This window comes from Thalassotalea crassostreae, assembly GCF_001831495.1.
GTDB lineage: Bacteria > Pseudomonadota > Gammaproteobacteria > Enterobacterales > Alteromonadaceae > Thalassotalea_A > Thalassotalea_A crassostreae.
The window spans coordinates 2,595,217-2,710,559 of record NZ_CP017689.1 but is presented as its reverse complement, the minus strand read 5'-3'; the positions used below and the strand labels follow the sequence as shown (position 1 = coordinate 2,710,559).

Here is a 115,343-nt window from a genome sequence, read left to right as displayed (position 1 = left end):
TACTGGTAGCGACGGAACTGAGTTTTGTATTACGTTACCTTTGTTTGAGAACAAATAGATTACTTCCTATATTTGAGTGATTAGTTTTAAAACAAATACTTATAAACAATTATTTATGTGCGCTAACATATAAACAGTTACTTACTAGCAAAAGATTTCTAACAAAAATTAGAACAAGAAAAATAATAAGAGGCATAAATGACCAGTAAAGTGGTCTTGGTAGTAGAAGACGATCCAGGTTTACGAGAAGCCGTAGTTGATACTTTAGAATTATCCGAATACGAATGTGTTGAAGCTGACTCAGCTGAAGCAGCATTACTGATACTTAAACAGCGCCAGGTTGATATGGTAGTCAGTGATGTTCAAATGGGCCAAATGAATGGCCTTACTCTTCTTAAAAATATCAAAGCTAATTGGCCCAATCTGCCAATGTTAATTATGACCGCATATGCAACTATTGACGATGCCGTGCAGGCTATGAGAGATGGTGCTTGTAATTATATTGCTAAACCATTTGCTCCTGCGGTATTAATTAATATGATCAGCCAATATATGCCCGTTGCCAGTGTTAGCGATGAAAGGCCCATTGCCGTTGATGAACAAAGCAAACAATTACTTTCATTAGCTGAAAAAGTAGCTGCAACAGATGCTTCTGTGATGATCCTTGGACCAAGCGGAAGCGGTAAAGAAGTCCTATCTAAATTTATCCATAACCAATCGCCTCGTGCTAAAGAAAAGTTTGTTGCTATTAATTGTGCTGCTATTCCTGAAAATATGTTGGAAGCCACATTGTTTGGTTATGAAAAAGGCGCTTTTACTGGTGCCGTTAACGCCTGTCCAGGTAAATTTGAACAAGCTCAAGATGGTACGATTTTACTTGATGAAATTACCGAAATGGACATGGGATTACAAGCAAAGATATTGCGAGTAATTCAAGAGCGTGAAGTAGAACGCTTAGGTGGTAGAAAAACCATAAAGTTAAATGTTAGAGTCCTAGCAACAAGTAATCGTGATTTAAAACAGGCGGTTAGTGAAGGTGTTTTTCGTGAAGATTTATTCTATCGACTAAATGTTTTCCCACTGACTTGGTTGCCATTAAATCAGCGACAAGATGACATTATTCCTTTATCTCAATTTATTGTTAATCGGCACAGTAATGAAAATGTTGATTTTTCAGAGAACGCTAAAAGTAAAATGCTAAAGCATGATTGGCAAGGCAATGTTCGTGAACTAGAAAATGTAATTCAGCGAGCATTGATTATGAAGTCCGGTTCCGTGATTGAAGCTAATGATTTATTGATAGAAGGGTTTGTTGAAACAAATAAAACTTTTGTCAAAGAAACTGAAGCGATAGAAAGTTCAGAAGATGACAATTTGGAAAGCGAATTAAAACAGCAAGAGTTTCAAATTATCATCGACGCCTTGCGCACCTGTAATGGCTCGCGCAAAGAAGTGGCAGAGCGCCTAGGTATTAGTGCTCGTACATTACGTTATAAACTCGCAAAGATGCGTGAAAACGGTATTGAACTACCAGTTTAAACTATTTATAGAACTTCTTTACAGACAACAATGAATAGCAATTTCTAGAAAATAGTTTTTTATAATTTGCGTGCGTTACCAAATTAAGTTGTGATATAAATATAAACAAGTCGTTATTTTTCTCTTATGGATTAAAGGTTTATGCAAATAAATTCCTGGTTCGCCAGTTTAATCATTATCGTCACTTTAGCATTTGTTTCAGGGTGTTCTTCAACCAATGATGAAACCGTTGATGGTAGTGAAACTGAACAAACTACTGCTCAAAACTCAGATCCCAAAGATCCATTAGAGTCAATTAACCGTTCAATTTGGACGTTTAATTGGGACTACTTGGACAAATACGTATTTAAACCGGTATCACAAGCATACGTCGGCTACGTTCCATCTCCAATACGCAGTGGTTTATATAATGTTGCTGTAAACATAAATGAGCCGTTCACTGTGGTGAATAATTTATTGCAACTTAAATTTCAAAAAGCAGGTGTTGCCACAGGTCGTTTTGTGTTGAACTCAACCGTAGGCTTATTAGGTTGGTTTGATGTTGCAAAACACGCAGGGTTAATGCGTGAAGAAGAAGAATTTGGTGAAGTTTTAGGTTACTACGGAGTCGGAGATGGGCCGTTTTTGATGCTTCCGGTATTAGGGCCTAGCTCGGTTCGTGATGAGGCTGGTGATTTAGTCGACGGTTATTACTGGCCGCTAGCGATCATTGATTTTTGGCCAAACGTTGCCCGCAAGCTGATTATTGGTCTAGAAACACGTGCTCAACTAGCCGACCAAGAAACCTTATTAAACGAATCATTAGATCCATATGAATTCGTCAAAGGTGCTTATTTTCAAAACATAAACTATAAAGTCCATGACGGTAATCCACCTGTGATAGTAGATGAACAAGAAGAAGAAGAATTGGATGACTTCCTCGAAGAGTTCTAAAAATATTGTTAGCAAATAACTAGGGTCAGATCAGACTTTATTTATCAATTTAGAATTATTTTAGTTTTGGACCGAACCGGATCGGTCCAAGCATATTCAGCTGTAGAATTTTAGAGCAAATAGTAATTCGGGTTAAAGATTAAATGCATAATCACTAACCCTAAAATGCCAGCGATAATATCATCAATCATAATACCAAAACCGCCACTCACTTTTTTGTCGAACCAAGAGATTGGCCAAGGTTTTGCAATATCAAGAATGCGGAAAATAACAAAGCCAAATAACACAGTTTCAACGCTCACTGGAATTGCAATCATGGTGACAAAAAATCCGGCGATTTCATCCCAAACAATGGCGCCATGATCATGTACGCCAGCATCCTTAGATGCTTTGTCACATATCCAAATACCTATTAACGATATAAACACGGTGACAACGATAAACGCGTTGATAGGGAGTAGTGAGCATAATAAAAATAAAGGAATTGCCGCGACAGTACCCGCTGTACCAGGTGCTTTAGGGCTTAAACCACTGCCAAAGCCTAGCGCGAGAAAATGAATTGGATTTTTTATATTGAATAATTCACTGGCGCTGGGTTTGCTCATGATTGACCTTTATTTATTATGTAGACGTCAAATTGTGGCTTTAAAAAGAGCATACTGATTCAGCTTGTAGGCTATTTATATTGTTTAATTACTACTAAAGTGTTCAAAACCACGAGTTGTTACCGTAAATGGTTTCTTCTCATAGAACAAGTTTATTTCTTCACTGGTATTCATTTGACCGATACATGTAAATGGCACATTTGCATGTTGCATCGCCGTTTCTATACCGACCTTGTTCGCAGCATTTACAGTAAAGATTAACTGGTAATCATCACCAGAGGTTAAAGCGAGATTTATGGCATCGGCTGGCTCAAGGTTATCGGTCATCACTTTTGATAAAGGAATGTCTTCAACGTTGATGTTTACACCGAGTGTAGATGCTTTACAGAGATGGTTTAGATCAGCGAGTAAGCCATCAGAAACGTCAATTGCAGATGTTGCATCATCACGGATCATTTGTGCAATTAACACCTGTGGACTTGGATAATCGAGTTTACTTTTTACCGCTTCAAAATCCGCAGTATTCAGTTCGATTTCACCATTGATTGCTTTAAGTGCGAGACCTGCATCACCAAAATCACCAGTAACAAACAGATAGTCTCCATTTTTTGCACCATTTCGGCATAGTGCTTGATTTGCAGGTACGGTGCCTTGGGCGGTTATTGTGATACTTAGTGGACCTTTTGTAGTATCACCGCCAATTAGCTGAACATTATAGTACTCAGTTAATTCAAACATCCCTGCGGTAAATTCTTTTAACCATTGTTCATTTACTTCAGGCAAGGTTATCGCGACTGAAATCCAAGCAGGTTGCGCCCCCATAGCAGCTAAATCGCTAAGATTTACCGCAACGGCTTTGTGGCCGATAGCCCGTGCTGGCGTGTCTTCTGGGAAGTGAACCCCTGAAACTAGGGTATCAGTTGTGATAGCAATGAACATATCATCGCTAGATTTAATTAGGGCACAGTCATCACCGATGCCCATTGCAACGTCTTTACGGCTCACAGGTTGAGCTGTAAAGAATTCCTTTATTAATTCAAATTCTTTCATCTAAAAAAGTCGAACTATTGGTCGTTGCGATAAACTTTAACGACTTTATCAAGTACGCCGTTTACAAATTTATGGCTATCATCTGCAGCGAACGCTTTTGCTAATTCAATTGCTTCGTTAATGACCACTTTGTAAGGCACATCTTGACAGTCTTTAAGCTCGTAAATACCAACACGTAAAATCGCTTTCTCCACATGATCAATCTCTTCAAGAGGACGATCAACAAGTGGACGAATAGTATCGTCTATTTCACCAACATTCTCGGCTACGCCACGTAATATTTGTGAAAAGTATTCAGTATCAAAACGACGTTTGGCGTTGTCAGCTAAAAAATTAGTTTCAACATCGCTAATATCATTTTGGGTAAGTTGCCATGAATAAACAGCTTGCACTGCAATTTCACGTGCCTTTCTTCTAGGTGATGGTTTCACTAAGCATTCCGCCTATAATTGAGCTAAAACATTTACCATTTCAAGAGCACTTAATGCAGCTTCTGCACCTTTGTTACCCGCTTTGGTACCTGAACGTTCGATTGCTTGTTCAATTGAGTCAACAGTAATTACACCAAAGGCAACAGGAATATCATACTCCATTGCAACCTGAGCTAAGCCTTTGTTACATTCGCCAGCAACAAAGTCGAAGTGAGGTGTACCGCCACGGATAACCGCGCCGATTGCAATAACTGCATCATATTCGCCTTTAGCAGCAATACGCTTAGCAGCTACTGGTAATTCATAAGCTCCTGGAACGCGAACAACGGTAATATCGCTGTCACTTACATTGCCGTGACGTTTAAGTGCATCTACCGCACCTTCTAACAAGCTTTCAACAACAAAACTGTTGAAACGTGATACAACAATGGCAAATTTTTTGCCTGAAGCTACGAAAGAGCCTTCAATTACATTCATTATTCTTAACCTGTTTAAAAAAATTGAGCGAATTCTATCAAAATTAACTTTAATAGGGTACTCAAAATTTTGAAAAATAACTCAATTATTGATTTACGACACTAATTTGGCAAAACAGTTCTTGTGAACAAGATATTTAAATATAGCTTAAATTCGCACTTATCAAATCCCGTCTAGCTTTGCTACAATGCCATTTAATTTATAATAAATTAGCGAATATAAAATAATGGCACTATATTTTTCTTCAAATCAATTCGATGAACTCAGTGAATACGACTTTAGAGAACGACAAGAAATCATTGCTATTGCGAGTACTCAATTGACCCCAGTGCAAAAAGTTTCATTGAATATTTGTAAGCTAGCCGTTTTAATCCCACCATTTTTTATGTTGGCGAAAGTCGATTCGTGGATGTTTTTGTTGCCGTTGGTTATTGTATTGGTTGGCTATTTTATTGTGCTAAGGCCTTTGTCTTTACTGTTTATTAAAAAACATTTAGCTAAAGCAATTGAAAAATTTGAGAAGCGAAAAGATAACTCTTAACAAGGTGTTAAATAGTAGCGGTTAGCAATTTATCAGAAGTAAAAAAAACGGAAGCAAGGGCTTCCGTTTTTTTAACTCATTTATTAGAACAAATATATTAATGTTCTTTAATGATACCTTCATGCGAGCTTGTTACTTCAAGTTCGTCATCATGATGTTCTTGTGGGCCTTCAGCACCATGCATCCATTGAACTAATTTGTTCGACATGAAATACAAGATAACACCAGAAATAACTGAAGCAACAGCAATACCACCAAAGATAGACATGGCATTGTTCACCATATCACCTTCATCACCGCTTCCAATTAGAGAACCGATTTGACCACCAACAAAGTTTGCTAATGCAGTGAAACCAAACCATGCACCCATCATTAATGAAGCAAGACGTAGAGGAGCTAACTTAGTAACCATAGATAAACCAATTGGCGATAAACAAAGTTCACCTAATGTGTGGAATAAGTACGCTAATATTAACCAAATCATACTAGCTTTACCTGAAGGATCATTTTGTAATTGGAACGTAGCGCCAATCATGAAAACAAAACCGATAGCAAGTAAAACAAGAGCTAATGCAAATTTCACTGGTGAATTTGGCTCATTGTCTCCCATTTTAATCCAGATACTTGCGATCAATGGAGCAAAAATAACAATAAATAGTGGATTTAAAGATTGGAACCAAGTAGTCGGAACTTCAAAACCACCAATTGAGCGGTCAACAAAGCGGTCAGCATAAATGTTCATTAAGCCACCAGCTTGTTCAAAACCAGCCCAAAAGATAATTGTGAACAATCCTAAAATTAAGATAACTTTTAGGCGGTCAATTTCAACGCTAGTAAGCGGTTGCTTATCTGTATTTGCTTGCGCTTTGGAAACTTTAGCTGCAGCTTCTACGCCAATATTACCAAGATATTTATTTGATAAAGATACCTGCATAATGATTGATAAAAGCATACCAACACCTGCACAGATGAAGCCTACTTGCCAATTTCCAGAATATGCCGCAACAACTGAACCAACAACGATACCCGATAAGAATGCACCTACGTTAATACCCATGTAGAAGATAGTAAATGCACCGTCACGACGATGGTCACCTTCTTCATATAAATCACCTACCATGGTAGAAATGTTTGGCTTAAATAAACCGTTACCAGCAATCAACAATGCTAAACCAATATAGAATACTAGATTTTCATTGCCACTAACCCAGGCATGAGGAGTACCAAGTGCAAATTGGCCTAAGGCCATCAACACACCACCAATGATAATTGCTTTGCGCTGACCAATAAAGTTATCTGCTAACCAACCACCAATCAGAGGAGTGATATATACTAAACCAGTAAAATATGCATACAACTGAATTGCATCACCAGTGGTCCAGCCCAAGCCGTATTCTGTTGTTGCAGACGTTAGATAAAGTACCAAAATGGCACGCATTGCGTAATAACTGAACCTTTCCCATAATTCCGTACCGAAAAGTAAGAAAAGACCTTTAGGGTGGCCAAACATCGTGCCGGCGCTGATCCCCTGATTTGAATTAGACATCAAATAATTCCTATTATTAATTCTTAGAATTTTAAAAACTCAACGTTTATACCTATGGCTAAGCGTAATTGCAAGAGAAGTTAGTTATGTTGTAACAAATTGTATAAACATAGGTTAGTTGTACATTTGTAAACTATTCTTTGCAAAAATAAAGTGGCCATTTTGTCTAATCGTTATAAACCTCGATATTTTGTTATATATGTTTACACTTTATTTACGTAAATTGGTGAGTAAGTAGTTTAAATCACTCAACTATTTCTTTATACTAACGCTATTAGATGGACAGTAACTCTGAATTGGACATTGTTTAACCTTGATGTCAGGTTAATTTTTAATTATCTGCTATTCTTTTACTGTGAAGAGTTACTATTATGAAATTGGAAATGAATTCTGATTCTCATGTTGAGTAAAAATGGATTTTGTAATTGGGGACTTTGTTATTTTATATAGCAACAACAAAATAACTGTTGGTTCGGAGGTATATCGTGCTTGATTATTCAGTGCTTTTTTATCCTGCGATAACAGCATTTTTATTTGCTTTTGTATCAATTAAATTAATTAAGCCAGTTGCCATAGAATATGGTCTGGTCGATTCCCCGTCCGCTCGTAAAAAACACAGCGGTGAAATACCGCTGATCGGTGGTATATCAATTTTCCTAGCAGTACTGGCTGCTACATCTATTTGGATGCCAAATACCCAAGAACTTCGTCTATATCTTATAGCATCGGCAATGATGGTATTTATTGGTGCTGTTGATGATAAGTACGATATTAGTGTTGGTGTTCGTCTTGTTGGTCAGCTAATTGTAGCCAGTTTGATGATCTATGGTGTTGGCGCCTATATACACGATCTTGGACATATATTTGCTTTAGGCAATGTTGATTTAGGCTGGTTTGGTATTCCGTTTACTTATTTTGCCATTATCGTTGCGATTAACGCATTTAACATGGTTGATGGCATTGATGGTTTAGTTGGCTCTTTAAGCATTAATACCTTTGCTGGTATCTCGATATTATTTATCTATCAAGGACACGAAGGTTACATAAGCTATGCGTTAATTTTAGCGACGGCTATCTTTCCTTATTTACTGTTTAACCTTGGTTTGCCAGAAGGGAAAACGAAAAAAATATTTATGGGCGATGCCGGCTCAATGTTTATCGGTTTAAGCGTTGTATGGTTATTGTCGGAAGGCTCTCAAGGTGAGTTGCGTTCATTCAACGCAGTAACGGCGTTGTGGCTAACTGCTATTCCTCTTATGGATATGCTAGCGATTGTCATTAGACGAGTGAAAAGAGGGAACTCACCGTTTAAACCTGATAGAGATCATATCCACCACATCTTGTTAAGACTTGGTTATAACCAACGCCAAACGCTAATTATTCTTACATGTTGCGCAGCTTTAATGTCGGCTATAGGAATCGCCGGTGAAATTTATGAAGTACCTGAAAGCATCATGTTTGCATTGTTTCTTGTTGTGTTTGTTATCTACAACAAAGTCTTGCGCAGCGAAAGTGCGTTGAACACCTTCAAAAAGAAGTCGTAATTTAAAAATAAAAAATATTTAATCAAAACAAATGCTAACATTTAAATATGTTGGTTTGCGTGACTCCCTGTTATACAATATTTTTTTCAATAAAAAACTGTTAACTATTTATTTTTGAACTAAAATATTTCTATAGCATGTTTGCAAAGTATAAGTATAAAAAAATGAAAAAATACTGTTTCCTGTTTTACCTTGCCGGTTTCTCTTTCCTTTCGGCATGTTCTTCACCACCGGATGTTGTGGCTGAAAGACCATTAATTAACCTAAACCTGAAAGGTTTTTCCTCGGCTCAATTATTACCAGAATCACTTTGGGTAAACTTAAATAATGCTTTTAAAGGCGTATCATTTGACAGTGAATACGGTCAGTTTTTGATTGAAAACACTTACATTTCAGCAATGGGGCATTGGTGTGTATCGTTCGAGTTAAGCAATACTAAAAATGATAAGCAAAAACAATTGCAACCAGCAAATCAATATTATGGTCAGGACCGCAGAGCGTGTAAACAAAATGACGCTTGGTTTTTTATCGCACCATTAATGGATAATAGTACGTACTCATCGCGGTTAAATGATTATGTACCAACTCTAAACAACAATGCATTATTAGTCACTCGTAATGAGCCCTCGTCTATCAATAAGCTGTCATTCGCAGACTACAATACTTCGTTCTCACACAGTATAACTTCATTAGCTGGCAGCAATACAGTATCTCATACAATAAAACCTAATCTCGTCGCGACATTACGTCATTCGGAGGGAACCCTTCGTCATTCCGAGGGAACCCTTCGTCATTCCCACTGCACCCTTCGTCATTCCCACTGCACCCTTCGTCATTCCCACGTAGGTGGGAATCTAATAAAAAAATATAATGGAGTAGTGTAATGAATAAATTATCCTCTTCATTTTCTATTGCTACTCGCACTTTCACTGTACTAGCGTTTATTTCAATAGTTACAGTTAATGCAAACGCCGCATTACCTAAATCAGCCAAAATGGATGCTGCAAATCAAGCGTTAGCCGGATCAATGACACCCAATGAAGCAATGATGCAGCTAGAAACCGCAGGTGGTTCAGCTGAGATGGATTCGCTGACTCAAGAGCAATACATGCAGTTGTATCGTCAAGGTCAAATGTTACCGGGTGAATATAATATCGAACAAATCCTTCCTGTTGTTGAAGAGGGAATGCCTGCACCGTATGGGGCAAATTTATTTGCTGGAGGATACGAGAGTGAACGAATCGACGGGCTTAATGATGACTACTTAATAGCTCCAGGCGATAAATTGTCCATTTGGCTTTGGGGCGCGGTTAATTATGCTGATGTATCAACGGTCGATAATCAGGGGAATATCTTTATTCCGGAAGTGGGGCCAATTCAAGTTAAGAATGTGCCTGCTAGTAAAGTGAATCAATTAGTCACTTCGAAATTGCGAACTATATATAAGCAGAATGTGCAAATATATGTAAATTTGCTCACCGCGACTCCTGTAAGCATCTATATTTCGGGCCCAGTAATACGTCCAGGCCAATATGCAGGTATGGCGTCAGACTCAATTTTATATTTTTTAAAGCGTGCTGGTGGTATTGATAGTGAACGTGGAAGTTATCGAAAAATTGATATCTTGCGTAAAGGCAAAGTTATAGAGTCTATAGATCTATACGACTTTATTCGCAATGGTAATATGCCAGTTGTTAACTTTAAAGATAAGGATGTAATTTTGGTGCAACCGCAAGGGGCAACTGTTGTGGTCACTGCTGGCGCTAAAAATCCATTCAGATTTGAATTTGATAAAGCTAAATCAACGGGACAAGAATTAATTAGTTTTGCAAAGCCTTTAAGTAAAATCTCCCATGTTGGTGTTATAGGAAATCGATCATCTGGGCCTTTTTCAACATATTTACCTATTTCAGAGTTTTATAACATCCTTCTAGAAGATGGCGATAAGTTATTTTTTAATGATGACTGGGACGCTCAGGTACTTGATATAAAACTCGAAGGAAGCTTTATCGGGCCGTCTTTTTATACGACCAAAAAGCCAACAAAACTCTACGACATGTTAAACCATATTCAGATTGACCCTGAACAAGCTGATTTTAGTTCGATCTATATTCGCCGAGAATCTGTGGCTGAAAAACAAAAAGAAATGATAACTCAGGCGCTCGACCGACTAGAGCGCAGCGTATATACAACGCCTGCAATTTCGACAGGTGAATCTGCTATTCAGGTACAAGAAGCATCACTTGTTTCGTCATTTGTTATGCGGGCGAAGCAAATAGAACCACTAGGAAAGGTTATTGTTTCTGAAAACGGTAATGTCGCGAACATTAACTTAGAGCAAGGCGATACGATTGTAATCCCTCCTAAAACTGAGCTTATCCATATTGGCGGCGAAGTATTAATGCCACAATCTGTTGTCTACAACCCGCAAGCGTCTGTCACTGATTATATTGCTTGGGCTGGCGGATATACTGAACGAGCGAATTATGAAAGGATCATAATTGTTCATGCAAACGGGATGATCTCATTCTATGACCAAGATTCTGATTCTTGGGTTGCACAAAACTCTACCAACGTCGCTCTTAAACCTGGTGACCAATTATTGGTTCTTCCAAGAGTTGTCGCTAAAACTATGCAAACAGTCAAAGATCTAACACAAATAATTTATCAAATAGCTGTTGCCGCAGATGTTGTTGCGAATTAAAAAATGGCTGGAATAAGAAGTCGTTCTAACATAAAAATTTGGCAAGACGTTATTTTTGCGCTGTTTTTGCGTGAAATTCGAAGTCAATTTAATGATAAATTTGGTATAGGTTGGGCTATATTTAACCCTTTGGTATTTATATTCGTCTTATCATTTGTTCGAAGTTTAATTGGCGGTGATTTTACACATACAATGCCGACTTTTGTTTTTATGATGTATGGCATGCTATTTATACAATTATTTATTTTAACCCTAAATAATTGCACAAAATCTATCAATAAAAACAAAGCGCTTTTTGCTTTTAGACAAGTACACCCCATTAGCGCTTTAATTGCTGCAGCATTGTTTCAATTTATTATTATAGTTATCGTTATATTAGTCTTGTTTAAGATAATTTATTTATTTCAAATGGAAGTGTCTTTATTTGATCCCTTGTCAATTATTTTGTACTTATTTTTAATTTGGTGCTTTGCAATGAGTTTAGGATTACTTTTTGCTATTGGACGAAGTTTTGTTCCAGAAATTGAAAAGGTTAGAGGCCTATTGCAAAGACCTATGTTTTTTATTTCCGGTGTATTCTTTAGCTTAAAAGACATTCCTGAAGAGTATAGAGTTTATTTTAGTTGGAACCCAATACTACACGCTATAGAGTTATCTAGAGATGCAGCTTATCCAAGTTATCAAGCTATTGATGTCAACCTAGGTTTTATTTCAATTGTAACTTTAATGTTTTTATTTTTTTCTTTAGCTTGTTATAAGGTTACATGGAAAAAGGTTTTAAATTAATGATTAAATTGGTTAATTTGACAAAATTTTATCCTTCAAAAATAGGTCGTCAATACGTGTTTAAAGACTTAAATTTTGAAATTCCGGATGGTCACAATATAGCGATCTTAGGAAAAAATGGAGCAGGTAAGTCAACTCTTTTTAGAATCCTTGCGGGCAGTGAGTACCCAAACACAGGCCAAATTAGAACGAAAAAAAAATTTTCCTGGCCGGTTGCTTTGGCGACAGGGATACATCCCAAAATGACAGGTAGAGAGAATACAAGATTTATTGGACGTGTAAATGGTGTATTTGACTTAGACGATTATGAGCAAAAGGTCTTCGAATTTGCTGGATTGAAAAAAAAATTTGATTTACCTGTAAAAAATTATTCTAGCGGAATGAGGAGTCGCTTAGCTTTTGCTTGCTGCATTTCAATTGACTTTGATATTTACCTAATCGATGAAGCCACCTCTGTAGGTGACCCTTCATTCAAACGAAAAGCAAAAGATGCCCTTTTAAGCAAAAGTAGATCAGCTAATGTTATTATGGTTAGTCACGAATTAGATGATATTAGGATGTTTTGTGATAGTGCAATAGTTATAAATGATGGTGAACTAACATTTTATAATAATTTAGAACAAGCAATAGATATATATCAGGCTATATGAATATGAGTCAATTAAAGATCGATAATTTAGAAGAAAAATATTTAAGTTTTAAAAGCATGGTTACTGATGAGCAATGGAATGACCCCATGTTCATAAAAAATCGAGCCATCAAAATCGAAAAGAAAGATTTAGAGTTAGCTTATAGATTGATGCAAAGAGCACATAACTTAAGACCTACAGGTCCGGTAATTAAGCGTAAGTTGAATGAATATAGAGCAGAGTTAGAGGATTTGAAATCTCCTATACTTTCCTCTAAAAGTAAAAGTACTTCAAATAAAGAAATTGATAAAACTATATTAAAGAAAAATATTTTAACGGGAGTATGGTTGAAAAAGGTTCCCCCGGCTTTGCAACATCCTATATATTTGTTTGTGCTGCTTCCTTGGATAATATTTACTTTTCAACAAATCATATTAGCTAGCCCAAGATTTGAAAGTCATTCCCAGGTTATTGTAAGGCAACCCGATGCTCAGGCAACTATGGATGCATCAATGGCGTTGCTTAGTGGTTTAGGTGTTAACACGGGAGATACTGATTCTAAATTGGTCGAAAGCTATGTCCACTCTTCAGATATGCTAGAATATCTTCAACAAAGTATCTCAATTATTGATCATTATAAAACTTCTGACGCTGATATTTTTAGCAGAATTAATGCTTGGGCAACGCAAGAAGACATATTAGCTCACTACCAAGACTTCGTTATAGTGGAGATTGACGAATTATCATCGATTATTAGCATTAAAACCCAAGGTTTTACTCCAGAGGCAGCAAAAGAAATTAATGAGAGTATAATTAAAAGAGCTGAATGGTTTATAAATAACATTGGCCATCAATTAGCATCTGCCCAATTAACCTTTATCGAAGGTGAGCATAAAATAGTAGAAAAGCGCCTAGAAAACTCAAAAAAAGCGCTATTAAACTTTCAGCAAAAATATAACTTGCTTGATCCTGCTGCCGAAGGAGTTGCTTTACAACAAATAGCCTACAATATAGAAGCCACTCTATCAGCCAAAAGAACTGAACTTAATACACTTGAAGCTATAATGAGTCCAGATGCACCTCAGGTATTATCATTAAAGCGCATAATAAATTCGTTGGAGGGGCAACTTCGCGAGGAAAAATCTCGATTGACAGAGCATTCAATTGCAGAGAATTATTCTGTGGGTGAAATTTCTGCTAAGTATTCAGACTACAAAGTTGATGTTGAACTGTCGTTACAGGCATATACTTCTTCGCTGGTGTCACTTGAAAAGTCTAGAATAGAAGCTTATCGCCAACTGCAATACTTGGTTGTTCTTGAATCACCTACACTACCAGACGATAATACATATCCTAAGGTAATCTATAATATATCTTTATTTATAGTAATTTTATTATTGCTGTTTGCAATAGTTCAAATAATTTCTTCTACTATTCGAGAGCTTAGATAGGTACTAATTATGATTAAACAGATAATATTACATATTGGCTACCCTAAAACTGCTACAACAACAATTCAGAAATTTCTTTTTGAACATAAGGAAAAAATTGAAAATTTCGATATTTTTTCTTTTAATCCTGACGGTACAGTTAATAAGTCAGGTAATTGTCAAAAGACCTTACCCTATAAGAAGTCTAAAACGTTTAAACTTAAAGGCTTCAATAGTTGGAAAATAGATGCTCTTAAAAGTTACCTTTTTGAAAAAAAACAGAATAATAACAATGAAAAAATTCTAATTTCAGCTGAACGGTTTATTTTAACGAATAAAAAATCTATCAAAGAGTTTAAAAAGTTTTTATCGACTTTTACAGACAACTTCAAGGTAATAGTTTATTTGAGAAGGCAAGACCAAAGCGCGTGCTCTTTTTTTCAAGAATCTTGTAAACCTAATCGAAAAATGACTTATTTATGGGGAGTAACGGGGGAAATCTTACCCAATAAAAATGATATGGACGCAATGGCCTATTTTAATTATTTCGAAATGTTAAAGGCCTGGGAAGAATCGTTTGGTGTAGAAAATATAATTCCACGAATCTTTGATAAAAGTAGATTCATACGATCTAATATTATTATCGACTTTTTAACAAACTTAGATATTAGCATCAGTTCAGACATCGAAAATAAGGTTAAAGAATTTAAAAATGCAAACATTTCATTATCTCGCATGCAACAGCAAGGGTTAATATATGCATACAAGAATAGACTTACTATTGATGAAAGAAGGTTGGTTTATTCAAAGTTGAAATTTTTAAAATGTAGCGGAAAATTATTACCATCTAAATCACAAGCAATTAAGTTTTACAATTATTTTCATGAAAGCAATGAAAAATTGTTAAAAAAATACAATTTTGGTTCCGATAGCTTATTTGATGATAACTTTGAAAATTATTTAAGTAAAAGTAATTTAAGTTTAAATAGAGAAGAGAAAAAAGAGTTAGAACTATTTTATAAGCAGCATATTGGCAAATATGAAACTCAAAGAAGTATTATTTCAAAAATTTTCAATAAAGTGAGAAAGTAGTATGAACTTAGCACTTGTTAAAAAATTATGTCAACGAATACTGCCAGCGAGGCTTTATACGTTATTGTATAGAGGGTATTTTAAATTTAGATTTAAAAATGCCTCTAGAAATAGAGTGATTGTTAAAAATGTTATTGAAATTCCAAACAATAATACAGATAGTGTTTCTTTTGAATTGACATCTTTTACTTCAAGCAACGATGTAATGAACGATATAAATATTTCTTTTGAAGTACTTTTCGAAGATTTTAAATATTTTGAAGTAAAGAACAATCGAAATTCAGAGCGATCTTATTGTATTTTTATTTCAAAAGCTGACTTCAACAATAGAATAACAACTCTCCTATCTCAAGGCATTAGAGTCTCAATAAAAGGAAAGGATTTAAAAGGCAAAAATCATGATTTTTATAGTCTCAGTATAAACAAAAAATCACCTATATGTTTGTATAAAGAGCTTTTATCATCACAAGGCGCATTAATTTATGGCCTAGACGTTTGTATTAAAATATTTTTATTAGAAATTAATGATAAAAATCATTACGAAAGCCGCATAAATAACTTTTCTTTTAAATCGCTAACATCAGAAGAGTTCAATAACGAACTATTGCTATCTTATTTGAATAAAAATGATGAGTATAATTTTGATGTAGATGTTGTGTTTACATGGGTTGACGGGGATGATCCTGTTTGGGCTGAAAAAAAGGCACATTACGCGAATGTTGCAGATAAAAAGCCTAGAACTGCCGCTTCCAATAGCCGCTTCAAGTCACGAGATGAACTTAAATATGCTCTAAGATCTGTACTGATGTATGCGCCTTGGGTGCGAAAAATTTATATTGTAACTGATAACCAAGTACCTATTTGGTTTAAAGAAAACGAAAAAGTAGAAATTATCTATCATTCTAATATCTTTATGGATAACTCTTACTTACCAGTATTTAATTCTCATGCAATTGAGTCAAATTTGCACAGAATTAAAGGTTTATCAGAAAACTTTCTATACTTTAATGATGATTGCTTATTACGTAGACCTATTTCAAAGTCTGATTTCTTTACACCATTTGGTAGGAGCAGTAAGTTCTTTTATAGCACGGGGGCGTTTATACCTTTACAAAAATCTGAAGAGCTATTGCCTGTAGATATAGCCGCTATCAATAATCAGCAGCTAATTGAAACGCTAACAGGATATCGCCCTCTTAGGAAGTTTCAGCATACACCTATAGCTCTAAAAAAATCTGCAATAGAAAAGCTTGAAAATGAAGTGCCAGAAATTTTTATAAGCAACAGCAAATCTCGTTTTAGAGCATTTGGTGACTATTCTATTTTGTCTGCACTTATACACCATTGGGGATATTCAAAGGGTTTTTCTGAACCAAGCTCTATAAGGTATGGATATATAAATTTAAATGAAGAAACAGCTCATAGGCGTTTAGAAAGATTATTTTTGAACGATCAAAGATTGTCATGTATATGTATTAATGATGTCGACAGCGAAGACGATAATGAATCACAATTTTTTGGCGAAATAATGGATTCCATCTATTGCAAAAAATCATTTTCTGAAAAATAGTATAAATTATTTAGGTGCTAAAAATTGAAATATAACATAATAACCAAAATTTTGAGCTGTACTCATAAGGTCCCTTTTATAAATAGTCTTGTGTTTATCTTTTTGTCATATTTTGAGCCTGAACAATTGTATAAATTGTTTAAATTTTTACATTCAAGAAAACAATTTGAGAGCATAATTTTTCTGTACGAAAAAGGGTTTGATTTATTTTCATATAATAGGTTCATTTTGAACGCTTATTGTAGTTTGGAAATTGAACCTAAAAGTTTCTTAGAAGAACATATTCACATAAAGGCAGAGTCTAAAGCACAATATTACCATATTATTAAAGCACTAAACGTAAATTCAAAAGCCGACTTTTATGATCATGGTTTTGAGTTGTTTTTGCGTAAAAATAATGCAATAAACAAGTCATGGTATACGAAGCGTACGATCATTGAGCTTTCAAAATACGTTTTGAAAAAAGAAAATTACAAACTATTTGGTTACTTAATAGACGATAGGTTGACAGAAGTCAACTCAGATGAGTTACTTGGGATAAAATTAGATTTAATATATCTTAAGAAAGAATATCAAAGGATTGTAGAGTTATATGAACAATATCAATTGCCAGTAGATTATCGTTTATATGCTAGTTTGATTAATTTAAATGATGAAAATTATTTTTATCAAAACGACTTAAATGTTACGTCATTGCAATTGATTAAAAGGCTGGCGAATATAATTAATAGTCGATTGAATTTGAATGTTATTAGCCATGAATTAGCCGTTTATTTATACGAGAAGCTGTACTTTGTAATCCAAAGAGAATTTAATGGGAAATATATTTTTGAATTAGAAAGGTTAAAACTTACTTTATTAATGTTCTCGGGCTCCTATAAGCAAGCCTGCATAGTTGCAGAAGAACTTATTAATATCGAGACATACAATATTGATATCGAGTTTTCATATGCATTAATCCTTAATTATTATACAAAAGTAGAAACACCGTATTCACGAACGAAGCTACTCAATTTTATTTTAAAACGCATACAATTTTATTCGTCAGTAAAAGACGATAGAGCGTTAAGAAGTTATTGGCGCTTCGTGTCAAAGATATCCACGATTGTAAGTCTTAGTGAGTTGCAGGAAGTTTTTAAAGACTTTGAATTAGATTCACTTCGTAATCAAGCTAAACAGGAGCATGGAGAATATGTGTTTAAGCTTTTCTTTGAGTCAGTATATTCATGTATAAATAGCTTAACGGAGCGCGGGGCATTTTCTATAGAAAGGTTTACTAGGTTCTATCAAGGATCAGGTAATAATACTTTGCATCTATTTTCTACTAAGAATATAAACTATCAATACATGTTATCAGCAGCATATGAAGACTATAATGATCAGGATTTTATAAATTGCGATGCTAGATTTTACGAAATTTTTAAACGAAACTTTCCAAACACAAACTTCATACCACTGAGCAGACCCGTAAATCCGCAGCTTGAGGGGGAGTGGTTTATGGATGATAGTTTAATTAAAAATATAGAAAATTATGCGCTAATAAAGCCGATTGACTTGAATTTAGAGCGTATTGATTTTAAAAATAAACGAAAAAATGGTTGGTTAAAAGTTCTTGAATGCAATAATTTTAGTTGTATTGAGGATGGTAAAATTAACGTGGGAATTAGTATTGGTACGGGCTTGGTGAATTTGCATCGAAGAATCTACAATATGGATCATGAAATGGTGAAAGACCTATTTAACTTTGATTTAGATTCAAATATTAACTTAGTTAATTTGGACTATCAATTTGATGATGAATTAATTAAAAGTATTGGTTATTCGCAACCAGAATTCGATTTGAAGAATGATATGGATAGTTTGTTATCTTTGATGAATAAACTAGACTTTCTAGTAATTATACCAAACAGTATGGTAGATGCAGCCTCTTCAGTTGCTAAGACTGCGTTTGTTTATGATCCAATGCATAGGCTGAGCTATTGGTCTTACTCAAACAGTAATGAATTTATAATGTCTGAACATGTAAAATACATTACAGGGCGGACTATAAAAGATACTTTAGAAAACCTAAAGAATAATATTCACAACCAAGTTAAAAAATTAAGTAAAAATTAAAAAGGATTATACCAGAATGTCTATACTATCGTTAATTGGCAGAAATGAGGCCTTATTTACAGCCGATATTAATGCGCATGAAAATGACTTAAAAAAAATAGTTTCTACTTCGAAATTTTTAGTGATTGGTGGTGCAGGTTCCATTGGGCAAGCAGTAACTAAAGAAATCTTTAAACGCGCCCCCGCAAAATTACACGTTGTTGATATAAGTGAAAATAATATGGTAGAACTGGTAAGAGATATCCGCAGCTCTTACGGGTATATTGATGGAGACTTTCAAACATTTGCCTTGGATATAGGCTCAGTTGAATACGATGCGTTTATTGAGGCGGACGGACAATATGATTATGTTTTAAACTTATCTGCACTCAAGCATGTAAGAAGTGAAAAAGATCCTTTTACTTTAATGAGAATGATAAATGTAAATATATTCAATACCGATAAAACTCTACAGCAATCTATTGATAAAGGAATTAAGAAATATTTTTGCGTTTCTACAGATAAAGCGGCAAACCCTGTTAACATGATGGGGGCTTCAAAACGTATTATGGAAATGTTTTTAATGCGTAAAAGCAAAGAAATAAATATATCAACAGCTCGATTTGCTAATGTAGCATTTTCTGATGGGTCTCTTTTACATGGATTCAATCAACGTATTCAAAAAAAGCAGCCAATAGTGGCACCTAATGACATTAAACGGTACTTCGTAACTCCACAGGAATCTGGTGAGTTATGTTTGATGTCCTGTATATTTGGTGAAAACAGGGATATATTTTTTCCTAAATTAAGTGAAGCACTGCATTTGATATCTTTTGCTGATATTGCAGTAAAGTATTTAGAAAATTTAGGGTACGAACCGCACTTATGTTCGTCCGAAGGTGAGGCTAGAGAGCTTGTTAATACTTTACCGCAACAAGGTAAATGGCCATGTTTATTTACGGCTAGCGATACAACTGGAGAAAAAGACTTTGAAGAGTTCTTTACAAACTCTGAAACGTTAGATATGGAACGTTTTGATAATTTAGGGGTGATCAAAAATGAAATTGATTATGAACCTAAGTTGGTTGAACTTTTCGAGCAAGAAATAACAAAAATGAAGATTAATAAACATTGGTCAAAAAGGCAAGTTGTAGATTTGTTTTTTAAGATGCTTCCTGATTTTGGTCATAAGGAAACTGGAAAATACCTTGATGGAAAAATGTAGGAGCTGTAATGCACAACAAGTTAGTCAGTTTTATTAGAGATTTATATCAAACGAATGAGTTTATTCCGCTACATGCGCCTCAGTTTGATGGAAATGAAAAGAAATATGTTAATGAAACCTTAGATAGTACTTTTGTTTCAAGCGTAGGGAAGTTCGTCGATAAATTCGAGCAAGAAATAGAACAATATACAGGCACCTCAAAAGCAATCGCCACTGTAAATGGGACAGCCTCATTACATGTTGCTATGTACATGGCAGGCGTCAAGCATGGTGATTTGGTTATTACGCAAGCCTTGACCTTTGTTGCTACATGTAATGCTATATACCAACTAGGAGCAGAACCAATATTTGTTGATGTTTCTCCTGTAAGCATTGGTTTATGCCCTTCTGCGCTCAGATCCTTTTTAGAATCTAATGCAAAAATTTCTGATTCTGGCAAATGCATTCTTCGCAGCACCAATCAATCTATAAAGGCAGTTATTCCAATGCACACTTTTGGGCACCCAGTTGAAATGGATGAATTGATGGTCGTGTGTAATGAGTGGAACTTAACCTTGATAGAGGATGCCGCTGAAAGCTTGGGCTCATTCTATAAGGGAAAACATACGGGCACAATCGGTGAGTTTGGTGCAATAAGCTTTAATGGTAATAAAGTTATTACAACAGGTGGAGGAGGAATGGTACTTTGTCGTGATATTGATATGGGCAATCAAGTAAAACATATTACTACGACAGCCAAAGTTCCTCATCCTTATGAGTTTTTTCATGATCAACCCGGCTTTAATTATCGATTACCAAATATTAATGCTGCATTAGGTTGTGCTCAGATGGAGTCATTGTCAACATTTTTAAAAGTTAAGAGAGGACTTGCTCAGAAATATAAAGATTTTTTTGCATCGTCAGATTTTCAATTTGTTGTTGAACCTGAATATGCTAAGTCTAATTACTGGCTAAATGCTATTATTTGTCCAGACTTTAAATCTCGTGAAGAATTATTAATAAAAATGAACGAACAAGGTGTTATGGCTAGACCTATTTGGAAACTTATGCATAGACTGCCAATGTTTAAAACAGCTTTGAGAGGAAGTTTAATTGAGTCTGAAATTCTCGAAGAACGCTTAATTAACATCCCAAGCACACCAATTCTTAGGGGAGATAATGAATAAAAGCATATGTGTTTTTACAGGCACTAGAGCAGAGTATGGCTTGTTGTATTGGTTATTAAAAGATATCGAGTCAGATCATGAATTAGATTTACAGTTATTGGTATCAGGAATGCATCTTTCACCAGAGTTTGGTTGTACTTACCAACAGATTGAAAAAGATGGTTTTAAAATTGATGAAAAGATTGAAGTTTTACTTTCTTCGGATACCCCTATCGGCGTATCTAAGAGCATGGGTCTCGCAATATTAGGTTTCGCTGACTCGCTCAATAGATTGGCGCCTGATATTATTGTTATTTTAGGAGATAGGTTTGAAGCTCTAGCGGCAGCACAAACCGCCATGATATTGAGGATCCCAATCGTACATATTCACGGCGGTGAAATAACAGAGGGAGCCTATGATGATGCTATTCGCCATGCGATAACAAAATTAAGTAACCTTCATTGTACTTCGACAGATGAATATAGACGAAGAGTAATACAGCTAGGAGAGTCCCCGTTAAGTGTTAAGAATGTCGGCGCTATCGGCCTAGATCATTTGATAAGAAGTAAATTTATGACTGTTGAGGAATTATCTAGTTCCCTAAGCTTTAAAATTGATAAGCCTTTCTTTCTTGTAACTTATCACCCTGTAACTCTTGCAAATGAGCCAGCAGTAGAATCATTCGAAGCACTTTTAAATAGTCTTGACCATTTTGAAGATTTCCAAGTTATTCTAACTTACCCTAATGCTGACGATGGTGGTCGTAAGATTATCCCTTTATTAGAATCCTATGCTGCAAAATATCCTAAAAGAGTCTTAGCAATTACTTCTTTAGGTCAGCAACGATATCTAAGTGCAGTAAAACATGCCGCAGTAGTTATTGGTAACTCATCAAGTGGTATAATTGAAGTGCCTTCTTTTAATGTTCCTACAGTTAATATAGGTATGCGACAAAAAGGTAGGATTGCAGCCAAAAGTGTATTGCATTGTAAAGCTGATACTCATTCAATTATTTCGAGTATAGAGATTGCTCTTAGTAATCCCTATAAGAAGAAAGGGGAACACGTTGTTAACCCTTATGGCCAAGGAAATGCAAGTAAACAAATTATTGAAATGATAAAAAATTTCTCTAATAACCAATTGAAATCGTTTTTTGATATTAAAGTGAGTAACGAACTATGACTCTAATTATTGCCGAAGCCGGCGTTAACCATAATGGCAAAGAAAAACTAGCATTCGAATTAGTTGATGTTGCCCATAGGGCAGGTGCTAATATTGTAAAGTTTCAAACTTTTAAAGCGAGTAAATTAGTTACAGCTTCAGCTAAACAAGCTGATTATCAAGTCACTAATACTAAAAAAGAAGAATCTCAACTGGCAATGTTAGAAAGACTAGAGCTTAGTTATGATGCACATCATCGGTTGATTGATTACTGTAACAAGTTAGGAATAGAGTTTCTATCTACCGCGTTTGACTCAGATAGTTTGAAATTTTTAGTTGAAGATCTAAAACTCACTAGATTAAAAGTACCATCAGGGGATTTGACTAATGCTCCACTTGTACTAGAACATGCATTAACTGGTTGTGATCTAATAGTTTCATCAGGAATGGCAAATTTAGCTGAATTAGAGTCTGCTCTAGGTGTTATTGCATTTGGATATATTAATGATGCAAACAAACAACCTTCAATAGAAAATTTCCAAGCAGCATACTTTTCAGAGGAAGGAAAAAGGTTACTTAAAGAAAAAGTTACAATTCTACATTGTACAACAGAATATCCTGCTCCTCTTGAAGATATTAATTTAAATGCGATGGATACAATGAGAAACGCATTTCACTTAGATACAGGTTACTCCGATCACAGTGCAGGTATTATTGTGCCAATAGCGGCGGTTGCTAAAGGCGCAACTGTTATTGAGAAACATTTCACACTTGATAAAAACATGGAAGGCCCAGACCATAAAGCATCATTAGATCCTGTTGAATTAAATTCAATGATTAAAGCAATTCGCGATGTGGAAATGGTACTTGGTGATGGAATTAAAGGGCCAAGGCCTTCAGAAATAAAGAATAAAGCGGTTGCTCGCAAGAGTCTAATTGCGGCTAAAGATATCAAGATCGGTGATGTTATCAAACAGGATGATATTGCTATAAAAAGGCCTGGAAATGGTCTAAGTCCTTATCTTTTTTGGGATTTAGTTGATAAAAAGTCAACAAGAAACTATAACGAAGGCGAGACTTTTAAATTTGACTAATTTGATTTATGTATTGGGAAGTGGTGGACATGCAAGCGTAGTGGTTGACATTCTTCTTCAAAACACTCCAGAACCGAACATTACCATTGTCGGCCCTAAAGTCAACGACCTGAGAAAAAACTTAAGTCAACTTCGCTTTATTTCTGATGCTGAGTTACAAAGTTATAATCCAAGTGAAGTGACTCTATATAATGGAGTAGGTTCAATGCCTGGAACAAATTTGAGACAGAAGCTTTATCGGCAATACTCTGATTTAGGGTTTAAGTTTTCTGCTCTGATATCGAAACAAGCTTTTGTATCTCCAAATGTAAATTTGTCGGCAGGTGCACAGGTCCTAACTGGTGCTATTGTTAATGTGGGGGCTGAAATAGGTGAAAATTCAATTATTAATAGCGGTGCTATCATTGAGCACGATACTCAAATAAATAGTCACTCCCATATCGCACCTGGTGCTCTTATATGTGGTGATTCAATCATAGGTAAAAATTGCCATATTGGGGCTGGAGCTAAAATAATTCAAAATATATCCATTGGTAACAACTGTTTAGTTGCCTCCGGTGCTATAGTTACAAAAAATTTAGAAAATAATCAAATTAGTTATGGGTATAGAAGCCAAGTGATTAATAAATAGGTAATTTCAGAATGATTAAAAATTTGCAGGACATACTAATTTCGCCAACATCGTCAATTAGAGAAGCGCTAGAAATAATTAGTATAGGTGCGCATAGATCTGCACTTGTAATTGACGATAAAAACAATTTACTCGGAATCGTTACTGATGGAGATGTTCGTAGAGGGCTTTTAAAAGGTCTAGCCCTCACTAACCCTGTTGAAACGGTAATGAATAAAAAACCCTTAACCTTGCCTTATCCTGCAGATAAAAAGCAAGCACTAGCTCTGATGGAAGCAAAAAGTATTCTTTCAATACCTGTGTTAAAGGGTGAGGAGCTCGTTGGTCTTGAGACAATTCATGATGCTATGTCAGCAACTACGTATGAAAACCCCGTATTTATAATGGCGGGAGGTTTTGGTACTCGTTTAAGACCACTTACTGATAACTGCCCTAAGCCAATGTTAGAGGTAGGGGATAAACCAATTCTTGAAACAGTTATTTTGCAATTTAAGAAAAACGGGTTTAAGAATTTCTATATTTCAACTCATTTTCTACCTGAAGTTATTATGGACCATTTTGGAGACGGAAGTAAGTTCGGTGTAAATGTAACTTATGTTCATGAAGATTCTCCTCTTGGAACCGGTGGCGCGCTTTCATTATTACCTGAGTCTACCCCCAAGCTACCTTTGATTATGATTAATGGAGATGTTTTAACTAAACTGAACTTTAAGCGGCTATTAAAGTTTCATAACCAAAACGATGCTTGTGCCACTATGTGTGTGCGTGAATATGATTATCAAATTCCTTACGGGGTTATTAATAGTGATGGTATAAAAATAACGTCGATGGTTGAGAAACCAACGCATACTTTTTTTGTTAATACCGGAATTTATGTATTGGAGCCTGAAGTCTTTGCTGATTTAGAGCTTAACCAAATCATAGACTTGCCTACTCTACTGGAACAACAGATAGATAATGATAAGAATGTATTTTTATATCCATTACATGAATATTGGCTTGACATAGGAAGAATGGATGATTTCAAAAAAGCCCAAGTTGATATAGAAACTTTAGGATTAATAGATTAATGCATAAAGAGAATAAATGTATTGCTTTAATACCTGCTAGAGGGGGAAGCAAAAGGCTGCCAAATAAGAATGTTTTAGCCCTCAATGGTTCGCCACTTATTGCTTGGACTATTCGTGCAGCGCTTGCATCCCAATACATATCAAAGGTTTATGTAACAACCGATTGTCAAAAAATAGCTGATGTAGCAATAAAATATGGTGCAGAAGTTCCTTTTATTCGACCAGATTATCTATCTTCAGATACGGCTACTTCTAATGATGTATTATTGCATGCTATTGATAAAGTTGGCCTATCAGAAGGAGATTCGATTATGTTGTTACAGCCAACTTCTCCCTTAAGGTCTACTTTACATATTGATGAGAGTATAGAATTATTTCGAAAGCGCAAAGCCGGAGGTGTTGTATCTGTCTGTCAGTGCGAACATTCTCCATTATGGTCTAATACTTTACCGAGTGATAACTCTATGGGGGACTTTTTACCCCCAAATTTAATCTCTAAACGCAGTCAAGACATACCTAAGTACTTCCGTTTAAATGGAGCTATTTATCTATATGGCGTTAAAGGGGTTAAAGAAAACAATGGAATATATTATGACTCTTCGGTATTTGCCTATGAAATGAAAAGTATCGACTCAGTAGATATAGATGAGTCGATAGATTTTAAATTAGCACAAGTATTATTGAATGAAAAAGTTAGTGGTAATTAATTTTAATTATTACGTTAGCTTTTATTAATAAACTCGTTTACTTGTGATTGTAACAGGGTTAATTGTTTTTTCATTTCACGGTTGTTTAAAGCTTGTTTGTTTAGTTCACTTTTAAGTGATTGGATTGTTAAATTTTGGGTATGCTTTTGCTTCCATAAAGTTGAAAAACTATCCTGTAGACGGTCGGTTCTTATGCGTAAAGAATTTAACAACTTGCTAATTCGTTCATTTTCTCGTTGTTCATTTTTTGTCTGAATTAAATAAATTCTGGTGTATTGTCGGATGAACTCTTCAAGCTCATTTTTATATTCGTTGGGGTTCTGATTTGTTGAATAATTGAAGTTAGAGGTAAGAGGGTCCGTTTCTTTATAAAACTGTCTGATTTCTGAAGATTCACTGTCAGAAAAATAGGCCACTTTTGGGCTGTTTAAATGGTTGCCTGTAATTTGTAATATTTTGCTTAATTTATCGCTTTTCCAATGTTTTGAAAAGGTTCTATTCTCTTCGTTCATAATTATAGAAAATTTGCCAAATGATGGGTTTATCTGAGTTTTGGGAGAGCTCAATTTATCCATTGGTATAGAAAGAATATCCGTTATGAGCTTTTTAATGTCCATATTAATTGAATAATAAATTATATGGTACTTGCGGGGGGTAATGATTTGATTGAATGAATCGTAGTAATTTTTCCAATTTAGAGAGTTACTAGGAAGGTTTCTATAGAATTCTGGAAAAGAAATTTTATTATCTTGCTTTAATAGTTGACAATAGCAGGACCGAATAAAGTCAACTTGTTCTCTAAATACTGTGAGAATTTCAACATCTATGGTGAATGTTAAATTATTTATTGCTCTAGCTAACTTTAAAGCATGTGTTTCTGGGGCAGAATATCCATCAACAAAGTGACCACAGAGTCTTTCATTTGATACTATAAGAATTTTTTGATCTTTATTATCATTTATACTTATTTGTAATAAATTAAAAAAATCATCATCTACAACTAATGAAGTTAATTCTGACAAATAGCCTATTGCAAAATTTTCAGCTAATATTGTTTTATTTATATTTAAAAAATTTTGTATTGAACTACTCGCTGTTTTATGAGTCCCTGTATGGATTAATAATTTCATGATACATACTTTGTTTGAATGATTATATTATTTTATATTAGCATGAACTTTTCTTGTTTAAGAGAAATTTTAAGACAGATAAAACATATGAAAATGAAATACATCCTGAAAAATGATGGTTTAAGTCCAAATACTGTTGAAGATAATTATTGGAAGATCTATAAAACTGTGGCCAAAATCTGTTGACCAATACAAAGTTATGAAAGAGATGTAATGTGATAATTGAAAGAATAAAATTAATATGTATCTCCATTTTGTCTATATCAGATAAAATGCTGCCTAAAAAAAATCGCTTTTGCTTTTTCAAAACCCCCCGAACTTTTTGGGATGCCAATCAGCAAGCTCTTTATCAGTATGTTTTAAATAATACAGGTGAAGTAGTCGTTGTTGTTGATGGTAATAAACTTTCTCCTAAAAGGCCTATACAATCCTTAAAGGTTGTATGGGATCTTATGTTGAGTAAAGTAATTATTTTTGATCATTCTTTGTTACCAGGAATATCTTCCAAACGTCATATAAGAGTAAACTTGTGGCACGGAACACCACTAAAAAAAATAAGGTTTCATTTAACTGAACAAAAGTCGAAAATATATTCCCTAAGACAATCTCCTTATACTGATCTATTAACAGCAAATTCAAACTATGATGCATTGTTGATGTCGTCAGCTATGAATATCCCTCGATTCAATGTGTTAGACACTGGCTTGCCAAGAAATGATTTTTTACTTTGTAATGATAGTGAGCTTTCAAAGTTAGATTTATATGGAGATTTAGATAAGTTAAATGAGTTAAAGCATGGCTTTGATAATGTTATTTTATGGGCTCCAACTTTTCGAGGGACTCCTAAAGATTTAATTGATCCTTTAGAGTTAAGTAAAGAAGAACAGATTAAGTTAGGTGCATTACTAGAAAAGAAAAATTCATGTCTTTGGATAAGATCTCATAAATTTTCTAAATTATCAAAGTTAGGCCTTTTACTAGCGCACCCTAATGTTTTTGATGTTTCAAAGGTTACAAATAGCAATATCATACTTCATTTAACAGATTTACTAATCACAGATTTTTCTAGTATTTGGATTGATTTTTTATTACTAGATAGACCTATTATTATTTATGCGAAAGACTATGATGCTTATATAAAACAGCAAGGTTTTATTCTCGACTATAAAGAGCAAATTCCTGTACCGTTGCTCGATAATTTTGATGTATTAACAAATACGATTGACACTGAACTTAAAAATAGACATTTTATAGGTTACGTCGAGACAAAAAATAAATTTCACCATAGTGATACATCAGCAAATAAAAGTGAATTAGTTTACAAGGCTATAAAAAGCTATAAACGTCTTCCTTTGTTTATTAGTAAATAAGTATTAGATGACAAGTATTAATAAACGACAGCATAACAAAACACGTCTTTTAAGAATGGTAAAGGGCTTCATACCTGCTTTATTAATGTTATTTGTTCCTAAAAAGAAAAAACGAATAATTTTTTCTTCAGATCATAACATCGCTTTTAAGCATAGCTCCAAGTATCTATTTGAGTACTTTCTAAAACACCATCAGGATTTTGAAATTAAGTTTGTGATTAACTCTGATGAGTACAGAAAAAAATTAACAATGGAATATGGTGATTACTTTATTCGGTCTAATACGCTTTCTGGTCATTTCTATGTGTTAATGGCAAAGACTTGGGTGGTGTCTTCTTTCGAAACGCCAGTTGGTGGCGTTCTGTTGAATATAGGAAGGAAGGTACACCATTTAAGCCACGGCTCTCCTCTTAAAAATATTGGCTTAATGGAAAATAGCTGTGGCAAACTAAAAAAGACTTATTATTGGTTAATACGCAAAAATTTTTCGTACTTCTATTCTTGCGCGGATATTTTTACCCCAATATGGGTAAAATGCCTGGGAGTAAATGTTGAAGATGTAGTGATACAGCCATTGGCAAGAAACGAGTTAATACTTCAACCCCAAAAAGAGCTTTTTAAAAGTATAACGACTAAAATGCCGCACGGAAGGCACGTCTTATATGCGCCTACATGGCGACCTTTTTCTGACACTAAACTATTTAACTTCGATGATTTTTCTGTTGCTCGGCTAACCGAATGTTTAGAGAATAACCAAATCAATATACATTTAAGATTACACCCTAATTTTTCAGATAAAATCCCCCCAGAGTTGTTAGTGTCACCGAGGATTCGAATACTAGGAAATAATGACGTTCATGATATAAATTCTATTCTAGGCGAGTTTGATGCTGTAATCACAGATTATTCAAGTATTTATATTGATTTTATTCTGACTTTAAAACCTGTAATGTTTCTTCCTTATGACTATTCGGCCTATAATGAAAATGTAGGTTTTGCTATTGATTTTCAAAAGTATACTCCAGGGCCAAAACCTGCATCATATGATAAATTTGAAAATGAACTGACAGCATTGCTAGAAGATAGGGGATACTACTTATCTGAAAGAAAAAGAGTCAATGATGAGTTAAATACGATAAAGCTAGAGCCCTCTAAATCAAATGCTGATTTTATTATAAGTAAAATAATATAAAGATTAATTAGACTATGACAAAAAAAATAATTACTTACGGAACATTTGATATGTTTCATATTGGTCATTTAAATTTATTAAAGCGGATATACGAATTTGGCGATGAATTAATTGTTGGTGTATCAACTGATGAATTTAACGCGACTAAAGGGAAGAAGTCATTGATACCTTTTGAGCAGAGAGCGCAAATAGTTGAAGCGATTCAGTATGTGAGTAAAGTCATACCTGAACAGTCTTGGGAGCAAAAAAAGCACGATATAATTGATTTAAATATAGATATATTTGTAATCGGTGATGACTGGAAGGGTAAATTTGATCATTTAGAAGATATTTGTAGAGTAATCTACCTTCCAAGAACAGAAGGTGTATCAACAAGCTTATTAAAGAGCTCATTAAATTCGATACGAAATATCTCAAAGCAAGATTTGATTAATGCGTTTGATATATTAGATAGATTAAGAAAGGATTTAGAATAACAATGAATTATGATGTATTTAATGGCGACGCAGATGGGATCTTAGCGTTACTTCAATTAAGACTGGCAGAGCCAAAAGAAACGAAACTAGTAACAGGAGTAAAGAGAGATATTTCTTTACTTGAACGCGTAAATGATGACGCGACTAATGTTGTAGTTTTAGATGTTTCTATGGATAAAAATCAAAGGCCATTAGAGCAACTCTTAGCTAATAATACATCAGTGTTTTACGTTGACCATCACCGTGCTAGTAACATACCAACTTATACTAATTTGCACACTATCATAAATACGTCTCCTGATGTTTGTACAAGTTTACTTATTAACGATTATCTAAAAGGCAAACATCATTTGTGGGCCATTGCAGCAGCTTTTGGGGATAACCTTAAAGCAGTTGCTCGACGACATAGCCACTTAAATGGTTTATCTGACCAATTGACTAATAATCTAGAAGCACTTGGCACCTATGTTAACTATAACGGATACGGGCGTGATATAAACGATTTACATTATCATCCAGCTGACTTATATGAAAAACTTAAAAACTATGAAACGCCGGAGAATTTATTTGCAGAAAAGTCATCTTTATTTTTTGACTTAGAAACAGCCTATCAGCAAGACATGACTAAAGCTGATAGTGCTGATGTATTATTTGATAACGATGTTTGTAAGGTTATTGCGCTTGAAGACGCTGCATGGTCAAGACGTGTAAGTGGTGTATACGGTAATGAACTTGCTAACCAATCTCCTAATAAAGCCCATGGTGTTCTAACTAAGAATTTAGATGGTAGCTATACAGTAAGTGTCAGAGCTCCTTTAAATAATAAACAAGGTGCTGACGAAATTTGTGTGCAATTTCCAACTGGAGGTGGTCGAGCTGCCGCCGCTGGTATCAACGCATTACCAGAAGAACAAGTAGAAACCTTCATCAGTACTCTGCTAAACTATTACGATTAAACATTAATAACAAAGAAAAATGGAATTGCCTTATGTCTGTAAAAAAAAATAAATCCCACGAACGCCTAGTTAAGAAAGCTGTAATACCTGTAGCCGGTCTTGGTACTCGCATGTTGCCTGCGACAAAAGCTATTCCAAAAGAAATGCTGCCAATTGTAGATAAACCTTTAATTCAATACATCGTTAAAGAATGTATCGCTGCAGGAATAAACGAAATTATTTTGGTTACTCATTCATCGAAAAACTCTATAGAAAATCACTTTGATAAATCATTTGAGTTAGAAACAACATTAGAAACCCGAGTTAAACGTCAATTGCTTGATGAAATACAAGCAATTACACCAAAGGATGTGACTATTATGCATGTTCGTCAAGGTGAAGCTAAAGGCTTAGGACATGCAGTCTTAAAAGCAAAACCTATAGTAGGAGATGAGCCTTTTATTGTCGTTCTTCCTGACGTAATTATGGATGACGCTAGTGCTGATTTGAAATCTGAGAATTTGGCGGCAATGATAAAACGATTTGAGCAGTCTCAAATAAGCCAAATTATGGTTGAGCCAGTTCCTATGGAAAAAGTAAGTAGTTATGGAGTTGTAGATTGTGGCGGTGCGAAATTAAATGCCGGAGAATCAATGCCTATGACCGAGGTAGTTGAAAAACCACCTATTGAAGAAGCACCTTCTAATTTGGCTGTTGTTGGTCGCTATGTGTTATCAAATAAAATATGGGACTTGCTAGAACATACTCGTCCAGGTGCTGGCGATGAGATTCAATTAACTGATGCCATTGCTGATTTGATGAATAGCGAAACAGTAGAAGCATTTCATATGACCGGTAAGTCACATGATTGTGGATCTAAAATGGGGTATATGAAAGCTAATGTTGAATTTGCTTTGCGTCACCCTGAAATAGGTGAACGCTTTACTGCTTACTTGGCAAGCTTAAAAAGTTAATATCAAAACTTTTGGATAAAGAAAATGAGTTTATTAATTACTGGTGGTACTGGATATATCGGCAGTCATACTGTTGTTGAATTATTAGAGCAAGGCGATGACGTGGTGATCGTTGATAACCTGGTTAACTCTTCAACAAAATCATTAGATAGAGTAGAACAAATTACAGGTAAAAAATCAGTTTTTATCGAGGCTGATATCTGTGATAAAGGTGCTATGCGACGTGTTTTTAACGACCATAATATAAGCTCTGTTATTCACTTTGCTGGGTTAAAAGCCGTTGGTGAATCGACGCAAATACCTCTGCATTATTATCACAATAATGTGTCAGGGACTGTTGCATTGCTTGAAGTGATGACTGAATTTAATGTAAAAAACATTGTGTTTAGTTCATCCGCTACGGTTTATGGTGAAAATAACGTATCGCCACTAGTGGAGACTATGCCTACTTCAGCAACCAATCCATATGGTCAATCAAAATTGATGGTCGAACATGTGTTGTTTGATTTAGCCAAAAGTGATCCAGAATGGTCGATCATTTCTCTTCGTTATTTCAATCCTATTGGTGCTCATAAATCAGGCCTTATTGGAGAAAATCCAAATGGTATTCCGAATAACCTTTTGCCTTTTGTGTCTCAGGTTGCTGTTGGACGATTAAAGGAACTGCAGGTTTTTGGCGATGATTATGATACAGTCGATGGAACAGGTGTACGTGATTATATTCACGTTGTCGATTTAGCAAAAGCACATTTAAAAGCTGTCATTGCACTTGATAAATTACCTGGTTGTACTGCGATTAATATTGGCACTGGAAATGGTACTTCTGTCTTACAGATAGTAAATAAATTTAAAGAGATCAGTGGCGCTGATATTCCTTACAAAATAAGCCCTCGTCGTCCAGGTGATATAGCGACCGTTTTTGCGCAAGCTAATATCGCCTATGATGTATTAGGCTGGCAGGCTGAGCGAGGTTTAGATGACATGATTGCCGATACATGGCGCTGGCAGTCAGAAAACCCGAATGGTTTTGACTAATAAATGATTTCTAGGTCATTAAAAAGCCATATCAATAAAAGACGAGAAATTTATTTCTCGTTTTTTTTGTTATTTTTAATAAAAATTAAATTTTTGACTATAATTTTCAGTGAAACAAAAACAACAATTTTGGAGATTATATGTGCGGGATAGTTGGTGCTGTGGCTCAGCGCGATGTAGTAGATATTTTAATTGAAGGTTTAAAGAGACTTGAATACCGAGGATACGATTCTGCCGGTGTTGCAGTTGTTGATAGCCAAAATAAACTTCATCGAGTTAGACGATTAGGGAAAGTTCAAGAATTATCCGATGCAGTTCAAAATGAACCTTGCCCTGGCGGTACCGGAATAGCCCACACCCGATGGGCTACACATGGAGCACCTAGTGAAGCTAATGCTCACCCGCATTTATCATCCGATAATATTGTCGTTGTTCATAATGGTATCATTGAAAATCATGAAGAACTAAGAGGAAAACTGAAAACGCTAGGCTATGTGTTCACCTCCCAAACCGATACTGAAGTCATCGCTCATCTCGTTCATCACGAATTTAAATCCTGCGACACTTTGTTGTCGGCTGTTCAACTTGCTACTAAACAATTAGATGGTGCTTATGGCACTGTGATAATGGATGCAAACGATAAAGATAAATTTATCGTAGCCCGTTCAGGCAGCCCTTTAGTGATAGGTTATGGACTAGGAGAACATTTCATTGCTTCAGATATATTGGCATTATTGCCGGTTACCAGACGCTTTGCTTATCTTGAAGAAGGGGATGTAGCGGAGATTACTCGACAGTCAGTTTCAATTTTTGATGAAAATGGTAATGCCGTAGAACGAGAAATTAAAGAATCCGATGCTACTCATGATGCAGGCGATAAGGGTGAATATCGACACTATATGCTTAAAGAAATTTATGAGCAGCCAATTGCAATTCGTAACTCTCTTGCAGGGCGTATTATCGATGACAGTATTGATAGCGATGTGTTCGGAAATAACGCCGAGGAAATCTTTAAATCGATAGAACATGTTCAAATTATTGCTTGTGGTACGAGTTACCATTCAGGCATGGTTGCGCGCTATTGGCTTGAAGAATTTGCCGGAATTTCCTGTAATATTGAAATAGCTAGTGAGTATCGATATAGAAAAATATTCGTGCCAAAGAATGGATTGATAGTAACCATCTCTCAATCAGGCGAAACCGCAGATACTTTGGCTGCATTGAGAAAAGCAAAAGACCTAGGTTTTAAAGCATCTCTTACGATTTGTAATGTGCCAGGTTCGTCTTTAGTTAGAGAATCTGATTTATGTTTTATGACCAAAGCTGGCGCAGAGATTGGCGTTGCATCAACGAAAGCATTTACTACACAGCTTGTGGGTTTAATGATGCTGACCATTGCTTTAGGAAAATTCAATGATGTTAATCAAGAAAAACTAAAAGAACATACACAAGCTTTATTAACGTTACCAAATAAGATTGACGAAGTACTGGCAATCGCGCCACGTATAGAAGCATTAGCGGAAGATTTTTCTGATAAAAATCATTCTTTATTTTTAGGACGCGGTCGCCAATACCCAATCGCAATGGAAGGCGCTTTAAAACTTAAAGAAATTTCTTACATTCATGCGGAAGCCTACGCTGCCGGCGAATTAAAGCACGGGCCATTAGCTTTGATTGATGACGATATGCCAGTAATTGTCGTTGCCCCTAATAATGAACTTATTGAAAAGTTAAAATCTAATGTTGAAGAAGTCAGAGCTCGTGGCGGTTTAATGTTTGTGTTTGCAGACGTTGATTCAAACTTTGTCAGTGATGAAACTATGAAAGTGATTGATATCCCACATTGTGAAATAGGTATAGCACCAATGATTTATACGATACCATTGCAGTTGCTATCCTATTACGTGGCGATTATTAAAGGGACGGATGTTGACCAACCTAGAAACCTTGCGAAGTCAGTAACTGTAGAATAATTACAAATTATAGTATCCAAAATGACCTAATTTAATATAATTGGAAATTAGCGAAGCGGAGTTATTTTTCAATTATATTTACTCTCCACCAATTATCTAATAAATGAACAGAATAGCAAAAATAAAAAGGATTTACCTTGGTTCAAGCATCATCACCTCAAACCATAGCTATCTCAGCACTTGAACAGCAAGCTAGCATTTTTAAATCAAACGCTATTACCGACCTGTTTAATGAAAACTCAAAGCGATTCGAACAATTCTCGATAAATGCATCGTCTTGGTTTTTGGATTATTCAAAACAAAACATTAATGAAGAAGCTCTTAATTCGCTTATAGCTTGGGCAAATGAAAGCGATTTGTCTACTGCTATTAATGCGATGTTTAGTGGTGAAAAAATCAACCATACTGAAAATAGGGCAGTGCTGCATACTATTTTGCGAGCCAAAAAAGACCAGCAGGCCATGGTTTTAAGTCCTGAGGAGTGCGCTGAAATCGAACTTGCTAATAGCAAGATGCAAGAGCTTTGTTCTAGTTTACATACAGGCGATTATCTAGGGGCAACTGGTAAGCCAATCTCTGATGTTATTGCTGTTGGTATCGGTGGCTCATATTATGGCGGTAAAGTTGCTCAGGAGGCGCTTAAGCCGTATCAGCAAGATAAAGTAAAAGTCCATTACCTTGCCAACATCGACGGCAGCGCTATTGCTGAAAAGCTCGCACCGTTAAATCCTGAAACTACTGTGATCCTAATTATATCGAAAACGTTTACCACTCAAGAAACTTTGCTCAATGCCACAAGTTGTCGAAGTTGGTTGCAAACACGTTTACCTGATTATGATTTATCTGATCATTTTATTGCTGTCAGTTCAAATGTAGAGAAAGCAGTAGAGTTTGGTGTCAGTAGTGAAAATGTTCTGCCAATGTGGGATTGGGTAGGAGGTCGATTTTCATTATGGTCGGCGGTTGGATTACCATTAGCGATTTCTATTGGTTATGGAAATTTTGAGCAGCTACGCGCTGGCGCGAGAAGTATGGATAAACACTTTCAAAACGCTGATTTTCGTCATAACATGCCAGTATTGATGGCCTTACTTGGAATTTGGAACATAAACTTTCTCGGTTATAACTCATTAACCACCTTACCTTATGATCATTCACTTCGAGCTTTACCTGGTTATCTGCAACAACTCGATATGGAAAGTAATGGCAAGCAAGTAAATCACGATGGCGAAATAGTCACGATGAAAACTGCGCCTATCGTATTTGGTCAAGAGGGAACTAATGGTCAGCATGCGTTTATGCAATTAATGCATCAAAGCAATGAAGTTGTGCCAGCCGATTTTATAGTATCGCTTAATTCTAACAGTGATTATCACTATCATCACACCATGCTTGTCGCCAATTGTTTTGCACAAAGTGAAGCATTAATGAAAGGCAAGTCTCTTGAGGATGCAAGAGCAGAGCTTAAATCGAAAGGGTTATCGGATGAAGATGTCGAAAGGCTTGCGCCACACAAAGTAATGCCAGGTGACTCACCGAGCAATACATTAGTTGTGGATAACCTAACACCTAAAGCATTAGGAGCACTGCTGGCACTTTATGAACATAAAATTTTCGTTCAAGGGATAATGTGGCAATTAAACTCATTTGATCAATGGGGTGTTGAGTTAGGAAAAGAGCTAGGGCAATCTATATTGGCGGTGATGGGCGGCGAAAGTAACGACAACTTGTCTGCCTCAACCCAAGGATTAATCGACAAGTTTTTGGCCAAAAAAAGTTAAATTAGCAAAGTTAAATTGGCAAAGTTAAATTGGCAAAGTTAAATTGGCAAAGTTAAATTGGCAAAGTTAAATTGGCAACGCTAATTCTTGTGTATTAGACCTAGATAAATGCTAGGTCTAAATTTGATGTTTTCACGGCGGCAGGTTTTACAACTTCAGGTTTGTCAAAAAAATATCCTTGAAAAAATTCAAACCCTAAATTTATTGCCTGTTCAAATTCTTCAATACTTTCAATTTTTTCTGCGAGTAATCGAATATGAGGATACTCAGTAAGATGTTCAATCAGCTCAACGATTTCACTTAAATCCGTTTGCCTAAAATCCACTTTGATAATATCGATATACGGAAAGAAATTATGCCAAAGTTGATGATGAATGAAATCATCCAAAGCAATTTGATAACCTTTACTATGCAAGTTCTTGCAAATATCGAATAGTTCAGAAGTTGGCTCTTCAGTTTCTAAAATCTCTACAATAATATGCTCTTTCGGCAACTGCAGGGGGTAACCTTTTTTTAATGTCGCCAAAGTAAAATTCACAAAAGCAGGCTTTTGTTTGGTAAAAGATTTACTGACTTTTGATTCTAGTGTCGACTCAATCAGTTTGATTGTCGCAGTATCGGCATCAATGTTGGGAAAAGTATTGACTAAACTATCACGAAAAAATAACTCATATGCACATATGTTATTGTCTTTGTCGACGATAGATTGCCGTGCAGCAAAGCCATGCAGCTCATTAAGTTTGGTTTTATGAATATCATTTTCTAGGTTATTGTTCTCTAGATTGTTATTCATTGTAAGGCTGTCTATTAACAACGATTCAATTGATTGCATTTAATAAAATACCTATCAGCGTTTAAATGAAAAAATGGTAAGAAATCGAATTAAAGATGCTTAATTCCAAACGCTTATGAATGGCTAGAATAGCATATTTTTACTGATAAAATAATGGAAAAATGTATAGACCCTCTGGGAATCTTGCTGAGCATCGACCTTTCTGAAAGTAAAATATATTAATCTAATTAAAACAAATCGTTAATAGAAAATAACAAGTAAATATATAGCTATCTTGCATCAAATAGATTTATCATATAGCAATCTTAAATTTTAATTTCTTAAGTATTTAAACCTAAAATTTCACTGCATTTATGCTTATTTTAGATATCTAGAAAGGCATAGGCGCAGCGAAATTTAACCGTAGTATATACTTACAGCAATACCGACAAATATTTGGAGTCTAATTTGGCTATTGGCACTATTTTTTCTTTAGCAGTTTATTTTATCGCGATGATCGCTATTGGCTTATACGCCTATAAAAAATCGACAGATGATGTTTCTGGTTATATGCTAGGAGGGCGTAGTTTGAGTCCCTCAGTTACAGCTTTATCGGCAGGCGCATCTGATATGAGTGGTTGGATCTTGATGGGTGTACCAGGAGCAATGTACATATCGGGATTAAGCAGTACTTGGATCGCGATTGGCCTGATCATTGGTGCCTATGCAAACTATCGTATCGTCGCTCCACGTTTGCGAACTTATACTGAAGTGGCCAATGACTCTATAACCTTGCCAGATTTTTTTGAAAACCGTTTCAATGATAATAAGCGTTTACTACGTATTGTATCTTCAATCGTTATCATCATCTTTTTTACTTTATATACATCATCGGGCATCGTTGCTGGTGGCAAGTTGTTCGAAAGTTCTTTTGGTTTAAATTATGAAATCGGCTTGTATGTTACTGCTGGCGTAGTTGTTTGTTACACCATGTTTGGCGGATTTTTAGCGGTGAGTTTAACCGACTTTGTCCAAGGTTGTATTATGTTTATCGCCTTAATACTGGTCCCTGTTGTGGTGATCTTTAATGTTGGTGGTTTGGCTGAAGCACAGCAAAGTATTGACATTATTAACCCTGATTTATTCAATATGTTCAGTGGTGTCAGCATAGTTGCAATAGTTTCAGCAATGGCATGGGGGTTAGGTTATTTTGGCCAGCCTCATATCATCGTACGTTTTATGGCTATTCGCTCTGTAGAAGATTTACCAACGGCACGCCGTATCGGCATGAGTTGGATGATAGTGTCTCTATTGGGGGCTGTAGCCACGGGTTTTGTTGGTATTGCTTACATTGCTAAAACCGGTATGGAATTGGCAGATCCAGAAACAATATTCATTCTTTTATCACAAGTTTTATTCCACCCAATAATTGCTGGTTTCTTACTTGCAGCAATACTTGCGGCAATTATGAGTACCATTTCATCACAATTACTAGTTACCTCAAGTTCATTGACCGGTGACATCTATCGAACGTTTTTAAACAAAGACGCGAGCGAAAAACAATTGGTTTCTGTTGGTCGAATTTCAGTATTGATTGTGGCATTAGTTGCTGTGTTTTTAGCCTACGATAGAGAAAGCTCTATTCTTAGTTTAGTCGGTAATGCATGGGCTGGTTTCGGAGCGGCATTTGGACCACTTGTTATCTTCAGCTTGTATTGGAAACGAATGAATAAACAAGGGGCATTAGCAGGCATGCTAGTCGGTGCATTGACTGTATTGTTCTGGATATATGCGCCGATTACTATTAATGGTCAAAGCTTAAGTGCATGGATCTATGAAATTGTTCCTGGCTTTATTTTCTCTGCGATTGCTATTATCGTGGTAAGTAGAATGACAGAGCAACCAGAGCCAGAAATACAAGAGATGTTCAAACAAGTAGAGTCTGTTCACTCGTAAAGAAAATAAAATTATTAGGTCGGGGCAACTCGGCCCTGAACAATTGATATTGCATAAGTAGGGTCAGATCATACTTTTATTATTTTTTTATAATAAAGTGTGATCTGACCCTCGTTTTTTCTTCTTGTTGTTTGAGACAGGTGACTACCGAAACTACACCACCCATGGTGTTTCGTCATACAATGTAAAGGGATATACAAGTGTCGTGGGTGCAGGATGGACAGCAACGACCCTGTCCTGTAAGGCGTCGAAAATTGAACGTCCATGTATTTTCGAAATACCTTACGTCCTGTAAGGCAAAAAAAAGGTTCATCGCGCCTTACCGGGAAATGCAGCTTTTATCTTTAAGAAAAAGTATTCTGAATCTCGATATCCATAGGCCATCCTTTTTATTAGTTTGATTTTATTATTCATACCTTCAAGTGTGCAGGTGTTTAGTCGATATTTAGCAGATGAAACAATGCCATGAATGTATGGCTTTAGTTTGCGAGCAAAGTCTAACAGTGGTTTGAGCTTGCTATCCTGAACTTGCTGCCACCATAATTCCCATAGGCTTTGTGACTGTTCAATTGATTCGCAATACCATAGCTCTTTGAGTTGTTCACCAAGAATGTACGTTGTCATCAGGTCTTTGTTCATAGCTAATAAGGTATCTAGATGGTTTTCTTGTCCAGCCGTTAGATTCTCTCTGTTTTTAAGTAATACCCAGCGAGAGCGTTTTACCCATTTTCTCGCTTTCTTGTCATGCTTGAGCTTATTGGCTTGGTCAATACGAACCCTGTCGATGACTTCTCGGCCATACTTCGCCACAACATGAAATAGGTCATAGACTATCGTAGCGTTGGGACAGTGCTGTTGAACCTCCAAATCAAAGGCTGTATTCATATCCATCGCGACTGCTTCAATGTTTTTGCAATGCTCGCCAAGCATTTCAAAAAAGGGCCTAATTTGTTTGCGGCTACGCCCTTCACCAATCCACAACACTTGATATGTGTCAGCGTCCACAATAACGGTTGCGTAGCGATGACCTTTGAAAACTGCGAACTCATCCATGACCAGCTTCGTGATGGATGACCAGTCAGGCCCCTTAACCTCTCTAGCTAATCGTCGTTTATCGATTTCTTTTATCGTATGCCAATGTAGGCCTGTGTGCTGAGAGATATGCTTGATTGGTAATACTCTAAGCAAGCCTTCTACATAATTTCTTAGTCTGGCGGTCATCCGAGAATGAGGCTCTAGCCATTGAATTGCTTCAGTGATAACGCCACATTGAGGACAATTTATGAGACGAGTAAGTACGTTAAGTCTCACTCGATGATTAAGAAAGCTGGCATCATTAATCGTTCGCCAGGTTGAATCATGAACGGAATTACATTTAAGCCCGCAATGACAACGTCCGTCCGAGCTTGGTTCAAGGGTAAAAGTGACAAGTGAATCAGTTTTTTGAGTTTGGGTTACATTAAACCCTTCCCAGAATTGAGATAAGAAAGTAAAATCGGTCATAGAAACGGTGTTTGTTATTAGTTTTGGTTTGGCGATTAAAACTTTACAACTTACACCGTTTTTTTTTTCAACTATTTTTTATTTCCCGCTAATATGCGATGAACCAAAAAAAAGCCCGCTTGCGCGGGCATAAAGGTGTATGACTGGAATCATACTTAGTGTGAATTTTCATGAGCTATTAATTTCTGCTGAATTAGATACTCCACTCAATATTACTATCAAGCTGTTGCTGCCATACGTCTAAGGATTCACGTTTGTCACCCATGATGATGACATCGCCTTGCTCATATTGACGTGTAACGCCTTTTATATCGGCATCGCTAAACTGTTCAGTAAACTGTAAGTGTTCAGATTTTGGTACGATGAAAACTGTCACATTGTCATACTTGCCTTCAAATACCATGTGAATGCTATTCATACTATCGAAGAAACAACCGTCAACTGATATCAGCTTGCCTAGCTTCTTAGCGAATGAAACATTCAAATCAGACATTTCTTCATTAACACTTGCTAATGAATAATTAGCATTACCAACGTTTGAGAACTTACCTTCTTCGTGATGATAGTGTGCAAGCGAGTAATCGCTTACGTTTGAGTAGGCAGGGCTAAACAACATCATATTGCTGGCGATACCTACCATCAATGCTACCGAGGCTGCTAATGCAAACTGAATGCGTGTTTTCTTTTTCTTAACTTGATGTGCACGCAGACTTTGTCCTAAAATTAATTTATCGGCTAGACCTTCTGGTACTTCAACATTCATCGCATTGTGAATATCGCTATCTAGAGATAGTAGATCTTTATGCAATTGTTGGCGCTGCTTATCGCTTGCTACGCTTTCTTGCATATCATCATCAAGGTTGTTCGGATCAGCAAACAATCGCTTTCTAAATTCTAAATCATCCATTAGCTAGCCCCTTGTTAATTCGCTCTTCTCTAGTCAATGCATCGCGTAGTTGATTGCGTGCTCTAAATAATCTTGTCATTACTGTATTCTTATTTAACCCTAATAAACTGGCGATCTCTTCACCGCTAAAGCCGGCAACAACTTGCAATATCAGCGGTTCACGATAGTCGACGTCCAATTTAGAAATCTTTTCTCTTAACCATTGGTTTTCTATTTCTTGCTCTGTTGTTGACGAAATATTGTCGATAATAGTCGGCTCGTCATATTCACTCATATCAAATTGTTTACGTTCAAAACGACGAGCGTTTTCGCGGCGCAAAATTGTGATCAACCAAGACTTTGCAGCCTTTTCATCTTTCAATGAATCAAGTGCTTTCCACGCTCTAAGAAATGTTTCTTGAACTAAATCTTCGGCAATATGTTTGTCGTGCACCAACCAAAATGCATATCGGTATAAGTCACCGTGCAAGGCTTTAACTAGTGCTTCATAACGCGTTTGTTTGCTAGCCATAATGTCTCTTTCAGTGTGTTACTAAATATCTGTCGAAATAAATATCTGAGCACTGAGTAGCCAATGCACCGAAGATGATAAAATTTAGTCGCTAGATCAGTTGCTACCCTTCGGGAGCTTATATAAAGCTAGATAGCTTCAGAAAATTTTAAAAAGATATGAATAACTATCTATTCAAAATTTTTTTCGCTCTCTATCTGTATATAAACTCTCAATTGCCCACATTTTTATATCGACAGATATAAAGACCTTAGAGGTGTCATTTTTATTTCGAAATATTTTCATTTTTTTCAAATTAATCTGTTCACAGAAAAATGCCCGTATAATTCTTACTAATAAATTATACGGGCATTCTGTTATTTTAGATTATAGTTCAAACTTAGTCGCTATGGATTTAAGGCTATTTCCACTTGCTGCTGTTGAACCACTCTTGTTTGCATACGTGAAATTATCTTCAGCATATCGTCACCATGCCACTGATTTTTCTCGTTTGCGTAATAGCTTTTTTGAAGTTTGGCTAATGCAGAATTAAATTCAGCATCATTAAATTTAGTTCGTAGTTGATCTAAATTAGCAAAGTGTTCACTGTCGAATAAATCATTGGCCCATTTAGGCAGTAGGGCAATAACTTGCTCACCATCATTTTGTTTACAGGCAGCCATTAATTTTAAGTAACTTTGTTTATCTTCGCTTACAAAGCTGTCTTTAGATAAATGAATTCGACCTTTTAATTTGGCTACATAAAACCAGCTTGCAGATGTTAGTAACCATAATGTCAAAAACAGCCATTGTAATGTCGTATTATATTCAGTCACGATAACAGGTTCACTTGGTAATTGCTGGCTAACAATCGGAGTTTGCGCAGCGATACCTGTGATAGTGATGGTTTTGGCAGGAATTACCGCTTGTTCTAGGCGGTCAAACTTTGTATTCCACCACGGAATAATCACTTCAGGTAATGTATAAGTGCCTGGCTTAATCGGTACAATGGCAAAGTCTTGATTCTTTTGGCCAAACAGTGTCCCGTTTCTAATGGTAGAAGCATCTTCGGCTTGATCAGGATAAATCTTAAGACCATCAGGGGCATTAAAGTCTAATTCTGGCAATTGCTCAGCAGTTAGTCCAGCAGCCGTAATTATGATTTTTCTGGTGATAGGTTCACCAAGTTCAAACTCTTCGCCTTCTGGCATTTGCTCGTTAACAGTAAGTAATTCACTCGGCAACCATTCTCCAGTAAATCCTTCTGGAATAGGCTTTACGTTAATTGCTATTTCTTTACCGCGAACGGTAATAGGCTTACCTTGTTCCATGCTTGAAAACAAAGAGCGACGTCCACTACTTTGGCTCACTTCGCCGTTAAAGTGCGGAGAATGCAAGGTGAACTTACCGCTTGTTTCCGGTTTTACTTTATAGTTTCGCTCTATAACACGCACGCGTTTGCCATTGATCACTTCAATGCTTTCTTCATCTTGACCAATTTTTTGAATATCAGCGCCGGTCATTTTTGGATCAGATAAATTAGCGCGACGTAATTCGGCCAAAATAAACAATTTAACTTTCAAGGTGAATTGTTGTTGAACATAGACCTCATCGGCAGAAACTTCTGCATCTAAGCTAATAAGCTGGGTTTGTTGTTTTGCCCGACTATCGTTTTCCGCCAATATTTGCATTGCTATCGGCTGACTTTTCACGCCTTGAATTGTCAATGCCGGAATAATCAGTTGTTCAACGCGCTTAGGAATAAGCACAGTGGTCCACTTAGTTATTCTTGTGGTGTTAAAGTTAACCATACTGGTTTGGCTACTGACTTGGGTGTTACCAACAATAAAGTCTTTTTCTAAGCTGCTTAAGTCCAACGCATCAGCTGACACTGAATCGTCGGCTACTACAGTCAATACTAGTGATTGATTGATAACCGCTGGGTTTCTGTCGACCGTAGCCGTTACTGTTTCTAATGCACTTGCGTAGAAACTTGCTAATATACAAAAAATTAAAAAGCTCAGTTGCATGCTTTTTACCATTTTTCTTTTACTCCAATACTGCTGCGATTACGACGGCGATTTCGTTGCTCTAATAGCATTTTATTTTTTAATAATAAGTGAGGGTCATCGGTTACTTGGCGAAGTAATTGCTGATACTTTTGCTCTTCTTCTGCCTGTGCCGCTTTTTCTTCTTCCGTCATGCCTAATTGTTGTTGCTGAGCACTTTGCTCATCGGTTTGCTGAGAGTTGTCTTGCTGAGCACCAGCGTCTTGCTGCTGCTCGGAATCGTCCTGTTCAGCATTTTGTTGTTCATTGTCTCTACTTTGTTGTTCAGACTCTTGCTCGTCAGGATTCTGATCAGCTTCTGAATTTTCTTGGCTTTCACTATTTTCATCTTGCTGATTGGAATCACTTTGCTGATCAGAGTTCTGTTGATCTTGCTGATCACCTTGCTGCTCCGATTGGTCTTGATCACCTTGTTGCTGTTCTTGTTGATCATCTTGCTGGTCTTGTTCGTCCTGCTGCTGATCGTTTTGTTCCTGATCCTGTTGCTCTTGTTGCTGCTGTTGTTCAAGCAACTGTTCGACAATCGCTTTATTGGCTAGCGCATCGTTGTGCTGAGGTTGTTGTTCTAACACTTGCTCATAAGCGTTAATGGCTTGTTCAAATTGCTGAAGCTTTGCTAATGTATTCGCCTTATTATAGGTCGCGTCAACGCCAACGTTTTGCTCACTTAGTTCAAGTTTTTGATATGCCTCAAGTGCCGCTTCATAATCACCGGATTTATACAAGCTACTTGCCTGCCAAGTCGGATTTTTAAATTGTTCTGCAGCTTGTTGGTAATTGCCGTCATTAAATTTTTGCTGAGCTTGTTGATCTTGGGTTTTAAATAAATCATCAATAATGTTTGCTTGAGCATTTGGTACCTGCATCGAAAATGCCAAAATGCCGGCGAGCAATACTGGAGTAAATAAAACACCTCTACGGAAATAAGTTAGTAAAAACGGCAGGGCAAGTAACAATAGATATGGGCCAGCTTCGTGCCAACTATCGCCCATATTCTCTTCCATACTTTGCTTTTCTGCAGCCTTTGCTTGCGGTAACTGACTTAAATTGACTAAGTCGCTATCATCGGCACTGATAAGACTAAAAATGCCTGAAGAAGTTCTGCTAATACCCGCAAGTCGACCAGAAACAAGTTTAGGAATAACGATGTTGCCGCCTCTGTCCTTCATCAATTCACCGTTTGATAAGGTAATAGGTGCGCCATCGGCAGTACCAACCGCTAAAATGTTGATACGATGATTATGTTCACTAGCAAAGTTATTGATATCGCTAATTTCATCTTGGCTAATACCATCGGTTATCCAATAGATATCGCCCTCAATATGACCTGCATTATTCAGCATTTGATTCGCTAGTATCAGAGCAGGATATGGATTAGAGCCTAACTCTGGCATGATCATTGGCGATAAAGACGGTAGCAATAACTTTATATTATTGATGTCTGATGTTAATGGACTGATAGTAAACGCATCACCCGCATAAGCGACAAGACCCACTTCACCTTCGTCAATGCGTTCGACCAGATCCATCGCCTTGTATCGCGCCATGGTTAAACGATCGGGCTTTATATCTGTTGCTAACATTGATAACGACATATCCATCACCAACACTGAACCTCGTTCAACATCAAATACCGGCTGCGGAATTTTTTGCCATGTCGGCCCCGCTAGAGCAACGATCATTAGCAAGCCAATTAATGCGGCGGGTATCAATGACACCGGCTTTTTATCTTCATCACTGCTTAATAATAATGTTGATAAATGTTTTGGGATCACTTGATGCCAAGCACTGCTTGATATTCTTAACTTACGTAGCTGCCACAATGCCCAAACTAGGCCAATAATTGCCACTAACCAAAGCGGGCGAATAAAATGAAAATCATCCATTATTGGCTCCTTTGACATTAAGCTTTGACGCTGAACGTGAAGTACTCGAAGCTTTGCCTTTTAGCGAGGCAGGTTGCTTACTACTTGAGCCGATAAAGCTGCTGGCTATTTGCATGTATATCATTTGTCCGAAAATCAATATTAAAACTAAAGCTAAAGGATAATAAAATAGCGCAGATAAAGGGCGCATTTGTTGCTGGTCTTGCTCAACGGGTTCCAATTGATCCAACATTTGGTAGATACGCGTCATGGTCACGCCATCTTTCGCTCTAAAGTAATTACCACCTGTTTGTTTGGCAATTTTACTTAATGTTTGTTCATCAAGATCTCGAGATGGGTTTACTTTACGATTACCAAATAACGACCGTTCCATCATCACTTCAGCGCCAATACCTATGGTATAAATGGTGACGTCTTTGGCGACGGCTAATTCTAACGCCTGATCAGGGGTAATTCTACCGGATGTATTTTGACCGTCAGTTAATAGCACTAATACTCGGTTTGAGTCTTCTTTGCTGACAAAGCGTTTAACCGCCAGTGCCATCGCATCACCAATAGCCGTTTTTTGGCCGACTAAGCCAATCACCGACTCATCGAGCATTTGTTGCACTGTATTTCTATCGTATGTCATTGGCGTTTGCATGTAAGCATCGTCACCAAATAATATCAGGCCTAATCTGTCGCCTTGACGACGCTCAATAAAATCACCCAATAATTCCTTCAACATGGTCAGTCGATCAACCTGTTTGCCATTTAATAACATGTCTTCCATTTGCATAGAGCCAGATAAATCGACCGCAATCATCATTTCTCGACCTTCTGTCGGAATTGATATTGGTTCGCCTAGCCACTGTGGTCGACAAACGGCGACAACTAACAATACCCAAACAAGGGCAGCAAACCACACTGGAAGCTTTTGCTCACTGGCAACAAGTGCTTTGCCGGAGACACCGGGTAGTAATACCGGTACTTTTAACGCTGCTGAACCTGAGGTTTTCTTCGGCGAAAAGTAATAAACCATTATCGGTAATGGAAGTAATAGAAATAGCCATGGCCATGCGAAACTAAACATTTTCACCTGCCTTAGATTCTTTTGGCCAGAACATTGCGTTTTCTACCCACAACTGCGCAGCCTGCTGAAACTCACCAGCGTATAGCTGATGTGTCGACTTACGATATTGCTGCAACATCGCATTTTCACTTAAACTGTGGAATTGTGATTGAAACTCTTCAGGCAATTTTTTGGCTAAATAATCAATAAGGTGATGGCCATGCAACTTTGCCACTTCATTACGTTTGAAGTAGTGCATGCAAGTCCACTTGAGTATTTCTATAGATTGCTCCGTTGTTAATTGCTCATTAGCACTTAAATGTTTTAATGCTTGTTTTTTAATTAACAGCTGACGCGTTTTTTTTCTAATTTTGATCGTCACAAATACGATCGTGCCGATCAATATCGCAGCTAATAACCACCAACCGGGCGCAATTGGCCAACTATGGACTTCTGCAGGCAAGTGGATATCTTGTAAATTCGCTAACGGATCCAAGATTCAACTCCCGATTTTAATTGCTGCTCGATGCTGCTACCTGATGAAAAGTTAATATAGCGAGCACCAGCCTTTTGATACATTTGTTGTTTAAATTGATTCATGATTTGCGCTTTTTGTTGGTAGCGCTCTGCTGTTTTTTTATCACCAAGAGTCAGTTGTTGCTTCATTGTACCGTCGGTTATCGCCACCGATGTTTTATGACGGCTTTCAGGCAATTCCACTTCAAGTGGGTCCCAAACCTGACAAATAACTAATTCACAATGACTTGATAATTGCGTTAACGGTAATAATGCTTCTTCGGTAAAATGATTACCATCGGTAATTAAATAAACTAAAGAGCCAGGGCGCACTAATTGGCGCAATCGATTACAGTTCTCGATAAAGTAACTACCGTCACTTTGCTGGTTTTGTTGCCAGTCAGCTAAACCTTGGGTGTGCAATTCTTCCAATGCATGTAAGTAATGTAATACGCCATGTAAACGTGAGCGCGGTTTAAGTTCTTGGTGTTCAATTTCATTAAACACTAAACCACCAATACGATCGCCACGCTTCTTTGCATGCCAGGCAACAAGAGAAGCAATGTGACAGGCTTGTACCGACTTAAACAACAACTTAGAGCCGAAGAACATTGATTGGCCTAAATCAGTGGCAATCAGCACTGGGCGTTCAACTTCTTCTTTAAATAACTTAGTATGAGTTGTTCCGGTACGAGCGGTAACGCGCCAATCTATGGCTCGGATATCATCGCCAGTTTGATAGTGACGAACTTCATCAAACTCCATACCACGACCTTTACTTCTAGCCAGATAGTTTCCAGAAAGATGGCCTTGAACTGCTTTTTTAGGTGCTAAATTTAGTAGCGACGCTTTGCTTTGATAATGCAAAAGCTCATCAATAGACAGATTAATGCCATCGCTATGGAGCAACTGTAATTGTTGAAGTACACCTTCGTTAGTATCAACGTTAAGGTGTTTATTCCACCACATACTCATTTAAATTTAACCAACAGCAACTAATGATAATAAATGATCGAGTAATTGATTAGTGGTAATACCTTCAGCTTCTGCTTGATAGGTCAATAATAAACGATGACGTAAAACGTTATGGAATACCGCTTGAATATCTTCTGGACTGACAAAATCTCGGCCATTTAACCAAGCTCTTGCTCGAGCACATCGATCAAGAGCAATCGTTGCACGAGGGCTGGCGCCATAAGCTAACCATTGACCTAATTGCTCATCGTATTTTTCGCCATTACGCGTCGCCATAATTAAATCGACGATGTACTGTTCTAATACCGGAGCAAGATAAATTTCTAGTACTTCTTTACGCGCGGTAAAAATGTCTTCTTGAGATATTTTCGCTAAAGGCTGTTTTTTCTCGCCTAACGCTTCACCGCGGTTTAAGCGCAAAATGTCTAATTCGGCAGCGGCACCTGGATAATCAATTTCTAAATGCATTAAAAAGCGATCGAGTTGAGCTTCAGGAAGCGGGTAGGTACCTTCTTGCTCTAGCGGGTTTTGCGTCGCCATAACTAAAAACAATTCAGGTAACTGATACGTTGTTTTACCGACCGTTACTTGACCTTCAGCCATCGCTTCTAATAAAGCCGATTGCACTTTCGCTGGCGCTCGGTTTATTTCATCTGCTAATACTAGGTTTTGAAATAACGGCCCCGGTTGGAAAACGAAGGTTCCATCTTCTGGTCGGTAAATATCAGTACCGGTTAAATCGGCAGGTAATAAATCAGGAGTAAATTGAATGCGATGGAAGTCACTTTCGATGCCATCAGCAAGTGCATTTACCGCTCTTGTTTTTGCAAGTCCCGGAGGACCTTCTACAATCAAATGACCATCAGCTAATAATGCGATGAGTAAATTTTCAACTAAGGCATGTTGACCTACGATTTGTTCACTTAGGTGTTCTTGTAATTTAGAAAATTGTTCGATTGCCATAATAATTATTATTTTCCCAATAAATATTTAATGCTTATCTTTTTATTAAAGACGGATTAAAGAATATATAAGGAACATGTTATGCGAATTCAAGACTTTTAAACAGCTTAAATATAAATATTCAGTAATAATTGAACAGGTCTTACCAGTTGTGTTATGTTAACAAAAATATTACCCTAATGGTGTATGTGATATCCGCATACCAATAAGCAATTAAATGCTTAAAAATAAAAGGAAATTTAAATGGCAGCAATGCAAAAACTCACTACAAGAAATAACGAACGTATCGCTATTGTCGCTGGTCTTCGCACCCCTTTTGTTAAACAGGCAACAGACTTTCATGGTATCCCTGCGCTTGATTTAGGCAAGATGGTGGTAAATGAACTGATCGCCAAACACGATGTTGACCCTAAGATCATCGAACAATTAGTTTTTGGACAGGTTGTACAAATGCCAAAAGCACCAAATATCGCTCGCGAAATAGTACTTGGTACACAAATGAATGTAGGTACTGATGCTTACAGTGTATCAAGAGCTTGTGCGACAAGTTTTCAATCTACCGTAAATGTTGCTGAATCAATTATGTTAGGCAATATAGATGTAGGCATTGCCGGTGGCGCAGATTCAATGTCTGTACCACCAATTGGTGTGAGCCGTAATCTTGCTCGAACTTTACTTGATTTATCGAAAGCCAGAAGCTTTGGCCAAAAGGCCAAATTAATCTCGGCACTTAAATTTAAAGACTTATTACCTGAGCCTCCAGCCGTTGCTGAATATTCTACTGGTCTGTCAATGGGACAAACTGCTGAGCAGATGGCTAAAACACATGGCATTACCCGCCAAGCTCAAGATGAGTTGGCTCATCGATCTCATACTTTAGCAACCCAATCTTGGGCCGATGGTAAGTTAGCTGATGAAGTAATGGTCGCTCACGGTGAACCTTATAAATCTATCGTAGACAAAGATAACTGTATTCGCACTAACTCTGAACTCGGTGGGTATGCTCGTTTAAGGCCTGTGTTTGATAGAAAACATGGAACAGTGACCGCAGCAAACTCAACAGCACTAACTGATGGCGCATCCGCAGTACTGATGATGCGAGAAGGGCGGGCAAAAGAGCTTGGTTATAACATTCTTGGTTATATTCGTTCTTACGCTTTTACTGCCATTGACGTGTGGGAAGATATGTTAATGGGGCCATCATATGCAACACCATTAGCATTGCAACGTGCTGGCATGAATTTGGCCGATCTAGATTTGGTTGAAATGCATGAGGCATTTGCCGCGCAAACCTTAGCCAACGTTAAAATGTTCGGTTCGACTAAATTTGCTCAAGAAAAACTAGGGCAAGATAAAGCGATCGGTGATATCGATATGGACAAATTTAATGTCATGGGTGGTTCACTTGCTTATGGTCATCCATTTGCTGCTACCGGAACACGATTGATCACACAAACACTAAATGAGCTTAAACGTCGCGGCGGCGGTGTCGGATTGACGACTGCCTGTGCTGCTGGTGGTTTAGGTGCTGCCATGATCCTAGAAACGGAATAGCGGAGTATTAATGATGGAAAATATGGAACAATTATCTTCTTTTACACTAGAGCGTCAAGATAGTGGCATTGCACAATTAAAAATTGATGTGGTTAGCGAAACTATGAATGTGCTTAAAGCGGAATTTCTTGACGAGATCTCAAACGTATTAAACGAGATCAAATCCGATAGCACTATCAAAGGTTTGGTTGTTTATAGCGGAAAAAGTAATTCATTTGTCGCCGGTGCAGATATCACCATGCTTGATAAATGTGAAACGGCGGAGCAGGCGGCTGAGATAGCAAGTTCTGGACAAATGATTTTTAATCAAATCGAACAACTTAAAATACCGGTTGTAGCGGCAATCAACGGACCTTGTTTAGGCGGCGGTTTAGAGCTTGCCATGGCATGTCATATGCGCGTTGCATCCGATGCTGGTAATACAGTGTTAGGCTTACCTGAAGTTCAATTGGGCTTGTTGCCTGGTAGCGGTGGCACACAGCGTTTACCGAAACTTGTTGGCTTACAAAAATCTTTAGACATGATGTTAACCGGTAAACAATTAAGACCAAAACAAGCATTAAAGTCGGGTTTAGTTGATGATGTAGTACCGCGGTCAATTTTATTGGAAGCAGCAACTAAGCTTGCTCTCTCAGGTAAGAAAAAACGTAAAACCAAATTGCCTTTCATTGAAAAAGCATTGCAATCTAACCCTTGGGGTAGAAAGCTGGTATTTGATCAAGCCACTAAGACGGTAAAGGGAAAAACCAAAGGCAATTATCCTGCGCCATTAAAAATCATCGACAGTATTCGTGCTGGCTTTGAAAAAGGTACTGCAAAAGGCTTGGCCGTTGAAGCTAAACACTTTGGTGATTTAGTACAAACCAATGAATCAGCACAATTAAGAAATATCTTCTTTGCAACGACTGAGATGAAAAAAGAGTCTGGTGTTGAGGGCGTAAATGCTGAACCTGTCGACCGAATTGGTGTGCTAGGTGGTGGCCTAATGGGCGGTGGTATTGCTTATGTATCATCAAACAACGCCAAAGTACCGGTGCGTATTAAAGATATTAATCACACAGGTATATCAAATGCGTTGAAATACAGCTTTGACTTGCTTAACAAAAAAGTTAAGCGTCGCTTTATGCTGAAAACACAGATGCAAAAGCAAATGAACATGGTGACAGGCACTCTCGACTACAGTGGTTTTTCAGACGTTGATATGGTGATTGAAGCTGTTTTTGAAGATCTTTCGTTAAAGCAAAGCATGGTTAATGATATTGAGGAGAACTGTAAGCAAGGTGTGATTTTCGCCTCGAATACGTCTTCATTGCCAATTAATCAAATTGCAGCCAATGCAAAACATCCTGAAAACGTGATTGGTTTACATTACTTTTCGCCGGTAGATAAAATGCCGCTGGCTGAAATTATCGCTCATGACAAAACATCGGATCAAACTATTGCAACTACCGTTGCGTTTGCCAAGCGTCAAGGTAAAACACCTATTGTTGTTAAAGACAAAGCGGGCTTTTATGTAAACCGCATATTGGCACCCTATGTTAATGAAGCGGCCAACATTTTATTAAGCGGTGAGCCAATTGATAAAATAGATAGCTGTATGGTTAAGTTCGGATTCCCTGTAGGTCCAATTAAGTTGCTTGATGAAGTAGGGATTGATATCGGCGCTAAGATTAGCCCAATCCTTGAAGCTGAATTAGGCGAACGATTCAAAGCCCCTGAGGCGTTTAATAAACTGATTGCGGACAACCGTAAAGGTAAGAAGACCAACAAAGGGTTTTACTTATACAAAGGCAAGGGCGCTAACGGCAAAGCTGTCGATGAATCTGTATACCAATTATTAAACATTCAAGCGAATGGTCGTTTAAGTTCTGAAGACATCGCTCAGCGCACGGTGTTGTTAATGGTAAATGAAGCAGTTCGCTGTTTAGACGAGGGGATTATTCGTAATCCACGTGATGGTGATATTGGCGCTATCTTCGGAATTGGCTTTCCGCCATTCTTAGGAGGTCCATTTAGATACTTAGATTCATTAGGTGCGCAAACTGTTGTTGATAGGCTAACTGGCTATCAACAGCAATACGGAGAGCATTTCGCGCCATGTGATGCACTTTGTAAAATGGCTGAAAATAATGAGACTTGTTATTAATTGAATGGATGTACAATAAGCGGAATGTTATTGCCGCTTTCAATGACAAAGGGGCAATTCGTTGCCTCTTTTTTATTTTTGTTAGGGAAAACAAAAATGTTCAAAAAATAGTCGAAAAACACTTTAGTGTATTTATTCTATTTGCTATACTGCGCGTCTTTAAAATCCAATGAGACGGTTATGTTGTATATTGCCCTTATTTCTATTGTATTCGCTGTGTTCTTTTACTGTCAGGCCTTTCAATCAGGCATGGGACGTAAACGTTGGGCTACAGCTGGTTTCTTGCTAGGACCATTGGTATGGCCTATGTTTCGTATGGAAAAGCGTATGAAAACCTTTAAGCGCTTTGGACGTGGCTACAGCATGCTAAATGCCTAGCTCAATGAGCTAGGCTTTTTTAGGATTGCTTAGTTCCAATAATACTTAAGGTATTAGCTCCACCAACTGCTGGCGGACATTTCACATATTTCTACTTTTGCATTTACTTTTGTGGTTGTTTTACCAACAAAAATTGCTTTGATTACTTTAATCATAAATCACCTCTAGACCTTTATTATAAAGGCTTAAGACCACCAGCTGTTTGCTGACATTTCACAAATTTCTACGCTGTCTGCAACTTGTTTAGCAGTCATTTTTGGTGTGAACATTGTTTTGATAATAGCTAACATAATAATCTCCTACTTAGTAATAGGTTGAATGCGAATACGGTTGTCACCAGCAGGCTGAATGCGAATACGGTTGTCACCAGCAGGCTGAATGCGAATACGGTTGTCACCAGCAGGCTGAATGCGAATACGGTTGTCACCAGCAGGCTGAATGCGAATACGGTTGTCACCAGCAGGCTGAATGCGGATACGGTTGTCACCAGCAGGCTGAATGCGGATACGGTTGTCACCAGCAGGCTGAATGCGGATACGGTTGTCACCAGCAGGCTGAATGCGGATACGGTTGTCACCAGCAGGCTGAATGCGGATACGGTTGTCACCAGCAGGCTGAATGCGGATACGGTTGTCACCTGTTAAAGTGATATCTGTATTATTTTCGACTGGTGTCGTTGTTGCCATAATGGCAGAAAAAATTAGTGAACTAAGCATTGTACTTCCTTTATTTTTATTAAATATTAATAATTCAGGAATATACTTGCGATAATCGTGCCAAGTTTAAAATAAAGTTAAATAAATGTGTGTTTTATGTTTTTTTGTGCTGGTTTTTAAATGAAAAGTTTTTAAACAGGTGGAGTCTTTATGTTGCAACATCGTGGTTTTAATTTACAGTTTTAATCATCCTTATTATAGTGAGTCGATTTTTTAGTAATGATATGCGATAACAAATAACGACCAAAATCAGGCTCTGATAATGGTTTAGAGTACAAATAACCCTGCATTTGTTCACAATCAATATCTTTTAAGTACTGCAATTGTGATTCAGTTTCAACACCTTCAGCGACTACACCCATGTTTAAATTATGTGCGATCGTAACAATAGTCGCTACCATGTTTCGACCTTGCTCTGACGTTTCAATGTCATCAACAAATGCTTTATCCACTTTTAACGTATTCAAAGGGAATTGTTTTAAATAAGCTAATGAAGAATAACCTGTACCAAAATCATCTAACGCTAAGTGAATACCCAAATTTCGAATTTGCTGCATTGTTGCAATAGCTTCTTTTGGAGAATTCATAACCGTACCTTCAGTTATTTCTAATTCAAGGTGCTCAGCTTTCAAGCCTGTATCATCAAGAACATTGCTTATCATTCTTACCAGGTTATATTGACTAAATTGCACTGCTGATAAATTAACGGCAACTCGACCATTAAACATGCCGTTATCAATCCAAGCTTTGGTTGCTAAACAGGCTTTACGAAGTACGACTTCACCTATTTCAACTATTTGGCCTGTTTCTTCGGCAACCGGTATGAATATATCTGGACGAATAATACCTTTGTTACCGGCTTCAAATCGAACCAATGCTTCCATTCCTGAAACAGTGCCTGTTGCTACATCTATTTTAGGTTGATAAAAAACTGTAAATAAATCTTCTTTTAACCCATGCCTAATTAAGTTTTCTATTTGTAAACGCTTAACTACTTCTTTGTTCATTGAATCATTAAAGAATTGGTAGTTATTACCGCCATAACCTTTTGCATGATACATAGCAGTATCTGCATTCTTTAATAACTCATGGGAATTAACTCCGTCACCAGGGTAAAGGGCGATACCTATACTACAAGAAAGGGAGATATCTTGGTTTTGAATTTGGTAAGGTTCAATAATGGTCGAAAGTATATCATCCGCCACAGAAGTGATGCGGTGGATATCGTTATTACCTTCAACAACTAGGGCAAATTCGTCGCCACCTAGTCTATAGCAAGTGTCTTTTATGTCACCAATGGTTGCAATGCGCTCACTGATCTTACATAACAATACATCGCCAACTTGATGGCCAAGTGAATCATTGATCTTCTTAAAGTTATCTAGGTCAAACACTAATAAAGCATGTTCGTTTTCTAATTTTACGTATTCGGTATGATCAGATTGGAAAAATGATCGGTTTGGTAACCCTGTTAATGTATCTGAGTTTGCAAGCTTTTGTAATTCCGCTTCGGTCTTTTTCTTTTGTGTAATATCTGAAAATACACCAACAAAATGTGAGATCTTGTCGTTTTCATCGCGAATAATATCTATTGTGATATCAATAAGGTAAGATTCACCATCATTTCTTTTACTTTCAATTTCACCTTGCCACGTTCCCATGTTCTCAAGCGTTTTCTTTACATTTTGTAAAAAGCTTTCTGGATAGGACTTAAATTCTAAAGGCTTACCTAAAGAATCGTTTTTACTATTGCCAGTAATTCTTTCAAACGAAAGATTGCAATCAACGACATTAAAAGAACTATCATATACAACAACCGCATCAGAAATGTTTTCGATACACTTGGCAAAAAGTTTAAGGTTTTCTTCAGTTTGTTTAATTTGGCTAATGTCTTTTAATGTACCTGTCATACGAACAGGACTGTCATCTGAATCTCTTTCTACGACTTTACCGCGATCTAAAACCCATATCCATTTTTCGTCGTAATCTCTTACTCGATAGGCCGCTTCATAGTGCTCAGAATGTCCTGCTTTATGTTCTTCTAGTAAGTCTCTTACGCGTTGTTTGTCTTGAGGATGAATATTGGTGGTATCACTATTTTCATCGCCTGGATTCGGAAAGTTTAAAATGCCCCATATGTTTGAGCGAAACATTTTATTGGTTTTTAAATTCCAATCCCACATTTCATCGCCTGAACCCCAAAGCGCTAACTTCAATCTTTCTTCTGATTCTTTAACTTTTTCATTAGAACGTTCTTTTACTTTTGCTTGCAGTATAAAGTAGCGGACTATTCCACAAGCTATCAAAAAGTATACAAACCAAGCCGTTTTGGTTAACCACCAAGGAGGCAATATATTTATGAAAAATGGTTTGGCCGAAACTTTTCTAGAATTGTTACTAGAGTTATAAGCTTCTACAATAAATTTATATGAACCTGCAGGAATATTTGTATATGTAGCTCTTTTATTTAAGTGATTTGATTCAATCCAATCTTGGTCTATTCCCTCTAATTTGTATCGATATGTTATTTCCTCGGGGATACTTGAATTCGGTGAAACGAATTCTATAGTAAAAGGAAATTGATTATGCTTTAAAGTGACTTCCGAAATCTGTGAAATATGAGAATTAAGAATAGAGTCCTTTTTATTTGATATTTCTATTTCTTTATTTGCAATAAGAAGCTTTTGATTTATCGGCTTTGATATTTCGATTTCATTAAATTTAATATCTTCGGGATAAAAACTATTAAATCCGTTTAGTCCACCGAAAAACATTTTTCCATCTTTAGCTTTTAACCCCGAAAGAGCCCAAAACTCATTGGACTGTAACCCATGCCTGCTACTGAAGTTTACTATCTGCTTTGACGAGGGAGATATTTTACTTATACCATTATTTGAACTAGCCCAAGCGTTTCCTTCATTATCAACTAACATACGTGTGATAGATTCGTTTGGTAGACCATTTGTGCTATCGAACGTGCTAAATTGTACATATTTACTATCGTAAAGTAATATGCCTTTTGTTGAGAATGCTATCCATAAATAATCTTGGTACTCTTCAATATCTATAATTGAAAAACTCTTAATTAAGTCATTTTTTGGTAGATGATATTGAATGAACTCCTCATAATCAGGGTTAAATAAATATAACTCACCTAAATTGCTTTGGACCCATATTTGATTACTTTCAGAAATTGAAAGTGCGAATAAATTTCTTTTCAGTAACCCATCAGATATTTGGTAATATTTTACTTCTTTAGTAGCTGGAGAGTATCGATATAATTTAGAGCTTTGTGACCCAAACCAAATTTCATTATTTAAAAATACATAATCAAATTTTTCGTATGAACCTCGTTTAAACTTAGATACAGCCTCTTGAAGCTCAACTTTTTTCGTATTAATGTCTAAAAATAATACTTCATTGTCTTTGGTAACTAGCCATAAGTTATTATTGCCGTCGGGGTGAATAGTTAAAATGTCACGTTGCTTGTCTAAATCAAACGCAACGATTTCATCTGAGTCTTGCTCAATGTAGTAAAGGCCATAAAATTCCGTATAAATCCAGATCGTTCCATTACTAGTCTCAGCAAAGGAAGCTACAGTTCTTTTGGATAAACCTAAACTGGCCAAATAATGTGGAAAAAGTGAATAGTTAGGGTTGTATTTATTAGCTCCATTTAACTTTGAACCTACCCAAGTAGTTCCCGAATTATCTTGAAACGTTGTATAAACATATTCTATTTTTAAAGGAGATGAATCAATTTTTACTAAGTCTTTCCTTTTAAATTGATTAGTTCTCAAATCAATAGTATATAGACCACTTTCTGTACCTGCGATAATTTCGTAAGGACTGATTTTGGATATTGAACGAACATATTTTGCATCAGGGTGAGTATCTATATCTATAGGGAGGAGCTGATTTCTATATTGATAATTTTTGTCAATTATATAAACACCATTACTCGAAGCAACCCAATATTCATTATCAACAACTTTGATTTCATAAATGCCTTGGGCGTCTATATCTAAATGCCATTTGTTTTTACCGTCTATCTGGTAAACATAATCAAGATTCTTACTCAAAATATAAAGGCCGGAATCAAAAGTTCCTAACCAATAATTGTCCTTTTCATCTTGAAATATAGTTTTGATTTCTTTGATCGAGTCGGAATGCACTCTTAAGTTAATTTTCGCTAATTGCTCTGTCTTAAGGTCGTATTTGTATAGCTCATCTGTTGTTGATATGAATACATTTCTATTTTTGTCTTCATAAACAGTCCAGATAGCCTTGTTTTGTAATTTTTCAAAAATATTTGTAAAACTATCTTGCTCACGATTATATAAACTTAGACCTTTTTGAGTGCCTACCCATAAATTATTCATACTATCTACGTAGACAACTCTTATTACGTTATTTTGTAGGGAGTTTTTATTAGAATTAACGTTTCGATATTGCTTTATTTTGTAGCCATCAAATCTATTTAACCCGTCTGCCGTCGCCAACCAAATGTAACCGTTTTGATCTTGTGTTATTGAATAAACCGAACTTTGAGATAAACCTTCTTTGATCGTATATTGTTTAAATTTAAGTGCTGCGAAGTTATCAATTGATGCCAATGACGAAAAAGAAACGACAAAAAGCAACATAGCGCTGAGGTACACCATGAATTTACTCGGGTATTCCCCGGTCTTTTTGTTGATTAGGTTAAACACTTTGAGCTTTAACGGCCTTGTTTTAGCCCAGTGTGGGCATTTTACTTTTCGTATACCGCGTAACTAGCGGTTTTTTTATTATCAATATACATTCATATTAATGCAAATGTGTGGATTATGAAAGGTGAATATAAGGTTAATATTAGTGTCGTTATTGAAGTGCTATGATTTGTGTGGAAGTTCTTGATGAAAACGATCAATATCGTTGATTATAGTGTGGTTTTCACTTAAGTAACTTAACTCATCACCATGTTTGACTGACGCTAAACAAATCTTATCTGGAGTATTACTGTTTGCTAAGTTTTGTTTAATAAAATCATCGATATCTGCCAAAGTAACAGACTGTACAGCTGCAATAAGTTTTTCTTTTTGATTAAACCCATAATCTTTATTACAGATATTCATCCAATAGCGTTGGCTTTTCACCCTTGGACTAGTGTCTTTTTCTTGTAGTTGTCCAATAAGCCCTTGCTGTAAATGCTGCCATTGTTCGGCGCCAATAGAGCTATCAAAATCTTCAATAAATTGTTCCATCGCTGCAAATAATGTGTCGGCAGAAGTTTGTGGCGACTGAATGTAAAATGCAATACCAGGAAAGCGATTCATTGGCACATAACCAACACCAACTAAGTAGCCAAATTGACGTTCTGTGCGCATATCCTGAAAGAATAACGGTGACATTAAATGGCTAGTTATCATGGTGAGAGCCATTGTTTTTTCATCATTTTTAGCCATTGGGAAGTATATGACACTGGCGTAGTCATGTTCTTCTAGTATTTGCGGTAATAAACTTGAACCTTGATTTTGATAATCCACCACCTCACAAGTAACCCCTGCATTTTCATCTAAATGACCGCTCATTTGTGTATCAATCAGATCTGCAATTGAATCTGCTTGCGGCTCTAACCAATTGCCATATATAAATACTTCAATACACAGCTTATCAAAGTAAGCATTACAAAATTCACTGAACATTTCATAACTGACATCTTGTAATGCATTCGCTAGATCTTTGCCACTTGGGCTAAATGGTTTCATTAACGCGCTGAGCTTAGCGAACAATTGTGAGATAGACTTACTTTTTTCAGCGTTAGTCCAAGTCGTGATGAGCTGCTTTTTAAATAATGAAAAGCGCTCTGGTGCTAATGAATGATCTTTAATGCTCTGCAACAGGCTTTCAAGTAACAGTGGTTGTTTTTCATTAATTCCAGATAATTGTAACGTCATGCCACCTTGATGCGGATATAAATGATAATGAATGCCGGCGAGTTCTGCATGGTAGTTTTGTTCTAATACGGAGTCGCTAAAAAGCTCGACAAACAACCTGGTCATGGCGATATTTGCTTTGCTTTGAACCGAAACAGTTGAATCGATCCCAATAAATATTTGACCTTTGGGAACGAAGAAAGAGCTGTCCTGTTTAAACCATATTTTTAAGCCTGGCTTTTGTTTTATTAGCTTGGGTGTTGTTTTTTCTTTCTTTGGCGGCACCAATGTCGGTTTAGCAACTATGTAAGGGTTTGCCTCAGGAAGCGATAGCTCATCATAGGTAATATCACTATGCCAGTGTTTAATTAACTCTTCACTAATAGGCTCAATCTTATAAGGTACTTTGTACCAGTGACTGACCTTATCGGTTTCGAGGTTTTGATTAATACAAACAAGGCGAATATTATCGGCATTTAAATAATTAAGAAATTGATGAATTAAGTCTTCATTAAGAGACTCCATCACGTAATCACCAAACATATAATCCTGCTCTGGATAGTGCTGCATGTTGATTACTAGCTGATTCACCGAGTCTATTGGTTTTAATTTTTCTTGATATTGAAAAGAGAACTCTGAAATGGCTTTCTTTTCTTCAAAGTATGTTTCATTTACACCAGCCTTTTTAATCATGCCGATATAAGCAAAGACTAAAGAAACTATGTCCTCGATGTGATGCTCGCCATCTTCGGTTAAACGAATACTGATATTAAAGTCTTTAAAATTAGAGCCATTGATACCGCCGCCAGCAGTCAGAGATAAAGCCCATTGTTTATTTTTTAAATAGGCTAGGACACTGCCGGTTCCTTCATGACCAAGCAAATAACCTAAATAGCTAATCGGTTTATACGGGTAGGTTTCATCAATACCTGGCATAGGAAAACTAATGATTAATTTACGATCATTCTTTTCTGGTTTGATATGAATACGTTTTGCTAAATTGTCACTCAGATAGAGCGGTTCACTAATTTTTTGTTTTGGCTGAGTTAATGACTTAATCTCAGAGAATTTAGACGTCGCCAACGCTGTTAACTCTTCGATGCTTTGTGGCCCTTCCAAAACAAGGGTCATTAATTCTGCTCGGTAGAACTTATCAAAGAAGTTTTCGACTTCATCTTTTAAACAAGCGTCATCGCGATCGGCAAGAGTATCAATTGAACCTACTGAGAATTTACTAAATGGATGATCAGGATTTACGCTTTCTTTATGAACGTCATAAATTCGGCGCATGTCATCTTTAAGTTTCATCTTAAATTCGGCGTCGATATTTTGACGCTCTTTTTCGATAAATTCCTGAGACAACAAAGGAGCAATAAAGAACTGGCTAAATCTATCTAGTGCTGTTTCAAAGTGCTCTCGATTGATATCAAAAAAGAAACAGGTATGTTCGGTGCCTGTCCAGGCATTATTTGAGCCACTGTGTTTTGATAAAAACTGCTGGTATTCACCACTTTCAGGGTACTTTTTTGTACCTAAAAAAAGCATGTGTTCTAAAAAATGAGCTAATCCTTGGCGATCTTTCGGATCATCAAAATGCCCCGCATTAACAGCAAGCGAAGCCGCTGAACGATTTGATTCCTGATTTTCCACAAGTAATACACGCAAACCATTATTTAAGGTTAACGGTTGATATACTTTTAAATCGTTAGGACTTTGTTTCAAACATTGCTCCACAGTTGCAATTTGGGCGCCGTAATTTTGATAATTACACAATTATTTTTTTCTATATAAACAATAATATAAAGGATAACATCTTTTTTCTAAACTATTGTTTATATAACACGCTTAAATGCATTAAGATATATATAACGTGAGCAATAATTACATTACTCTAATTTGAAAGTATTAATTGAAGGCTTAAATTTATGGTTTAAGCTTAGTGATTAAGTTGACTAAGAAAATATTCGTAATGTAACAACTCTTTGGTAGATAAAACAAAGATGAAAATTTTTATAATGCGTCATGGTGATGCCACAATTGAGCATTCAACAGATGCAAAACGCTGTCTCAGCGAACTCGGTTATTTAGAAGCCAAAGTTATGGCGAAATGGCTTAATACGAAAGATGTTAAAATTGATGCTGTGATTGCAAGCCCATTTGTCCGAGCTGAGCAAACGGCTAAAGCTGTAATTGAGGAACTGACTTTTGAACCGGTTCTTCAACAGCTAGATTTGTTAACGCCAAGTGGCGATGCGAGTCGTGTTCATGATTACATTGATGCCATTATTGCGATTGAGCACTATCAAAATATTTTGCTGGTGTCACATATGCCATTAGTAAGCTATCTGCTGGCAGAGTTAAGTGTAGAAAAGAGCTCATCATTATTCTCAACTGCAGCAATAGCAGAAATTGATTATGATACCAAGAAGATGGCAGGGCATATCACTCATCATGTAAGCCCTGATGATTTTTGTTAGTTATTTACAGAAAAAGTCGTCTTTTAAGTCAATGAGTACAAGTAATGCACCTTCGCCACCGTGTTCCAACGGTGCTTGATGGAAAGCCATTACGTCTGGGTGTTGGACTAGCCAGTGTGGTACTTTATTTTTTAATATTCGATTGCCAATGCCATGAATAATACAAACACAATTTACGTGTTGTTTAGGGCAGGCGGCAATTAGTGCTGCAATTTCTTGTTTTGACTCTTGTTGTTTTAAACCATGTAAGTCTAAAATAAGTTCAGGCACATATTCGCCGCGACGTAACAGCTTAGCTTCGAAACTATCCACATCTTCACGGACGTATTTCATCGGCCCGTTTGTTTCAAGATTGGGCTCAAACTCATCAGAAAAGAAAAATTGTTGTTTTTCAAATTCTTTCTTTTCTTTTTGTTGTTTGACTTTGTGCTTGCTGGCAAGGGATTGCGGGTGTATTGTGTCTTGCTTAATAGGTTTAACTTTACCTATCGCCTGTTTAAACAAGTCTTTTTCGTTGTCGTTAAGAAGATCTTTAAATTTCATTCTGTAAGTTTAAAGTACGAATGATTAAAATAAAACAGAATTTAAAGCCGTGAAGGAGAAAAACTTGCTTGAAATAAATGTTAAAGAAGTGACAAACGATTTAAAAACCATTGCTGATTTTCTGCGTTGGGGTATGAGTCGCTTTAACGAAGCGGATATTTTTTACGGACACGGAACAACTAACGCTTGGGATGAAGCGGTTAGCTTAACCTTATTTACCCTGCATTTGCCTGGTAATCTTGATGATTCAATCATGCAAACACGTTTAACACAAAGCGAAAAACAAGCACTTATTGATATTTATTTACGTCGCATAGACGAACGTATTCCAGCTGCTTACTTAACAAACCTGGCATATTTTAAAGGTTTACCATTTTACGTCGATGAGCGTGTGTTAGTGCCTCGTTCACCAATTGGCGAATTAATTGATAATCGTTTTCATGGCTTAATTGAACAAGAACCAAATCGCATTCTCGATTTATGTACGGGTAGTGGTTGTATTGCTATTGCTTGTAGCTACCAATTTCCAAATGCAGAAGTAGATGCTGCAGATTTATCAGAAGATGCATTAGATGTAGCGAATTTGAATATATATAATCACGAATTAAATGATAGAGTAATGCCAATCAAGTCAGACGTTTTTTCAGGATTAACTGAACAAAAATATGATCTTATCGTGACTAACCCTCCGTATGTTGATAGTGAAGATATTGACGATATGCCAGAGGAGTTTCACCATGAACCAGAAATGGGGCTTGGTTGTGGTAGTGATGGCTTAGATATTGTTAGAAAAATATTAGCGCAAGCCAGTGAACACCTTAATGAAAATGGTGTATTGATCTGTGAAGTAGGCAATTCGATGATACACGTCGATGCGCTTTATCCAGAAGTAGAATTTAACTGGCTTGACTTTGAACGTGGTGGATTTGGCGTCTTCCATATTACAAAAACAGAATTAGATACATATCAGAAAATATTTAACGAAAGAGTGAAGTAGTACTATGTCCGGCAATTCAATTGGAAAATTATTTACAGTTACAACTTTTGGCGAAAGTCACGGATTGGCATTAGGAGCGATTGTTGACGGTTGCCCTCCAGGTATTGAAATTTGTGAAGAAGATCTACAAATTGATTTAGACCGACGCAAACCAGGGACTTCTCGATTTACCACGGCACGTCGCGAAGACGACATCGTAAAAATAATGTCAGGCGTGTTTGAAGGTAAAACTACCGGAACACCGATTGGTTTGATCATCGAAAACAAAGATCAACGCTCTAAAGATTACGGAAATATCGCTCAATCATTTCGTCCAGGTCATGCCGATTACACCTACACTCAAAAATATGGCTTTAGAGACTATCGAGGTGGCGGTCGTTCATCTGCACGTGAAACCGCAATGCGCGTTGCCGCAGGTTCAATTGCGAAGAAATTTTTAAAGCAAAAATTTGGCATGGAAATCAAAGCCTGTGTCAGCCAAATTGGTGATGTAATGGCGGAGCACTATGACTGGGATGAAGTTGGCAATAACCCGTTCTTTTTCCCAGATGTATCTAAACTAGACTCACTAGATGAACTATTGCGTGGCATATTACGTCAAAAAGACTCAATAGGCGCTGCCGTTAAAGTCGTTGCCAGTAACGTTCCTGTCGGTTTAGGGGAGCCTATATTTGATCGTTTAGATGCGGAAATAGCACATAGTTTAATGAGTATTAATGCCGTAAAAGGTATTGAGATAGGAGATGGTTTTGAGTCTGTCCGACAACGCGGTAGTGAACACCGTGACGAAATGACGCCAGATGGTTTCCTTTCTAATTCAGCAGGTGGTGTTCTCGGTGGTATTTCATCAGGACAAGACATCGTTGCTAATATCGCATTAAAGCCAACCTCAAGTATTGGCATCAGCGGTAAAACCATTGATGAAAATGGCGAACCAACAGACATCATAACTCGTGGTCGCCACGATCCATGTGTTGGTATCCGTGCTGTACCAATTGCCGAAGCAATGTTAGCAATTACATTAATGGACCACTATCTGCGTCACAGTGCACAAAACCAAGACGCACACTGCAAAACTCCAATCATCGAATAAAAAAAAGTAGGGTCAGATCACACTTTTTGGATAAATAAGTATGATCTGACCCTACTTATTGATTTGAAAACGAATAAATAGTGACCGATTCGACTTAACCCTAAACAGTTTTAAGTTTGTGCAGAAGCTGCTTTAGGAAGTAAGCTTTAAACGGTGGCTTGCTGTAATTGGTAGGCCTTATTCCAGCGGATATAACCCCATATTGATAGTATCGCGTATACGCCGGTAAGCGCGGCGTAAATGTCTAATTCACGATCCTTGTATAACCAAATTGCTGCAAGGTTGAGCACAATCCAGTAAACCCAAGTCGCCAATACCTTTGTCACTTCCATATATGTTGCTAAAAAAGAAAATATTGTCGTAAAGGCGTCGATAATCGGGCGCTCGGCGTCGGTTGTTGTTTGAAAAAACATGCCCAAGCCAATAGCCATTAGACTACAAACAAAGATAGCTTTTAGATGTTTTCCTATTGTCCAATGGATTATAGGGTTATCTTGTTTATTATTGCGTAGACTTTCCAGTTGATGCCAACGCATCCAACCCCAAAAGCCAACGACAACATAGTAGCTGTATAATATTGCTTCTGAATAAAGCTTTACACTGAGCATCAAATAGATACTTAGCGCTGAGCCTACTATGCCAAAGGGCCAGCATAATCGGTTTTCTTTGATTAATAAAATGATATAGATCAGACTTGATAGTGTTGCGCAAATCTCTAAAATGGTCGATATCGACATGGTTAATCCTATTTTCAACTCTTTTTAAAACTAACACTCAAACTTAGAGTAACGTTAATTCAAATGAAACTTAATATTATTAATACAGCGAGTAGCCCAATTTTTTATTCTGAACAGCCGATTATGGATAGTTCTGAATTAGCTGCTCAACTACAAAATTTTGTCGAAAAGCCGTTTAGCTATCGAAAACAATTCTTGCAAAAATATTTTGGCTTTGCATTTGATGGTTACTCTTATTACGGTCAAGAGAACAGCTCAAATCAAGCCTCGAGTGACATGTTGCACTCATTCGTATTTTCTGATTTTTATGACATCGAACGATACCCTGATGAGTTTCAATCGATTATAAAGCTTCAATGGCCGCTAATGAAGCAACAAGTTAAAGCATTTGAACACGCAATTTTAACGCAACTTAAACTAACTGATGTATTAACTCAATACCAACAAAGTTTTGGGCATATGATGTCAGCAAACTTTTATCCTGCGATTAATGACCTTAAACAATATGGTGAAGATAATACCCGGCTATCAGAACATCCTGATGTATCGTTAATCACCGTTTTTCCATTTGGTTTTGATAAGGACTTTCAATATCAAGATCTTAATGGTGATTGGCATTCATTGCCGGCAACGAACAAGTGTGTTGCTTTTTTAGGGCATTTAACCGAGTGGTTCACCAAAGGAGAATACAAGGCTTTAAATCACCGTGTGCAACTAAGTTCAAATAGAAACCTAGCACGTACTTCGTTTGCGCTGTTTTCCTTGCCGTTTCCAAAGACTCAAATCAGTCGTTTTGCCAATGAATCAAATAGTCGCGAGGTTATCACTAGTGAACAATATTTTCAGCAATACTTAAGTATATGGGACTAGTCTTTGGGACTATACTCGCTCCCAAAGACTGGCCTCATTGGTAAATACTAGCCAACTAAAATGCGTAGCTAGCGTTAATGCCGTAGGTTCTAGGCTCACCTAGCTGGACATAAGTTTGATTGCTCCAGTAGGCATAATCTACACGTGGATCAGACGCGCTGTATAATCCATGCACCTGATTATCTTCATCAGTTAGATTACGACCCCATAAACGTATGCTTAAGTTGTCTGTTGACCATTCTACGCTGGCGTTTACTGACAGAGTACTGTCTAGTTTGCCATCGTGATAATATCCAAAGTAGCTGTCACCTTTGCCGTCAACAGATACGCTAGCATTTAAACTGTCCGCGATATACCAAAGTGCGCCAATACTGTATTGATAGTTTGGTGACTTCGCTTGTTCTCGGTCAGTTTTTACAATGATTTGGTAAAGATCTTGGTCAAATGTTTCTATACTTTCAACTTCTGTTTCGAGTAATCCTAAAGAAGCGGTTAAGATGAAATCCTCTGTTGCCGAAAAAGTAAGATCTAATTCTGCGCCGTAGCTTGTTACATCAGATGATGAATCAAGATACCCGATCCAAATGTAAGTGCTTGGATCATACATCCAGTTCTCTAATTGAGCATTTTCTCGAGTCGAATGGAAAAGAGCAAAGTTTGTAGATAAACGATTGTCAAAATAATCGCCTTTAATGCCTAACTCTGTGCTTGTTAACGACTCAACATCAAAAGTTAATCTGCCGCTCATTAACTCCTGAAATTCCGGAGCTACCATTGCAACTTGTGCAATGGCTGAAACGTTAACTCCACTTGGCTTTTCGGCAAAAGCAATTACGCCGTATAGCAAGGTATCGTCACTTTGCTTGTATTCCATGGCAATTTCGCCGTTAACTAAATCATCACTATGATCGGTAGTGAAGCCATATGAGTCTTCGAAATCGTCTTCGAACTTTTCTAGGCGCACACCTACAGATGCACTTAACTTATCAGTGAAACCGTATTCATATTCACCGTAAATGGCAACACGATCTGTTTCATAAGTACTTAAAGACTCACCGATGTAGCCAAAGTCGTATTGGTAGTTTAAGTCTTCTTCTTGTGCACTGGCATAAATTCCGAATACAAACTGACCATCGCCTTTGCCAAATGTAGCCTTACTGTTTACCAAGCGTAAATCAATAGATGACTTTTCACGCTCTCTTAAGAAAGCTTCAGTGCCACTCCACGGTCCATCACAGACATATAATTCAGTACAGTATTCTGCGCTTATCCAATCGGCGTCATAGCTATAATCTAGATCAGAGTTGACGCTGTTAACGATAGCAATCAATTGATTTTCATCATTTATTTGCCAATCCGCTTTAACCGATATTGCTATGGTATCTTGATCATCCATACCTGGATTGTCTGAATATGTATTGCGATCATTATCTAATGACCAATAATCGATACCATTTTCAGCAACAAAAGATAAAAGGTTAAAATCAATTTGTAGGTTTTCGCTAGCGTCCCATTCGAGCTTTAAACGAGCTGTGGTTTCATCGATATTTGCAGTGTCATCTTTATCTAGGTGTTTATTCTCATAAAAACCGTCGCTCTGGTTGCTTTGCACCGCAACTCTTGCACGTAAAGACTCTGTTAATCCACTGCTTAGCACTAATCCGCCGTTATAACTGCCATAATTACCAAAGCCGGTCGAAACCTTGCCTTCAAACTCTTCACTTGCTGGGTTTGATTTAACTTTCACCATACCGGCAAACGCACTAGAGCCGAAACGAGTGCCTTGAGGGCCACGTAATACTTCTACTTGCTGGGTATCAAATAACATACCCGCATTAGCTGCATCACCAAGTTCAATATCATCTAGCATGATACCAACAGAAGGGTAGTATTTAGGCTCAGCATATTGCTCTAGGTCACCAATGCCGCGAACCTGCAAAAATCGGCTGCGAGATGCGCCTGATGCGAAGTTTACATTTGGTATTGCGCTTAGAATATCTTGTAGATGTTGTGCGCCTCTTTCTTCGGCGCGTTGTGCAGAATATACACTTATTGAACCTGCTGTCTCTGACAAGTCGCTTTCGCGAAAATCAGCGGTAACAACAATACGCTCAACACTTTCTGTGTCAGTTGTAGTTTCAGTTTGGTTTTCAGTTTCGGCTGCCACTGTCGCCATTGAGAATGAAGCGAGTAAAATCGTGGTAATTGCATTTTTCATTAAGGATCTCTTTATTGTTAAACAATTAAAAAGATCCGGATCAAGCTTAGGAAAGAAATACGGATAGAGGTTTTGTATTTCACCATCCCTACGCCGGCATTATCCGGATCAGGTTTAAGGGTTTGTTCTTCATTTGAACATCTCAGCCTCGTACGTTGTCGCAACGATACGGTGCACCCCTTGGTCGACACGGATTTAACCACAAATTGATACTAGATGAAACACTTTTTAACAGTTTTTGCTTTTAATGGCCTAAAATCATCAGTGGTAGAAAAAATATCGTTGCGCCAACAATAACCACAGTATCAAAGGCCATTGCAAAGGGGGTCGCAATTACTTGGCCTGCAATTTCAATGGGGGAGTCAGGGTCAAGCACCTCTCTTTTTCGTTCTCGTTCAAACGGCGTAAACACTAAGTTAGATTTTTCCTTTAATTTATATCCTTGAATGGTTTCATTAAAGCGGCTTGGGTGATAGGCGACGGGCCTATTTTCTAGTTCACTTAATATGGCAATATCTTCGTCGCTATAATACTTGCCTTCTGAATTAAGAAATACAGTCCCCCAAACAAAACTCTTATCACCTTTAATATTAATTGATTCAACAATGTGCTGGCTGTTCTGAGCCAATTTTAAACTCTCAACAAGAGGCTCTGAAATTTGAAACTGATATTCATTAATGTCCGACTGAACCGTTAATTGTTTAGTTTGTTCATTTACGTGATAGCCAGTAAAGCGTTCAGTTTCATAATCATCTTCCCAAACGTATTGAGTCGCTGTACAACCGCTTAATAACATCATTGAAATAATAATAAAAACTCTCATTGTCTTGTTCCTTATTTAATACGATTTAACGTTATCTAACTTGAATACAACTGAAAATTTCAATGATTAACGTGCATAAACCTTTCACTTCGTAAGTTCAACAAAATCAATGTTATCAGCGAAATTAGCGGTGTTATACCAAAACGAAAAAAGTATAAGAAAAGTTACTTTAAGGGCTCAAATAGCGATACTTTATGGAGGAAGGGCGTTTTTGAGGCAACAAAAAAGGCGCTAATGCGCCTTCTTAGTTTAAATTGTCTACAGGGTTATTTTACTTCTTCACCAGCAGCTTGTTTGTCAGCATGATAAGAACTACGAACTAGCGGACCACAGGCTGCATGTTCAAAGCCCATTTTATCTGCTTCACGTTTAAACATGGCAAAGTCATCAGGGTGAACATAACGTTCAACTGGTAAATGGTGTTTACTTGGTTGCAAGTATTGACCAATCGTTAGCATAGTTACACCGTGAGCTCGTAAGTCGCGCATCACTTCTAAAATTTCTTCGTTAGTTTCGCCTAAACCTACCATCAAACCTGATTTTGTCGGTACGGTTGGATTGGCTTCACCAAACTTCTTCAATAAATCCAGAGACCATTGATAGTTAGCACCTGGACGCGCCATTTTGTATAGGCGTGGCGCTGTTTCTAAGTTATGGTTAAAAACGTGTGGCGGCGCTGCATTTAAAATATCTAATGCTCGGTCCATACGACCACGGAAATCCGGTACTAGGATTTCAACTTTAGTATGCGGAGCGTGCTCTGCGATTTCAGTAATACAGTCAGCAAACTGTTGTGCCCCACCGTCACGTAAATCATCGCGGTCAACGGAAGTGATAACTACATACTTTAACGCCATGTCTTTAAGCGTTAATGCCAGTTTTTTCGGTTCTTCTTGATCTGCCGCTAATGGGCGACCGTGGCCAACGTCACAAAATGGACAACGACGAGTACAAATGTCACCTAAGATCATAAATGTTGCCGTACCGTGGTTAAAACATTCCGCAAGGTTAGGGCATGACGCTTCTTCACAAACTGAATGCAATCCACCTTTACGAAGACCTTGTTTTACTTTATCAATGTTTTCGCTGGTGCGTGGTAAACGGATCTTTAACCAATCAGGTTTACGCAACATATTTTCGCGTTCACTTGGAATTACCTGAATTGGGATGTGAGCCATTTTCTCGGCATCGCGCATTTTTGTACCCGGTTCTACGCGAGTCGACTTTTTAGTTTCAGTAGTATCTGTCATGACGTTTATAAACCTGTAGCGAAGCTGACGTTCTCAGCTTGTAATAATTCTTTTAGTTCAACAACTAAATCGTTTCCTGCTTGTTCAACAGTACTTGGGCCATTAAGTTCTTTGCTCTGAACCATTTCTAATCCAGCATAACCACATGGGTTAATGCGTAAAAACGGTGACATATCCATGTTCACATTGATTGCTAAACCGTGAAACGAGCAACCTTTACGCACTCGAAGCCCTAAGGAAGCAATCTTTTTGCCATCGACATAGACACCCGGAGCATCGGGCTTGGCGTTGGCTTCAATATTATGTTTGGCAAGCATATTCACTATGCTGTTTTCGATTAATGTGACCAAATCACGTACCCCCATCTTACGACGACGCAAGTTGATCATAAAATAAATCACTTGTTGACCTGGTCCGTGATAAGTCACTTGTCCACCACGGTCAACTTTAACCACTGGAATATCACCAGGCATTAAAAGGTGTTCTTCTTTTCCTGCTTGTCCTTGAGTAAAAACAGGGGGATGCTCTACGAGCCATAACTCATCATCAACGCTATCATCTCGACTATCGGTAAAGTCTTGCATTGCATGCCAAACTTTTTCGTAGTCCATAGTACCTAATTGACGAATAACTAATGGGTGTTTCAAGCTAAATTCTCACCATAAAAAATAGACCGCGATTATACCTTTTTAATGTAAAAAATCCACTGCTAGTTGCTCGGAATTGCAGCAATACTAACAATGGACTTACGTATTTATAACCGTTTGTATCGAAGTTCTATTTAGACGTTTACTTAATTTAGAACTTTATATAATTTTTGTCGTTAAACAAAGTTCTGTTTTTAAAGAACGTAGCGGACCTCTTCAATCGCAGATAATTCTTTATATAACTTTTCAATATGCTGTTGACTAGTGACTCGAACGGCAATAGAAATAGAATGGTAGTTGCCTTTACTACTAGGCTTTATTTTAGGGACATAATCGCCTGGTGTATCTTGCTGTAACACCTCAATAACCAAGTCAGGTAAATTTTCAACAGCCAAACCCATTACTTTAAAATTTAATACACATGGAAATTCAAGTAATTCGTTAAATTTGGTTTTCATATTTCTCTCTTAATAATTTATTTGCTCGCCAATCTAGCTATCTGCTTAAAACGCCGCCTCAATTGCCGCCTTTGTGCTTAAGTCTCTATGTGGGTACGGCGAGCTTATATTTCAATACTGATTATTATAATAGCAATAATTACCTAAATTTATTTCTTTAACTTTATCAGTAGCAACAATCGTACTTAATCTAATAGTCTTAATATAGCATCTGCACTTTTATATCCCGGTATCGAATCACCTGTAGATAAATAGATAAATGGTGTGCCGCTAAAACCTATATTACTGCCTGCTGTCCTGCCATTAACTACTGTTTGTGTGCATCGTTCACCGTAATTTGCTTTGATATATTTACCGTAACTGATACCGTCTTTAATTTCTTGCATTGCTTTATTTCTGTCGGCTGCGCACATAATTTGTTTCGCTTCTTCATAGCCTTTATCACCTTCGCGCATACCATTTCTAGGGTAAGGAATATACTTAACCTCTACGCCATTGGCCAAATAAGTATCTATCTCATTGTGCAATTTTTTACAGAAACCACAGGTGGTATCAGTAAATACATACATAGTGGCTACTTTTTTCACACTTGGTGTGAAGGTGACAAAGTTATCTTCTTTAAGTTTCTCTATCTCAACTTTAGCAACTTTACCTATCTTAGAGAGTTTGTATGTTTGACTAAGGTTAGTCATAGATTCTAAGTCGAATGCAAAACCTACGATCGCATTTTGGCCGTCTTTGTGAATGATAAGTGTTTGTCCATTGATTTCGACTTCGTAATAATCTTCTAAACCCTTTAATGGTGCTTTTCGGATCACGTTAATGCTCGCGTATGCAAATTTACCGTGCTCAAATTGTTTAATTTTTTTTACTAAATCGTCTTCTTCTGATGCAAAAGTTGTGGAAATTGACGCAATGATTACTAATGCAAAACATAGTAATTTTTTCATAATTATCTCTACTTAAATATAATTTAATTAATTAGTGCTTTAAGATCTTGAACTTAGAAAGAGTTTTAAAGTATTAAAGATTTCTTAAAGTCTTGGAATTCTTGATGTAAGACCTTAGCTACAGGGCCTATATTACCATTATTGATAATGTTTTCGTCGATATTTGTCACAGGTGATATTTCTCGTGACGATGACGTGATCCAAACTTCATCAGCTGCGAGTAACTCATCTACCGTTATTTTTTGTTGATGAACTTTTAAACCAGCAGCTTCAGCAAGCTCAATAATCACATCCCGTGTAATGCCGCCTAAGATCAGATTATTTTGTGGTGGCGTAAATACTTCGCGGTGCTTTACTATGAAGACATTGGAAGTAGAGCCCTCGGTTACTTGGCCGTTTCTATGCAATATTGCTTCACTATGACCTTTTGCTTTTGCCTGATTTTTCAGTAGCATATTGCCAAGTAGTGAAATTGACTTGATGTCACAAAATTGCCAGCGAATATCTTCAAGTAACGCTGCACTGGCTGTTGAAATGTTAGTTTCATCAACGATTAACTCGCTCGCCATTAAAAACACTGTAGGGTTAATATCGCTTGGTTTATCGTGATTTCGAGTTTCGCTTACACCACGAGTGATCTGCAAATAGATACTTAAGTGACCACCACCATTACGCTTAATTAAGGTGTTTATGATGTTTTTCCATTCAATGTTTGAATGAGGGTTATCAATGTCGACTTGCTCTAGGCAATATTGTAGTCGAGCAAGGTGTTGCTCTAAACGGAAAGGTTTGTCGTTGTAAACAGGAATAACTTCGTAAATACCATCTGCAAACAAAAAGCCTCGGTCGAGAACCGAAACCTTTGCATCTTCTTTAGCGAGTAGATCACCATTTAAATAAACAATATTTGTCATTACTTAGCCACTAAACCACTAAACCACTAAACCACTCGGCGGATAGGAGTAACCGATCCGATGTTGAGTATTAAAATTTAAACGTTTTTATTGAAACTGAAGTTTGATCCAATCGATTAAACGACTAAACCAGCCACCTTCGTTTACTTCTTGTAGTGTTACTAACGGGTAATCCGCAATGGTTTCACCATCAAGTTTTAAGAATACGGTACCAACGACAGAGCCTTTAGCTAATGGCGCTTCTAGTTGTTGATCAAGTTTGAATTCAGCTTCAAGGTTTTTACGCTGACCACGTGGAATGGTAATTGCTGCGTCCGATAAAATACCTAAATCAACGTTTTCAACGTCACCCATCCAAATGCGGGCGCTATCAAAAACTTCACCCGCTTGATAAGGAGTGATTGTCTCAAAGAAGCGGAAACCATAGCTAAGTAACTTTTTACTCTCAATCTTACGAGCTTGTTCACTTGTTGCACCCATAACAACAGTTACTAAACGCATATTACCTTTTGTTGCGCTGGTAACTAAGTTATATCCTGCTGCACTGTGATGACCTGTTTTAAGACCGTCAACGTTCATGCTCTTATCCCACAATAAACTATTGCGGTTATATTGAGGAATGTTGTTATAAGTAAACTTTTTTTGTTTATAAATTTTGTATTCTTCAGGTACATCTCGAATTAACGCGCTAGCTAGTGTTGCCATATCTCGAGGTGTACTAAAGTGATTTGCACCGCTTAATCCATGTGAGTTTTCGAAGTTAGTGCCATCCATACCTAGTTGTTGAGAATACGCATTCATCATATCTGCAAACGCACTTTCACTGCCGGCGATATATTCTGCCATAGCAACACAGGCATCGTTACCCGAGGCAACGATAATACCTTGGTTTAATAAACTAACCGGTACTTCAGTGCCTACTTCAATGAACATCTTTGATGAATCAGGGAAGTTTTTTGCCCAAGCGTTTTCACTAATTGGCACCTTAGAGTCATTAGAAATATTACCAGCCTGGATTTCTTTACCTATGATGTAGCTGGTCATCATTTTCGTTAAGCTCGCCGGCTCTAATTGCAGATCGGCATTACCTTCGGCAATGACACGCCCTGTAGCATGATCTAAAAGAATATAACCTTTAGCATTAATCTGCGGTGCGTCGGGAAGAATGTTTGCTGCCGAAGCAGACGTAGCTAATATTAGTCCACTGAAAAAAGTTACTAACTTGCGCGCTGAATTGCTCATCGTTTACCTGTTTAATTTATTCATTGCCGATATTTAAAATAAAATCGAACTCAGTTGTACTTATTTTTGTTCGAGTGATTCGAATTTATCGTCGTCTATTTTGTTCAAAGAGCTGTAATTACAACTCCCTTAAATTCTTGTTTAGCTTTTCTAAAAACTATTTAATAAAAGATATTTTGTTTTACGCTTATCTTTTGTTTCGCGCATAAGTAAGGTTTCAATATTATGATACAAGCTCTATAGCAAACCTTAAATAGAACACAAAATTGCCGTTTAGTATATCAGTATTCATTGATATTTTAAGTGCGAAATCATCAATTAACAGCGAATAATTGTTGCTAATTGTGTTATTTTAGCGATTTTATTGAATATGCACCTGGATAACCTTGGTTTTGTATTCGTGTTAGCAAATCTTTTGCCTGTGTTGCATCTTCTATTGGTCCTAATTGAACTCTAAAAAGTTCATTTTTTTCCGATAATTTTACTGGTACAGGCATTAAGAATCGCAACCCTTTTGCGGTATTACTCGCTAATAATTTATCTCGGGTAACTAAAACGTGAATATAAGGATCAAAATAAGCTGGTTTAGCAGGTGCAGGTTTTGTCTTAGGTTTTAGCTGAGGTTGAGTACTCACAGCGGCAACCGGCACTGGTTTAGCTGTGACTATTGGTGTGTTTTTAATTTCTTTGACGTCTATATTGTCGTTTGGCTTTATGTCTTCAAACTGACTGGTAGTCATATTTGGCGCCGCTTTAGCTATGGCAACAGCAGTATCTTTTTGAGTAAACTGAGCTATGTTGTTTTTATCGATAGCAACAATTTTAACGTTTGCAGTACCCTTAGCAAGCATCCCTAATTTATAAGCTGCAGAGTAAGATAAATCAATTAATCGGTCTTGATGAAAAGGACCGCGATCATTGACTCGTACAATCACTGACTTGTTATTTTCTACGTTAGTGACCTGTACATAACTAGGTATTGGCAATGACTTATGTGCAGCACTAAAAGCATACATATCATAAATCTCGCCATTTGACGTTAAGTGACCGTGAAATTTGTTACCATACCAAGAAGCAATGCCTGTTTTGTTATAGCCTTCAGCACTATCCATAACTGAATAGCTTTTTCCCAATACCGTGTAGCTCTTTTTGTTGCCACCGCGTGATTTTTGTAGCAATTGTGGAACCGGCTCGATTTGCTCTTCTGCGGTCGGTAATCGTGTAGGGATACTGTCATGTTTTTGTGAGTATCGAGAGTTTGTCTCACAGGCAACAAGTATTATGGTCGAGAGTATTATAAGGGTAGTATTGACTGCTTTCACGATATCTACATTATTCTTTTGATAGTTATGATTTTAAAATTAATGGTTTTTATACTAATTGTTTTTATAGTAACAGTTTAGTTTTACGGTATTAGCTATGCACCATACTTTAACAGCGCAAACAGCCGCAAAACTGATTAACTTCAGTGTAGATATTTTAACGACAAGACTCAACGGTTTTTGTGGTGTTTTCGTTAATTTCCAAACCAATAACAATGATTAAGTCTATGAGATCAATCGACGGTGAGTACTGATCGCCATTAGCACGCCAAATCCTGCCATCAAAGTCACCATAGATGTGCCACCATAACTGACCAGCGGCAAAGGCACACCAACGACTGGCAACAAACCCGATACCATGCCAATGTTTACAAAGACATAAACGAAAAACGTTAACGTTAAACTGCCTGCTAGTAATTTAGTGAATGCTTCTTGAGCGTTTACAGCAATCCACAGACCGCGCATAACAATGAGCAAATAAATCAGCAGTAAACCAAGAATGCCGATAAGGCCAAATTCTTCGCTAAATACAGCGAAAATGAAATCGGTGTGTCTTTCAGGTAAAAATTCTAATTGTGATTGCGTACCTTGCAACCAGCCTTTACCTGACCAACCACCCGAGCCAATGGCAATTTTCGATTGGATGATATGATAGCCTGAGCCGAGTGGATCTTGTTCCGGATCTAAGAAAGTAAGTACCCGTTGCTTTTGGTAACCTTTCATTAAAAACATCCACAAGATTGGCATAAACGCAGAGAGTAACCCTGCGCAAACACCAATTAATTTCCAGCTTGCACCAGCAAGAAATAGTACGAAAATGCCCGAGCTAGCAATTAAAAGACTAGTACCTAAATCAGGTTGCTTAGCAATTAATAGCGTTGGCAACATCACTAATACAAAGGCGATTATAATATTTTTAGTTTTTGCCGGTAAATCATGCTGAGCAATAAACCAAGCAATTGTCATCGGCACCACGAGTTTCATAATCTCAGACGGCTGGAACTTAATAAAGCCGAGGTCGAGCCAGCGCTGTGCGCCTTTACCGACGTGACCAAAAAGTAATACCGCAACTAACATTAGCAGCCCGAGAATAAACACGATGACTGCCCAGCGTTGATAAACAGAAGGGGGTATTTGAGCAACAACAAACATCACGCCTAAACCAATGCCTAAGCGAATAATCTGCCTAATAACTAAATCGGGATCTTGACCTCCAGCGCTATAAATAACAGCAAGGCCTACGGACATTAATAGTAATAATGCCAATAAAAGCGGTACATCAATGTGCAGCTTTTCAAGAAATGTTTTGCGCTTAGCTTCGTCTTTACCGCTGTATCTCATTATCTACTTCTTCGACACCAGTTCTCTATTGGCAAAATATTGATCCATGATTTGTCTTGCTACAGGACCGGCATTTGAACCACCACCACCAACGGCTACGTTTTCGATGGCGATGGCCACTACGATTTCAGGTTTGTTAAAAGGGGCAAAGGCGATAAACATTGCATTATCACGATTGCTTTCACTAATTTTAGTTGCATCGTATTCAACATCTTGTGCACGGCCAACAACTTCACCTGTTCCTGACTTACCGGCAGCATCGTAATCTGTACCTAAAAATGCTCGATAGCCTGTGCCTGAAGGCTTACTAACCGTTTTATGCATAGACTCAAGAATAAGCTGCCAATTTTCGTTATTTTCTAATACAAAAGGCGGTTTCTCATTAAGCTCAAATGGCGTAAAACCTTGGTCTAAGTCATTCAATAATACCACTTCTTCGCTAGTCTGCTGATTGATATCTAGCTCATCATTTAATTGCGCGGTAAGTGCTGCAGGCTCGCGAATGCCCGCAAGAAAGTGTGGTTCGATAACCTGACCTTTGTTGACTAATATTGACGTTGCTTGTGCTAATTGCAACGGCGTTACTGTCCAATATCCTTGGCCGATACCGATATTAACCGTATCGCCGTGATACCAGGGTTGGTTATAACGCGCACGTTTCCAGCCGCGACTTGGTAAAATGGCTTCACTTTCTTCATAGATATCAATGCCTGTTGATTCGCCAAATCCAAATTGTGCCATTGTGTCAGATATTTTATCGATACCGAGTTTATACGCTAAGTCGTAGAAAAAGGTGTTACATGAGCGCATGACAGCTTCTTCTAAAGAAACCCAACCGTGGCCCCACTTTAAGTGATCTCGATATTTACGCTTACCTTTTTTCAGCATAAACCAACCTGGATCCCAAATCTTTGACTCCGGGGTGATGACATTATTGTCTAATCCGGCCAAGCCTAAAAATGGTTTTATGGTACTTGCTGGAGGGTAAGTACCTTTGGTTGCACGGTTAATCAAAGGTCTATCTTTGTTCTGTAGCTTCTTATAATTTTTAGAGGATATACCGTGAACAAATAAATTGCCGTCATAACTTGGATTTGAATAAAACGCCAATACACCGCCATCTCTAGGATCAATAGCGACTACCGCACCACGTTTTCCGGACAAGGCCCGTTTGGCAATCATTTGCAGTTCGATATCTAAACTTAAACGAATATCACTGCCTGAAATCGGTGGTGTGAAACTCAGAGTTCTTAAAATTCGACCTTGATTATTCACTTCAACTTCTTGGTGACCCATAACGCCATGAAGCTTGTCTTCGTAGTATTTCTCTAAACCTAACTTACCGATATCACGTGTCGCTTTGTAGTCATCGGTTTTGCCTTGTTCTTCAAGCAAAGTAAGGTCTCGGCGATTGATTTTAGCGACATAGCCTAATGAATGAGTTGTGAGATCGCCAAAGGGATAATAGCGTTTTAGTCGTGCGTCAATTACTGCGCCTGGGTGTAAGTGGCTAGTAACCGATATTTTAGCTACCTGTTCTTCGGTCAAGCGAGAAATTAATTCCACTTTTTTGAAACGACGTTTACCGCGTAAAGCTTTTTTGAAACGGCTAATTTGTTCATCGCTGATTGAAATGAGCGCTCTTAAGTTGGCAAGCGTTTCATCCATGTCAGACACTTCTTCGGGGATAATAGATAAAGAGTAGACAGGTTTGTTTTCAGCAAGTAAAACACCGTTGCGATCGTATATAAGGCCGCGGTTTGGTGCTACCGGCAATAATTTGATGCGGTTTTCATTAGAGCGAGTGGTATATTTTTCGTAAGAAGTAACTTCGAGTTCGTACGCATTGTTTATTAAAATCAACAGCATAACAATTACACCGACAAAGGTGATAAACGTTCGACGGGCAAATAAATTGGCCTCGGCGCTATGATTTCTGATGGAAACGCGTTTACTCATTTAATACAACTTAAGCCTAGTGCTATTTAAACCTAATTCAATTAGGAATCTTATGCTACTCACGGTGGTATGGATGATTATTATTAATGCTCCACGCACGATATAAACTTTCGGCAACCATGATCCTGACCATAGGGTGCGGTAAGGTTAGAGTCGATAAAGACCACTTTTGTTCCGACGCTTTGATACAAGCAGGTGCTAAGCCTTCAGGACCGCCAACGAGTAAGGCTACATCGCGTCCATCCATTTGCCACTTTTCTAGTTGTACAGCAAGCTGTGGTGTAGTCCAAGGTTTACCTTCAACTTCTAATGTAACGATGCGACTACCTTTTGGGATTGCTGCCATTGTTTGCTCGCCTTCTTTTTCAAGAATTCGAGCAATGTCGGCGTTTTTGCCACGTTTACCTGGAGTGATTTCAATTAAATCAAATGACATATCACGAGGGAAACGGCGGCTGTATTCACTAAATCCTTGTGCGATCCATGACGGCATTTTGTTGCCAACGGCAATCAAGGTAATACGCATTAATTATTCTTCAGCCCAAAGTTTTTCTAATTGATAAAGGTCGCGAACATCATCGGTCATCACATGAACAATGACATCACCTAAATCGATAAGTGCCCATTCACCAACATCTTGGCCTTCAATACCAATTGGCGTCATGCCTTCGGCTTTAACTTGAGTGTTGATGTGCTCAGCAATTGAGCGTACATGCCTTGATGAATTACCTGAGCAAATAACCATGTAATCGGTAAAGCTTGCTCTTTCTGTTACGTGAATTGAAACAATGTCTCGTGCTTTTATATCTTCGAGTTGAGTAAGTACAAACTCATGAAGCTGTTCTGTGTGCAAATCTGCATCCTTTTGTTTTGAAAGCAGTAATATGGATGATTAAGGGCATTGGTATAATCATCGAGTGGCAAACTGCGCACTCATTACCGCAATATTCATAGTGATATACGCATTCTAACGCGTTCTGAGTAAGTTTTCATCCCCTATGCCACTATCTATTTCAACCTTTAATCGGTTGAAATATTTAGCGGTATAATTGCTGCTTTTTAATATAGTCTAAGGTTTGTGGAAGCAAGTATTGTTGGCAATCAACATTGGTCTGCAAACGCTGTCTAATTTGAGTTGATGAAATGTCAATCTGGGCGCTATTGAGCAATAAGATTTTACCACTTAAGGCAGCACCAATATCGTTCACATTGGTGCAAAGGCGTCCTTGATAAAAGCTACCATCAAGCGCTTCGACGTCATAGCCTGGGCGTTTACTAACGACAAAATGACAAAGCTTCAGTAGCTCATTTATATTGAACCAAGTGGGTAGGGTGAGTAATGAGTCTGCGCCGATAAAAAAGAACAATTTAGCATCTTTGTGTTCAGCTCTAAATTCTTGCATCGATAAAAAGGTAAAGGATTTACCTTGCCTTACTAGCTCTCTGGTGTCTAATTGAAACTCAGGGTGAGCAGTGCAAACATCTTTAAGCATTTGCAATCGTTGTTCACTATTGGCATGAGCTTCGCTTTTATGCGGTGGAATATTGGCTGGCATTAGCACAATTTTTTGTAGATTTAACTGTTTGGCAATTTCAACGGCAGGGTTAATGTGACCTAAATGAATCGGATCGAAGGTTCCGCCAAATATACCGATTGCATTTTCGACTATCGAATTGGCGTCTGAAGATTTAGGCAAAGGTCTCATAATCTAAGGCTAAATTGTTAGTAATATCTGCATGGTACAAGCTCACGCATACATCGGAAAGTAAAATGTAGTCGTCAAAATCGCTTGTTGTTTTACTTAATAAATCAACCTTACCCAATCGCGATAATGCCAGTTTGCAATTATTCAAACTTACTTGGTTTAAGGCACTGTTGTATATGGGCTTGCGTTTGTCCCAAATTCGAAATTCTTTAAACAACGAGTCCGTTGATTCACCTTGAGCAAGGCGAGTTTTCATCTCAATCAGCAAACGTAATTCTTTTTGTACTACCCATACCAATTGCGCCAACGCCACGCCTTCTTGCTTGAGCTGAGTTAAAATGCTCATGCATTTGTTCAAGTCGCCAAGTAGCAGCGCATCAGTAAGTTGAAATGGGGTGAATTTTGCCTGTTTTATCAATAGCTTTTGCAAATCATCAGCGCTAATAAATTGGCGATCAAATAACAACGCTAGTTTTTCTAATTCTTGATAAAACGCAGGGATATTACCACTAAAAAAATCAATCAATAGTTGCTGAGCTTGATTGTCCATGCGCAAATTTAAACGCTGACATTGTTGCGATAACCAAATGTTTAAGCCTTTGCCTTCTAATTCATAGAGTGGAATATAACAGCCAATTTTTTCAAGTGATTTAAACCATTTCTTTTTAGAGGTGGCAGCATCAAGTTTACCGCCGTGAAGAATTAATAAAACATCCGATTGCCCTTGGGCAGCAATTTGTTCACTAAGGCCAATAAGTACCTTGCCTGACGCTTCATCAAGTTTACCGTTGCCTAAATCAACTTCGATGATCCGTAGACTGGAAAACAGACTTAAGCTTTGGTATTCATCTTGAATTTGTTGAAAATCGAATTTGTCGTCTTTAGAAAAGCGGATAAGTTCGTCAAAGCCTTGGCTTTTTGCGGTTTGCTTTATACGATCTAAAGCATCGTTTTTTTGCCAAGGTTCATCACCAAAAATTAACCAAACCGGCAGCAGTTTTTGCGCCAATTGTTGATTAAGTTTACTGTGATAAATTCGCATTAACGAACGCCTCTATTAACTTTAGGTATCTGTTGAATGGTTAGAAGTAGACTCATTAATTAGTGAGAAATACTGGCAAGATTACGTAAAATTCTATCTGCCGCTTCTACGCGCATTTCTTTGCGTAGCAAGGTTAATTCTCTCGATTTTGCCAATGCTCTGTCGGGATCGTCTTGATAGTTTCGAGTAATATCAAACGAGAAACGTTGAGCTTCTTCATCCTTAAACATGACGTCATAACGAACAGTGTAGGTAAGCTCGTACTCAGCTACTTGACCATTGTCAAATAATGATAATGTGCGACGATTCAATGAATCTTTAAGAATTCGTATTTCAGGGCTAGTGGCGGTATGCGTTTTTTCGATATTAACGTTGTTTATTGTTAAGTGCTGCTTAAATAAACGCGTGAGCTCGCCATGGGGATCGGCAGAGCTCACATAAACAGACTCCATTTCGGCAGGCAATAAGTAGTCGCCACGCATTTTAAAACCACAACCAGAAAGCATCGCCAGCGCTAGCACTAGGCTAACGATGGCGTTCATTTTTGTTGATTTTTGTTTAATCGAAACGGTGTTTTTTGTCATTAATTAGCCACAATATTTAGAAGTTTTCCTGGTACGTAAATTACCTTGCGTACGGTCTTTCCTTCGGTAAATTTCACAACGTTTTCTTCTTGCATAGCTAGCGCTTCAACATCAGCTTGAGTTGCATCAGCACTTACTGTCACTTTCGAACGTAATTTACCATTCACTTGTACAATAACTAATTTTTCGTCTTCTACCAAGGCCGATTGATCAACTTCTGGCCAAGAAGCTTGTTCAACAGTGCTACCATCGCCAACAATATTCCATAATTCATGGCCTAAATGAGGCGTGATAGGCGTAAGCATAATAACAATAGCACGCACTGCTTCTTGCATAACCGCTTTATCAGCATCCGACTCCAATTTAGCTTTTGCTAAATTGTTCATTAATTCCATTATTGCTGCAATCGCAGTATTGAAGGTGTTACGACGACCAATGTCATCACTTACTTTGGCGATAGTTTTGTGTACTTCACGACGCAAGTTTTTGTGCGCAGACTCTAACTTCACGCTGTTTAACGCAAACGTATCGTCACCGGTTGCTTGAACAACGTCATAGGCAAGTTTCCATACACGTTTTAAGAAACGGTGAGCACCTTCAACACCAGAATCAGACCATTCTAATGTTTGCTCTGGTGGCGAGGTAAACATAATGAATAAACGCACAGTATCAGCACCAAACTGATTAATAACCTCTTGCGGGTCAATACCATTGTTTTTCGATTTACTCATTTTGCTCATGCCAGCTGAAATAACCGGTAAGCCATCGACCTTTGACACAGCGCTAACAACGGCACCTTTTTCGTCACGTTCAACGTCAACATCCGTTGGCGCAATCCAAGTTTGCGCACCATTTGCTTCTTCACGGTAATAAGTATCTGCTAATACCATGCCTTGACATAGTAAGCTTTTGAATGGTTCGTCTGAATCAACTAAACCAACATCACGCAATAACTTATGGAAAAAACGAGAATAAAGTAAATGTAAGATTGCATGCTCAATACCACCTACGTATTGATCAACGGGTAACCAGTAATTCGCTTTTTCTGGGTCAAGCATCGCGTCATCAGTTTGCGGACTACAGTAACGAGCGTAGTACCAAGATGATTCCATAAAGGTATCGAAAGTATCTGTTTCATGTAACGCAGGTTGACCGTTGTAAGTAGTTTTTGCCCACTCAGCATCGGCTTTAATTGGCGAAGTTACGCCATCCATTACCACATCTTCAGGTAAACGCACTGGTAATTGATCTTCAGGAACAGGTACTGATTCGCCATTTTCTAAGGTAAGCATTGGGATAGGTGTACCCCAGTAACGTTGACGTGAAACGCCCCAGTCACGTAAGCGGTAATTGACCGTGATCTTGCCTTTACCTTGCTCGGCTAATACCTCTGCAATAGCTTTAAATGCTTGCTCTGAGGTTAAACCATCAAACTGACCAGAATTGATCAATGTGCCTTTTTCCGTAATTGCACATTTGGCAATATCGTTGCCTTCGTCGCTGTTAATTACTTGGCAAATCGGCAAACCATATTTGGTTGCAAATTCGTAGTCGCGTTGGTCGTGTCCAGGTACAGACATTACTGCGCCTGAGCCGTAATCCATTAATACAAAGTTCGCTGCCCATACAGGTACTAATTCACCGCTAATTGGGTGAATCGCTTTTAAGCCCGTATCGACACCAAGTTTTTCCATGGTTGCCATATCAGCCTCAGTAGCTTTATTACCTTTACAGCTTTTAATAAATTCCGCTAACTCAGGGTTTGATTTAGCCGCTTCTAACGCTAACGGGTGCTGCGCTGCAAGGGCAACATAGGTAACACCCATTAATGTGTCAGGGCGCGTTGTGTAAATATCGAAACTGTCCGTTGAATTAGCAACTTCAAAGGTCATTTCAACACCTTCAGAGCGGCCAATCCAGTTACGTTGCATGGTTTTAACTTGCTCAGGCCAACCTTCTAATTGGTCTAAATCGTTTAATAACTCTTCCGCGTAATCGGTAATCTTAATAAACCATTGTGGAATTTCTTTGCGCTCAACAACGGCGCCTGAACGCCAGCCGCGACCGTCAATAACTTGCTCGTTAGCAAGAACAGTTTGGTCAACAGGATCCCAGTTTACAGTGGCGTTTTTCTTATAAACTAAACCTTTTTCAAAAAGCTTGGTGAAAAACCATTGTTCCCAGCGGTAGTAATCTGGCTTACACGTTGCTAATTCGCGATTCCAATCGTAAGCAAAACCTAACGATTGCAACTGACCACGCATGTAATCGATGTTTTCGTATGTCCATGAGGCAGGTGCTGCTTTATTTTTAATCGCTGCATTTTCTGCTGGTAAACCAAACGCATCCCAACCCATAGGTTGCATTACATTTTTACCCTGTAAACGTTGGTAACGGCTGATCACATCGCCTAATGTGTAGTTACGTACGTGACCCATATGTAAACGGCCACTTGGGTATGGGAACATTGATAAACAGTAGAATTTGTCTTTTCCAGGTTGCTCGGTTGCAACGAATGTTTTGTTATCAGTCCAATGTTTTTGGATACGCTGTTCAATGCTTTGAGGATTGTAAATGGATTCCATTAATCGATGTCTCGTTACCGCTTTAAACTGGTTAAAGTTTAAGCGCTTTTGTGAATTTAAAATATTGCTCGAATCATAGCGTATTTAAAGGCACTAATGAAGAGGGCAAAGGCAATTAGCATCGATGAATCTACCATCACTTTTTCGATAATTTACTATACTTGAATTATTCCTCGTTTTTTCATTGTTAAGAGTGGCTTCCATGACGAATCAAAAGCATAATCAGAACGACCATCAAAATGATAACAAAAACCAACAATATCAATCACTTTTCGATAAAGTCTACCTCTGGTTAAAAGCGGCAAAAGATTCAGAAGTTAAATCGGTAAATCAATGGGTAAATAAGGCAGAGCAGGTGCTCGATGCCGCAGAAGAGTTGTCGGTTAATGAATATCAATTAAGCATTAAAAGTTTCAAGCAAGATTTGCTGGGGTTTTATCGACACAATAAAAACGATGCGAAGGACTCATTATACTTAACCTCGCTTGGTGAGGGCATGTGGCAGCACTTGGCAAAAATAACTGACCAAACACAAATTGAGTGGACTGAGCTCGTTGATGATTTCGATCACGATGGGATATATCGAACCGGCGACTTAATTGGTTTTGGTCAAATCCAATGTCATGCTTGTTCGCATAGCTTTGATATAACTCATGCAACCAATCTAAGTGACTGCCCACATTGTGGTGGTAGCGAATTTTCTCGTCACAGCTTCTAAGCAATGGCCTCTATGAAATTGGCTTTAAATGCAAATAAATATTTGCTGAGAAATTAACACGATAGGCAAGTGCTTTGATTAAAAAATGAACGCTTGTTCAGATACACACTTTTGGCCTTTGCTTTTTATCCCATCACAGGTATACACTGGAGTTATAGCAAGTTAATTATTGTACTGTTTTTTACCACTTTATCGCATCGATTATTGGAATGGTTATCGCATCGGTTATCGCATCGGTTATCGTTAAGATAAGAAAACAGATACATGCTTAAAATGAATGTTTAAGTTGCATATTTTACAATAAAAACAATTACAAAACGTTAGCTACATTGCTAACTCTCGCCAAAAGGATAATCAGTTTCGATGACAGAACGCATTGATGCACTGAAAGTGCCAGTATCAGAATTATGTGCCGAATTACCGCAAAGCTTATTTTCAAAGTCGGTAGTCGACAAAAAAATCAAACAAAAGTTTATCGGCCATGAAAGGTCAAAAGAAGCATTGGAATTTGGCTTGTCGATGACATCAAAGGGTTTCAATGTTTTTGCAAAGGGTGAGCCCGGTACTGGTAGGCAAACACTGATCAAACAAATGCTGGCTGAATTTGCTAGCGAGCAAGATACTGCTAATGAATGGTGTTACATCAATAACTTTGATGATTCACAAGCACCGCACAAGCTGTATTTAAACGCCGGCGAAGGTAAACAATTACAAGCGAAAATTAATACCCTAATTGACGATTTGTTGGATTTATTTCCAGAAATTTTTGATAACCCTGGTTATCAACGCCAAAAAGCAGCAATCGATAGAGCGTTTAACGCCCGTTACGATGAGGCAATCGAGCAAGTTGAGGAGTATGCATTCAGCAAAAATGCGGTATTGTATGAAGAGAAAGGCGACATCAGCTTTTCGCCATTGGTTGATGGCAAACCATTGACTGATAAAGAGTTTGCCAGTTTAGGCGAGCAAGAGCGTACCGATTTTTATGGCTTACTAGCCGAGCTTGAAACCATCTTAAGCGAAAAATTACTCGAGTTGCCACTTTGGAAGCGCGAATCAAGTGTCGCGACTCGTAAGTTAAAATTTGATACTGCAGAGCAAACGATCCGACCGCTAATTAAAGATCTTGAACATGAATTTAGTGCCAATTTAGGGGTACTTAAATATGTGCGTCAAATTAAAGGTTCGATTACTGAAATCGTACTCGACATTTTAGTCGACGAAAATAGCGAAAATCCGCGAGATGACAAAGCCTGCCGTAAAATGATGGTAGACCGATTCATGCCAAATCTTTTGGTTTCTCGCGAACCAAATGAAGGTGCGCCGGTTGTTTACGAGCAAAACCCAACGTTTCAAAACCTATTTGGCACCATCGATTATTCGTCGTTTCAAGGCGCCGTATACACTAACTATCGGTTAATTCGTGGTGGTGCATTGCATCGAGCAAATGGCGGTTACTTATTGTTAGAAGTGGAAAAGCTATTAGCAAACCCACTTATCTGGACCCGTTTAAAACTCGCTTTAAAAACAGGTGAGATCCAAATTGAACATCCTTATGCAGAGATGTCTATGGGCGGCAGTATCAGTCTGCAACCAGAATCCATTCCGCTGCAAGTAAAAGTCATTCTGCTTGGTAATGCTGAAATGTATTACATGTTGCAAGAATACGATCAAGAATTTACCGAACTGTTTCGCGTTCTTGCTGACTTTGATCGCCATTTGGTTAAAAACGAAGAAAACTTACGTGCTTATGCAACGTTAATAAGACAACATGCAGAGCGTAATGAGTATCCTGAAGTTACCGATAAAGCGGTAAGTTTATTAGTGCGTTACAGTTTACGCAAAGCAGAGCATCAGAAAAAGCTATCAGCCAATATTGTTCATATTAACGACTTGCTCGATGAAGCGTGGTTTATTTGGCAAAAAGACGATAGTGACCTTATTGACTCTGAACATGTTGAAGCTGCATTAGCCTCTAAGTCGCGTCGCAGTGGTCGTTTAAGTGAAACTTGGATGGAAGAGATTAAGGAAGAGCAGGTGCTGATTTCCACCGACGGTGAAGCGGTAGGTAAAGTCAACGGCTTAACGGTACTGGAAATTGGCGATAGTGTGTTTGGTACACCGGCTCGAATATCTGCAACCGTTTATGCCGGTGCGCAAGGAGTAACAGATATTGAGCGTGAAGCGGAATTAGGTAAATCAATTCACTCTAAAGGTGTATTGTTACTTATTGGCTATTTAGGGCATAAATACGGAAAGAAATTCCCATTATCGATTTCTGCTAATATCGCAATTGAACAATCTTACGGTCATATTGACGGAGATAGCGCCTCAATGGCAGAACTTTGTGCGTTAATTTCGTCAATTACAGAGTTACCGGTAAATCAGCAAATTGCTATTACAGGGTCAATGAACCAGCATGGTGAAGTGCAATCCATTGGCGGTGTAAATGAAAAGATTGAAGGTTTTTATCGCCTTTGCCGTGACAAAGGACTAACCGGTGAACAGGGAGTTATCATCCCGAAAACCAATAAGATAAACTTAATGCTTAATAAAGAAGTCATTGACGCGGTTGAGCGCGGCGAATTCACCATTTATGCAGTTGATAATGTTGACCAAGCGTTAGAAATTTTATTAGGTTTGGAAGCTGGTAAAATAAAACGTGGCGGCTCCTATGCTCGTAAATCGATTCATGGCATGGCATTAGCAAAACTGAAGCATTTATCGGATATGATAAATGGTAGTGACGATTAACATTGCTGGTATTTATTTTAGCACCGGCTAGGTTTTGTCGATAACTATCGGTTTCGAAAATATGGCAGCCTAAGTCTGGTTTGCAAAATATTTCCAAAGCCAGTTTTTGACAAATCAAACATTGAGAATAACAACATGACATTATTTCTTATCCTAGGAGTGGTATTTCTTGGCGTCGCTCTTATGGTCATACTAGGTGAAAAATTTGGTAAGCCACTTGAGCAAAAAGATCAACAAAAATACAGTAAGATCATTATGATTTTAGTATTTGTCGCGCTATTTGCTGCCCTGATTAAAGCGCTGCTTTAAACGCTGTTTTAAACATTAATACTCTAAACGCTATTACTTTAAACGTAAGTCGGTTAATGCGTTGGCGACTAATCACAAAAGGCAAATCGATGATTTGCCTTAGTTCCTTATCCAAGTTAAGCAATAACCTATTCAATTATGCAATCGGCTAAACGTTGTATTCACGCTAGACTATATTAGCTTTCGTCCTCGTTAACTCACTTATTTGCTTATTTTTTTTCTATTTTTGAAAATGTTGACTATTATTTAATCAACAACAATTCAATTCTAACGATCGTGTGTTTATTTCGCTAAAAGCTTCGCTAAAAAACAATACTAAAAGGCGATCGGAACGGTAAGAATGACAGTATATTAAGTCGTGATATTGCCATTGATGTCTACCAACTAACGTTGGGGGATAACGTGAGCGCTATTGATCAATCCGTGGCACAGGTCGCAGCGGCAGAGGTAACGACAAATTGGTCTGAGTTATGGCCAATTGCGGTGTACTTTGTTGTGCTGCTTATTATGCTCGCAGGCATGTTGTTGCTGTCGTGGTTGCTCGGCCCAAAAACTAATCGTCGTCATACCCATACCCCTTACGAATCTGGTGTCATTGCCACCGAAAAACCAAGAACTCGTTTTACCAATCATTTTTTTCTTTATGCTATTTTCTTTGTCATTTTTGATTTAGAAACCATCTTCTTGTTCGCATGGGTTATTGCCTTTGATGAAGTAGGGCTTGCTGGTTTTATCGAAGCTAGCATCTTTATATTTATTTTATTGGCGGCACTCGTTTATGTGTGGCGAATCGGCGCATTAGAACTTAAACGCAAGCACCGTCCGCCGCGTCAAGTGTTCCTATCGGCCAGCGAGAGAGAAAACTAATATGGATTGGTCAATTACTAAAGCCGCCGTAGAATCTCAGATGCGCGAATCAAAACTCGAAGTAGAGCAAGATCTCAAACGAAATGTGTTGTTTGCCCGCTTAGATGACATGATCAATTGGGGACGTAAAAACTCAGTTTGGCCATTCAACTTTGGTTTAAGTTGTTGTTATGTTGAGATGGCAACCAGTTTCACCTCTCGTCATGATATTGCCCGGTTTGGTGCGGAAGTGATCAGAGCAACACCACGCCAAGCTGATTTGATGGTGATCTCCGGTACCTGTTTTAGAAAAATGGCACCGGTAATTCGCCATCTTTATGATCAATTACTCGAGCCTAAATGGATAATCTCAATGGGCTCATGCGCAAACTCCGGTGGTATGTACGATATATATTCAGTGGTACAGGGCGTAGATAAATTTATCCCCGTAGACGTTTATGTACCTGGTTGTCCGCCGCGTCCAGAGGCCTTGCTTGAAGGCCTGTTATTACTACAAAGCAAAATTGCTCATCAACCAAGACCGCTTAGTTGGGTAGTCGGTGAACAAGGCGTGAGTGAAATCGCCAAACCAAGTTTGCGAGATATAAAGCTGCAAAGTCGCATTGAAGTGAAAAATTTAGATGAGCCGGATAGCGTGTAATGACTGACTCTAAAGTACATCAAGTCGATATCAGCCAGGCAACGGATTTTTCGGTGCATGAACCGTTCCCACTCAGCGACGAAATAATAGCGATAAACGCCGATATTAAACTCACCGAGCAAGTACTAATCGATGCGGTGGAAAGCTATTGGGTTGATAAACAACAGTTGCCTCGTTTAATGCATTTGTTAAGACGTCAATTAGATAATGGCTTTGATTTTTGTTTTGATTTAACCGCCATTGATGAACGTGAAAGACAATTTAAACTGTCTGAGCAAGTACAAGATTTTACCGTCATTTATCATTTACGCTCCTATGCACGTAACCGAGATATTCGCATTAAAGTCGCTCTTAGCCAAGATGATAAATCATTGTCTACGGTTTCCAATATTTGGCCAAACGCCAACTGGTATGAACGTGAAGTGTGGGACATGTTTGGTATCGAATTTGTCGGCCACCCGCATTTAACTCGGATCTTGATGCCACAAACCTGGCAAGGTCACCCGTTATTAAAAGACCATCCAGCTCGTGCGACGGAAATGGATCCGTTTACCTTGCCTGATGCTCAGCAAGATATTGAACAACAAGCGTTACAGTTTAAACCGCAAGATTGGGGCATGAAACGAGCGAGCAAAACCAGTGACTTTAGCTTTTTAAACTTAGGCCCTAATCATCCTAGTGTCCATGGTGCATTTCGTATTGTATTGCAAATGGAAGGTGAAGAGATTGTCGACTCTGTGCCTGACATAGGCTATCACCATCGCGGCGCTGAGAAAATGGGGGAACGTCAATCTTGGCATAGTTACATTCCTTATACTGACCGCATCGATTATCTCGGTGGGGTGATGAATAATTTCCCTTATGTGATGGCGGTCGAAAAACTTGCCGGTATTACCGTTCCTGATAGAGCGAAAGTGATTCGAATTATGACTGCGGAGATGTTTCGGATTTTATCGCACTTATTATTTTATGGCACCTTTGCCCAAGATGTTGGCGCCTTATCACCGATATTTTACATGTTTATCGATCGCGAGAAGTTATTTGGCATCGTTGAAGCAATAAGTGGCGCGCGCATGCATCCAAGTTACTTCCGCATTGGTGGTGTTGCCAGTGACCTACCAAAAGGGTGGGACACTATGGTTCGTGAGTACGTCAATTACTTGCCTAAACGCCTCGATGAATACGAAAAGATGGTGATGCAAAATGAATTACTAAAAGCGCGTACTGTAGATGTTGGCGCTTATACCAGTGAAGAAGCAATTGAATGGGGCATAACCGGGCCTGGTCTTAGAGCAACGGGGTTCTCATGGGATTTACGTAAGCAGCGCCCATATGGTGGTTATGATCAATTCGACTTTGAAGTGCCACTTGGACACAAAGGCGATAGCTATGATCGTTGTCGAGTGCGTGTGGAAGAGATGCGTCAAAGCATTCGCATTATCGAGCAATGTTTAAATAATATGCCTGAAGGGCCGTACAAAGCTGAACACCCTCAAACAACGCCGCCAGATAAACGCCATACCATGTTAGACATCGATAGTTTGATCCCGCACTTTGTCAATGTTTCCTGGGGACCGGTCATTCCTGCAGGTGAAGTATCAATGAGCGTTGAAGCAACGAAAGGCATCATGGCCTACCACTTAGTAAGTGATGGCAGCACGACAAGTTATCGTACCCGAATTCGCACTCCATCTTTTGCCCATTTACAAATGATCCCGCTGTTATCAAGAGGGCAAATGGTGGCTGATTTAATTGCAACATTAGGCAGTATTGATTACGTCATGGCCGACGTTGATCGTTAGTGGAGCCTTTTTAGGACACAAATAGTCGAAACAATAGATACAAGAAACCGGAAATTAAAGAAGCTATAGAAAAACACACGAGACCTAAAACAAGTAATACATAAGACAAGTAATAGCTAAGAGAAGTAGCAACCAAGTTAATAAACAAGACACATAAAAAATAACAGTGAGAGAAATTACTAATGAGTTTAACAACGCTGATTCAAACGAAACAAAGCTCTAGTCGAACGATGGTCGACGAGCAGCGTATTGATTGTCAGTTTGTTGACCATCGTAGTTATCTCACAGAACAAGAAATCACCGATATTGAGCATGAAACAACGATACTGGAAACGCGCGAAGCGGCGGGCATCGAGGCGTTGAAGATAGTTCAACATAATCGAGGCTGGATAAGTGATGAAAGTTTATATGCAATCAGTGATTTGCTACAGATACCGGCTGCTACATTAGAGGGGGTGGCGACGTTTTATAATCTCATTTATCGTCAAAAAGTTGGCAAACATGTGATCCATGTCTGTGACTCTATCAGTTGTTATTTAACTAGTTACCAAGAAATTTTAGATACGTTAAAGACCACTCTAAATATTGAATATGGGCAAACATCAGATGATGGCATGTTCACCTTAATTTCGAATGCGTGTCTTGGAGGCTGCGATAAAGCGCCAACCATAATGGTCTCCGGAGTACATTACCAACAACTCACGCCAGGTAAAGTTATCGATATTATTCACTCGCTCAAGCAGGGGAAGCAGCCTGAGCCAGAACATATAGCTGAGGCAGAAGATATAGCTGAGCCAGAAGATATAGCTGAGCCAGAAACTATAGCTGCGCAAGATAATTTAGCAGACCAGAACAGCACTATTGAACAAGAGAACGGTAGCGAACAGAAAAAGAAAGGAGAGCGAGATGTCTGAACCAACGCTTTCCCTTAACACTAAACCGCTAACGGCATTAGTGAATACTAATAAACCGTTAGATTATGATGGCTATGTTGCCCAAGGTGGTTATCAAGGCGCGGAAAAAGCTGTGCTTCAGATGAGTCAAAAACAGTGTTTAGAATTGGTAAAAGAATCCGACTTAAAAGGCCGCGGCGGTGCTGGTTTTCCAACCGGTATGAAATGGAGTTTTGTGCCGATGTTTGACGATGATGACGGTCCTCATGCAAAAGCCAATGCGCCGGATAATAAATACTTAATATGTAATGGCGATGAAATGGAGCCAGGCACCTTTAAAGACCGCCTATTACTCGAAGGCATTCCACATCAGTTGATTGAAGCGATGATCATCGCATCCTATACCATAGGCGCCAATAAAGCCTATATTTTCTTAAGAGGCGAGTATTTTGTCGCCGCCAAACGTTTGCAAAGCGCCATTGACCAAGCCTATCAAAATAACTGGTTAGGCAATGATATTAAAGGTAGCGGATACCAATTAGATTTATACCTACATACCAGTGCCGGTCGTTATATTTGTGGTGAAGAGACCGCCCTTATCAATGCCCTTGAAGGGCGCCGCGCCAATCCTCGTTCAAAACCGCCATTTCCACAGGTGAGTGGTTTATTTGGCAAACCAACAATCGTTAATAATGTCGAAACACTGTCAAACTTACCTCACATTTTTAAACAAGGCAGTGAATGGTTTAAAGCCTTATCACCTAACAGTGACGCTGGTACTAAGATTTATGGCGCAAGTGGCAGAGTGAAAAATCCCGGTTTATGGGAAATGCCGATGGGCATGACAATTGGCCATGTGTTAAATGATAAAGCTGGCGGCATGATTGATGGCTTGAACTTCAAAGGTTTGTTGCCAGGCGGCGCGTCAACGGATTTTTTAGTCGCGGAACATTTAGACGTACCAATGGATTATGACAATATCGCTAAAGCGGGATCTCGATTAGGCACTGCTGGTTTGATTGTCCTTGATCACCTTAATTGTCCGGTGGGCATGGTGTTAAATTTACTGCAATTTTTCCATCAAGAATCATGCGGATTTTGCACACCTTGTCGTGACGGTACGCCATGGGTCGTTGAAATATTAACACGCATTGAGAATGGCTTGGGCACAATGGATGACATTGATGCCTTACATAAACTGTGTGACTTTATGTGGATAGGCAAAACCCATTGTGCACTGGCACCAGGCGCAGTTGAGCCCCTTAGAAGCTCGCTGAAGTACTTTATAGATGATTATGTTGAGCATATCGAGCAGGGTTGTTGTACCTACAAGCTTGGAAAACAAAAAGTCTCCGTAGGAGGTAGTCATGGCTAATGCTAACACCGGCACTAATTTTGATGCTAGCACTGAAAACATGATCACTATCTACGTTGATGGTACGGCTTATCAAGTTGAAAAAAGTGATAACCTGCTTGCCGCGGTATTATCTAGCAAGCTTAACTTGCCTTACTTTTGCTGGCATCCATCGATGGGCTCTATCGGGGCCTGCCGTCAATGTGCGGTCACGGTTTATAACGATGACAGCCAAACCCAAGGGCGGTTAGCGATGGCCTGCATGACGCCAGTAAATGATGGCATGCACATAGGGTTAGGAGATAATTATTCATCGGCATTTCGTGAGCAAATAATCTCGGCGATGATGACTAATCATCCTCACGATTGTCCGGTTTGCGCTGAAGGTGGTGAATGTCACTTACAGGATATGACTGTGATGACAGGGCATTCCGTAAGACAGTACAAAGGCGATAAACGTACCTTTAGTAATCAAAATTTAGGGCCATTAATTGGTCATGAGATGAATCGCTGTATTACCTGTTATCGTTGTGTTCGTTATTACAAAGACTATGCTGGTGGCGATGATTTTGGTGTGTTTGGATCAAAAAATCGAGTATATTTTGGTCGTCAACAAGATGGCGTATTAGAAAGCGAGTTTTCGGGTAACTTGGTTGAAGTATGTCCAACTGGAGTATTTACAGACAAGCCTTTTTCAGCGCACTATGCCCGTAAATGGGATCTGCAGTCTTCGCCATCGATCTGCCAAGGTTGCAGTGTCGGTTGTAATATCAGTGTCGGCGAACGATATGGCTCTGTGCGTCGTGTGGTCAACCGATATAATTACGATATCAATGGTTATTTTCTCTGTGATCGTGGCCGTTTTGGCTTCGGTTATGTCAATAGCGATGATCGAATTACTCAGGTTCGTGGTCTGTCTTTTAGTAGTAATAGCAGCTTAGCCAATAGAAATAGCGGTAATGTTGTTGATGCTAATCAACAGCAGACAAACGCTCCTTTGACCAATCCATCGAGTAAGGATTTACGCATAGCGTTAGCCAAATATAAAGGCGAATCGTTCGCCGCCATTGGCTCTGCGCGGGCTAGTTTAGAAACGAATACCGTTTTAAAACACTTATTTGGCAGCGAAAACTTTTGTTCGGGTTTAACCAACAAACAACAGCAACTTTTATCTTTATCCGCTAAGCAATTAAAAATTGACTCCGCAGCAAATATTGAATCGCTAAGCATAAAACAAATTGAGCAAAGTGACTGTATTATTGTTCTCGATGAAGATATCACTCAAACATCGCCGCGAATTGCACTGGCAATCCGTCAAGCGAGCCGAAAATTAGGGATTGAAAAAGCAGCAAGTTTGGGCATTCCGTTTTGGCAGGATGAAGCGGTAAAAAATGCAGCGGGGCAACTAAAAACACCGTTATTCATTAGCGATATTGCCGCCACCAAGTTAGATGATATCGCCACTCATCGACTGTTTAGCTCAAGCAAAGAATCCGTAATGTTAGTGCAGGCGATTAGTGTATTGTTTCACTCCTTTTATAAAAATGCATTGGATACAAATGCATTGGATACAAATGCATTGGATACAAATGCATTAGAAAAAAATGGATTAGATAAGAGTACATTAGATGCTAGCTTGCTCGCTGCATTTAAGCTTAATAAACGCCAACAACAGTTTGTTATCGATGCCGCAACCGCACTAGTTGGCGCTAACAGCCCATTAATCGTCACCGGACACAGTCGCGAAAATATTGCTTTAATTGAAAGTGTGCAAGCGCTGGCACATCTGACAGAACAAAACCACTCAACAAAACTCAATGTATTGATTATGCCAGAGCAGGTGAATAGCATTGGATTGCATGCCATAACCGATGAAAATACGCTAACCCTTGAGGCACTAATTGAAAAACTTGAGAGCAAGGCTGTTACAGGTCTAATTGTCGCTGAACACGAATTATCGAATTTAACAGCCTCTGTGCAACAACAATTATTATCAGCTGCCAATGCTGTTATTGCGCTTGATCATAACGAGTCTATTGTGAGCCAAAATGCCGATGTGGTATTACCGGCAGCAGCGTTTAGTGAATCGCAAGGCTTGGTGGTCAATTATCAAGGAAGAGCACAGTGTTTTTACGCAACGTTTGCCGCCAAACTGCCGATATTGCCAAGCTGGCGTTATTTAACGGTTATCGACCAAGTACTAGGCAAAGGTCAATTAAATGATGCCAAAAACCTAAGTGAATTATGGCAAATACTTTCTCACATAGAATCCGCGTTTCCAAATACAGAGCAATTTATTGCCGAACAATTTTTAAATAAAACCGCACGACAAACTCACCGAGCTTCAGGGCGCACCGCGATGATGGCAAATCAAAGCGTTCATGAAGCAAAAGCCTGTATCGATGAAAATAGCCCTTATAAGTTTTCAATGGAAGGTCGTAATATTCTCAACGATTTGGCTAAATCTGCGTCTATGCCTTTTACTTGGGCACCCGGTTGGAACTCCAATCAGGCGGTAAGTAAGTACCAACAAGTTGTTTCTGGAAAACTCAATAATCCAAATTCTGAAGTACAGATATACGATCCAAAAAGTAAAAGTTTAGGAAAAGAGTCTGCACTGAAAGATAAATCTCCTGTCGATGTCGTTGACAGCAATGTTCAAGATTCGCCGTTTAATATCATCATTGGTAATCATATTTTTGCTGATGACTATCTAGGACGAAAAGGTATTGAACTGGCATTGATGTCACCCGTACCGCAATTAATTATCTCAACGCGAATGGCTAAAGGATTAGAGCTTAATGATTGTTCCCATATCAAAATTGTTAACGACAAGAATGAATATGTGTGTCGATTAGAGCTCACCGACGACATTAGTCAAAATACAGGGCTACTTTTTCTTGCCCAGCAAAGTCACTGTAAAATAGAGTTCGCTCAAGGAAGCAGTGCAAATGCACCTCAATCGTCCGTGTTGCAAGCCAATCAAATTAGCGTCGCCAGTAAAGCTGAAGCAGATGATTTTGAGTTAAAACTTAAGGTCTCGGTAAACGAGCTTGAACAACAAAAACAGGCATTACTTAAACGGTTAAAAGAGAACGATCAATTTATACCTATCCGTCTTATGGCAGGAGGTTTAGATGATCATTAAGCTGGTCGAAATTGTTTTAATTCTTGCACTACTTATTCCTATTGCTGCAATGCTGGTGTGGGTCGAACGTCGCTTAATTGGTATATGGCAAGACCGTTTAGGGCCTAACCGAGTAGGGCCTTTCGGGATTTTACAATCACTTGCCGACTTATTAAAAATCTTAGGAAAAGACGAGTTTAACCCGAAATTTGCCGACAGCGGATTATTTATGGCGGCCCCTATTATTGCCGCAGTCACGGTATTGATGAGTTTTGTCGTAGTGCCATTTTCCGACACCATTGGCGTTTCAAACCTAAACATAGGGCTATTATTTTTCTTAGCGATGACATCCCTTGCTGTCTACGGCGTCGTACTTGCCGGTTGGGCATCAAAGAGCAAATACGCTCTACTCGGCAGTATGCGCGCGGCAGCACAAACCATAAGTTACGAAGTGTTTATGGGACTTTCGGTAATGGGCGTTGTGCTTTTAACCGGCAGTTTTAATCTTAGAGATATCGTTATGGCGCAACAAGACGGTTGGTTTATTAGCTCGCAAATTATTGGATTCTTTGTGTTCTTAGTAGCAGGAATTGCTGAGTCTCATCGACTACCGTTTGATTTACCTGAAGCTGAAACCGAACTTACCGCTGGTTTTCATACAGAATACTCAGGATTAAAGTTTGCCTTGTTCTTCCTTGGTGAATATTTAGGTGTAACACTAATTTCAGCGATGTCGGTAACTCTGTTCTTTGGCGGCTACTTACCGCCAGGAATCTTACCTGATGCCATCGGCGCGGCGGTCCCTGGCCTTGTTTGGTTTGTTTTAAAAGTCGCTTTGTTGATCATGTTCTTCATCCTATTGCGCACTTCATTGCCAAGGCCGAGATTCGATCAACTGCTCGAATTTGGCTGGAAAGTCATGCTGCCATTGGCGTTATTTAATTTGTTACTTACTGCAGTGTTGAAACTTACTGGTGTGATTGGCGGAGGCATGCATGGTTAAAATGATTTATAGCCAACTGCGTACCATGGCTTTAGTGCTTAAACATACGTTTACCAAAGCCGATACGGTTGAATATCCGGAGCAGAAACCTTATTTAGCACCGCGTTATCGAGGCCGAATAGTTCTTACCAGAGATCCCGATGGTGAAGAGCGCTGCGTCGCTTGTAATTTATGTGCGGTTGCGTGCCCGGTTGATTGTATTTCTTTGCAACAAACCATAGATGAACAAGGGCGCAAGACTGCGGAGTTTTTCCGCATTAACTTTTCACGATGCATTTTATGTGGATTCTGCGAAGAAGCCTGTCCAACTTATGCCATACAACTCACGCCTGATGTGGAATTGGCCGAATACGAGCGACAAAACTTAGTCTATGAAAAGGAACACTTGTTAATTAGTGGTCCTGGAAAATACCCAGATTATAACTTTTATCGTCAATCGGGTGTTGCTGCTGGGGTAAAAGATAAAGGTAGCGGTGAACACGAAAAACCACCGGTAAATGTAAAAGATCTAATGCCATAGTTGTAGATCTTGCCACAGTTGGCGAATTAGCAATTCAACAAAGCGAAATAAAGAAAAGAATTATGAAAACAGGTTCTAACCAATGATAAGCACAGACAGTATTGAACTAGATGCAAAACATAATGTCTCCGGAGAGAAATTATGATGATGCAATTGCCATTTTATATCGCCGGTGCAATCGCTATTTTCGCATCGCTTAAGGTGGTGTTAGGTAGCAATGCTATCCATGCGCTGCTGTATTTAGTGGTATCGCTATTAGCGGTGGCTGTGTGTTTTTATTTTCTTGGCGCGCCATTTGCGGCTGGGCTGGAAGTGATTGTTTATGCTGGCGCTATTTTAGTTTTATTTGTTTTTGCTGTAATGATGTTTGATTTACAAGGCGATGACGCAGATGTGCACTTCTCCGGACAATATTCTAACCCGCAAGCTGGTCAAAGCTTAAGTAAAGGCTCGGGTAGCAAGCCCGGTCAAGGTTTTGGTCATTGGTTTGGTCCATGTATTTTGGCGTTTATTTTGTTAGCAGAATTTATCTATGTGTTAGCTGTCAGCGAACACCCACTGCAAACCAGTACCATAATTGATGCCAAAGAAGTTGGTACTTTGCTCTATGGCCCGTATTTATTGGCAGTCGAGATTGCGTCATTTTTATTATTGTCGGGCTTGATCGGGGGTTACCATTTAGCTAAAGATACCGAGCAAGATAAGTTAGGGGGGCACTTATGATCCAAATCCCTTTAACTCATGGCATCGCCTTAGCGGTGATCTTGTTTATTATTGGCTTTGTTGGCGTCATTGCGAGACGCAACATCCTGTTTATGTTGATGAGCTTGGAGGTAATGTTAAATGCCGTAGGGGTTGCATTTATTAGCGCCGGAAGTGCTTATGCAGAAGCGGACGGGCAAATTATGTTCATCTTAATTTTAACCCTGGCCGCAGCAGAAGTTGCGTTAGGCTTAGCATTGCTGATCCAAATTAATAAACGACGTCAGTGTCTTGATGTTGATCGCCTGAACGAACTAAACGAGCTGAACACACTCAACGAGGGTAAGGGGTGAGCATGGATAGCACAATAGTAAATAGCTTAGCGATGCAGGTACTGTCATGGTTACCATTTTATCCGCTTATTAGCTTTTTATTGTTAATCACATTGTCTAAGCGATTATCTTGGCAACTAGCCTCGTTTATTTCAGTTGGCGCGGTAGGACTGAGTGCGTTAAGTAGCTTTTATTTATTACAGTCGGTAATGGTCGCTCCCGACTCGCAATTAACCGCGGTGCTGTGGCAATGGTTTAATCTTGGTGAAGAGACGATAAATGTTGCCTTACATCTCGATTCACTTTCAATGGTAATGACTCTTGTGGTCTCCGGAGTTGGTTTGTTAATTCATGCTTACGCCGCATCGTATATGCACAGTGACGAGAACTTCTCGCGTTTTATGGCCTATATGAACCTATTTATTTGCGCGATGTTATTGTTGGTTCTTGCCGATAATCTTGTATTGCTCTATCTAGGTTGGGAAGGCGTTGGTCTGTGTAGTTTCTTATTGATAGGCTTTTGGTATCAGCAACCTGAAAATGCGCTTGCCGCTAAAAAAGCTTTTATTGTTACTCGGATCGGCGATACGTTTTTAGCGATTGGTTTATTTTTACTATTTCGCGAAACCGGTACACTTACGATTGCAAGTTTATTTGATGGTCAAAACATAACGAGTTTGCATACCACATCATCAGATTCTGACATGCCATTTTGGATAGCATTATTATTGCTAGGTGGTGCGGTCGGTAAGTCGGCGCAATTGCCACTGCAAACTTGGCTACCAGATGCAATGGCAGGCCCTACGCCGGTAAGCGCATTAATACATGCAGCAACCATGGTAACAGCAGGCGTTTATTTAATTGCCCGTATGCAAGGTTTGTTTTTGTTAACACCAGAGGTGATGACATTAGTGTGTTGGGTTGGAGCGTTAACATTGTTGTTGGCGGGATTTGCGGCCTTAGCTCAGCGCGATATCAAACGAGTATTGGCCTATTCAACCATGAGTCAAATTGGCTATATGATGCTGGCATTAGGTGCGGGCGCATTTTCTGCCGGCATAATGCATTTAATGACCCACGCATTTTTCAAAGCGTTGCTATTTTTAACTGCGGGCAGCATTATCTTAGCGCTTCATCATCAACAGAATATCTTTAAAATGGGCGGCTTGTTTAAAAAATTACCGTTAATTTCAATATTGTTCTTTATTGGTATTGCCGCTTTAATTGCCTTTCCTGGCACATCAGGGTTTGTCTCAAAAGAAGCGATCATCGCTGAGTTATATGGCTCAGCTACGGCTGGCCCAGTGTTTTGGTATATGGCGATATTAGGTGCATTCATAACCAGTATTTATAGTTTTAGATTGGTATTTATTACCTTTTTTGGCCACTATCGTGGTGACGAGGAAGTTCATCCAGTTAAAGAAAAACTGCAACTGGTACCGTTAATTATCTTAGCTGCGCTGTCAATTGCTGGTGGTTTAATTAGCCTCGATTTATCAGCTGTATTAATCGCAGAAACTGGGCCGGATACCAATAATGCAGCACAAATGTCTCCGGAGTCTGCTGATGCAAGTTGGTTACATGCGGTAGCCATTGCCACCCCGTTTGTTGGTGCCATCATTGCCTATCTATTGTATTTTCCCAAAGCAAACTCAACGGTTCGAACAAGCAATTTTGCACTTTCCAACTTCTTTGCCGGTGGTTTAGGGTTTGACCGCTTGTATCAAGTATTGTTGGTCACGCCGTTTGTGTTTCTCGCACGCATTAATAAATCCGACCTAATTGATCAAATAGTTAACGGCATAAGCTGGAATGTGACGAGTTGGCATGAAGTATTCTCAGCTACGCAAAACGGTCAATTACGCTGGTATGCCGCAATGATAGGTATTGGTTTAGCGCTATTGTTGGGGGTTATTTTATAATGTTGACGCAATTATTATTATTAATCTTCGTCGGAGGTATTTTTGCTTGGGTTGTGGAGAACCATCGCCCCGGTACCGCTAAGTGGGTAAGTTTATTTACTATTATCATCGCGTCATTAAGCTTTATCGATGTTATCCGACAACACCCTGGTGTCTTTATCGACTACCTGCCATTTAGCCTTACTCCGTGGATTTCATCCTTTAATATCTATTACGCAACAGCAGCGGACAGCTTAAGCGTCGTCCTTATTTATCTTACCTTATTTCTTGCCGTGATCTGTATCTTAGTGTCATGGAAAGAAATCAAACATCGAGTCGGCTTTTACTACTTTAACTTAATGGCGTCTATTGCTGGAATAATTGGCGTATTTATCGCATCAGATTTATTTTTATTCTTCTTCTTTTGGGAAGTGATGTTATTGCCAATGACCGCGTTAATCGCTATTTGGGGTCATGAAAAACGAGTCTTTGCAGCGATTAAATTTTTTATTTTTACACAGCTTTCTTCACTGTTAATGTTGGTCGCAATTATCGCCTTAGCGTTTGTCCACAAGCAGCAAACCGGGGTGTTAAGTTTCGATTACTTTGCCTTGCAAAAATTAACTATCGACATTGAATTACAATGGTATTTAATGCTTGGTTTCTTTATTGCATTTGCGGTGAAACTCCCAAGTTTTCCAGTTCACAGTTGGTTGCCAGATGCGCATACGCAAGCACCAACTGCTGGTAGTGTTTTACTTGCCGGAGTATTACTAAAAACTGGTGCATATGGCTTGATTCGTTTTGTCTTGCCGTTATTCCCAGATGCCACCGAAGCTTTTGCTGATACGGCAATGTTGTTAGGTGTGATCAGCATCATTTATGGCGCCAAGTTAGCCTTTGCCCAAACCGACTTTAAACGCCTTGTCGCCTATAGTTCGATATCGCATATGGGGTTTATCATGTTGGCGTTATTTAGCTTTAATGCCATTGCCTATCAAGGCGCGTTAGTCACTATGGTCGCGCACGGATTAAGCAGTGCTGCACTATTTTCAATGGCCGGCTTTTTATATCAACGTTTACACAGTCGTGATTTGGTTATTATGGGCGGATTATTTGCCAGTGCGCCAATCATGGGCGGCATGTTATTAGCTTTTGTTGCAGCAGCATTTGGCTTACCAGGAATGCTTAATTTTGTTGGTGAATTTATGGCATTGGTTGGCAGTTTTGCCAGTAATCCAACAATGGTGATTATTGCCGCTCTCGGGTTAATTGGCTCCGCAATTTATGGCATGCACTTATTTCAGCGAAGCTTTCAAGGCAAGGTAAGTCACGAAATTATCGACTTAAATGCGAGAGAGTTATTGGTCTGCATATCCTTACTGGGCGCGCTTATATTGTTTGGTATGAAGCCGAATTTGTTACTTAATAATTTATTGGTAACTTCTGCAGGTGATTTAACGGTGATTCAACCAATTGCCAATGCTAATTCTAATGAAAAAGTGAATACAGGTGCGAATACAAATGCTAATACCCAAGCCGACTCACAACTAACATTATTAAAGCAAACCGCACTGCCGCGGATTTCAGCCCCTGTGATTAGCAGCAACAATGTGGAGAAAGGCGATGAGTGAACTTGAATTATTAGCCATTGCACCGCAAATAATTTTGTCTGCAGCTATCGTGATGCAATTGTTTATGATCGCTGTTAAACGCTCTATCAACATGATCCAATTATTTACTTTGGGCAGCATAATTATTGCTGCGACGAGTATATATTTAGTTCTACCCGCGTTAAATACACAAGCTACAATCTTGTTTTATTTTGATGGTTTTTCGCTGGGGATTAATGTACTTATTTTTGCCAGTGCGGCAGTTGTTACTATCGTGTCTAATCGTTATTTACGTACCGGCATTGAAGTGCACGATGAGTTCTACGTCTTGTTATTATTAGCAACACTTGGTGCCAGCATACTGGTTATCGCTAACCATTTTGCCAGCGTGTTTTTAGGCCTAGAATTACTATCTATTTCACTTGTTGCCATGGTGTGTTATTTACGAGATCGCAGTCAATCTCTAGAAGCGGCGATGAAATATTTAATACTCAGTGCAACGGCGTCGAGTGTGTTGTTATTGGGGATGGCATTTATCTATGCGTATAGTGGCGATCTAACCTTTAATTATATCAATACCGCAGTAAATATGGTTACAAGTGAGCAATCAAGAATATTGTTTTTTGTTGGCTCAGTACTGATACTTTGTGGTTTTGCTTTTAAGTTATCTTTGGCACCATTTCATTTTTGGACGCCAGATGTTTATCAAGGTGCTCCTGCACCGGTTACCATGTTTTTGGCGACTGTATCAAAGCTGTCGATGTTTGCGGTATTGGTTAAGTTTTGGTTTATCGCCGAACAATTTAAGCAACAGCAGTTACTCACAGTGATCACCATTATCGCTATAGCATCTATGTTGATCGGTAATCTATTAGCGTTAAAGCAAAGAAACCTAAAACGTTTATTGGCCTATTCATCCATCGCTCATATGGGCTATCTATTGATTATCTTAAAAGTCAGCGCTATTGAATCATTGCAACTTGCCTGGGAGTCGGCGTTATTTTATTTAATGGCGTACACCTTTTCGACCTTGTTATTGTTTACATTCTTAGGGCAAGTATCTAATGCTAACAAGGCCTGTGATGTCGATGATTTGGACAGTTTACGCGGGTTCTTTTGGCAAAACCCTATGCAAGCAAGTTGTTTAATGGTGGCAATTTTATCGTTGGCCGGTATCCCATTAACAGCGGGTTTTATCGGTAAATTTTACTTGTTATCAACCGCTGTTGTTAATGACGCATGGGTGTTACTTAGTGCCTTGGTTGTGGGTAGTGCAATTGCCCTTTATTACTATCTAACCATCATTTTTGTGATGTTTGATAAGCATGCTAGCACGGCATCTAGCGTCAGTGAGTCTAACAGCGCTAACACCTCAAACAGCACTAATACCTCAAACAGCTCTAGCGACTCAAGTATCGACTCTGATAAAGATAGTCCTAAGCCTATATTTAAGTTACACGCGATACCACATATTTTAATGGTGACCTTAGGTATTACATTATTATTGTTTGGCATCGTCCCCGATATTATTTCTGAAGAGGTTCGCATCTTTGCGCTTTCCAAGTTTGGCTAGCTTTGGCTAAATTTTGCAAATTCTGGTTAAATTCGGCTAGTTCATATTTTGGCAAATCTGCTAAATAGTGGTTAAAGTTACTAAATAAAAATGACAAATTTATAACAGAACTATGGGGGTAAACTTAATAAGCCTTATAAAACAATTACTTATAAAGTTGGCACTATACTTGTAATGTTTCCTGTAAGATTAATGTAAATATTAGGTTTTAATTTGGTAAAAATGGTCAATTTATAAAGGTTACTTAAAATAACCGATATAATTTGATTACTTTTTTCATTGAGCCTAAATAAACCAAACTAAATCGAATACGAGTTTAATAAAAATCAATATCAGGGATTTACTATGAAAATGACAAAAATTGCAGCACTAATTACCGGTTTACTTATTTTACCTGGTTGTGTGATCCACGTTGGCGCGAACGGCACCAGTGCAGATGTTAATATTGAAGAAAAACTAACATTGAACTCCGCAGATATTAAAACACTTGAAATTGACGCCGGAGCAGGTTTTCTAATTGTAAATGGTAACAAACAAGCGACCAACATTGATGTTGATGCTGATATCTATACCACTGATGACAAAGACTATGAGTTAACACTAACAAGAAAAGGCGACAAAGCTGTACTTGTAGCTAAACATAGTTCGGTTCGTATTTCGTGGGGCGATTCTCCAAAAATCAATGTCACTGTTTCAGTACCAGATAGCATTGCTCTAGATATTGATGATGGCTCAGGTTCAATTGATGTGAATAACATTAACAGCAACGTTGATATTAAAGATGGCTCAGGCTCATTAAATGTAAAAAATATCCAAGGTAATTTAAACATCGATGATGGCTCGGGGTCACTAGAAGTTGCCAATGTAAGTGGTGATGTTGAGATTGAAGATGGCTCGGGCTCAATGTTTGTGACTGATATTAGTGGCAGTGTCAATGTTGACGATGGCTCAGGTGAAATGGTTTTACATCACATCGGTGGCACCGTCGTTATTGACGATGGCTCGGGTAGCATTGAAGTAAAAGATGCTGGCGGTCTTAGAATAACTGAAAGCGGCTCTGGTGGTGTGAACATCAAAGAAATTAAAGGCAAAGTAGACGTAGATTCTTAACCTAGAAACTCGCTTTTACAATATATTTTCCCAATAACACGCTCTACGAAAGTAGGGCGTTTTTTTATTTTTAAGCACTTTTAATTTGCTTGAGGCGCAAAAGGAGGTAACTGAGGTGATGTACTGCTTTTGTAAGAAGTTTTGTAATAAGTTTTGTAAGAAGTTTTGTAAGAAACGCTAGCGACTTTAACGTTAATTAAAACAACCTATTGCCATTCTAAGTGAACTGTAAGACTAAAATCTGCTTTATTTCATATCGATAAAATTAAGCTAATATTAAGACGTTACTTATAAAGGTTTGATATCGGCGGGAATAAAATGAAAACTGTTTTAAAGACTTTCTACAAAACCAAAACCAAAACCAAAACCAAAACCAAAACCAAAACCAAAAGTAAAAGTAAAACTCTGGGTAAAGCTGTGGCAGCTATTTGTCTCATGGCCAGTATTTTTAGCGCTAGTTATGCATCGGCGATAACAGCTCTTTCTGTTTCAGCTAAAGCTTCTCTCGTTGTTTCAGCTAAAGCTTCAGTGGCAACCCCAACAGTAACCCCAGCAGCGACCAATAGTGCGCTACTTGAAATTAAAGAATGGCAAGTGCCATGGCCGAAAACTCGCCCTCGCGATCCAGCAGTAGATAGTAATGGAGTCGTCTATTTTTGCGGTCAGGGCGGCAATTATATTGCCAGCTTAGATCCTAAAACTGGTGAATTCAAACAGTTTACCCTGCCAGATAATACTCACCCTCATAACTTGATCATCGATAAAAACAATATGATTTGGTATGCCGGTAATCGCAATAATCATATTGGTAAGCTCAACCCTGTTGATGGCAGCATCGAGAAAATAATGATGCCTGGCAAAATAGAAATAGACCCTCACACCTTAATATTTAATAAGCAAGGCGATATCTGGTTTACCGCACAATGGGGGAATCAAGTAGGGCGCTTAACCACTAGCACTGGTAAAGTTGATTTGATTGATATGAAGATTGCCCATGCGCGACCATATGGCATCAAAATGTCAGCGCAAAATATTCCTTATGTGGTGCTATTTGGCACTAACAAGGTCGCTAAAATTAATGCTGATGAATTATCTTTTTCACTCATCGACTTACCTGACGCCAATGAGCGTCCACGACGACTGGAAATAACCAGCACCGACTTACTGTACTATCTTGATCATAAAACAGGCTATCTTGGCGAAGTTGACCTCAACACCGAACAAATCACCAAATACGCCATGCCAGAAGGTAATAAAGCGAAATTGTACGGCTCGGCCATGGATAGTAATAATCGAATCTATGTGGCTCTCACCGGCACTAAGCCTGTTAAAATTAGAGTGTTTGATTCAAAAACTAAACAATTAATAGCTGAGGCTGATGTACCAAGTGGCGGTGGCAGTGTTCGTTACATGTACTATCACCAAGCAAGCGATGAAGTTTGGTTTGGTAGCGATGCCAATACGATTGGCGTTATAAAGTTAATACAACAAGCAAAAGACTAACAGTCGATATTCGACAGCGAGATTGAGGGGATGGGCGAGTAAGTGCTGATAAAGTAATAAGTATAAGGTGTTAAATTGGTGTAAATGAACGAAAAGCCGGTAGTTTCGCTAAAAATCTTTATAAAATCGTACATTATACGCCTAAATGACCATTAATTACATATTGTTACTTGCATTAAATTTACAAAACGGTATGATGCGCTCAATTCCTGCACGGCAACAGAACTTAAGCTTTAAACATGCGTTTGCATACTTAAGCTTCTATGAATTGCCCCGCAAATGTGAGCAGGAGACTAAGAGTGGTTATTTTCGCCCGCTGACTTGCCAAGCTAAACACGATTCCTATTCGTTTAGCATAGATCACTGAGATCTCGCTATAAGTCTTGAGGTGGATAACTTTGAAATTTTTCGCAGTTATGTGCTTTAAGACAATATCTATACTATTGCAGTATTTGTAATGGATTGATTTGCCTCATTGTATTGCTCTGCCTTTTGAGAACACAATTAATGTCTGAATCAAACAATACATCGGTTACTTTTGACCAACTAGGTTTACCTGAAATTTTATTATCATCACTTAAAGCTATGGGCTTTGAGCATCCGACTCCTATTCAGGAAAAAACTATTCAACCTTTATTAAACGGTCGTCACGTTTTAGGTGAAGCGCAAACGGGTACTGGTAAAACAGCCGCGTTCGGTTTACCTGCTTTAGCAAACATCGATGTTAAACTTCGCAAGCCACAAATGATGGTATTAGCACCAACGCGCGAATTAGCGATACAGGTTGCTGAAGCATTAGAATCTTTCGCTAAAAACATGAAAGGCCTAAAAGTTGCAACACTTTACGGTGGTCAATCTTATGGTCCACAATTATCAATGTTAGAGAAAGGTGCACAAGTTGTTGTTGGTACACCGGGTCGTCTAATGGATCACCTACGTCGTAAAACGTTAAAGCTAGATGCGATTAAGTTCTGTGCTCTAGATGAAGCTGATGAAATGTTAAACATGGGTTTCTTAGAAGACATCGAATGGATCCTTGACCACTTATCAGGTGAAACACAAATGGCTTTGTTCTCAGCAACGATGCCACCAGCAATCAAGAAAATTGCGGATCGCTTCTTAACAGATGCAGAGCACGTAAAAATTGCTGCTAAGAAACAAGCAAAAGCAAACATCACACAGTTAGCTTGGAAAGTATCAGGTATTAACAAAAACACCGCGATTGAGCGTATTGTTGAAACATTCGATTTCGATGCAATGCTAATCTTCGTTCGTACTCGTAACGATACTTTAACCGTTGCTGAAATGTTAGAACGTCAAGGTTACCCTTGTGCAGCACTTAATGGTGACATGAACCAAGCACAACGTGAGCGCACTGTTGATCAACTTAAGTCAGGTAAAATTTCTATCATGGTTGCAACTGACGTTGTTGCTCGTGGTCTTGATATTCCACGTATTGACTTAGTACTTAACTACGACTTACCAGGTGATTCAGAGTCTTACGTTCACCGTATCGGTCGTACCGGTCGTGCTGGTCGTGAAGGTACGTCGATTTCATTCGTACGTCCTCGTGAAATGTACAACTTACGTCATTATGAGCGTTTAACATCAGGCACAATCAATACTTTTGAATTACCATCAGTTCAAGAACTTGGTGGCATCCGTATCGAACGTGCTCGTAAAGCATTAGTTGAACTAGCTGAAAACAAAGATTTAACCGCGATGCGTGAAATCTTAGTTAAGATGGCTGCAGATTCTGAAGTATCAATTGAAGACTTAGCGGCAGCGTTATTGTTTGAAAAACAAATCAAGCAACCGTTCCAACCAAAAGAAGATCCTCGTCCACGTCGTGAACGTGCGGATCGAGACAACCGTGAAACTCGTGGTCGTAACGACAGAGATGGTGGTCGTCGTGGCGAGCGTGCTGACCGTGGCGAGCGCAAGCAACGCAACAACTCAGCACGTCCAGATATCGATTGGCAGTCATACCGCATCGAAGTTGGACGCGAGCATGGTGCTAACCCAGGTGATATCGTAGGCGCAATCGCTAACGAAATCGCATTAGACAGTGCATACATTGGTCAAATCAAATTGGAAGATAACCACACTATCTTACAATTACCAAAAGGCATGCCAAAAGATGTGTTCGCCCAATTAAAGCAAGTACGCGTTCGTCGTCAGCAACTAGACATCTCAGTATCGGATGTGCCTGCTGAAGCATTAGCTCGTCGTCCTCGCAGTGACCGCCCTCGTAACGACCGTCCTCGCGGTGGCAACAGAGGTGACCGTTCACGCGGCAACCGTCACTAATTAAACGTGACAAACCAATACCGAAAAGGATGAGCTAAGCTCATCCTTTTTTTTCACTCAAAATAAGTAGGGTCAGATCCTGAGGTATCCCCACGAAATTTGTGATTCAAGAATTTCGTAGGAATTAAAAAATCTGGGGAACATTCATGGCTTTTGGTGATCAGATCTATCGCCAAACAAAAATAATCCCAAGAGCAAGCCATGAATGTAGACCATATATTGAATCAAACCTTATCTTTTGTCACCCCGAAAATGCACAAAGTACGTCGAAATAGCCTTAAATGTTTAATTACTAGTCTAATTCGAGGGGCTGATTTATCTGTCACGAATTTAGGGCGCAACATACTTAGCGAAACATCTGAAAAACACCAAATCAAACGAAGTGATAGACTTTGTAGTAATGTTCACTTACATGCCGAAATTCCTAGCATATACGAGACACTAACTCGCAAACTTGTTGGGACGCAAAAGCATCCTGTCATCCTGGTGGATTGGTCAGATTTAGATGCGCGCCAAGAAAATTTCTTAATACGCGCTGCGATAGCAGTTAACGGTCGGTCGTTAACTTTATATGAAGAAGTTCATCCCCAATCAAGCAAAGAAAAACCTAAGGTTCATAAAGACTTTATGATGGTTTTGAAAAATATGCTGCCCTCAACTTGTCGGCCAATTATTGTTACAGATGCCGGATTCAGAACGCCCTGGTTTAATATGATTCAATCACTGAATTGGGATTATGTTGGCAGAATGAGAAACCGTACATTCTGTAAACAAGATAAAGATTGGCTCCCAGTTAAAGCGTTATACAAGCTTGCAACGACGCGCCCTAAATCGCTTGGTCGTTTTGATGTGGCTCGTTGCAATCCAATAACATGTAACTTCGTAATATTTAAATCTCGAAATAAAGGGCGAAAAGATCTTGTTGCAAAAGGTAATAGGCGTCGTCGAAGTGGCAAATCAAAAGCCAATGCGAAACGAGAGCGAGAGCCTTGGTTACTCACAACGTCACTGTGTTCAAAACAGCTAGGTTTTGCTAAAAAAGTAGTTAAAATCTACACCACTAGAATGCAAATAGAAGAGAGCTTTCGTGATGTAAAAACCGGTCTTAATATGAATGTATGTAATAGTCGAAAAAGGCTGCGAATACTAGTACTGCTTGTTATCGCACTTATAGCGCAGTATATTCTAATGCTCATTGGTATGGCTTTAGTTATACAAGGGAAAAACCGTCAATACCAGGCTAATAGTGTTAAATCCAGAGCCGTATTATCATATCAATTCATCGCACTAAGAGCCGTAAGGAACTTAAGGTTTTGTATTGAAAAAGAAGAGTGGAAAAGTGCAATTAAGCAGCTCAATAAATTTATGTTGGAGCCGCTTAATGTTTAACTATAAATTCGTGGGGATCCGTCAGGGTCAGATCACACTTTTATTCATAAATATTCATTAACCTTTTTCTCAAATAACATCTAAAATAAAGTGAGTTACAGTAAAAGGAATTACTATGGTCAGAAAATTAAGGATAGCACCTACAAATTATCCGCAGCATATATACAATCGAGGCAACAACAAATCCATTTGTTTTATAGATGCCAGCGACTTCAAAGCATTTGCAGCATTTTTAAAAAAATATACCAATCAATTTGATGTTCAACTGCATGCGTGGGTATTTATGACAAATCATTTTCATTTGTTGGCCACTCCACAAACGGAAAACGCAATTAGTAAGATGATGCAAGGACTTGGTCGTGACTATGCACAATACTTTAATTTTAAATACAATCGGACAGGGACTCTTTGGGAAGGACGATTCAATTCCTGTCTTGTCGACTCAGAAAGCTATTTATTGCAGTTATACAAATATATTGAGCATAATCCGGTGAGAGCTGGAATGGTTTCCAATGCTGCTGACTATTCATGGTCTAGCTATCAAATAAATGGTTTAGGTAAAGAGTCCACATTAGTATGTTTTCATGAGTATTACCTAAGTTTAGGCACAACCAAATTGTCTCGATTAAAGGCCTATAATCAATTTCTTGAGCAGCCTTTAACTGAATTTGAATTAAACAACATTAGGCAATGTGTTAAGTCGGGAAATACTTTAGGAAGTAATAAATTTAAACAAAGATTATCAAAACTATGCGGATGTGAATTAGAGCCTAAGAAGATCGGACGGCCGAATAAAAATAAATTGTGATCTGACCCTACTTTATTCCTACTTTATTTTGACACCAGTATTTAAAAACTTTCTTTATATGTAATAACAATTTAGCAGGTTGTTTAATTATAAACTATTATAGAAAGAGGAATTTGGGTGTGGCATAATTATCACCCTCTAAAAATAACATTAACTCATTCTAACTAATTGGTTGCCAATGAATTTAACACATTTAAAACAGCTTGAAGCTGAATCTATTCACATCATTCGTGAGGTTGCTGCTGAATTTGATAACCCGGTAATGCTTTACTCAGTAGGTAAAGATTCTGCGGTTATGTTGCACTTAACAATGAAAGCCTTTTTCCCTGCTAAACCACCATTTCCTTTAATGCACGTAGATACAACGTGGAAGTTTAAAGAAATGATCGCGTTTCGCGATATCGCAGCGAAGAAATATGGCATGGACTTAATCGTTCATACGAATGAAGAAGGTCGTGCGGCTGGTATGAATCCGTTTGATCACGGTAGTGCTAAATTTACCGACGTGATGAAAACTCAGGGTTTAAAACAAGCCCTAGACAAACATCAGTTTGATGCAGCTTTTGGTGGTGCACGTCGTGACGAAGAGAAGTCTCGTGCCAAAGAACGTGTTTATTCATTCCGCGATAAGAACCATCGTTGGGATCCAAAAAGCCAACGTCCAGAATTATGGAATGTTTACAACGGTAAGGTAAACAAGGGTGAAAGTATCCGTGTTTTCCCTCTATCAAACTGGACTGAGTTAGATATTTGGCAGTATATCCATTTAGAAAATATCGAAATCGTACCTTTATACTTATCAGCGGTTCGTCCTGTGGTTGAACGTGACGGCACGTTAATCATGGTTGATGATGATCGTATGCCTCTTAAAGAAGGCGAGAAACCAATGATGAAAAGCGTACGCTTTAGAACCCTTGGTGATTATCCTTTAACTGGTGCCGTTGAATCGGAAGCGACAACGCTGACAGAAGTTATTCAAGAAATGTTGCTTACCAAAACATCAGAACGTCAAGGACGTATGATTGACCATGACTCTTCCGGCTCGATGGAGAAGAAGAAAATGGAAGGGTACTTCTAAATAAGTCTTACACAGCGATATGAAATCGAAAGTGACATAGACAAAAATTAGAAAGATTTAAAAAGAATAATTCAAGCAATGGTGATAATACACATCACCTTGTGAAAGGAAACAAAATGAGCATTGAACAAGCTTTATTAGAAAACGATATCGATGAATATTTAAAAGTTCATGAAAACAAAGACATGCTGCGCTTTTTAACCTGTGGTAATGTTGATGACGGTAAATCTACCTTAATTGGTCGTTTATTACATGACTCAAAATTAATTTTTGAAGATCATATGGATGCGATCAAATCAGATTCTAAAAAATTCAACACCACAGACGGTGAATTCGACTTAGCGTTACTAGTTGATGGTCTGCAATCAGAGCGTGAGCAAGGCATTACCATTGATGTAGCTTACCGTTATTTCGCCACTGAAAAGCGTAAGTTTATTATTGCTGACTGTCCTGGTCACGAGCAATACACACGTAACATGGCAACCGGTGCGTCAAACTGTGATTTAGCAATTTTGATGATCGATGCTCGTTACGGCGTTCAAACTCAAACCAAACGTCACAGCTATATCGCGTCATTGTTAGGCATTAAGCATTTAATTGTTGCGGTA

Annotated in this window: 97 protein-coding genes and 1 riboswitch (2 of these 98 only partly in view); of the genes, 59 read left to right on the top strand and 38 right to left on the bottom strand. The window is 38.3% G+C overall.

Annotation, left to right across the window (positions count from 1 at the left end; all coding sequences use genetic code 11):
* From LT090_RS11600 to LT090_RS11590, 3 genes are all read left to right on the top strand, one after another.
* Window positions 1–58: the end of a sensor histidine kinase gene (locus LT090_RS11600; RefSeq protein ID WP_068547334.1), read on the top strand. The gene continues 1,040 nt to the left of window position 1, outside the view; only the last 58 of its 1,098 coding nucleotides appear in the window; its start codon lies beyond the left edge, outside the window; it ends in the stop codon at window positions 56–58.
* A gap of 140 nt (window positions 59–198) precedes the next feature.
* On the top strand, window positions 199–1,539 hold the full coding sequence (locus LT090_RS11595) for a sigma-54-dependent transcriptional regulator (protein ID WP_068547332.1): 1,341 nt from the start codon (window positions 199–201) through the stop codon (window positions 1,537–1,539).
* 141 nt (window positions 1,540–1,680) lie between these two features.
* On the top strand, window positions 1,681–2,472 hold the full coding sequence (locus LT090_RS11590) for an MlaA family lipoprotein (RefSeq protein ID WP_068547329.1): 792 nt from the start codon (window positions 1,681–1,683) through the stop codon (window positions 2,470–2,472).
* 110 nt (window positions 2,473–2,582) lie between these two features.
* Here LT090_RS11590 and LT090_RS11585 read toward each other — a convergent pair whose 3' ends face one another.
* The 4 genes from LT090_RS11585 to ribH form a co-directional block, all read right to left on the bottom strand.
* Window positions 2,583–3,077 (bottom strand): phosphatidylglycerophosphatase A family protein, encoded by a 495-nt coding sequence (locus tag LT090_RS11585; RefSeq protein WP_068547327.1) that lies wholly within the window; start codon window positions 3,075–3,077, stop codon window positions 2,583–2,585.
* 84 nt (window positions 3,078–3,161) lie between these two features.
* The gene (gene thiL, locus LT090_RS11580; RefSeq protein ID WP_068547325.1) at window positions 3,162–4,127 is read right to left on the bottom strand and encodes a thiamine-phosphate kinase; all 966 of its coding nucleotides are present in this window, start codon (window positions 4,125–4,127) and stop codon (window positions 3,162–3,164) included.
* A 14-nt stretch (window positions 4,128–4,141) separates the two neighbouring features.
* On the bottom strand, window positions 4,142–4,558 hold the full coding sequence (gene nusB / locus LT090_RS11575; RefSeq protein ID WP_068547323.1) for a transcription antitermination factor NusB: 417 nt from the start codon (window positions 4,556–4,558) through the stop codon (window positions 4,142–4,144).
* A 12-nt stretch (window positions 4,559–4,570) separates the two neighbouring features.
* Window positions 4,571–5,035 carry a 6,7-dimethyl-8-ribityllumazine synthase gene (gene ribH, locus LT090_RS11570; protein WP_068547321.1) on the bottom strand — a complete coding sequence of 155 codons (465 nt, stop codon included), beginning with the start codon at window positions 5,033–5,035 and terminating at the stop codon, window positions 4,571–4,573.
* A 226-nt stretch (window positions 5,036–5,261) separates the two neighbouring features.
* Between ribH and LT090_RS11565 the strand changes: the two genes are divergently transcribed.
* Entirely contained in the window at window positions 5,262–5,576 is a 315-nt protein-coding gene (locus LT090_RS11565; protein WP_068547319.1) for a DUF6170 family protein, read from the top strand.
* 97 nt (window positions 5,577–5,673) lie between these two features.
* Here LT090_RS11565 and LT090_RS11560 read toward each other — a convergent pair whose 3' ends face one another.
* Window positions 5,674–7,122, bottom strand: a complete 1,449-nt coding sequence (locus LT090_RS11560; RefSeq protein WP_068547317.1) for a peptide MFS transporter — start codon at window positions 7,120–7,122, stop codon at window positions 5,674–5,676.
* A gap of 485 nt (window positions 7,123–7,607) precedes the next feature.
* Here LT090_RS11560 and wecA point away from each other — a divergent pair, with 485 nt between their 5' ends.
* From wecA to LT090_RS11480, 16 genes are all read left to right on the top strand, one after another.
* Window positions 7,608–8,666 (top strand): UDP-N-acetylglucosamine--undecaprenyl-phosphate N-acetylglucosaminephosphotransferase, encoded by a 1,059-nt coding sequence (gene wecA / locus LT090_RS11555; protein WP_226996473.1) that lies wholly within the window; start codon window positions 7,608–7,610, stop codon window positions 8,664–8,666.
* A 239-nt stretch (window positions 8,667–8,905) separates the two neighbouring features.
* Window positions 8,906–9,550: a hypothetical protein gene (locus tag LT090_RS11550; protein WP_157726654.1), complete on the top strand. Its 645-nt coding sequence runs from the start codon at window positions 8,906–8,908 to the stop codon at window positions 9,548–9,550.
* The gene (locus LT090_RS11545) at window positions 9,550–11,370 is read left to right on the top strand and encodes a polysaccharide biosynthesis/export family protein (RefSeq protein ID WP_082897239.1); all 1,821 of its coding nucleotides are present in this window, start codon (window positions 9,550–9,552) and stop codon (window positions 11,368–11,370) included. The genes LT090_RS11550 and LT090_RS11545 overlap by 1 nt, the downstream gene beginning before the upstream one ends.
* A 3-nt stretch (window positions 11,371–11,373) precedes the next feature.
* Window positions 11,374–12,156, top strand: coding sequence for an ABC transporter permease (locus tag LT090_RS11540; protein WP_068547313.1), 783 nt, complete (start codon window positions 11,374–11,376; stop codon window positions 12,154–12,156).
* Window positions 12,156–12,806 (top strand): ABC transporter ATP-binding protein, encoded by a 651-nt coding sequence (locus LT090_RS11535; protein WP_068547376.1) that lies wholly within the window; start codon window positions 12,156–12,158, stop codon window positions 12,804–12,806. Before LT090_RS11540 ends, LT090_RS11535 begins: the two co-directional genes overlap by 1 nt.
* 2 nt (window positions 12,807–12,808) lie before the next feature.
* Entirely contained in the window at window positions 12,809–14,236 is a 1,428-nt protein-coding gene (locus LT090_RS11530; RefSeq protein WP_068547378.1) for a KpsE/RkpR family capsule polysaccharide export protein, read from the top strand.
* A 9-nt stretch (window positions 14,237–14,245) separates the two neighbouring features.
* Window positions 14,246–15,307, top strand: a complete 1,062-nt coding sequence (locus LT090_RS11525) for a hypothetical protein (RefSeq protein WP_068547312.1) — start codon at window positions 14,246–14,248, stop codon at window positions 15,305–15,307.
* Between the two features lies 1 nt (window position 15,308).
* Window positions 15,309–16,877, top strand: a complete 1,569-nt coding sequence (locus tag LT090_RS11520) for a Stealth CR1 domain-containing protein (RefSeq protein ID WP_068547310.1) — start codon at window positions 15,309–15,311, stop codon at window positions 16,875–16,877.
* A 246-nt stretch (window positions 16,878–17,123) separates the two neighbouring features.
* Window positions 17,124–18,992 (top strand): hypothetical protein, encoded by a 1,869-nt coding sequence (locus tag LT090_RS11515; protein ID WP_157726653.1) that lies wholly within the window; start codon window positions 17,124–17,126, stop codon window positions 18,990–18,992.
* Window positions 18,993–19,008: 16 nt separating this feature from the next.
* Window positions 19,009–20,196 carry a UDP-N-acetylglucosamine 4,6-dehydratase gene (locus LT090_RS11510; protein ID WP_068547306.1) on the top strand — a complete coding sequence of 396 codons (1,188 nt, stop codon included), beginning with the start codon at window positions 19,009–19,011 and terminating at the stop codon, window positions 20,194–20,196.
* An 8-nt stretch (window positions 20,197–20,204) separates the two neighbouring features.
* Window positions 20,205–21,362, top strand: coding sequence for a LegC family aminotransferase (locus LT090_RS11505; protein ID WP_068547305.1), 1,158 nt, complete (start codon window positions 20,205–20,207; stop codon window positions 21,360–21,362).
* The gene (gene neuC, locus LT090_RS11500) at window positions 21,355–22,524 is read left to right on the top strand and encodes a UDP-N-acetylglucosamine 2-epimerase (RefSeq protein ID WP_068547303.1); all 1,170 of its coding nucleotides are present in this window, start codon (window positions 21,355–21,357) and stop codon (window positions 22,522–22,524) included. Before LT090_RS11505 ends, neuC begins: the two co-directional genes overlap by 8 nt.
* Complete coding sequence (gene neuB, locus LT090_RS11495) at window positions 22,521–23,597, top strand: N-acetylneuraminate synthase (RefSeq protein WP_068547301.1); 1,077 nt, start codon at window positions 22,521–22,523, stop codon at window positions 23,595–23,597. Before neuC ends, neuB begins: the two co-directional genes overlap by 4 nt.
* Window positions 23,590–24,228 carry an acetyltransferase gene (locus LT090_RS11490; protein ID WP_068547374.1) on the top strand — a complete coding sequence of 213 codons (639 nt, stop codon included), beginning with the start codon at window positions 23,590–23,592 and terminating at the stop codon, window positions 24,226–24,228. The genes neuB and LT090_RS11490 overlap by 8 nt, the downstream gene beginning before the upstream one ends.
* A gap of 11 nt (window positions 24,229–24,239) precedes the next feature.
* Window positions 24,240–25,298, top strand: a complete 1,059-nt coding sequence (locus LT090_RS11485; protein ID WP_068547299.1) for a nucleotidyltransferase family protein — start codon at window positions 24,240–24,242, stop codon at window positions 25,296–25,298.
* Window positions 25,298–26,005 (top strand): acylneuraminate cytidylyltransferase family protein, encoded by a 708-nt coding sequence (locus LT090_RS11480; protein ID WP_068547297.1) that lies wholly within the window; start codon window positions 25,298–25,300, stop codon window positions 26,003–26,005. The genes LT090_RS11485 and LT090_RS11480 overlap by 1 nt, the downstream gene beginning before the upstream one ends.
* A gap of 14 nt (window positions 26,006–26,019) precedes the next feature.
* Here the strand turns inward: LT090_RS11480 and LT090_RS11475 are convergent, their stop codons facing one another.
* Window positions 26,020–27,135: a hypothetical protein gene (locus tag LT090_RS11475; RefSeq protein ID WP_068547295.1), complete on the bottom strand. Its 1,116-nt coding sequence runs from the start codon at window positions 27,133–27,135 to the stop codon at window positions 26,020–26,022.
* A gap of 215 nt (window positions 27,136–27,350) precedes the next feature.
* On the opposite strand from LT090_RS11475, the gene LT090_RS11470 reads away from it, so the two are divergent.
* The 8 genes from LT090_RS11470 (at window position 27,351) to pgi (ending at window position 36,871) form a co-directional block, all read left to right on the top strand.
* A complete protein-coding gene (locus LT090_RS11470) occupies window positions 27,351–28,505 on the top strand; it encodes a CDP-glycerol glycerophosphotransferase family protein (RefSeq protein ID WP_157726652.1) in 1,155 nt (384 codons plus the stop codon).
* Window positions 28,506–28,512: 7 nt separating this feature from the next.
* The gene (locus LT090_RS11465; RefSeq protein ID WP_068547292.1) at window positions 28,513–29,697 is read left to right on the top strand and encodes a CDP-glycerol glycerophosphotransferase family protein; all 1,185 of its coding nucleotides are present in this window, start codon (window positions 28,513–28,515) and stop codon (window positions 29,695–29,697) included.
* A 14-nt stretch (window positions 29,698–29,711) separates the two neighbouring features.
* Window positions 29,712–30,173, top strand: coding sequence for a glycerol-3-phosphate cytidylyltransferase (gene tagD / locus LT090_RS11460; protein WP_068547290.1), 462 nt, complete (start codon window positions 29,712–29,714; stop codon window positions 30,171–30,173).
* A 2-nt stretch (window positions 30,174–30,175) separates the two neighbouring features.
* On the top strand, window positions 30,176–31,129 hold the full coding sequence (locus tag LT090_RS11455; RefSeq protein ID WP_068547288.1) for an acetyltransferase: 954 nt from the start codon (window positions 30,176–30,178) through the stop codon (window positions 31,127–31,129).
* A 32-nt stretch (window positions 31,130–31,161) separates the two neighbouring features.
* Window positions 31,162–32,082 carry a UTP--glucose-1-phosphate uridylyltransferase GalU gene (gene galU, locus LT090_RS11450; protein WP_068547286.1) on the top strand — a complete coding sequence of 307 codons (921 nt, stop codon included), beginning with the start codon at window positions 31,162–31,164 and terminating at the stop codon, window positions 32,080–32,082.
* 24 nt (window positions 32,083–32,106) lie between these two features.
* On the top strand, window positions 32,107–33,117 hold the full coding sequence (gene galE, locus LT090_RS11445) for a UDP-glucose 4-epimerase GalE (RefSeq protein WP_068547285.1): 1,011 nt from the start codon (window positions 32,107–32,109) through the stop codon (window positions 33,115–33,117).
* Between the two features lie 140 nt (window positions 33,118–33,257).
* Window positions 33,258–35,090, top strand: a complete 1,833-nt coding sequence (glmS, locus tag LT090_RS11440) for a glutamine--fructose-6-phosphate transaminase (isomerizing) (RefSeq protein ID WP_068547283.1) — start codon at window positions 33,258–33,260, stop codon at window positions 35,088–35,090.
* Between the two features lie 137 nt (window positions 35,091–35,227).
* Window positions 35,228–36,871: a glucose-6-phosphate isomerase gene (gene pgi, locus LT090_RS11435; protein ID WP_068547281.1), complete on the top strand. Its 1,644-nt coding sequence runs from the start codon at window positions 35,228–35,230 to the stop codon at window positions 36,869–36,871.
* 100 nt (window positions 36,872–36,971) lie between these two features.
* On the opposite strand, the gene LT090_RS11430 is transcribed toward pgi, so the two are convergent.
* Window positions 36,972–37,703, bottom strand: a complete 732-nt coding sequence (locus LT090_RS11430) for an EAL and HDOD domain-containing protein (protein ID WP_068547279.1) — start codon at window positions 37,701–37,703, stop codon at window positions 36,972–36,974.
* A 408-nt stretch (window positions 37,704–38,111) separates the two neighbouring features.
* Between LT090_RS11430 and putP the strand changes: the two genes are divergently transcribed.
* Window positions 38,112–39,599: a sodium/proline symporter PutP gene (putP, locus tag LT090_RS11425; RefSeq protein ID WP_082897238.1), complete on the top strand. Its 1,488-nt coding sequence runs from the start codon at window positions 38,112–38,114 to the stop codon at window positions 39,597–39,599.
* A 309-nt stretch (window positions 39,600–39,908) separates the two neighbouring features.
* On the opposite strand, the gene LT090_RS11420 is transcribed toward putP, so the two are convergent.
* The 9 genes from LT090_RS11420 to LT090_RS11380 all read right to left on the bottom strand — a co-directional run bounded on the left by LT090_RS11420 (window position 39,909) and on the right by LT090_RS11380 (window position 49,959).
* Window positions 39,909–41,102 carry an ISL3 family transposase gene (locus LT090_RS11420; RefSeq protein ID WP_083318485.1) on the bottom strand — a complete coding sequence of 398 codons (1,194 nt, stop codon included), beginning with the start codon at window positions 41,100–41,102 and terminating at the stop codon, window positions 39,909–39,911.
* Window positions 41,103–41,295: 193 nt separating this feature from the next.
* Window positions 41,296–42,009 (bottom strand): DUF3379 family protein, encoded by a 714-nt coding sequence (locus tag LT090_RS11415; RefSeq protein ID WP_068547877.1) that lies wholly within the window; start codon window positions 42,007–42,009, stop codon window positions 41,296–41,298.
* Entirely contained in the window at window positions 42,002–42,520 is a 519-nt protein-coding gene (locus LT090_RS11410; protein ID WP_068547878.1) for a sigma-70 family RNA polymerase sigma factor, read from the bottom strand. Before LT090_RS11410 ends, LT090_RS11415 begins: the two co-directional genes overlap by 8 nt.
* Window positions 42,521–42,906: 386 nt before the next feature.
* Complete coding sequence (locus LT090_RS11405) at window positions 42,907–44,541, bottom strand: BatD family protein (protein WP_068547879.1); 1,635 nt, start codon at window positions 44,539–44,541, stop codon at window positions 42,907–42,909.
* Window positions 44,535–46,454 carry a vWA domain-containing protein gene (locus LT090_RS11400; protein ID WP_162272307.1) on the bottom strand — a complete coding sequence of 640 codons (1,920 nt, stop codon included), beginning with the start codon at window positions 46,452–46,454 and terminating at the stop codon, window positions 44,535–44,537. Before LT090_RS11400 ends, LT090_RS11405 begins: the two co-directional genes overlap by 7 nt.
* Window positions 46,447–47,526, bottom strand: a complete 1,080-nt coding sequence (locus tag LT090_RS11395) for a vWA domain-containing protein (RefSeq protein WP_068547881.1) — start codon at window positions 47,524–47,526, stop codon at window positions 46,447–46,449. The genes LT090_RS11400 and LT090_RS11395 overlap by 8 nt, the downstream gene beginning before the upstream one ends.
* Window positions 47,519–48,001 carry a DUF4381 domain-containing protein gene (locus LT090_RS11390; protein WP_068547882.1) on the bottom strand — a complete coding sequence of 161 codons (483 nt, stop codon included), beginning with the start codon at window positions 47,999–48,001 and terminating at the stop codon, window positions 47,519–47,521. Before LT090_RS11390 ends, LT090_RS11395 begins: the two co-directional genes overlap by 8 nt.
* A complete protein-coding gene (locus LT090_RS11385; protein ID WP_193408702.1) occupies window positions 47,989–48,996 on the bottom strand; it encodes a DUF58 domain-containing protein in 1,008 nt (335 codons plus the stop codon). Before LT090_RS11385 ends, LT090_RS11390 begins: the two co-directional genes overlap by 13 nt.
* A gap of 6 nt (window positions 48,997–49,002) precedes the next feature.
* A complete protein-coding gene (locus tag LT090_RS11380; protein ID WP_068547883.1) occupies window positions 49,003–49,959 on the bottom strand; it encodes an AAA family ATPase in 957 nt (318 codons plus the stop codon).
* Window positions 49,960–50,202: 243 nt separating this feature from the next.
* On the opposite strand from LT090_RS11380, the gene fadI reads away from it, so the two are divergent.
* From fadI to LT090_RS17030, 3 genes are all read left to right on the top strand, one after another.
* Window positions 50,203–51,513: an acetyl-CoA C-acyltransferase FadI gene (gene fadI, locus LT090_RS11375; RefSeq protein WP_068547884.1), complete on the top strand. Its 1,311-nt coding sequence runs from the start codon at window positions 50,203–50,205 to the stop codon at window positions 51,511–51,513.
* Window positions 51,514–51,523: 10 nt separating this feature from the next.
* Window positions 51,524–53,659 carry a fatty acid oxidation complex subunit alpha FadJ gene (gene fadJ / locus LT090_RS11370; RefSeq protein ID WP_415918831.1) on the top strand — a complete coding sequence of 712 codons (2,136 nt, stop codon included), beginning with the start codon at window positions 51,524–51,526 and terminating at the stop codon, window positions 53,657–53,659.
* A 180-nt stretch (window positions 53,660–53,839) separates the two neighbouring features.
* A complete protein-coding gene (locus tag LT090_RS17030; RefSeq protein WP_157726664.1) occupies window positions 53,840–54,037 on the top strand; it encodes a hypothetical protein in 198 nt (65 codons plus the stop codon).
* 299 nt (window positions 54,038–54,336) lie between these two features.
* Here LT090_RS17030 and LT090_RS11360 read toward each other — a convergent pair whose 3' ends face one another.
* From LT090_RS11360 to LT090_RS11350, 3 genes are all read right to left on the bottom strand, one after another.
* Window positions 54,337–54,753, bottom strand: a complete 417-nt coding sequence (locus tag LT090_RS11360; RefSeq protein ID WP_070795968.1) for a hypothetical protein — start codon at window positions 54,751–54,753, stop codon at window positions 54,337–54,339.
* 182 nt (window positions 54,754–54,935) lie between these two features.
* The gene (locus tag LT090_RS11355) at window positions 54,936–59,417 is read right to left on the bottom strand and encodes an EAL domain-containing protein (RefSeq protein ID WP_082897250.1); all 4,482 of its coding nucleotides are present in this window, start codon (window positions 59,415–59,417) and stop codon (window positions 54,936–54,938) included.
* A gap of 210 nt (window positions 59,418–59,627) precedes the next feature.
* A complete protein-coding gene (locus LT090_RS11350; RefSeq protein WP_082897253.1) occupies window positions 59,628–62,393 on the bottom strand; it encodes an insulinase family protein in 2,766 nt (921 codons plus the stop codon).
* 278 nt (window positions 62,394–62,671) lie between these two features.
* Between LT090_RS11350 and sixA the strand changes: the two genes are divergently transcribed.
* A complete protein-coding gene (sixA, locus tag LT090_RS11345) occupies window positions 62,672–63,148 on the top strand; it encodes a phosphohistidine phosphatase SixA (RefSeq protein ID WP_068547530.1) in 477 nt (158 codons plus the stop codon).
* Here the strand turns inward: sixA and smrB are convergent, their stop codons facing one another.
* Window positions 63,149–63,691, bottom strand: a complete 543-nt coding sequence (gene smrB, locus LT090_RS11340) for an endonuclease SmrB (RefSeq protein ID WP_068547528.1) — start codon at window positions 63,689–63,691, stop codon at window positions 63,149–63,151. It abuts the gene before it with no gap.
* Window positions 63,692–63,755: 64 nt separating this feature from the next.
* On the opposite strand from smrB, the gene prmB reads away from it, so the two are divergent.
* Window positions 63,756–64,688, top strand: a complete 933-nt coding sequence (gene prmB / locus LT090_RS11335) for a 50S ribosomal protein L3 N(5)-glutamine methyltransferase (protein WP_089153037.1) — start codon at window positions 63,756–63,758, stop codon at window positions 64,686–64,688.
* Between the two features lie 4 nt (window positions 64,689–64,692).
* Entirely contained in the window at window positions 64,693–65,781 is a 1,089-nt protein-coding gene (gene aroC, locus LT090_RS11330; protein WP_068547524.1) for a chorismate synthase, read from the top strand.
* Between the two features lie 146 nt (window positions 65,782–65,927).
* On the opposite strand, the gene pnuC is transcribed toward aroC, so the two are convergent.
* A complete protein-coding gene (pnuC, locus tag LT090_RS11325) occupies window positions 65,928–66,518 on the bottom strand; it encodes a nicotinamide riboside transporter PnuC (RefSeq protein ID WP_068547522.1) in 591 nt (196 codons plus the stop codon).
* A gap of 63 nt (window positions 66,519–66,581) precedes the next feature.
* Between pnuC and LT090_RS11320 the strand changes: the two genes are divergently transcribed.
* Complete coding sequence (locus LT090_RS11320) at window positions 66,582–67,388, top strand: 2OG-Fe(II) oxygenase family protein (protein WP_068547520.1); 807 nt, start codon at window positions 66,582–66,584, stop codon at window positions 67,386–67,388.
* A 55-nt stretch (window positions 67,389–67,443) separates the two neighbouring features.
* Here LT090_RS11320 and LT090_RS11315 read toward each other — a convergent pair whose 3' ends face one another.
* The 17 genes from LT090_RS11315 to leuS form a co-directional block, all read right to left on the bottom strand.
* Complete coding sequence (locus tag LT090_RS11315) at window positions 67,444–69,606, bottom strand: TonB-dependent receptor (RefSeq protein ID WP_068547518.1); 2,163 nt, start codon at window positions 69,604–69,606, stop codon at window positions 67,444–67,446.
* 68 nt (window positions 69,607–69,674) lie between these two features.
* Window positions 69,675–69,797, bottom strand: a riboswitch (TPP riboswitch).
* 53 nt (window positions 69,798–69,850) lie between these two features.
* On the bottom strand, window positions 69,851–70,429 hold the full coding sequence (locus LT090_RS11310) for a hypothetical protein (protein ID WP_068547516.1): 579 nt from the start codon (window positions 70,427–70,429) through the stop codon (window positions 69,851–69,853).
* A gap of 266 nt (window positions 70,430–70,695) precedes the next feature.
* Window positions 70,696–71,679: a lipoyl synthase gene (gene lipA, locus LT090_RS11305; RefSeq protein WP_068547514.1), complete on the bottom strand. Its 984-nt coding sequence runs from the start codon at window positions 71,677–71,679 to the stop codon at window positions 70,696–70,698.
* 5 nt (window positions 71,680–71,684) lie between these two features.
* Window positions 71,685–72,326: a lipoyl(octanoyl) transferase LipB gene (gene lipB / locus LT090_RS11300; protein ID WP_068547512.1), complete on the bottom strand. Its 642-nt coding sequence runs from the start codon at window positions 72,324–72,326 to the stop codon at window positions 71,685–71,687.
* Window positions 72,327–72,520: 194 nt separating this feature from the next.
* A complete protein-coding gene (ybeD, locus tag LT090_RS11295; protein WP_068547510.1) occupies window positions 72,521–72,784 on the bottom strand; it encodes a DUF493 family protein YbeD in 264 nt (87 codons plus the stop codon).
* 185 nt (window positions 72,785–72,969) lie between these two features.
* Window positions 72,970–73,734 (bottom strand): DsbC family protein, encoded by a 765-nt coding sequence (locus tag LT090_RS11290; RefSeq protein ID WP_068547508.1) that lies wholly within the window; start codon window positions 73,732–73,734, stop codon window positions 72,970–72,972.
* Window positions 73,735–73,799: 65 nt separating this feature from the next.
* A complete protein-coding gene (locus tag LT090_RS11285; protein WP_068547506.1) occupies window positions 73,800–74,648 on the bottom strand; it encodes a D-amino acid aminotransferase in 849 nt (282 codons plus the stop codon).
* 87 nt (window positions 74,649–74,735) lie between these two features.
* A complete protein-coding gene (locus LT090_RS11280) occupies window positions 74,736–75,890 on the bottom strand; it encodes a serine hydrolase (protein WP_068547504.1) in 1,155 nt (384 codons plus the stop codon).
* A 347-nt stretch (window positions 75,891–76,237) separates the two neighbouring features.
* Window positions 76,238–77,215 (bottom strand): septal ring lytic transglycosylase RlpA family protein, encoded by a 978-nt coding sequence (locus tag LT090_RS17245; protein WP_068547502.1) that lies wholly within the window; start codon window positions 77,213–77,215, stop codon window positions 76,238–76,240.
* A gap of 222 nt (window positions 77,216–77,437) precedes the next feature.
* On the bottom strand, window positions 77,438–78,553 hold the full coding sequence (gene rodA / locus LT090_RS11270) for a rod shape-determining protein RodA (protein WP_068547500.1): 1,116 nt from the start codon (window positions 78,551–78,553) through the stop codon (window positions 77,438–77,440).
* Between the two features lie 3 nt (window positions 78,554–78,556).
* Window positions 78,557–80,512 carry a penicillin-binding protein 2 gene (mrdA, locus tag LT090_RS11265; protein ID WP_068547498.1) on the bottom strand — a complete coding sequence of 652 codons (1,956 nt, stop codon included), beginning with the start codon at window positions 80,510–80,512 and terminating at the stop codon, window positions 78,557–78,559.
* Window positions 80,513–80,567: 55 nt separating this feature from the next.
* Window positions 80,568–81,038, bottom strand: a complete 471-nt coding sequence (rlmH, locus tag LT090_RS11260) for a 23S rRNA (pseudouridine(1915)-N(3))-methyltransferase RlmH (protein ID WP_068547496.1) — start codon at window positions 81,036–81,038, stop codon at window positions 80,568–80,570.
* A gap of 3 nt (window positions 81,039–81,041) precedes the next feature.
* Window positions 81,042–81,365, bottom strand: a complete 324-nt coding sequence (gene rsfS / locus LT090_RS11255) for a ribosome silencing factor (RefSeq protein ID WP_068547494.1) — start codon at window positions 81,363–81,365, stop codon at window positions 81,042–81,044.
* 184 nt (window positions 81,366–81,549) lie between these two features.
* Window positions 81,550–82,209: a nicotinate-nucleotide adenylyltransferase gene (nadD, locus tag LT090_RS11250; protein ID WP_157726657.1), complete on the bottom strand. Its 660-nt coding sequence runs from the start codon at window positions 82,207–82,209 to the stop codon at window positions 81,550–81,552.
* Window positions 82,202–83,260 carry a DNA polymerase III subunit delta gene (gene holA, locus LT090_RS11245; protein ID WP_068547490.1) on the bottom strand — a complete coding sequence of 353 codons (1,059 nt, stop codon included), beginning with the start codon at window positions 83,258–83,260 and terminating at the stop codon, window positions 82,202–82,204. The genes nadD and holA overlap by 8 nt, the downstream gene beginning before the upstream one ends.
* A gap of 59 nt (window positions 83,261–83,319) precedes the next feature.
* Window positions 83,320–83,844 (bottom strand): LPS-assembly lipoprotein LptE, encoded by a 525-nt coding sequence (locus tag LT090_RS11240; protein WP_082897249.1) that lies wholly within the window; start codon window positions 83,842–83,844, stop codon window positions 83,320–83,322.
* Window positions 83,844–86,429, bottom strand: coding sequence for a leucine--tRNA ligase (leuS, locus tag LT090_RS11235; RefSeq protein ID WP_068547488.1), 2,586 nt, complete (start codon window positions 86,427–86,429; stop codon window positions 83,844–83,846). The genes LT090_RS11240 and leuS overlap by 1 nt, the downstream gene beginning before the upstream one ends.
* A 202-nt stretch (window positions 86,430–86,631) precedes the next feature.
* Here leuS and LT090_RS11230 point away from each other — a divergent pair, with 202 nt between their 5' ends.
* The 23 genes from LT090_RS11230 to cysN form a co-directional block, all read left to right on the top strand.
* Window positions 86,632–87,147: a zinc ribbon-containing protein gene (locus tag LT090_RS11230; RefSeq protein WP_068547486.1), complete on the top strand. Its 516-nt coding sequence runs from the start codon at window positions 86,632–86,634 to the stop codon at window positions 87,145–87,147.
* Window positions 87,148–87,510: 363 nt separating this feature from the next.
* Complete coding sequence (locus tag LT090_RS11225) at window positions 87,511–89,901, top strand: Lon protease family protein (RefSeq protein WP_068547483.1); 2,391 nt, start codon at window positions 87,511–87,513, stop codon at window positions 89,899–89,901.
* A 135-nt stretch (window positions 89,902–90,036) separates the two neighbouring features.
* Window positions 90,037–90,210 carry a hypothetical protein gene (locus LT090_RS17025; protein WP_157726656.1) on the top strand — a complete coding sequence of 58 codons (174 nt, stop codon included), beginning with the start codon at window positions 90,037–90,039 and terminating at the stop codon, window positions 90,208–90,210.
* 402 nt (window positions 90,211–90,612) lie between these two features.
* Window positions 90,613–91,077, top strand: a complete 465-nt coding sequence (locus LT090_RS11220; RefSeq protein WP_226996472.1) for an NADH-quinone oxidoreductase subunit A — start codon at window positions 90,613–90,615, stop codon at window positions 91,075–91,077.
* A 1-nt stretch (window position 91,078) separates the two neighbouring features.
* Complete coding sequence (locus tag LT090_RS11215; RefSeq protein WP_068547481.1) at window positions 91,079–91,717, top strand: NuoB/complex I 20 kDa subunit family protein; 639 nt, start codon at window positions 91,079–91,081, stop codon at window positions 91,715–91,717.
* Window positions 91,717–93,519: an NADH-quinone oxidoreductase subunit C/D gene (gene nuoC / locus LT090_RS11210; protein ID WP_082897248.1), complete on the top strand. Its 1,803-nt coding sequence runs from the start codon at window positions 91,717–91,719 to the stop codon at window positions 93,517–93,519. Before LT090_RS11215 ends, nuoC begins: the two co-directional genes overlap by 1 nt.
* Window positions 93,520–93,701: 182 nt before the next feature.
* The gene (gene nuoE, locus LT090_RS11205; RefSeq protein WP_068547480.1) at window positions 93,702–94,433 is read left to right on the top strand and encodes an NADH-quinone oxidoreductase subunit NuoE; all 732 of its coding nucleotides are present in this window, start codon (window positions 93,702–93,704) and stop codon (window positions 94,431–94,433) included.
* On the top strand, window positions 94,426–95,787 hold the full coding sequence (gene nuoF, locus LT090_RS11200; protein WP_068547478.1) for an NADH-quinone oxidoreductase subunit NuoF: 1,362 nt from the start codon (window positions 94,426–94,428) through the stop codon (window positions 95,785–95,787). The genes nuoE and nuoF overlap by 8 nt, the downstream gene beginning before the upstream one ends.
* Window positions 95,780–98,914: an NADH-quinone oxidoreductase subunit NuoG gene (gene nuoG / locus LT090_RS11195; protein WP_068547477.1), complete on the top strand. Its 3,135-nt coding sequence runs from the start codon at window positions 95,780–95,782 to the stop codon at window positions 98,912–98,914. The genes nuoF and nuoG overlap by 8 nt, the downstream gene beginning before the upstream one ends.
* Entirely contained in the window at window positions 98,904–99,896 is a 993-nt protein-coding gene (gene nuoH, locus LT090_RS11190; protein ID WP_068547475.1) for an NADH-quinone oxidoreductase subunit NuoH, read from the top strand. The genes nuoG and nuoH overlap by 11 nt, the downstream gene beginning before the upstream one ends.
* Window positions 99,889–100,416, top strand: coding sequence for an NADH-quinone oxidoreductase subunit NuoI (gene nuoI / locus LT090_RS11185; protein WP_198360703.1), 528 nt, complete (start codon window positions 99,889–99,891; stop codon window positions 100,414–100,416). The genes nuoH and nuoI overlap by 8 nt, the downstream gene beginning before the upstream one ends.
* 141 nt (window positions 100,417–100,557) lie before the next feature.
* Complete coding sequence (locus LT090_RS11180; RefSeq protein ID WP_226996471.1) at window positions 100,558–101,139, top strand: NADH-quinone oxidoreductase subunit J family protein; 582 nt, start codon at window positions 100,558–100,560, stop codon at window positions 101,137–101,139.
* Window positions 101,136–101,471 carry an NADH-quinone oxidoreductase subunit NuoK gene (gene nuoK, locus LT090_RS11175; protein ID WP_068547473.1) on the top strand — a complete coding sequence of 112 codons (336 nt, stop codon included), beginning with the start codon at window positions 101,136–101,138 and terminating at the stop codon, window positions 101,469–101,471. The genes LT090_RS11180 and nuoK overlap by 4 nt, the downstream gene beginning before the upstream one ends.
* A 2-nt stretch (window positions 101,472–101,473) precedes the next feature.
* Window positions 101,474–103,372, top strand: coding sequence for an NADH-quinone oxidoreductase subunit L (gene nuoL, locus LT090_RS11170; RefSeq protein ID WP_226996470.1), 1,899 nt, complete (start codon window positions 101,474–101,476; stop codon window positions 103,370–103,372).
* Window positions 103,372–104,985 carry a complex I subunit 4 family protein gene (locus LT090_RS11165; protein ID WP_068547472.1) on the top strand — a complete coding sequence of 538 codons (1,614 nt, stop codon included), beginning with the start codon at window positions 103,372–103,374 and terminating at the stop codon, window positions 104,983–104,985. The genes nuoL and LT090_RS11165 overlap by 1 nt, the downstream gene beginning before the upstream one ends.
* A complete protein-coding gene (locus tag LT090_RS11160; RefSeq protein ID WP_068547470.1) occupies window positions 104,978–106,537 on the top strand; it encodes an NADH-quinone oxidoreductase subunit N in 1,560 nt (519 codons plus the stop codon). Before LT090_RS11165 ends, LT090_RS11160 begins: the two co-directional genes overlap by 8 nt.
* Before the next feature lie 345 nt (window positions 106,538–106,882).
* A complete protein-coding gene (locus LT090_RS11155; protein ID WP_068547468.1) occupies window positions 106,883–107,647 on the top strand; it encodes a DUF4097 family beta strand repeat-containing protein in 765 nt (254 codons plus the stop codon).
* 318 nt (window positions 107,648–107,965) lie between these two features.
* Window positions 107,966–109,150 (top strand): Vgb family protein, encoded by a 1,185-nt coding sequence (locus LT090_RS11150; protein WP_082897246.1) that lies wholly within the window; start codon window positions 107,966–107,968, stop codon window positions 109,148–109,150.
* Window positions 109,151–109,657: 507 nt separating this feature from the next.
* A complete protein-coding gene (locus tag LT090_RS11145) occupies window positions 109,658–111,460 on the top strand; it encodes a DEAD/DEAH box helicase (RefSeq protein ID WP_068547466.1) in 1,803 nt (600 codons plus the stop codon).
* Between the two features lie 201 nt (window positions 111,461–111,661).
* Window positions 111,662–112,849: an IS4 family transposase gene (locus tag LT090_RS11140; RefSeq protein ID WP_070795903.1), complete on the top strand. Its 1,188-nt coding sequence runs from the start codon at window positions 111,662–111,664 to the stop codon at window positions 112,847–112,849.
* A 115-nt stretch (window positions 112,850–112,964) separates the two neighbouring features.
* Window positions 112,965–113,657: a transposase gene (locus LT090_RS11135; protein ID WP_068546620.1), complete on the top strand. Its 693-nt coding sequence runs from the start codon at window positions 112,965–112,967 to the stop codon at window positions 113,655–113,657.
* 178 nt (window positions 113,658–113,835) lie between these two features.
* Window positions 113,836–114,735: a sulfate adenylyltransferase subunit CysD gene (gene cysD, locus LT090_RS11130; protein ID WP_068546621.1), complete on the top strand. Its 900-nt coding sequence runs from the start codon at window positions 113,836–113,838 to the stop codon at window positions 114,733–114,735.
* Between the two features lie 116 nt (window positions 114,736–114,851).
* Window positions 114,852–115,343 carry the start of a sulfate adenylyltransferase subunit CysN gene (gene cysN, locus LT090_RS11125; RefSeq protein ID WP_068546622.1) on the top strand. 924 nt of this gene lie beyond the right edge of the window, so 492 of the gene's 1,416 nt are visible here — the first part of the coding sequence; it begins with the start codon at window positions 114,852–114,854; the stop codon falls past the right edge of the window.

Excerpts from the sequence above, each read along its gene's own strand:
- nuoF (WP_068547478.1), top strand. The coding sequence starts at position 94,426 with ATGTCTGAACCAACGCTTTCCCTTAACACTAAACCGCTAACGGCATTA.
- neuB (WP_068547301.1), top strand. The coding sequence starts at position 22,521 with ATGACTCTAATTATTGCCGAAGCCGGCGTTAACCATAATGGCAAAGAA.
- cysD (WP_068546621.1), top strand. The coding sequence starts at position 113,836 with ATGAATTTAACACATTTAAAACAGCTTGAAGCTGAATCTATTCACATC.
- fadI (WP_068547884.1), top strand. The coding sequence starts at position 50,203 with ATGGCAGCAATGCAAAAACTCACTACAAGAAATAACGAACGTATCGCT.
- nuoC (WP_082897248.1), top strand. The coding sequence starts at position 91,717 with ATGACTGACTCTAAAGTACATCAAGTCGATATCAGCCAGGCAACGGAT.
- LT090_RS11480 (WP_068547297.1), top strand. The coding sequence starts at position 25,298 with ATGCATAAAGAGAATAAATGTATTGCTTTAATACCTGCTAGAGGGGGA.
- nuoI (WP_198360703.1), top strand. The coding sequence starts at position 99,889 with ATGGTTAAAATGATTTATAGCCAACTGCGTACCATGGCTTTAGTGCTT.
- aroC (WP_068547524.1), top strand. The coding sequence starts at position 64,693 with ATGTCCGGCAATTCAATTGGAAAATTATTTACAGTTACAACTTTTGGC.
- smrB (WP_068547528.1), bottom strand. The coding sequence starts at position 63,691 with ATGAAATTTAAAGATCTTCTTAACGACAACGAAAAAGACTTGTTTAAA.
- LT090_RS11285 (WP_068547506.1), bottom strand. The coding sequence starts at position 74,648 with ATGACAAATATTGTTTATTTAAATGGTGATCTACTCGCTAAAGAAGAT.
- LT090_RS11405 (WP_068547879.1), bottom strand. The coding sequence starts at position 44,541 with ATGGTAAAAAGCATGCAACTGAGCTTTTTAATTTTTTGTATATTAGCA.
- rodA (WP_068547500.1), bottom strand. The coding sequence starts at position 78,553 with ATGAGATACAGCGGTAAAGACGAAGCTAAGCGCAAAACATTTCTTGAA.
- sixA (WP_068547530.1), top strand. The coding sequence starts at position 62,672 with ATGAAAATTTTTATAATGCGTCATGGTGATGCCACAATTGAGCATTCA.
- LT090_RS11155 (WP_068547468.1), top strand. The coding sequence starts at position 106,883 with ATGAAAATGACAAAAATTGCAGCACTAATTACCGGTTTACTTATTTTA.
- mrdA (WP_068547498.1), bottom strand. The coding sequence starts at position 80,512 with ATGAGTAAACGCGTTTCCATCAGAAATCATAGCGCCGAGGCCAATTTA.
- LT090_RS11510 (WP_068547306.1), top strand. The coding sequence starts at position 19,009 with ATGTCTATACTATCGTTAATTGGCAGAAATGAGGCCTTATTTACAGCC.
- LT090_RS11535 (WP_068547376.1), top strand. The coding sequence starts at position 12,156 with ATGATTAAATTGGTTAATTTGACAAAATTTTATCCTTCAAAAATAGGT.
- nuoH (WP_068547475.1), top strand. The coding sequence starts at position 98,904 with ATGATCATTAAGCTGGTCGAAATTGTTTTAATTCTTGCACTACTTATT.
- thiL (WP_068547325.1), bottom strand. The coding sequence starts at position 4,127 with ATGAAAGAATTTGAATTAATAAAGGAATTCTTTACAGCTCAACCTGTG.
- LT090_RS11240 (WP_082897249.1), bottom strand. The coding sequence starts at position 83,844 with ATGACAAAAAACACCGTTTCGATTAAACAAAAATCAACAAAAATGAAC.
- lipA (WP_068547514.1), bottom strand. The coding sequence starts at position 71,679 with ATGACAGATACTACTGAAACTAAAAAGTCGACTCGCGTAGAACCGGGT.
- LT090_RS11505 (WP_068547305.1), top strand. The coding sequence starts at position 20,205 with ATGCACAACAAGTTAGTCAGTTTTATTAGAGATTTATATCAAACGAAT.
- LT090_RS11585 (WP_068547327.1), bottom strand. The coding sequence starts at position 3,077 with ATGAGCAAACCCAGCGCCAGTGAATTATTCAATATAAAAAATCCAATT.
- LT090_RS11540 (WP_068547313.1), top strand. The coding sequence starts at position 11,374 with ATGGCTGGAATAAGAAGTCGTTCTAACATAAAAATTTGGCAAGACGTT.
- LT090_RS11215 (WP_068547481.1), top strand. The coding sequence starts at position 91,079 with ATGGATTGGTCAATTACTAAAGCCGCCGTAGAATCTCAGATGCGCGAA.
- LT090_RS11525 (WP_068547312.1), top strand. The coding sequence starts at position 14,246 with ATGATTAAACAGATAATATTACATATTGGCTACCCTAAAACTGCTACA.
- LT090_RS11465 (WP_068547292.1), top strand. The coding sequence starts at position 28,513 with ATGACAAGTATTAATAAACGACAGCATAACAAAACACGTCTTTTAAGA.
- ybeD (WP_068547510.1), bottom strand. The coding sequence starts at position 72,784 with ATGAAAACCAAATTTAACGAATTACTTGAATTTCCATGTGTATTAAAT.
- LT090_RS11385 (WP_193408702.1), bottom strand. The coding sequence starts at position 48,996 with ATGAGTATGTGGTGGAATAAACACCTTAACGTTGATACTAACGAAGGT.
- LT090_RS11145 (WP_068547466.1), top strand. The coding sequence starts at position 109,658 with ATGTCTGAATCAAACAATACATCGGTTACTTTTGACCAACTAGGTTTA.
- LT090_RS11455 (WP_068547288.1), top strand. The coding sequence starts at position 30,176 with ATGAATTATGATGTATTTAATGGCGACGCAGATGGGATCTTAGCGTTA.
- leuS (WP_068547488.1), bottom strand. The coding sequence starts at position 86,429 with ATGGAATCCATTTACAATCCTCAAAGCATTGAACAGCGTATCCAAAAA.
- fadJ (WP_415918831.1), top strand. The coding sequence starts at position 51,524 with ATGATGGAAAATATGGAACAATTATCTTCTTTTACACTAGAGCGTCAA.
- LT090_RS11415 (WP_068547877.1), bottom strand. The coding sequence starts at position 42,009 with ATGGATGATTTAGAATTTAGAAAGCGATTGTTTGCTGATCCGAACAAC.
- LT090_RS11410 (WP_068547878.1), bottom strand. The coding sequence starts at position 42,520 with ATGGCTAGCAAACAAACGCGTTATGAAGCACTAGTTAAAGCCTTGCAC.
- LT090_RS11140 (WP_070795903.1), top strand. The coding sequence starts at position 111,662 with ATGAATGTAGACCATATATTGAATCAAACCTTATCTTTTGTCACCCCG.
- LT090_RS17030 (WP_157726664.1), top strand. The coding sequence starts at position 53,840 with ATGTTGTATATTGCCCTTATTTCTATTGTATTCGCTGTGTTCTTTTAC.
- LT090_RS11180 (WP_226996471.1), top strand. The coding sequence starts at position 100,558 with ATGATGATGCAATTGCCATTTTATATCGCCGGTGCAATCGCTATTTTC.
- LT090_RS11590 (WP_068547329.1), top strand. The coding sequence starts at position 1,681 with ATGCAAATAAATTCCTGGTTCGCCAGTTTAATCATTATCGTCACTTTA.
- LT090_RS11595 (WP_068547332.1), top strand. The coding sequence starts at position 199 with ATGACCAGTAAAGTGGTCTTGGTAGTAGAAGACGATCCAGGTTTACGA.
- nuoG (WP_068547477.1), top strand. The coding sequence starts at position 95,780 with ATGGCTAATGCTAACACCGGCACTAATTTTGATGCTAGCACTGAAAAC.
- LT090_RS11430 (WP_068547279.1), bottom strand. The coding sequence starts at position 37,703 with ATGCAATCAATTGAATCGTTGTTAATAGACAGCCTTACAATGAATAAC.
- LT090_RS11530 (WP_068547378.1), top strand. The coding sequence starts at position 12,809 with ATGAGTCAATTAAAGATCGATAATTTAGAAGAAAAATATTTAAGTTTT.
- ribH (WP_068547321.1), bottom strand. The coding sequence starts at position 5,035 with ATGAATGTAATTGAAGGCTCTTTCGTAGCTTCAGGCAAAAAATTTGCC.
- nuoE (WP_068547480.1), top strand. The coding sequence starts at position 93,702 with ATGAGTTTAACAACGCTGATTCAAACGAAACAAAGCTCTAGTCGAACG.
- LT090_RS17025 (WP_157726656.1), top strand. The coding sequence starts at position 90,037 with ATGACATTATTTCTTATCCTAGGAGTGGTATTTCTTGGCGTCGCTCTT.
- LT090_RS11230 (WP_068547486.1), top strand. The coding sequence starts at position 86,632 with ATGACGAATCAAAAGCATAATCAGAACGACCATCAAAATGATAACAAA.
- LT090_RS11565 (WP_068547319.1), top strand. The coding sequence starts at position 5,262 with ATGGCACTATATTTTTCTTCAAATCAATTCGATGAACTCAGTGAATAC.
- galU (WP_068547286.1), top strand. The coding sequence starts at position 31,162 with ATGTCTGTAAAAAAAAATAAATCCCACGAACGCCTAGTTAAGAAAGCT.
- LT090_RS11520 (WP_068547310.1), top strand. The coding sequence starts at position 15,309 with ATGAACTTAGCACTTGTTAAAAAATTATGTCAACGAATACTGCCAGCG.
- LT090_RS11355 (WP_082897250.1), bottom strand. The coding sequence starts at position 59,417 with ATGGTGTACCTCAGCGCTATGTTGCTTTTTGTCGTTTCTTTTTCGTCA.
- LT090_RS11310 (WP_068547516.1), bottom strand. The coding sequence starts at position 70,429 with ATGAGAGTTTTTATTATTATTTCAATGATGTTATTAAGCGGTTGTACA.
- tagD (WP_068547290.1), top strand. The coding sequence starts at position 29,712 with ATGACAAAAAAAATAATTACTTACGGAACATTTGATATGTTTCATATT.
- LT090_RS11400 (WP_162272307.1), bottom strand. The coding sequence starts at position 46,454 with ATGGATGATTTTCATTTTATTCGCCCGCTTTGGTTAGTGGCAATTATT.
- LT090_RS11135 (WP_068546620.1), top strand. The coding sequence starts at position 112,965 with ATGGTCAGAAAATTAAGGATAGCACCTACAAATTATCCGCAGCATATA.
- nuoK (WP_068547473.1), top strand. The coding sequence starts at position 101,136 with ATGATCCAAATCCCTTTAACTCATGGCATCGCCTTAGCGGTGATCTTG.
- LT090_RS11290 (WP_068547508.1), bottom strand. The coding sequence starts at position 73,734 with ATGAAAAAATTACTATGTTTTGCATTAGTAATCATTGCGTCAATTTCC.
- LT090_RS11485 (WP_068547299.1), top strand. The coding sequence starts at position 24,240 with ATGATTAAAAATTTGCAGGACATACTAATTTCGCCAACATCGTCAATT.
- LT090_RS11165 (WP_068547472.1), top strand. The coding sequence starts at position 103,372 with ATGTTGACGCAATTATTATTATTAATCTTCGTCGGAGGTATTTTTGCT.
- LT090_RS11475 (WP_068547295.1), bottom strand. The coding sequence starts at position 27,135 with ATGAAATTATTAATCCATACAGGGACTCATAAAACAGCGAGTAGTTCA.
- LT090_RS11320 (WP_068547520.1), top strand. The coding sequence starts at position 66,582 with ATGAAACTTAATATTATTAATACAGCGAGTAGCCCAATTTTTTATTCT.
- LT090_RS11160 (WP_068547470.1), top strand. The coding sequence starts at position 104,978 with ATGAGTGAACTTGAATTATTAGCCATTGCACCGCAAATAATTTTGTCT.
- glmS (WP_068547283.1), top strand. The coding sequence starts at position 33,258 with ATGTGCGGGATAGTTGGTGCTGTGGCTCAGCGCGATGTAGTAGATATT.
- nuoL (WP_226996470.1), top strand. The coding sequence starts at position 101,474 with ATGGATAGCACAATAGTAAATAGCTTAGCGATGCAGGTACTGTCATGG.
- galE (WP_068547285.1), top strand. The coding sequence starts at position 32,107 with ATGAGTTTATTAATTACTGGTGGTACTGGATATATCGGCAGTCATACT.
- pnuC (WP_068547522.1), bottom strand. The coding sequence starts at position 66,518 with ATGTCGATATCGACCATTTTAGAGATTTGCGCAACACTATCAAGTCTG.
- LT090_RS11280 (WP_068547504.1), bottom strand. The coding sequence starts at position 75,890 with ATGAGCAATTCAGCGCGCAAGTTAGTAACTTTTTTCAGTGGACTAATA.
- LT090_RS11360 (WP_070795968.1), bottom strand. The coding sequence starts at position 54,753 with ATGCTTAGTTCACTAATTTTTTCTGCCATTATGGCAACAACGACACCA.
- LT090_RS11545 (WP_082897239.1), top strand. The coding sequence starts at position 9,550 with ATGAATAAATTATCCTCTTCATTTTCTATTGCTACTCGCACTTTCACT.
- LT090_RS11225 (WP_068547483.1), top strand. The coding sequence starts at position 87,511 with ATGACAGAACGCATTGATGCACTGAAAGTGCCAGTATCAGAATTATGT.
- LT090_RS11150 (WP_082897246.1), top strand. The coding sequence starts at position 107,966 with ATGAAAACTGTTTTAAAGACTTTCTACAAAACCAAAACCAAAACCAAA.
- LT090_RS11395 (WP_068547881.1), bottom strand. The coding sequence starts at position 47,526 with ATGTTTAGTTTCGCATGGCCATGGCTATTTCTATTACTTCCATTACCG.
- LT090_RS11420 (WP_083318485.1), bottom strand. The coding sequence starts at position 41,102 with ATGACCGATTTTACTTTCTTATCTCAATTCTGGGAAGGGTTTAATGTA.
- LT090_RS11560 (WP_068547317.1), bottom strand. The coding sequence starts at position 7,122 with ATGTCTAATTCAAATCAGGGGATCAGCGCCGGCACGATGTTTGGCCAC.
- rlmH (WP_068547496.1), bottom strand. The coding sequence starts at position 81,038 with ATGCGTATTACCTTGATTGCCGTTGGCAACAAAATGCCGTCATGGATC.
- neuC (WP_068547303.1), top strand. The coding sequence starts at position 21,355 with ATGAATAAAAGCATATGTGTTTTTACAGGCACTAGAGCAGAGTATGGC.
- holA (WP_068547490.1), bottom strand. The coding sequence starts at position 83,260 with ATGCGAATTTATCACAGTAAACTTAATCAACAATTGGCGCAAAAACTG.
- LT090_RS11315 (WP_068547518.1), bottom strand. The coding sequence starts at position 69,606 with ATGAAAAATGCAATTACCACGATTTTACTCGCTTCATTCTCAATGGCG.
- LT090_RS11380 (WP_068547883.1), bottom strand. The coding sequence starts at position 49,959 with ATGGCAATCGAACAATTTTCTAAATTACAAGAACACCTAAGTGAACAA.